The organism is Micromonospora sp. WMMD737 (genome assembly GCF_049179055.1).
GTDB lineage: Bacteria > Actinomycetota > Actinomycetes > Mycobacteriales > Micromonosporaceae > Micromonospora > Micromonospora reichwaldensis.
This window is the reverse complement of record NZ_JBMHMH010000001.1, coordinates 976023-1087274: the sequence shown is the minus strand read 5'-3', so window position 1 is coordinate 1087274 and position 111252 is coordinate 976023. Positions and strand designations below refer to the sequence as shown.

The 111252-nt window shown below is 73.3% G+C and carries 109 protein-coding genes, 1 tRNA gene, 1 pseudogene and 1 riboswitch (2 of these 112 running past the window's edge); of the genes and pseudogenes, 60 read left to right on the top strand and 51 right to left on the bottom strand.

What is annotated here, in order from left to right; genetic code table 11:
• A protein-coding gene (locus tag ACN27A_RS04140; RefSeq protein WP_421449912.1) for a bifunctional metallophosphatase/5'-nucleotidase crosses the window boundary here: on the bottom strand, window positions 1–1729 show its 5' portion. 62 nt of this gene lie to the left of the window's left edge; the window shows 1729 of its 1791 coding nt (coding positions 1–1729); its start codon is at window positions 1727–1729; the stop codon falls past the left edge of the window.
• 212 nt (window positions 1730–1941) lie between these two features.
• On the opposite strand from ACN27A_RS04140, the gene ACN27A_RS04135 reads away from it, so the two are divergent.
• Entirely contained in the window at window positions 1942–2844 is a 903-nt protein-coding gene (locus ACN27A_RS04135) for an SDR family oxidoreductase (RefSeq protein ID WP_421449910.1), read from the top strand.
• Between the two features lie 213 nt (window positions 2845–3057).
• Here the strand turns inward: ACN27A_RS04135 and ACN27A_RS04130 are convergent, their stop codons facing one another.
• On the bottom strand, window positions 3058–3717 hold the full coding sequence (locus tag ACN27A_RS04130) for a nucleotidyl transferase AbiEii/AbiGii toxin family protein (protein WP_421449909.1): 660 nt from the start codon (window positions 3715–3717) through the stop codon (window positions 3058–3060).
• On the bottom strand, window positions 3714–4055 hold the full coding sequence (locus ACN27A_RS04125; RefSeq protein ID WP_393170783.1) for a hypothetical protein: 342 nt from the start codon (window positions 4053–4055) through the stop codon (window positions 3714–3716). Before ACN27A_RS04125 ends, ACN27A_RS04130 begins: the two co-directional genes overlap by 4 nt.
• Window positions 4056–5131: 1076 nt before the next feature.
• Between ACN27A_RS04125 and ACN27A_RS04120 the strand changes: the two genes are divergently transcribed.
• From ACN27A_RS04120 to ACN27A_RS04075, 10 genes are all read left to right on the top strand, one after another.
• Window positions 5132–5725, top strand: a complete 594-nt coding sequence (locus tag ACN27A_RS04120) for a hypothetical protein (RefSeq protein ID WP_421449908.1) — start codon at window positions 5132–5134, stop codon at window positions 5723–5725.
• Between the two features lie 722 nt (window positions 5726–6447).
• The gene (fdh, locus tag ACN27A_RS04115) at window positions 6448–9747 is read left to right on the top strand and encodes a formate dehydrogenase (protein ID WP_421449906.1); all 3300 of its coding nucleotides are present in this window, start codon (window positions 6448–6450) and stop codon (window positions 9745–9747) included.
• Complete coding sequence (locus tag ACN27A_RS04110) at window positions 9737–10837, top strand: 4Fe-4S dicluster domain-containing protein (RefSeq protein ID WP_421449905.1); 1101 nt, start codon at window positions 9737–9739, stop codon at window positions 10835–10837. Before fdh ends, ACN27A_RS04110 begins: the two co-directional genes overlap by 11 nt.
• Window positions 10834–11823 (top strand): NrfD/PsrC family molybdoenzyme membrane anchor subunit, encoded by a 990-nt coding sequence (nrfD, locus tag ACN27A_RS04105; protein WP_421449903.1) that lies wholly within the window; start codon window positions 10834–10836, stop codon window positions 11821–11823. The genes ACN27A_RS04110 and nrfD overlap by 4 nt, the downstream gene beginning before the upstream one ends.
• 45 nt (window positions 11824–11868) lie before the next feature.
• Window positions 11869–11964: transfer RNA gene (locus ACN27A_RS04100), tRNA-Sec, on the top strand.
• Between the two features lie 19 nt (window positions 11965–11983).
• Complete coding sequence (selA, locus tag ACN27A_RS04095) at window positions 11984–13288, top strand: L-seryl-tRNA(Sec) selenium transferase (RefSeq protein WP_421458365.1); 1305 nt, start codon at window positions 11984–11986, stop codon at window positions 13286–13288.
• A 3-nt stretch (window positions 13289–13291) separates the two neighbouring features.
• Complete coding sequence (gene selB, locus ACN27A_RS04090; RefSeq protein WP_421449902.1) at window positions 13292–15055, top strand: selenocysteine-specific translation elongation factor; 1764 nt, start codon at window positions 13292–13294, stop codon at window positions 15053–15055.
• A 40-nt stretch (window positions 15056–15095) separates the two neighbouring features.
• Window positions 15096–15293 (top strand): hypothetical protein, encoded by a 198-nt coding sequence (locus ACN27A_RS04085; protein ID WP_089000292.1) that lies wholly within the window; start codon window positions 15096–15098, stop codon window positions 15291–15293.
• A 1-nt stretch (window position 15294) separates the two neighbouring features.
• Entirely contained in the window at window positions 15295–16584 is a 1290-nt protein-coding gene (locus ACN27A_RS04080; RefSeq protein ID WP_421449901.1) for a hemolysin family protein, read from the top strand.
• A gap of 51 nt (window positions 16585–16635) precedes the next feature.
• Window positions 16636–16821: a hypothetical protein gene (locus ACN27A_RS04075; RefSeq protein ID WP_421458745.1), complete on the top strand. Its 186-nt coding sequence runs from the start codon at window positions 16636–16638 to the stop codon at window positions 16819–16821.
• A 5-nt stretch (window positions 16822–16826) separates the two neighbouring features.
• Here ACN27A_RS04075 and ACN27A_RS04070 read toward each other — a convergent pair whose 3' ends face one another.
• Complete coding sequence (locus ACN27A_RS04070) at window positions 16827–17477, bottom strand: hypothetical protein (RefSeq protein ID WP_421449900.1); 651 nt, start codon at window positions 17475–17477, stop codon at window positions 16827–16829.
• A 120-nt stretch (window positions 17478–17597) separates the two neighbouring features.
• Here ACN27A_RS04070 and ACN27A_RS04065 point away from each other — a divergent pair, with 120 nt between their 5' ends.
• On the top strand, window positions 17598–17801 hold the full coding sequence (locus tag ACN27A_RS04065) for a hypothetical protein (protein WP_132237737.1): 204 nt from the start codon (window positions 17598–17600) through the stop codon (window positions 17799–17801).
• Here ACN27A_RS04065 and ACN27A_RS04060 read toward each other — a convergent pair.
• The 3 genes from ACN27A_RS04060 to ACN27A_RS04050 form a co-directional block, all read right to left on the bottom strand.
• Window positions 17798–18277 carry a hypothetical protein gene (locus ACN27A_RS04060; protein WP_421449899.1) on the bottom strand — a complete coding sequence of 160 codons (480 nt, stop codon included), beginning with the start codon at window positions 18275–18277 and terminating at the stop codon, window positions 17798–17800. The two genes, ACN27A_RS04065 and ACN27A_RS04060, sit on opposite strands and share 4 nt — an antisense overlap.
• Window positions 18274–18486, bottom strand: a complete 213-nt coding sequence (locus ACN27A_RS04055) for a phosphatidylethanolamine-binding protein (RefSeq protein ID WP_132237733.1) — start codon at window positions 18484–18486, stop codon at window positions 18274–18276. Before ACN27A_RS04055 ends, ACN27A_RS04060 begins: the two co-directional genes overlap by 4 nt.
• A gap of 98 nt (window positions 18487–18584) precedes the next feature.
• The gene (locus ACN27A_RS04050; protein ID WP_421449897.1) at window positions 18585–19466 is read right to left on the bottom strand and encodes a universal stress protein; all 882 of its coding nucleotides are present in this window, start codon (window positions 19464–19466) and stop codon (window positions 18585–18587) included.
• 119 nt (window positions 19467–19585) lie between these two features.
• Between ACN27A_RS04050 and ACN27A_RS04045 the strand changes: the two genes are divergently transcribed.
• From ACN27A_RS04045 to ACN27A_RS03975, 15 genes and pseudogenes are all read left to right on the top strand, one after another.
• A complete protein-coding gene (locus ACN27A_RS04045) occupies window positions 19586–20335 on the top strand; it encodes an SAM-dependent methyltransferase (protein ID WP_421449896.1) in 750 nt (249 codons plus the stop codon).
• A 302-nt stretch (window positions 20336–20637) separates the two neighbouring features.
• Complete coding sequence (locus tag ACN27A_RS04040; RefSeq protein WP_421449895.1) at window positions 20638–21813, top strand: PP2C family protein-serine/threonine phosphatase; 1176 nt, start codon at window positions 20638–20640, stop codon at window positions 21811–21813.
• 53 nt (window positions 21814–21866) lie between these two features.
• Window positions 21867–22346 carry a MarR family transcriptional regulator gene (locus ACN27A_RS04035; protein WP_421449894.1) on the top strand — a complete coding sequence of 160 codons (480 nt, stop codon included), beginning with the start codon at window positions 21867–21869 and terminating at the stop codon, window positions 22344–22346.
• Between the two features lie 318 nt (window positions 22347–22664).
• Window positions 22665–23303 carry a CDP-alcohol phosphatidyltransferase family protein gene (locus ACN27A_RS04030; protein WP_421449892.1) on the top strand — a complete coding sequence of 213 codons (639 nt, stop codon included), beginning with the start codon at window positions 22665–22667 and terminating at the stop codon, window positions 23301–23303.
• Entirely contained in the window at window positions 23300–24244 is a 945-nt protein-coding gene (locus ACN27A_RS04025; RefSeq protein WP_421449891.1) for a DUF881 domain-containing protein, read from the top strand. Before ACN27A_RS04030 ends, ACN27A_RS04025 begins: the two co-directional genes overlap by 4 nt.
• Window positions 24241–24573, top strand: a complete 333-nt coding sequence (locus ACN27A_RS04020) for a small basic family protein (RefSeq protein ID WP_089000302.1) — start codon at window positions 24241–24243, stop codon at window positions 24571–24573. The genes ACN27A_RS04025 and ACN27A_RS04020 overlap by 4 nt, the downstream gene beginning before the upstream one ends.
• Before the next feature lie 10 nt (window positions 24574–24583).
• Window positions 24584–25567, top strand: coding sequence for a DUF881 domain-containing protein (locus tag ACN27A_RS04015; RefSeq protein WP_421449890.1), 984 nt, complete (start codon window positions 24584–24586; stop codon window positions 25565–25567).
• Between the two features lie 54 nt (window positions 25568–25621).
• Window positions 25622–26002, top strand: coding sequence for a glycine cleavage system protein GcvH (gene gcvH / locus ACN27A_RS04010; RefSeq protein WP_151454622.1), 381 nt, complete (start codon window positions 25622–25624; stop codon window positions 26000–26002).
• Window positions 26003–26215: 213 nt separating this feature from the next.
• Window positions 26216–26668 carry an oxoglutarate dehydrogenase inhibitor Odhl gene (gene odhI, locus ACN27A_RS04005; RefSeq protein ID WP_089000305.1) on the top strand — a complete coding sequence of 151 codons (453 nt, stop codon included), beginning with the start codon at window positions 26216–26218 and terminating at the stop codon, window positions 26666–26668.
• Window positions 26669–26718: 50 nt separating this feature from the next.
• A complete protein-coding gene (locus ACN27A_RS04000; protein WP_357578891.1) occupies window positions 26719–27420 on the top strand; it encodes a MerR family transcriptional regulator in 702 nt (233 codons plus the stop codon).
• Window positions 27421–27596: 176 nt separating this feature from the next.
• Window positions 27597–28061, top strand: a complete 465-nt coding sequence (locus ACN27A_RS03995; protein ID WP_132237713.1) for a bifunctional nuclease family protein — start codon at window positions 27597–27599, stop codon at window positions 28059–28061.
• A 189-nt stretch (window positions 28062–28250) separates the two neighbouring features.
• Window positions 28251–28835, top strand: coding sequence for a MerR family transcriptional regulator (locus ACN27A_RS03990; protein WP_151454620.1), 585 nt, complete (start codon window positions 28251–28253; stop codon window positions 28833–28835).
• A 349-nt stretch (window positions 28836–29184) separates the two neighbouring features.
• Window positions 29185–30408, top strand: a complete 1224-nt coding sequence (locus ACN27A_RS03985; RefSeq protein ID WP_421458364.1) for a nitric oxide synthase oxygenase — start codon at window positions 29185–29187, stop codon at window positions 30406–30408.
• Window positions 30409–30411: 3 nt separating this feature from the next.
• Window positions 30412–31630: pseudogene (locus tag ACN27A_RS03980) on the top strand (globin domain-containing protein).
• A complete protein-coding gene (locus ACN27A_RS03975) occupies window positions 31627–32256 on the top strand; it encodes a DivIVA domain-containing protein (protein WP_421449887.1) in 630 nt (209 codons plus the stop codon). The pseudogene ACN27A_RS03980 and the gene ACN27A_RS03975 overlap by 4 nt, the downstream one beginning before the upstream one ends.
• A gap of 28 nt (window positions 32257–32284) precedes the next feature.
• Here the strand turns inward: ACN27A_RS03975 and ACN27A_RS03970 are convergent, their stop codons facing one another.
• Window positions 32285–32944: an SDR family oxidoreductase gene (locus ACN27A_RS03970; protein ID WP_421449886.1), complete on the bottom strand. Its 660-nt coding sequence runs from the start codon at window positions 32942–32944 to the stop codon at window positions 32285–32287.
• A 75-nt stretch (window positions 32945–33019) separates the two neighbouring features.
• On the opposite strand from ACN27A_RS03970, the gene ACN27A_RS03965 reads away from it, so the two are divergent.
• Entirely contained in the window at window positions 33020–33880 is an 861-nt protein-coding gene (locus tag ACN27A_RS03965) for an NAD-dependent protein deacetylase (RefSeq protein WP_421449885.1), read from the top strand.
• A gap of 104 nt (window positions 33881–33984) precedes the next feature.
• A riboswitch (glycine riboswitch) is annotated at window positions 33985–34083 on the top strand.
• A 73-nt stretch (window positions 34084–34156) separates the two neighbouring features.
• On the top strand, window positions 34157–37003 hold the full coding sequence (gene gcvP, locus ACN27A_RS03960; protein ID WP_421449884.1) for an aminomethyl-transferring glycine dehydrogenase: 2847 nt from the start codon (window positions 34157–34159) through the stop codon (window positions 37001–37003).
• A 128-nt stretch (window positions 37004–37131) separates the two neighbouring features.
• Here gcvP and ACN27A_RS03955 read toward each other — a convergent pair whose 3' ends face one another.
• Window positions 37132–37332: a DUF5999 family protein gene (locus ACN27A_RS03955; RefSeq protein WP_151456036.1), complete on the bottom strand. Its 201-nt coding sequence runs from the start codon at window positions 37330–37332 to the stop codon at window positions 37132–37134.
• Window positions 37333–37455: 123 nt separating this feature from the next.
• Between ACN27A_RS03955 and ACN27A_RS03950 the strand changes: the two genes are divergently transcribed.
• Both ACN27A_RS03950 and ACN27A_RS03945 read left to right on the top strand, forming a co-directional pair.
• A complete protein-coding gene (locus tag ACN27A_RS03950; RefSeq protein WP_421449883.1) occupies window positions 37456–38655 on the top strand; it encodes a chorismate-binding protein in 1200 nt (399 codons plus the stop codon).
• A 139-nt stretch (window positions 38656–38794) separates the two neighbouring features.
• The gene (locus ACN27A_RS03945) at window positions 38795–40450 is read left to right on the top strand and encodes an L-lactate permease (protein WP_421449882.1); all 1656 of its coding nucleotides are present in this window, start codon (window positions 38795–38797) and stop codon (window positions 40448–40450) included.
• A 17-nt stretch (window positions 40451–40467) separates the two neighbouring features.
• Here ACN27A_RS03945 and pip read toward each other — a convergent pair whose 3' ends face one another.
• Window positions 40468–41427, bottom strand: a complete 960-nt coding sequence (gene pip, locus ACN27A_RS03940; RefSeq protein WP_421449880.1) for a prolyl aminopeptidase — start codon at window positions 41425–41427, stop codon at window positions 40468–40470.
• 50 nt (window positions 41428–41477) lie between these two features.
• On the opposite strand from pip, the gene ACN27A_RS03935 reads away from it, so the two are divergent.
• From ACN27A_RS03935 to ACN27A_RS03925, 3 genes are all read left to right on the top strand, one after another.
• A complete protein-coding gene (locus ACN27A_RS03935) occupies window positions 41478–42056 on the top strand; it encodes a MarR family winged helix-turn-helix transcriptional regulator (RefSeq protein WP_421449879.1) in 579 nt (192 codons plus the stop codon).
• Between the two features lie 32 nt (window positions 42057–42088).
• On the top strand, window positions 42089–43705 hold the full coding sequence (locus tag ACN27A_RS03930; protein ID WP_421449877.1) for a hypothetical protein: 1617 nt from the start codon (window positions 42089–42091) through the stop codon (window positions 43703–43705).
• A gap of 110 nt (window positions 43706–43815) precedes the next feature.
• Window positions 43816–46515, top strand: coding sequence for a hypothetical protein (locus ACN27A_RS03925; RefSeq protein WP_421449875.1), 2700 nt, complete (start codon window positions 43816–43818; stop codon window positions 46513–46515).
• A gap of 24 nt (window positions 46516–46539) precedes the next feature.
• Here the strand turns inward: ACN27A_RS03925 and ACN27A_RS03920 are convergent, their stop codons facing one another.
• Together ACN27A_RS03920 and ACN27A_RS03915 are read right to left on the bottom strand one after the other, a co-directional pair.
• On the bottom strand, window positions 46540–47337 hold the full coding sequence (locus tag ACN27A_RS03920; RefSeq protein ID WP_421449874.1) for an ABC transporter permease: 798 nt from the start codon (window positions 47335–47337) through the stop codon (window positions 46540–46542).
• Window positions 47334–48317 carry an ATP-binding cassette domain-containing protein gene (locus ACN27A_RS03915; RefSeq protein WP_421449872.1) on the bottom strand — a complete coding sequence of 328 codons (984 nt, stop codon included), beginning with the start codon at window positions 48315–48317 and terminating at the stop codon, window positions 47334–47336. The genes ACN27A_RS03920 and ACN27A_RS03915 overlap by 4 nt, the downstream gene beginning before the upstream one ends.
• Window positions 48318–48390: 73 nt before the next feature.
• On the opposite strand from ACN27A_RS03915, the gene ACN27A_RS03910 reads away from it, so the two are divergent.
• Complete coding sequence (locus tag ACN27A_RS03910) at window positions 48391–49179, top strand: TetR/AcrR family transcriptional regulator (protein WP_421449870.1); 789 nt, start codon at window positions 48391–48393, stop codon at window positions 49177–49179.
• Window positions 49180–49189: 10 nt separating this feature from the next.
• Window positions 49190–49699 carry a peptide deformylase gene (locus ACN27A_RS03905; protein ID WP_421449868.1) on the top strand — a complete coding sequence of 170 codons (510 nt, stop codon included), beginning with the start codon at window positions 49190–49192 and terminating at the stop codon, window positions 49697–49699.
• 56 nt (window positions 49700–49755) lie between these two features.
• Here the strand turns inward: ACN27A_RS03905 and ACN27A_RS03900 are convergent, their stop codons facing one another.
• Window positions 49756–50532, bottom strand: a complete 777-nt coding sequence (locus ACN27A_RS03900) for a GNAT family N-acetyltransferase (protein WP_421449866.1) — start codon at window positions 50530–50532, stop codon at window positions 49756–49758.
• Between the two features lie 77 nt (window positions 50533–50609).
• A complete protein-coding gene (locus tag ACN27A_RS03895; RefSeq protein ID WP_421449865.1) occupies window positions 50610–50978 on the bottom strand; it encodes a winged helix-turn-helix transcriptional regulator in 369 nt (122 codons plus the stop codon).
• A gap of 100 nt (window positions 50979–51078) precedes the next feature.
• Here ACN27A_RS03895 and ACN27A_RS03890 point away from each other — a divergent pair, with 100 nt between their 5' ends.
• Window positions 51079–51690, top strand: coding sequence for a malonic semialdehyde reductase (locus ACN27A_RS03890; protein WP_421449863.1), 612 nt, complete (start codon window positions 51079–51081; stop codon window positions 51688–51690).
• 30 nt (window positions 51691–51720) lie between these two features.
• Here the strand turns inward: ACN27A_RS03890 and ACN27A_RS03885 are convergent, their stop codons facing one another.
• Window positions 51721–52494, bottom strand: coding sequence for a sulfite exporter TauE/SafE family protein (locus ACN27A_RS03885; protein ID WP_421458363.1), 774 nt, complete (start codon window positions 52492–52494; stop codon window positions 51721–51723).
• A 198-nt stretch (window positions 52495–52692) separates the two neighbouring features.
• Here ACN27A_RS03885 and ACN27A_RS03880 point away from each other — a divergent pair, with 198 nt between their 5' ends.
• Both ACN27A_RS03880 and ACN27A_RS03875 read left to right on the top strand, forming a co-directional pair.
• On the top strand, window positions 52693–53472 hold the full coding sequence (locus ACN27A_RS03880; RefSeq protein WP_421449861.1) for an endonuclease/exonuclease/phosphatase family protein: 780 nt from the start codon (window positions 52693–52695) through the stop codon (window positions 53470–53472).
• 103 nt (window positions 53473–53575) lie between these two features.
• Complete coding sequence (locus tag ACN27A_RS03875; protein ID WP_421449859.1) at window positions 53576–55156, top strand: NAD(P)-binding domain-containing protein; 1581 nt, start codon at window positions 53576–53578, stop codon at window positions 55154–55156.
• A gap of 43 nt (window positions 55157–55199) precedes the next feature.
• Here the strand turns inward: ACN27A_RS03875 and ACN27A_RS03870 are convergent, their stop codons facing one another.
• Window positions 55200–56354, bottom strand: coding sequence for a carboxylate-amine ligase (locus tag ACN27A_RS03870; RefSeq protein ID WP_421449857.1), 1155 nt, complete (start codon window positions 56352–56354; stop codon window positions 55200–55202).
• Between the two features lie 241 nt (window positions 56355–56595).
• Between ACN27A_RS03870 and ACN27A_RS03865 the strand changes: the two genes are divergently transcribed.
• Window positions 56596–57462, top strand: coding sequence for a bifunctional 5,10-methylenetetrahydrofolate dehydrogenase/5,10-methenyltetrahydrofolate cyclohydrolase (locus ACN27A_RS03865; RefSeq protein ID WP_421449855.1), 867 nt, complete (start codon window positions 56596–56598; stop codon window positions 57460–57462).
• Window positions 57463–57647: 185 nt separating this feature from the next.
• On the opposite strand, the gene ACN27A_RS03860 is transcribed toward ACN27A_RS03865, so the two are convergent.
• Window positions 57648–58658, bottom strand: a complete 1011-nt coding sequence (locus tag ACN27A_RS03860; RefSeq protein ID WP_421449854.1) for a tyrosine-type recombinase/integrase — start codon at window positions 58656–58658, stop codon at window positions 57648–57650.
• Window positions 58659–58715: 57 nt separating this feature from the next.
• On the opposite strand from ACN27A_RS03860, the gene ACN27A_RS03855 reads away from it, so the two are divergent.
• On the top strand, window positions 58716–59309 hold the full coding sequence (locus ACN27A_RS03855; protein WP_421449852.1) for an AAA family ATPase: 594 nt from the start codon (window positions 58716–58718) through the stop codon (window positions 59307–59309).
• Window positions 59310–59362: 53 nt separating this feature from the next.
• Here ACN27A_RS03855 and ACN27A_RS03850 read toward each other — a convergent pair whose 3' ends face one another.
• The 7 genes from ACN27A_RS03850 to ACN27A_RS03820 all read right to left on the bottom strand — a co-directional run bounded on the left by ACN27A_RS03850 (window position 59363) and on the right by ACN27A_RS03820 (window position 68589).
• On the bottom strand, window positions 59363–60238 hold the full coding sequence (locus ACN27A_RS03850; protein WP_421449851.1) for an alpha/beta fold hydrolase: 876 nt from the start codon (window positions 60236–60238) through the stop codon (window positions 59363–59365).
• Window positions 60239–60399: 161 nt separating this feature from the next.
• Complete coding sequence (locus ACN27A_RS03845; RefSeq protein WP_421449850.1) at window positions 60400–62787, bottom strand: ATP-binding cassette domain-containing protein; 2388 nt, start codon at window positions 62785–62787, stop codon at window positions 60400–60402.
• Window positions 62788–62870: 83 nt separating this feature from the next.
• Window positions 62871–63281: a VOC family protein gene (locus ACN27A_RS03840; RefSeq protein ID WP_421449848.1), complete on the bottom strand. Its 411-nt coding sequence runs from the start codon at window positions 63279–63281 to the stop codon at window positions 62871–62873.
• A gap of 5 nt (window positions 63282–63286) precedes the next feature.
• A complete protein-coding gene (locus tag ACN27A_RS03835; protein ID WP_421449847.1) occupies window positions 63287–63736 on the bottom strand; it encodes a helix-turn-helix transcriptional regulator in 450 nt (149 codons plus the stop codon).
• Window positions 63737–63829: 93 nt separating this feature from the next.
• Complete coding sequence (locus ACN27A_RS03830) at window positions 63830–66481, bottom strand: DUF6493 family protein (RefSeq protein ID WP_421449845.1); 2652 nt, start codon at window positions 66479–66481, stop codon at window positions 63830–63832.
• The gene (locus ACN27A_RS03825) at window positions 66478–67818 is read right to left on the bottom strand and encodes an SWIM zinc finger family protein (RefSeq protein WP_421449843.1); all 1341 of its coding nucleotides are present in this window, start codon (window positions 67816–67818) and stop codon (window positions 66478–66480) included. Before ACN27A_RS03825 ends, ACN27A_RS03830 begins: the two co-directional genes overlap by 4 nt.
• A gap of 42 nt (window positions 67819–67860) precedes the next feature.
• Window positions 67861–68589, bottom strand: a complete 729-nt coding sequence (locus ACN27A_RS03820) for an SDR family oxidoreductase (protein ID WP_421449841.1) — start codon at window positions 68587–68589, stop codon at window positions 67861–67863.
• A 117-nt stretch (window positions 68590–68706) separates the two neighbouring features.
• Between ACN27A_RS03820 and ACN27A_RS03815 the strand changes: the two genes are divergently transcribed.
• Together ACN27A_RS03815 and ACN27A_RS03810 are read left to right on the top strand one after the other, a co-directional pair.
• Window positions 68707–69168 (top strand): peroxiredoxin, encoded by a 462-nt coding sequence (locus tag ACN27A_RS03815; protein ID WP_327028342.1) that lies wholly within the window; start codon window positions 68707–68709, stop codon window positions 69166–69168.
• Between the two features lie 72 nt (window positions 69169–69240).
• Window positions 69241–69930 (top strand): hypothetical protein, encoded by a 690-nt coding sequence (locus ACN27A_RS03810; RefSeq protein ID WP_132237650.1) that lies wholly within the window; start codon window positions 69241–69243, stop codon window positions 69928–69930.
• Between the two features lie 187 nt (window positions 69931–70117).
• Here ACN27A_RS03810 and cydB read toward each other — a convergent pair whose 3' ends face one another.
• Window positions 70118–71116, bottom strand: coding sequence for a cytochrome d ubiquinol oxidase subunit II (cydB, locus tag ACN27A_RS03805; RefSeq protein ID WP_421449838.1), 999 nt, complete (start codon window positions 71114–71116; stop codon window positions 70118–70120).
• A gap of 15 nt (window positions 71117–71131) precedes the next feature.
• The gene (locus ACN27A_RS03800) at window positions 71132–72547 is read right to left on the bottom strand and encodes a cytochrome ubiquinol oxidase subunit I (protein ID WP_421449836.1); all 1416 of its coding nucleotides are present in this window, start codon (window positions 72545–72547) and stop codon (window positions 71132–71134) included.
• A 173-nt stretch (window positions 72548–72720) separates the two neighbouring features.
• Between ACN27A_RS03800 and ACN27A_RS03795 the strand changes: the two genes are divergently transcribed.
• From ACN27A_RS03795 to ACN27A_RS03775, 5 genes are all read left to right on the top strand, one after another.
• On the top strand, window positions 72721–73497 hold the full coding sequence (locus ACN27A_RS03795; protein ID WP_421449834.1) for a lysophospholipid acyltransferase family protein: 777 nt from the start codon (window positions 72721–72723) through the stop codon (window positions 73495–73497).
• 25 nt (window positions 73498–73522) lie between these two features.
• Window positions 73523–74101, top strand: a complete 579-nt coding sequence (locus ACN27A_RS03790; protein WP_421449832.1) for a hypothetical protein — start codon at window positions 73523–73525, stop codon at window positions 74099–74101.
• A gap of 58 nt (window positions 74102–74159) precedes the next feature.
• On the top strand, window positions 74160–74921 hold the full coding sequence (locus ACN27A_RS03785) for a glycerophosphodiester phosphodiesterase (protein ID WP_421449830.1): 762 nt from the start codon (window positions 74160–74162) through the stop codon (window positions 74919–74921).
• Window positions 74922–74939: 18 nt separating this feature from the next.
• Entirely contained in the window at window positions 74940–76328 is a 1389-nt protein-coding gene (locus ACN27A_RS03780; protein WP_421449828.1) for an MFS transporter, read from the top strand.
• A 63-nt stretch (window positions 76329–76391) separates the two neighbouring features.
• Window positions 76392–77105 carry a thymidine kinase gene (locus ACN27A_RS03775; RefSeq protein WP_357579354.1) on the top strand — a complete coding sequence of 238 codons (714 nt, stop codon included), beginning with the start codon at window positions 76392–76394 and terminating at the stop codon, window positions 77103–77105.
• Between the two features lie 4 nt (window positions 77106–77109).
• Here the strand turns inward: ACN27A_RS03775 and ACN27A_RS03770 are convergent, their stop codons facing one another.
• From ACN27A_RS03770 to ACN27A_RS03760, 3 genes are all read right to left on the bottom strand, one after another.
• Window positions 77110–77568: a hypothetical protein gene (locus ACN27A_RS03770; RefSeq protein WP_132237628.1), complete on the bottom strand. Its 459-nt coding sequence runs from the start codon at window positions 77566–77568 to the stop codon at window positions 77110–77112.
• 117 nt (window positions 77569–77685) lie between these two features.
• The gene (locus ACN27A_RS03765; RefSeq protein ID WP_421449826.1) at window positions 77686–78333 is read right to left on the bottom strand and encodes a response regulator; all 648 of its coding nucleotides are present in this window, start codon (window positions 78331–78333) and stop codon (window positions 77686–77688) included.
• Window positions 78330–79286 carry a HAMP domain-containing sensor histidine kinase gene (locus ACN27A_RS03760; protein ID WP_421449824.1) on the bottom strand — a complete coding sequence of 319 codons (957 nt, stop codon included), beginning with the start codon at window positions 79284–79286 and terminating at the stop codon, window positions 78330–78332. The genes ACN27A_RS03765 and ACN27A_RS03760 overlap by 4 nt, the downstream gene beginning before the upstream one ends.
• A gap of 486 nt (window positions 79287–79772) precedes the next feature.
• Here ACN27A_RS03760 and ACN27A_RS03755 point away from each other — a divergent pair, with 486 nt between their 5' ends.
• Both ACN27A_RS03755 and ACN27A_RS03750 read left to right on the top strand, forming a co-directional pair.
• Window positions 79773–81071 (top strand): SLC13 family permease, encoded by a 1299-nt coding sequence (locus tag ACN27A_RS03755; RefSeq protein ID WP_421449822.1) that lies wholly within the window; start codon window positions 79773–79775, stop codon window positions 81069–81071.
• A 34-nt stretch (window positions 81072–81105) separates the two neighbouring features.
• A complete protein-coding gene (locus ACN27A_RS03750) occupies window positions 81106–81591 on the top strand; it encodes a TrkA C-terminal domain-containing protein (protein WP_421449820.1) in 486 nt (161 codons plus the stop codon).
• A 71-nt stretch (window positions 81592–81662) separates the two neighbouring features.
• Here ACN27A_RS03750 and ACN27A_RS03745 read toward each other — a convergent pair whose 3' ends face one another.
• From ACN27A_RS03745 to ACN27A_RS03715, 7 genes are all read right to left on the bottom strand, one after another.
• Window positions 81663–82661: a tyrosine-type recombinase/integrase gene (locus ACN27A_RS03745; protein ID WP_132237620.1), complete on the bottom strand. Its 999-nt coding sequence runs from the start codon at window positions 82659–82661 to the stop codon at window positions 81663–81665.
• Between the two features lie 141 nt (window positions 82662–82802).
• Window positions 82803–83384, bottom strand: coding sequence for a dihydrofolate reductase family protein (locus ACN27A_RS03740; RefSeq protein WP_421449818.1), 582 nt, complete (start codon window positions 83382–83384; stop codon window positions 82803–82805).
• A gap of 67 nt (window positions 83385–83451) precedes the next feature.
• Window positions 83452–84291: a helix-turn-helix domain-containing protein gene (locus tag ACN27A_RS03735; protein WP_421449816.1), complete on the bottom strand. Its 840-nt coding sequence runs from the start codon at window positions 84289–84291 to the stop codon at window positions 83452–83454.
• Window positions 84292–84409: 118 nt separating this feature from the next.
• A complete protein-coding gene (locus ACN27A_RS03730; RefSeq protein WP_089000369.1) occupies window positions 84410–84841 on the bottom strand; it encodes an Hsp20/alpha crystallin family protein in 432 nt (143 codons plus the stop codon).
• A gap of 202 nt (window positions 84842–85043) precedes the next feature.
• Window positions 85044–85562: a DUF2087 domain-containing protein gene (locus tag ACN27A_RS03725; protein WP_421449814.1), complete on the bottom strand. Its 519-nt coding sequence runs from the start codon at window positions 85560–85562 to the stop codon at window positions 85044–85046.
• Window positions 85563–85623: 61 nt separating this feature from the next.
• Entirely contained in the window at window positions 85624–86256 is a 633-nt protein-coding gene (locus ACN27A_RS03720; protein WP_421449811.1) for a response regulator transcription factor, read from the bottom strand.
• Entirely contained in the window at window positions 86253–87455 is a 1203-nt protein-coding gene (locus ACN27A_RS03715; protein WP_421449809.1) for a sensor histidine kinase, read from the bottom strand. Before ACN27A_RS03715 ends, ACN27A_RS03720 begins: the two co-directional genes overlap by 4 nt.
• A 253-nt stretch (window positions 87456–87708) precedes the next feature.
• On the opposite strand from ACN27A_RS03715, the gene ACN27A_RS03710 reads away from it, so the two are divergent.
• The 3 genes from ACN27A_RS03710 (at window position 87709) to ACN27A_RS03700 (ending at window position 90947) form a co-directional block, all read left to right on the top strand.
• Window positions 87709–88719: an ABC transporter permease gene (locus tag ACN27A_RS03710; protein ID WP_421458362.1), complete on the top strand. Its 1011-nt coding sequence runs from the start codon at window positions 87709–87711 to the stop codon at window positions 88717–88719.
• Window positions 88716–89396 (top strand): ABC transporter ATP-binding protein, encoded by a 681-nt coding sequence (locus tag ACN27A_RS03705; RefSeq protein WP_421449808.1) that lies wholly within the window; start codon window positions 88716–88718, stop codon window positions 89394–89396. The genes ACN27A_RS03710 and ACN27A_RS03705 overlap by 4 nt, the downstream gene beginning before the upstream one ends.
• 90 nt (window positions 89397–89486) lie before the next feature.
• On the top strand, window positions 89487–90947 hold the full coding sequence (locus ACN27A_RS03700; RefSeq protein WP_421449806.1) for a hypothetical protein: 1461 nt from the start codon (window positions 89487–89489) through the stop codon (window positions 90945–90947).
• 20 nt (window positions 90948–90967) lie between these two features.
• Here ACN27A_RS03700 and ACN27A_RS03695 read toward each other — a convergent pair whose 3' ends face one another.
• The 3 genes from ACN27A_RS03695 to ACN27A_RS03685 are packed head-to-tail and all read right to left on the bottom strand — an operon-like array spanning window position 90968 to window position 93940.
• The gene (locus tag ACN27A_RS03695; RefSeq protein WP_421449804.1) at window positions 90968–91735 is read right to left on the bottom strand and encodes an MBL fold metallo-hydrolase; all 768 of its coding nucleotides are present in this window, start codon (window positions 91733–91735) and stop codon (window positions 90968–90970) included.
• Between the two features lie 52 nt (window positions 91736–91787).
• Entirely contained in the window at window positions 91788–92684 is an 897-nt protein-coding gene (locus tag ACN27A_RS03690; protein WP_421449803.1) for an RNA polymerase sigma-70 factor, read from the bottom strand.
• A gap of 47 nt (window positions 92685–92731) precedes the next feature.
• Window positions 92732–93940: an NAD(P)/FAD-dependent oxidoreductase gene (locus ACN27A_RS03685; protein WP_421449802.1), complete on the bottom strand. Its 1209-nt coding sequence runs from the start codon at window positions 93938–93940 to the stop codon at window positions 92732–92734.
• A gap of 232 nt (window positions 93941–94172) precedes the next feature.
• Here ACN27A_RS03685 and ACN27A_RS03680 point away from each other — a divergent pair, with 232 nt between their 5' ends.
• On the top strand, window positions 94173–96020 hold the full coding sequence (locus ACN27A_RS03680) for an ABC transporter ATP-binding protein (protein WP_421449801.1): 1848 nt from the start codon (window positions 94173–94175) through the stop codon (window positions 96018–96020).
• Here ACN27A_RS03680 and ACN27A_RS03675 read toward each other — a convergent pair.
• The 4 genes from ACN27A_RS03675 to ACN27A_RS03660 all read right to left on the bottom strand — a co-directional run bounded on the left by ACN27A_RS03675 (window position 95998) and on the right by ACN27A_RS03660 (window position 98478).
• Window positions 95998–96480 (bottom strand): NUDIX domain-containing protein, encoded by a 483-nt coding sequence (locus tag ACN27A_RS03675; protein WP_421449799.1) that lies wholly within the window; start codon window positions 96478–96480, stop codon window positions 95998–96000. The genes ACN27A_RS03680 and ACN27A_RS03675 overlap by 23 nt on opposite strands.
• Before the next feature lie 494 nt (window positions 96481–96974).
• Window positions 96975–97460, bottom strand: a complete 486-nt coding sequence (locus ACN27A_RS03670) for an SRPBCC family protein (protein ID WP_421449797.1) — start codon at window positions 97458–97460, stop codon at window positions 96975–96977.
• Window positions 97457–98107: an SRPBCC family protein gene (locus ACN27A_RS03665; RefSeq protein ID WP_421449795.1), complete on the bottom strand. Its 651-nt coding sequence runs from the start codon at window positions 98105–98107 to the stop codon at window positions 97457–97459. Before ACN27A_RS03665 ends, ACN27A_RS03670 begins: the two co-directional genes overlap by 4 nt.
• Window positions 98104–98478, bottom strand: coding sequence for an ArsR/SmtB family transcription factor (locus tag ACN27A_RS03660; RefSeq protein ID WP_421449794.1), 375 nt, complete (start codon window positions 98476–98478; stop codon window positions 98104–98106). Before ACN27A_RS03660 ends, ACN27A_RS03665 begins: the two co-directional genes overlap by 4 nt.
• Before the next feature lie 215 nt (window positions 98479–98693).
• On the opposite strand from ACN27A_RS03660, the gene ACN27A_RS03655 reads away from it, so the two are divergent.
• The 3 genes from ACN27A_RS03655 to ACN27A_RS03645 are packed head-to-tail and all read left to right on the top strand — an operon-like array spanning window position 98694 to window position 100908.
• Window positions 98694–99023, top strand: a complete 330-nt coding sequence (locus tag ACN27A_RS03655; RefSeq protein ID WP_421449792.1) for a nucleoside triphosphate pyrophosphohydrolase family protein — start codon at window positions 98694–98696, stop codon at window positions 99021–99023.
• Window positions 99024–99061: 38 nt separating this feature from the next.
• Window positions 99062–100012 carry a hypothetical protein gene (locus ACN27A_RS03650; protein WP_421449790.1) on the top strand — a complete coding sequence of 317 codons (951 nt, stop codon included), beginning with the start codon at window positions 99062–99064 and terminating at the stop codon, window positions 100010–100012.
• Window positions 100013–100068: 56 nt separating this feature from the next.
• Entirely contained in the window at window positions 100069–100908 is an 840-nt protein-coding gene (locus ACN27A_RS03645) for a M55 family metallopeptidase (protein ID WP_421449789.1), read from the top strand.
• Window positions 100909–100919: 11 nt separating this feature from the next.
• Here the strand turns inward: ACN27A_RS03645 and ACN27A_RS03640 are convergent, their stop codons facing one another.
• The 3 genes from ACN27A_RS03640 to ACN27A_RS03630 form a co-directional block, all read right to left on the bottom strand.
• Window positions 100920–101285: a nuclear transport factor 2 family protein gene (locus ACN27A_RS03640; protein ID WP_151453168.1), complete on the bottom strand. Its 366-nt coding sequence runs from the start codon at window positions 101283–101285 to the stop codon at window positions 100920–100922.
• A gap of 106 nt (window positions 101286–101391) precedes the next feature.
• Window positions 101392–101832, bottom strand: coding sequence for a DUF6194 family protein (locus tag ACN27A_RS03635; protein WP_421449787.1), 441 nt, complete (start codon window positions 101830–101832; stop codon window positions 101392–101394).
• A gap of 150 nt (window positions 101833–101982) precedes the next feature.
• On the bottom strand, window positions 101983–102813 hold the full coding sequence (locus tag ACN27A_RS03630) for a nitroreductase/quinone reductase family protein (protein WP_421449786.1): 831 nt from the start codon (window positions 102811–102813) through the stop codon (window positions 101983–101985).
• Between the two features lie 323 nt (window positions 102814–103136).
• Between ACN27A_RS03630 and ACN27A_RS03625 the strand changes: the two genes are divergently transcribed.
• Window positions 103137–103712, top strand: a complete 576-nt coding sequence (locus ACN27A_RS03625; protein ID WP_421449784.1) for a maleylpyruvate isomerase N-terminal domain-containing protein — start codon at window positions 103137–103139, stop codon at window positions 103710–103712.
• 8 nt (window positions 103713–103720) lie between these two features.
• On the opposite strand, the gene ACN27A_RS03620 is transcribed toward ACN27A_RS03625, so the two are convergent.
• Complete coding sequence (locus tag ACN27A_RS03620; protein ID WP_421449782.1) at window positions 103721–104191, bottom strand: DUF1992 domain-containing protein; 471 nt, start codon at window positions 104189–104191, stop codon at window positions 103721–103723.
• A 63-nt stretch (window positions 104192–104254) separates the two neighbouring features.
• Window positions 104255–104821 (bottom strand): GNAT family N-acetyltransferase, encoded by a 567-nt coding sequence (locus ACN27A_RS03615; protein WP_421449780.1) that lies wholly within the window; start codon window positions 104819–104821, stop codon window positions 104255–104257.
• 111 nt (window positions 104822–104932) lie between these two features.
• On the opposite strand from ACN27A_RS03615, the gene ACN27A_RS03610 reads away from it, so the two are divergent.
• Window positions 104933–105583: a LysE family translocator gene (locus tag ACN27A_RS03610; protein ID WP_151453162.1), complete on the top strand. Its 651-nt coding sequence runs from the start codon at window positions 104933–104935 to the stop codon at window positions 105581–105583.
• Between the two features lie 41 nt (window positions 105584–105624).
• Here the strand turns inward: ACN27A_RS03610 and ACN27A_RS03605 are convergent, their stop codons facing one another.
• Entirely contained in the window at window positions 105625–107658 is a 2034-nt protein-coding gene (locus ACN27A_RS03605; RefSeq protein WP_421449778.1) for a beta-galactosidase, read from the bottom strand.
• Between the two features lie 161 nt (window positions 107659–107819).
• Here ACN27A_RS03605 and ACN27A_RS03600 point away from each other — a divergent pair, with 161 nt between their 5' ends.
• A complete protein-coding gene (locus ACN27A_RS03600; RefSeq protein WP_421449777.1) occupies window positions 107820–110159 on the top strand; it encodes a TIM-barrel domain-containing protein in 2340 nt (779 codons plus the stop codon).
• A 49-nt stretch (window positions 110160–110208) separates the two neighbouring features.
• Here ACN27A_RS03600 and ACN27A_RS03595 read toward each other — a convergent pair whose 3' ends face one another.
• Together ACN27A_RS03595 and ACN27A_RS03590 are read right to left on the bottom strand one after the other, a co-directional pair.
• On the bottom strand, window positions 110209–111180 hold the full coding sequence (locus tag ACN27A_RS03595) for a carbohydrate ABC transporter permease (RefSeq protein WP_421449776.1): 972 nt from the start codon (window positions 111178–111180) through the stop codon (window positions 110209–110211).
• Window positions 111177–111252, bottom strand: partial view of an ABC transporter permease gene (locus ACN27A_RS03590; RefSeq protein ID WP_421449775.1) — the 3' portion only. Its footprint extends 962 nt past the window's final position; the window shows 76 of its 1038 coding nt (coding positions 963–1038); the start codon falls outside the window, past its right edge — the gene reads right to left on this strand; the stop codon is at window positions 111177–111179. The genes ACN27A_RS03595 and ACN27A_RS03590 overlap by 4 nt, the downstream gene beginning before the upstream one ends.

Genomic DNA, 111252 nt, shown 5'->3' with positions numbered 1-111252 from the left:
CGATGGTGCCCTTGGCCTGCGCCCAGTCGATCAGCAGCTGCCGGATCTCCTGCTGCTCGTTGTAGACCTGGGTCTTCACGATGCCGGGGAAGTTGCCGCCGCCGCTGCGCCGGTAGTTGTTGACCGCCACCACGAACTGCGCGTTGTCCGCCACCGGCGTGTCGGTGCCGGGCAGCACCAGGCGGGTGACGCGCTGCCCCACCGGCCTGGAGATGTCGATGTCGTAGTCCAGGCCGGAGAAGACGTCGTAGTTGTAGTCCGGCACGGCCGGGTCGCTGATCGTCGCCGGGTCGACCGGGGCGCCGGGGGCGAGGGTCCGGAAGTACTTCGCCGAGTACTCCAGGTAGGCGCGCACCTCGGCGCCGCTGAGCACGACCGCCTCGAGGGTGTTGTCGAAGACGTACAGCCCGGCCACGTCGCGGATCTTCACGTCGCCGGCGGGGAAGACCGCGGTGCGGCTGAACGGTGCCGCGATCGACAGCACCGGCAGGTCCGCGTACGCCGTGCCGGCCAGCGCCTGACCGACGACCTCGGTCTGCACGTGGTTGATGAAGTCCAGGATGGGGGTGTCCCGGTAGCGGCTCTCCGCCGCCGACAGCTCCACGGTGGAGCGGGCCACGACCTGGTTGACGTACGCGACGGTCTTCTGGTGCTGCGCCCGTACGGCGGCGAGGACCTTCGGGTCCTCGACCACGGTGTTGGTGTTCAGCAGGGCGGCGGCCTTCTTGGTGATCTTCCAGCGGCCCCGCTCGCGGGTCAGGGTGAAGTCCATCCGGCTCAGCCGCTGGCCCCACTTCGACGGCTCGGTGAGCAGCACCTGCTCGCCGGTCTGCTCGTTGGCCACGAACTTCTCGGCGACCTCGGCGTGGGCGTGGCCGAACAGGATCGCGTCGATGCCGGGGACCTGCTGGGCGATCAGCGCCGTCGGGTTCTCGATCGGCAGCTCCGGGCCGTAGCTGGAGGTGCCGCTGTCGCCGCCGTGGGCGGAGATCAGCACGATGTCGGCGCCGCGCGCCCGCATGATCGGCACGTACTTCGCGGCGGTGGCGATCATGTCGTCGAACCGCAGCTTGCCCTCGACGTTGGCCCGGTCCCAGATCGCGCTGCCCGGGTTGGTCAGGCCGAGGATGCCGACGCGCAGCGGCGGTGCGGCGAAGCCGACGGAGACCTTCTTGATGACGTACGGCAGGAAGGCCGGCTTGCCGGTGGCGACGTTGACGGCGTTGGCGGCCAGCGCCGGGAAGCCCAGCTGCGAGATCCACTTCGCCAGCAGCGGCAGGCCGTAGTTGAACTCGTGGTTGCCCAGCGTCACGGCGTCGTAGCCGAGCACGTTCATGGCGTTGGCCATCGGGTGCGTCGCACCGGTGGTGGTGATCGGCTCCTGCTTGGCGTAGAAGGTGGCCAGCGGGGTGCCCTGGATGGTGTCGCCGGCGTCGAGCACCAGCGTCGCCTTGCTGCGCCGCTCGGCGCGGATCTGCGTGACCAGAGCGGCCAGCTTGGCGACGCCCACGTCGTTGTGCTTGCTGTCGTCGTATTCGGCGTCGGAGTAGTAGTCCCAGTTGTAGACGTTGCCGTGGGTGTCCGAGGTGCCGAGGATCGTCAGGTCCCAGGTCCGCGACCGGGCCGGACCGGCCGCCTGGGCGGGGGTGGCGGCGATCAGCGGGACGCTCGCCGCCGCGGCCGCGGCGGCGAGCACCGTCCGACGCGACGGGCCGGAGGGAGAGGTCATGAGGTGCCCTTCCATGGGGGTTCGGGACGCCCGGTGAGCGCCGAGCGCACCATAAACGAGCGGCGGTCACTCCTGCCACAGCGGCCCGAGGTGTTTCATCACACCGCCGCGCAGGGGCCTGGTCATGTAACACGGCGACTGCCGTTTCCGCTTGCCGCCGCAGGGTAGGGCGTGGGAGACCCCAGACCCGACCGGTGCGCGAGGAGACGTCGGTGAGCGAGGACCAGCACACCCAGCAGGACCCCACCAGCCAGTACGGCCAGCAGGAGGGACAACCGAAGCAGCAGCAGACGCCGCCCGGCTCGACGGAGGAGATGACCCCGAAGCCGGACCACGGCGAGGAGTCGTACCGCGGCAGCGGCAAGCTCGACGGCCGTCGGGCGTTGATCACCGGCGGCGACTCCGGCATCGGTCGCGCGATCGCCATCGCGTACGCCCGGGAGGGCGCCGACGTGCTCATCTCCTACCTCAGCGAGGAGGAGGACGCCGACGCCCGGGAAACCGTCCGGCTGGTCGAGGAGGCCGGCCGCAAGGGCATCGCGGTGCGCGGCGACATCACCGACGAGGGGCACTGCCAGGAGTTGGTCGAACGGGCCCTGCGCGACCTCGGCGGGATCGACATCCTGGTCAACAACGCGGCCTACCAGATGGCGCAGGACAAGGGCATCCTCGGCATCAGCGGCGAGCAGTTCGACCGGGTGCTGAAGACCAACCTGTACGCGATGTTCTGGCTCTGCCGGGCGGCCGTGCCGCACATGTCCGAGGGCTCGGCGATCATCAACACCTCGTCGATCCAGGCGTTCGACCCCTCGCCGCAGCTGCTGGACTACGCCACCACCAAGGCGGGGATCGCCAACTTCACCAAGGCGCTCGCCGCGGACCTGGCCGAGCGGGGGATCCGGGTGAACGCGGTGGCGCCGGGCCCGATCTGGACGCCGCTGATCCCGGCGACGATGCCGAACGAGAAGGTCGAGAAGTTCGGCCAGGACACCCCGGAGGGACGCCCCGGCCAGCCGGCCGAGCTGGCCCCCGCGTACGTCTTCTTCGCCTCCCAGGAATCCAGCTACGTCACCGGCGAGATCCTCGGCGTAACGGGCGGCCGCCCCACAAAGTAACCCGCCCTGCCCCTGCTGCCCCGCCCGCGTGCCCCTGTCCCGCCCTCGCTGCCCGCGCCCCTGACCCGCGCCCCTGACCCGCGTCGATCATGCATTTGTGGTGCCCCGCAAAAGGGAAGGACCAGCACTTTCTGTCCGCCAGAAGCGCATGATCGACGGCGAGAGGTGCGGGGCTAGGGGCGCGCGGAGGGACGGGAGGTCGTGGGTGGGTGGTCAGCGGGGCCAGGGGGCCAGGCGGGCGCGGACCTGGGCGACGGCGGCGGGGTCCAGGCCGTAGCGGGCGAACCGGCGGTCGGGCAGGCGATCCAGGTAGCGGCCGGCGGCCCGGACGTCGTCCTCGTCGAGGGCCGGGTCGAGCTGGCGGGCCAGGTCCAGCAGCTCCGCCACGTCGTGGTGCTCCAGGGCCGCCGCGACGTCGATGTAGTCCCGGACCTCCCGCCGGTTGACCAGGGCGGCGGTCTTGTTCGCCATCAGGTCCCGCACGTCCATCACCGGGCCGAGGTCCATCACCACCGGGCTACGGTGCCGGTCGAGGCGGGCCAGGCTGAGCCGGATGAGCCGCCCGTCCCGGCTCACCACGAAGTCCCTCAGGTCCCGGTCGAAGCCGTCGAACAGCTCGGCCAGCTCGCTGTCGGGGTCCGCGTCGGTCACCTCGAACCCCGCCCGCTCCAGTGCCGTCCGCACCCCGTCCGCCGCCGCCGCGGCTGCCCCCTCCACGTCCGCGAACAGGTCCACGTCCTCCGTCGGGCGGGTCACCAGCCCGTGCGCGGCCCAGGCCACCCCGCCGCCGAGCACGAACCGGTACGGCCCGGCAGCGGACAGGGCCACCCGGGCCACCTCGCGGTAGAACTCGTGCGGGTGGGCGGTGCTCACGCCGTACGCAGCCCCCGGTGGTGGCTCTCCCACGCCTGGCGTACGCCCCGGGGCAGGTTGAGCAGCCGCCACACCCGGCGCAGCGTGCGCCCGTTGATGAGCAGCCGGAGATCCTCCGCGCGGGTGGTCTCGCGCAGTACGTTCTCGTACATCCAGAGCAGTTCGTCCGGATCGCCCAGGTCGAAGGTGCGGTCGGAGTTCCACATCAGCCGCACCGGCAGCTCCACCACGCCACGGGTGGGGCCGGCCAGCTCGGTGAGGGTGCGGGCCACCACGGCGGGCCGGCCCGGACGGGCCAGATGGGCCGCGCGGGTCGGAGCGGGGGAGAGGGCCTGCATGCTGTCAGGGTAACCCCAGGTCGGGCCGCTGGGGATCGCGGTTTCGCCGGTGTCGCGGCTGGCGGGGCGTGGTCGGGATGGTTTTCGTGCTCCTGGCCGGGGGGCGAGCGCGGGTCGCCGGGGCTGGGTTCTGCGTTCTCGACGTGGTGGTTACTGCCAGCGTCGGATGGTTCCGTGGCGTGCGGTGCGTCGTGGTGGGGGTGTGGCCCGCCGTGCCCGGCTCCGGGCGGTCAGGCTTGATCCCTGCGCCGGGCACGGCGGGCCACACCCCGTCGGTGCCCACTCTCGCGCCGTTCGCCGGGATCCCACCGGAGATCTTGGCAAGCTCTCGCGTCCGCCCGCCGGGCTACCGGAGATCTTGGCAAGAAACGGCCCCTCCAGGGGGCCTCTCGTACCCGCTCGTCCGGCTCGTCCGGCTCGTCCGGCCCGTCCGGCCCATCCGGCTCACCGGGCCCTTCCGGCTCATCGGGCCCACCCCGGCTCACCCGGGTTCACTTGGATGAGCACGACGAGCCCAAGGGGCCTTGGTGAGCCGGCCGAGCAAGTGAGCCGGGAGTCGATAACCCGTGGACCCGGGTGTGACCGGATGTCCGGTTTCGTGGTAGCTGTCTGGGGCGGCTTGAGCCGGTGAGTCGTCAGCGGGTTGGCGTGTCGGTGCCGGGTGTGCGGTTTGGGGGTGTGACCGGGGGCATCGTGGGGGCGGAATCGTGGCGGGGGCGGGGTCGTTACATCCTGCGTACGGCCGAGCAAGACGCACGCCGCCGAGTCACGCCGCCCCGATGGGTTGGCGGGCCCGGGGCCCCCGGAATGATGGCGGGCCGGCGGTGGTTACACATGGTCCGGCCGACGCGAGGGCGTCCCCCGCCCCGCACGACAGCCCGGCCCCCTTCTGGCCCGCACGGGCCATCCGGCCGGCACGGCCGATCTGATCTTTCCTCCGGCTCAATGTCGGAGATCCTCTCCAGGTTCGCTGGAGATCCCCCGTGAGTTCGCATGAGCGCCGACGGTGCTTGCACCCGCGTGAAGCCGATCCCCCTTCGGTGTGTGGGTGCCAACCCCCGAATGGAGCGTTTCTGATGAACACGATCATCCGTAAGAGCGTTCTCGGTATCGCTGGTCTCGCGTTCGCCGGTGGCGTGTTCGCCGGTCCCGCGACCGCGCACGCGGCCCCGTCCGTGGACGCCAGGGCAGTGGCGGTGGCCGTGCAGGCCGACAAGCCGTCGGTCGACAAGGCCAAGCTGATCCCGCACGGCGTGCAGGGCACCCAGTCGCGTATCGACCTCTCCGACGAGCAGGTCGCCAACGTGAAGGCGATCATCGCGGCGACGAAGAAGGCCGGCATGGACGAGCGCGCCGCGGTGGTGTCGATCGCTACCGCGTTGCAGGAGTCGAAGCTGGAGAACCTGGGTCACCTGGGTGACCGCAACGACCACGACTCGCAGGGCCTGTTCCAGCAGCGCCCGTCCTCCGGGTGGGGCACAGTCGAGCAGATCACCGACCCCGAGTACTCGACGACGGCGTTCCTGAAGGGCCTCAAGCAGGTCGACGGGTGGCAGGACATGCCGCTGACCAAGGCCGCGCAGACGGTGCAGGTCTCGGCCTACCCGGACCACTACGCCCAGTGGGAGCAGCAGGCCGCCGACCTGGTCGCCGAGCACTGGAACAGCTGACACAGACTTTCCACCACAAGGGGGATCGCTGGCCGGCACCCGAACACGGGGTGCCGGCCAGCGGCACATCCACCGCCGGCGGAACATCGCAGGCCGTCGGCTGGTTGAATGAGGTGTCGGTGTGTCCAGTGTCCCCGGGCCTCACCTAAATTGCCTTCGCGGAATACCGTCCGGCTGGAGCCGCGTCGCGCCACTCGCCGAGAGGCGACCTGCACACCGACACCGGCGCCGCCCCCGAGCCTCCGGGCCCGGGGGCGGCGTTGTCTTCGCCGCCCCGCAGCCGGCATCGAGCGGACCACCGCGCCCGGCCACCGGAGCAGCCGACATCGCGCCGACCGCCGCCCGGACACAGGTGCAGCCGACATCGAGGGGGCCACCGCGCCGGGACACACGTGCAGCCGACATCGCGCCGGCCGCCGCCCGGACACCGGTCGCGAGCGGCCATGCTCCCAAGCCAGCATCCCGCCGCCCGCCGCCCGCACCGGCCGGGTACCGCGTGCGCCGTCCCGCCCGCCGTCCGCGTACCGCCAGCGACGTCCCGGCCGGCAGGCCCGCAGGGACGGGGTCAGCCCGAGCCGGCCGCGTACGGCCAGGGGCGACGCCGTGGGAAGCGGGCGGTGACCGTCGGGGTGGTGATCCGGCGGCACGGGTCGCGGTCCCGGGCGGCCTGGCCTATGTTCATGTTGGCTGTGCCGGACAGGTCGGGAGAGGGGGTGTCGCGCGTGGGCCTGCGGACCTTCATCCAGGGCTGGCCGGTATACCGGCAGCTCACCGGCACCGACCCGCTGGGCCGGGGCGCCGCCGCGCAGTCGGGCCGCTCGGCGGAGCTGACCGCCCGCACCGAGACCGCCGACAGCGTGGCGCGGTCGGTCTGCCCCTACTGCGCGGTGGGCTGCGGCCAGCGCGTCTTCGTCACCGACGGCGCGGTCACCCAGATCGAGGGCGACCCGGACAGCCCGATCTCCCGGGGCCGGCTGTGCCCGAAGGGGTCGGCCAGCAAGAGCCTCGTCACCAGCCCGCTGCGGCAGACGAAGGTCCGCTACCGGCGGCCCTACGCCACCGAGTGGGAGGATCTGGAGCTCGACGTCGCGCTCGACATGATCGCCGACCGGATCCTCGCCGCGCGGGCGGAGACCTGGGAGGACGTCGACGCGCAGGGCCGGCCGCTCAACCGCACGCTGGGCATCTCCAGCCTGGGTGGGGCGACGCTGGACAACGAGGAAAATTACCTCATCAAGAAGCTCTTCACGGCGATGGGGGCGCTCCAGATCGAGAACCAGGCGCGCATTTGACACTCCGCCACCGTCCCCGGTCTGGGGGCCAGCTTCGGTCGCGGTGGCGCGACGGACTTCCAGCAGGACGTCGCCAACGCTGACGTCATCGTCATCCAGGGCTCGAACATGGCCGAGGCCCATCCGGTGGGCTTCCAGTGGGTGATGGAGGCCAAGCGGCGCGGCGCCAAGGTGTTCCACGTCGATCCGCGGTTCACCCGCACCAGCGCGGTGGCCGACACGTACCTGCCGATCCGCGCGGGCTCCGACATCGCGCTGCTCGGAGGCGTGGTGCGCCACATCCTGGAGAACGAGCTGGACTTCCGGGAGTACGTGCTGGCGTACACCAACGCCGCGACGATCGTCAGCGAGCGCTTCGTCGACACCGAGGACGGCGACGGCTTCTTCTCCGGCTTCGACCCGGAGACGGGCAGCTACGTCCAGGACTCCTGGCAGTACGCGGGCCACGAGTCCGACTCCGGCAGCGGGCACACCGCGCAGGAGCGGGACACCGCCGCCGGGCTGCGCCACGAGTCGCACGGCGCCGAGGTGGGCGGGCAGGTGGAGCGGGACGAGACGTTGCAGCACCCGCGCTGCGTCTACCAGATCCTCAGGCGGCACTTCGCCCGCTACACCCCGGAGATGGTGGAGCGGGTCTGCGGCATCCCCCGGGAGAAGTTCCTGGAGCTGGCCGAGGCGTGGACGGCCAACTCGGGCCGCGAGCGCACCGGCGTGCTCATCTACTCCGTGGGGTGGACGCAGCACAGCGTCGGCGTGCAGTACATCCGTACCGGCGCGATCATCCAGCTGTTGCTGGGCAACATGGGCCGCCCCGGCGGGGGCATCCTGGCCCTGCGCGGGCACGCCAGCATCCAGGGCTCCACGGACATCCCGACGCTGTTCAACCTGCTCCCCGGCTATCTGCCGATGCCGCACCACGCCGACCACCCCACCTTCGACGAGTGGGTGGACAGCATCCGCCACCCGGGCCAGAAGGGCTTCTGGGGCAACGCCCGCGCCTACGCGGCGAGCCTGCTCAAGGCGTACTGGGGGGACGCGGCGACGCCGGAGAACGACTTCTGCTACGGGTACATGCCCCGGATGACCGGCGACCACGGGACGTACCAGCAGGTGCTGAACATGATCGACGGGAAGGTGCGGGGCTACTTCCTGCTCGGCCAGAATCCGGCGGTCGGCTCGGCGCACGGCCGGGCGCAGCGCCTCGGCATGGCGAACCTGGACTGGCTGGTGGTCCGCGACCTCTTCATGATCGAGAGCGCGACGTTCTGGCGCAACAGCCCCGAGGTCGCCACCGGCGAGATCGTGCCGGAGCAGTGCAGGACGGAGGTGTTCTTCCTGCCGGCCGCCTCGCACGTGGAGAAGGAGGGCACCTTCACCCAGACCCAGCGGCTGCTGCAGTGGCGGGAGAAGGCCGTCGAACCGCCGGGCGACGCCCGCTCCGAGCTGTGGTTCTTCTACCACCTCGGGCGCCGGCTGCGGGAGAAGCTGGCCGGCTCCGACCTGCCGCGCGACCGGGCGCTGCTCGACCTGGCCTGGGACTATCCCACGCACGGTCCGCACGCCGAGCCGCTCGCCGAGGCGGTGCTGCGCGAGATCAACGGGTACGAGGTGGCGACCGGCCGCCCGCTGTCCACGTTCGCCGAGGCCCGCGACGACGGTTCCACTGCCGTGGGCTGCTGGATCTACTCCGGGGTGTACGCCGACGGCGTCAACCAGGCGGCGCGGCGCCGGTCGCGCCACGAGCAGGACTGGGTGGCGGCCGAGTGGGGCTGGGCGTGGCCGGCGAACCGGCGCACCCTCTACAACCGGGCCTCGGCGGACCCGCAGGGCCGGCCGTGGAGCGAACGCAAGCGCTACGTCTGGTGGGACCCGGACGCCGGGGAGTGGACCGGCTACGACGTGCCGGACTTCGAGCGGACCAAGCCGCCGACCTACCGGCCGCCGGAGGGGGCGTCCGGCCCGGAGGGGATCGCCGGCGACGACCCGTTCGTCATGCAGGGCGACGGCAAGGGCTGGCTGTACGCGCCCAGCGGCGTGCTGGACGGGCCGCTGCCGACGCACTACGAGCCGGCCGAATCGCCGGTGCGCAACCCGTTCTACCGGCAGCAGGCCAACCCCACCCGCAAGGTGTACGCGCACCCGGTGAACTCGGTGAACCCGAGCCCGCCGCAGGAGCACAGTCAGGTCTTCCCGTACGTGTTCACGGTCAGCCGGCTCACCGAGCACCACACGGCGGGCGGGATGAGCCGTACGGTGCGGCCCCTGGCGGAGCTGCAACCGGAGATGTTCGTCGAGGTGTCCCCGGAGTTGGCCGCCGAGGTGGGCCTGGCGCACCTGGACTGGGCGCACCTGGTCAGCGGGCGGGCGGTCATCGAGGCGAAGGTGCTGGTCACCGACCGGCTCAGCCCGCTGCGCGTGGACGGCCGGGTGATCCACCAGGTGTGGCTGCCGTACCACTTCGGGTTCGAGGGCCTGGTGACGGGCGACTCGGCCAACGACCTGTTCGGGATCACCCTGGACCCGAACGTGCTGATCCAGGAGAGCAAGATCGGTACCTGTGACGTGCGGCCCGGTCGGCGGCCCACCGGCCCGGCCCTGCTGGACCTGGTGGCCGACTACCAGCGGCGGGCGGGCATCGTCCCCGGCCGGCCGGCCCCGACGCTCACCCCGGGGGCGCTCGCCCCGCCGGAGCCCGCCGACGGCGCCGGGGAGGGCCGCGATGCTTCCTGACCCGCACAGCCTGTCCGGGCCGCTGGACCCCGCTCCGGAGGCCGGCTGGACCGACGCCCCGCCCCGGATGGGCTTCTTCACCGACACCAGCGTCTGCATCGGCTGCAAGGCGTGCGAGGTGGCGTGCAAGGAGTGGAACGACGTCCCCGGCTCGGGGCTGGACCTGCTCGGCATGTCGTACGACAACACCGGCGCGCTGACCGCGAACTCGTGGCGGCACGTCGCGTTCGTCGAGCAGCCCCGCCCGGCGGGGCACCGCAGCCCGCCGTTCGCCGGCACGCCGACGGGCGGCTCGGTCAGCGCCTCGTCGGCGGCCGTGGCCGCCGGCGTCGGCAACCCGACCGGCACGGAGCCGGGGGTGCCGCCGGGCGCGGCGGACGCGGCCGCACGGATGGCCGCCGGCACCGGCACGAGCACGGGCCCCGCAGTCACGGGCACGGCCGGCCGGACCGACGGGCCGGAGTTCCTGGGGATGCCCGGAGCGCAGCCGCCGGGGCGCGCCGGGGGCGCGGAGGGGCGCACCGACTTCCGCTGGCTGATGATGTCCGACGTCTGCAAGCACTGCACCCACGCGGCCTGCCTCGACGTCTGCCCCACCGGCTCGCTGTTCCGCACCGAGTTCGGCACGGTGGTGGTGCAGGAGGACATCTGCAACGGCTGCGGCTACTGCATCTCCGCCTGCCCCTACGGCGTCATCGACCAGCGCAAGGGCGACGGCCGGGCGTGGAAGTGCACGCTGTGCTACGACCGGATCGGCGCGGGCAACACTCCGGCCTGCGCGCAGGCGTGCCCGACCGAGTCCATCCAGTACGGCCCCCTCGACGAACTGCGGGAGCGGGCCGCGGCCCGGGTGGCGACGCTGCACGAGCGGGGCGTGCCCGAGGCGCGGCTCTACGGGCACGACCCGGGCGACGGGGTCGGCGGCGACGGCGCGTTCTTCCTGCTGCTCGACGAGCCCGAGGTGTACGGGCTGCCGCCGGACCCGGTGGTGACCACCCGGGACCTGCCGAAGATGTGGAAGCGCGCCGGCCTGGCCGCGCTGGCGATGGCGGCGGCGGCCGTGGCCGCGTTCGTGGGAGGTTCCTCATGAGTCCGGAGCGCGGTGGGCGCAGGCGGCGCGGCGGCGAGGAGCTGAGGGTCCCGGAGGCCGAGTTCACCTCCTACTACGGCCGGCCGATCCTCAAGGCGCCGGTCTGGAAGTGGGACATCGCCGCGTACCTGTTCACCGGCGGGCTGGCGGCCGGCTCGTCGCTGCTCGCGGCCGGCGGGCAGCTCACCGGCCGCCCCGCGCTGCGCCGTGCCGGCCGGGTCGCCTCGCTGGCGGCGGTCACCGCCAGCACCGTCTTCCTGATCAAGGACCTGGGGCGGCCCGCCCGGTTCCACCACATGCTGCGGGTGGCCAAGCCCACCTCGCCCATGTCCGTGGGCACCTGGATCCTCGGCGCCTTCGGCCCGGCCGCCGGGCTCGCGGCGGTCGCCGAGGGCGCGGCGTGGCTGCCCGAGCGGGGGCTGCCCGGCCTCGCCCGCCGGGTGCTGCCGCCGGTGGGGCACGCCGCCGGGCTGGCCGCCGCGGCGACCGCGCCGGCGCTGGCGACGTACACGGGGGTGCTGCTGGCCGACACGGCCGTGCCGTCGTGGCACGAGGCGTACCCGGAACTGCCTGTCATCTTCGCGGGCAGCGCCCTGGCCAGCGGCGCGGGCGTGGGGCTGATCGCCGCGCCCGCCGCGCAGGCCGGTCCCGCCCGTCGGATGGCGGTGGCGGGCGCGGCCCTGGAGCTGTACGGCGCGCACCGGGTGGAGACCCGGCTCGGGCTGCTCAGCGAGCCCTACCGCACCGGCCGGCCCGGTCGCCTGCTGCGCGCGGGGCGGGCCCTGGCCGCCGTGGGGGTGGCCGGCGCGCTGCTGGGTCGGCGCAGCCGTACGCTCTCCGCGCTGTCCGGGGTGGCGCTGCTGGGCGCCTCGGTGGCGACCCGGTTCGGCATCTTCGAGGGCGGCGTGGCCTCGGCGAAGGATCCGAAGTACACGGTGGTGCCGCAGCGGGAGCGCCTCGCGCGGCGGCGCGCCGCCGAGGGCTGACGCCTCCCCGCACACGTCCGCCGGGCCTGTGGTTCACTGCTGCGTGGAGGCGTTCAGGCGGCTGGTGCCCCTCCCGGTCTTCAAAACCGGTGTGGTCCGGGATCCGGGCCAGGCGGGTTCGATTCCCGTCCGTCTCCGCCATGCTGCGGAAGTGGGGATCATGGGGGACGTCGCGGCAGATCCGCGCCGGCGGGTGCCGCGCACCGACGCGCTGCTCGCCGACCCCCGGCTGGCCGCCGTGGCGGGCACCCTGGGGCGGGAGCGGGTCAAGGCCGCCGTCCACCGCGCCCAGGAGCGCGCCCGCCGGGGCGAGATCACCCCCGAGGCGGTACGCGACGCCGCGCTGGCCGCCCTGCCCGCGCCGGCGCCCCGGGCGGTGCTCAACGCCACCGGCGTGGTGCTGCACACCAACCTGGGTCGCGCCGCGCTGTCGCCCGCCGCCGTGGCGGCGGTCGCCGCCGCCAGCGGGCACACCGACGTCGAGTTGGACCTGCTCACCGGGCGGCGGGCCCGGCGTGGACGCGACGCCCTCGACGCCCTCGCGGCCGCGGTGCCGGACGCGGGCGCGGTGCACGTGGTCAACAACGGCGCCGCCGCGCTGGTGCTCGCCGCGACCGCGCTGGCCGCCGACGCCGAGATCGTCGTCAGCCGGGGCGAGCTGGTGGAGATCGGCGACGGGTTCCGCCTGCCCGACCTGCTGGAGAGCACCGGCGCCCGGCTGCGCGAGGTCGGCACCACCAACCGCAGCACGCTCGACGACTACGCCGCCGCCATCGGTCCCCGTACCGGCTTCGTGCTCAAGGTGCACCCGTCGAACTTCCAGGTCACCGGCTTCACCTCCGCGGTGCCCGTACGGGCGCTGGCCACCCTCGGCGTCCCCGTGGTCGCCGACATCGGCTCCGGGCTGCTCGCGCCCGATGAGCTGCTGCCCGCCGAGCCGGACGCCGCCAGCACCCTGCGGGCCGGGGCGGCGCTGGTCACCGCCAGCGGCGACAAGCTGCTCGGCGGCCCGCAGGCCGGCCTGGTGCTCGGCACCGCCGAACTGGTCGAGCGGCTGCGCCGGCACCCCCTCGCCCGGGCGCTGCGGGTGGACAAGCTGACCCTCGCCGCGCTCGCCGCCACCCTCGCCGATCCGGCCACCCCTACCCGCGCGGCGCTGCATGCCGACCCGGGCGCGCTGCGGGCGCGCACCGAGCGGCTGTGCGCCGCGCTCGCCGCCGACGGGTGCGAGGCGCAGGTGGTGCCCGCCGGGGCGGTCGTCGGCGGCGGTGGCGCCCCCGGCGTCGAGCTGCCCTCGTGGGCGCTCGCCCTGCCCGAGCGGTACGCGTCTCCGCTGCGCCTCGGCGACCCGCCGGTGCTGGGCCGGGTGGTACGCGGGCGGCTGCTGCTGGACCTGCGCTGCGTGCCCGCCGACGCCGACGCGGTGCTGCGTGCCGCCGTGCTGCGCGTGCCCGGGGAGGGCTGAGGCGTGTTCGTGGTGGCCACCGCCGGGCACGTCGACCACGGCAAGTCGACACTGGTGCGGGCGCTGACCGGGATGGAACCCGACCGGTGGGCCGAGGAACGCCGCCGGGGCATGACCATCGACCTCGGCTTCGCCTGGAGCACCCTGCCCTCGGGCGCGACGGTGGCGTTCGTCGACGTGCCGGGGCACGAGCGGTTCGTGCCGAACATGCTCGCCGGCGTCGGCCCGGTGCCCGCCGCGCTGGTCGTCGTCGCCGCCGACGAGGGCTGGATGCCGCAGTCGGCCGAGCACCTGGCGGCACTGGACGCGCTCGGGGTGTCGTACGGCCTGCTGGTGGTGACCCGCGCGGACCTGGCGGATCCGGGGCCGGCGACGGCCCGCGCCCGGGCGGAGCTGGCCGCCACCTCCCTCGGCGCGGTGGACGCGGTGGCGGTGAGCGCGGCGACCGGCGCCGGGCTGCCGCAGCTGCGCGCGGCGCTGGACCGGCTCGCCGCCCGGCTGCCCGCCCCGCGGGCCGACGCCCCGGTGCGGCTGTGGGTGGACCGCGCCTTCACCGTCCGCGGCGCCGGCACGGTGGTGACCGGCACGCTCGGCGCCGGTCGGCTGCGGGTGGGCGACGAGCTGGAGCTGGCCGGCAGCGCGGAGCCGGTGCGGGTACGCGGCCTGCACTCCCTCGGCGTGGCCCGGCCCGAGGTCGGCCCGGTCGCCCGGGTGGCGGTGAACCTGCGCGGCACGCCCCGGGACCGCCTGGGGCGCGGCGACGCGCTGCTCACCCCCGGCCGGTTCCACCGCACGGACCTGCTGGACGTGCGGCTGGCCGGCGATCCGACCGGGGACCTGCCGGCCACCCTGACCCTGCACATCGGCGCGGCGGCGGTGCCGGCCCGGGTCCGGCCGCTCGGCCCGGACACGGCCCGGCTGCGGCTGGCGCGGCCGTTGCCGCTGCTGGTCGGGGACCGGGCGCTGCTGCGCGACCCGGGCCGGCACCACGTCGCGGGCGGGGTGACCGTGCTGGACGTGGCTCCGCCGCCGCTGACCCGTCGGGGCGCGGCGGTCGCCCGCGCGGCGGTGCTGGCGGCGGTCGACGGCCGCCCCGAGCTGGCCGGCGAGCTGCGCCGGCGGCGGCTGGCCCGGGCCGCCGACCTGATCCGCATGGGCGTCGAGGTCACCGGCCGGCCGGTCGCCGGCGACTGGCTGGCCGACCCGGAGCACTGGCGGGGCCTCGGCGCCCGGCTGGTCGAGGAGGTCGCCCGGCACTCGCGGGAGCACCCGCTGGAGGCGGGCGCGCCGGTCGAGCTGCTGCGCCAGCGCCTGGACCTGCCCGAGCGGGCGCTGGTCGAGGCGCTGGTCCGGCCGCCGCTGCGGCTGCGCGCCGGCCGGGTCACCGCGTCGGCGCTCGACGCGCTGCCGGAACCGGTGGCCCGGGCCGTGGCCCGGGTCCGCGCCGAGTACGCCGACCGCCCGTTCCGTGCCCCCGAGGCCGAGCACCTCGCCGACCTGGGGCTGGGTCCCCGGGAGATCGGCGCGGCCGTCCGTGCGGGGGCGCTGCTGCGCCTCGCCGAGAACGTGGTGCTGCTGCCCGGCGCGGCCGACGACGCCGTGCGGGTGCTGGCCGGGCTGCCCCAGCCGTTCACGCTCAGCGCCGCGCGGCGGGCGCTGGACACCACCCGCCGGGTCGCGGTGCCGCTGCTGGAGCTGCTGGACCGTCGCGGCGCCACCCGTCGGCTGCCCGACGACGCGCGGGTCGTGGTGACGGCCCGGTCCTGAAGCCGCCCCGCTGGGGCCGGTGGTCGCCTAGCGTGGCGCCATGGACCCTTCCGCGGTCTGGCGGGACCGGCAGCACAAGTGGCGGATCGAGGCGTACCGGGCGCCGGACCTGCGTTTCGCGATCTTCGCCACCAACGGCACCACCGAGTCCGCGCCGCTGTGGCTGTTCGGGATGTCGGCGCTCGCCCGGTGGCTGATGACGCACAAGATCTCCCTCGACGACCTGGAGGTCGACTGACATGGGGGCGCAGCTCGGTCAGCTCGCGCTGGTGGCGGTGCTGGTGCTGGTCAACGCCGCCCTGTCGGGCAGCGAGATGGCGCTGGTGACGCTGCGCGAGGGGCAGGTGCGGCAGTTGGGGCGGCGCAGCCGGTCCGGTGAGCGGCTGGCCCGGCTGGTCCGCGACCCCAACCGGTACCTGGCGACCATCCAGCTCGGCATCACCCTGGCCGGGTTCCTCGCCTCCGCCGCCGCCGCGATCTCCCTGGCCGAGCCGCTGGTGGGGCCGCTGGGCTTCCTCGGCGGGGCCGCGCGCGGCGTCGCGGTCGTCCTGGTCACCGTGCTGCTGACGTTCGTCACCCTGGTCGTCGGCGAACTGGCCCCCAAGCGGCTGGCGATGCAGCGCGCGGAACGCTGGGGCCTGGTCAGCGCCGGGCCGCTGGACCTGCTGGCCCGGCTGTCGCGGCCGGCGGTCTGGCTGCTCAGCAAGGCCACCGACGTGGTGGTGCGGCTCGCCGGCGGGGACCCGCGCGCCAGCCGTACGGAGATGACCGAGGACGAGCTGCGGGAGATCCTGGTCAGCCAGCGGGGCCTGTCCGCACAGCAGCGGGAGATCCTCACCGGCGCGTTCGACATCGCCGGCCGGACGCTGCGGGACATCCTGGTGCCCCGGCTGGCCGTCACGGTGCTCCCCGCGACGATGCCCGCGGTCGACGGGCTGCGCCGGCTCGCCGCCGCCGGCCGCTCCCGCGCCCCGGTCGTGGGGCCGGGTGGGCTCGACGCGGTGCGGGGCGTGGTGCACATCCGCGAACTCGTCGGGGCGGACGCGGCGACGGTCGCCGACCGGGCCCGTCCGCCGCTGCTGCTGCCCGGCACCCTGCCCGTCTCCGAGGCGCTGCGCGAGCTGCGGCTGTGCCACCAGCAGCTCGCCCTGGTCGTCGACGAGCACGGCGGGGTCGACGGCATGATCACGATGGAGGACCTGCTGGCGGAGGTCGTCGGGGAGCTGTACGACGAGACCGACCGGGACGTGACCGGGGTGACCCGGGAACCGGACGGCTCGCTGCTGATGCCCGGCGACTTCCCGCTGCACGACCTGGCCGACGTCGGCGTGCGCCTGCACTTCCGGCCGTCGCGGGAGTACACGACGGTGGCCGGGCTGGTGCTGGCCGGGCTGGGGCACCTGCCGACCGGGCCGGGGGAGACCGTGCACCTGCCGGGGCTGACCGTCGAGGTGGTGGAGGTGGCCGGCCGCACGATCCGCCGGGTCCGGCTGCGCGGCTTCTCCGCCGGCCCCGACCCGGTCGGGTGACGGCGGCCGGATCGCCACGAACGGCATGGATCAGGACATACGCTCCGGTACGTGAAGGACCGAGGGATGCGGACGTTCGTCACCGTGCTGGCCGGGCTCGCGGTGATCTACTTCGGCACCACCGGCCGCAGCGAGGAGGACGGCCGAGGCCTCTCCGGCGGCCTCGTCGTGCTCGCGCTGCTGGCGGCGCTGCTGGTGTGGCACCTGACGAAGCCGGGCGACAAGACGGCCAAGTAACCCGCTCACCCGGCGGCGGCGCGGGTGACCTCCCCGGCGGACTCCTCGCCGAGGGCCACCCGGACCAGCGCCGAGGCGAGCCGGCCGAAGTCGCCCGGGTCGACCAGCCCGGCCAGCCGGTCCGCCGAGCCGGGCAGGCCGAGGCGTTTCGCGCCGGCCAGCGCCCGCCGGTCGGCGTACGGGCGCAGGTCGGCCCAGGCCACCTGCGCCTCGCGCAGGAAGATGTCGGCGCCGGTGGGGCCGATGCCGGGGAACTCGGTCAGCAGCCGGCGCAGCCCGGCCGGTTCACCGCCGCCGTCGCGGTGCAGCCGGCGCAGGTCGCCCCGCCAGCGGTCCAGGCACAGCCGGGCGCCGGTGCCGAGCATCGTCGAGGTCCGCTCGTCGTAGCGGCGATAGTGGCCCCGGCCCAGCGCGTCGACCCGATCCTGCCAGCTCGCCGCCTCCATCGCCTGCGGGGTCCGGTAGCCGGCGGCGAAGAGTTCGCGGGCGGCCGCCACGGCCACCCGGGCCCGGATCCGGGTGCTCAGCAGCGTGGCGAGCACCAGCAGCTGGTAGAGCGGGGCGGGCCGGTCGGCGAGCGTGATGCCCGCCTCCTCGGCGTACGTGCGGCCGCGCCGCTCCAGCAGGACCCGCGCCACCTTCCGGTCGTCGCCCATCCTCCGGGTGTACCCGCCCTGCGCCCGGCCACCCCTGCGACCGTCCGCCCCGGCGGGTATGCGGCCGGGGCCGACGGGTAAGCGACGTCGGACACGGCCGGACCCCGGAAGGAGAAACCCGTGGTGAACCCGCAGCAGGAGGAGTTCCGCCGCAACAACAAGGGCGCCACCAGCCAGGACAGCAAGGGCCCCAACCCCGCGGGGCACCCGCGCAACCGCGGCTCGTCGCACGGCGACGAGGGCCGCCCGGTGCCCCGGGGGCAGGTGTCGCCGTACGGCCCGGCCACGGAGCCGGTCGCCGACGACGAGAGCGCCCGGGGCTAGCAGCTCCGGCCCGCGACGGGCGGCCGCAGCCGGTTCCAGGTGGCTGCGGCCGCCACGCCGTACGCGAGGTGCGGCACGATGTCGGCCAGCCAGTCGGACCGGCGCCACGTGCGCGGATCGGTCACGCCCAGCACGGTCATCGACCCGTCGGACATCGTCATGACGGTGCCGCCGAGCACCCCGGCGGCCAGCGGCAGCGGCATCCGGCGGCCCCGGGCGAGCAGGGCGTACCCGACGCCGGCCGCCACGCCGATGCCGTAGCCGAGCAGGGGCCCGAGGCCCGAGCGGCGGTTGGCCGCCCGATCCTCGGGCCCCAGGTCGACGTGTGCCACCTGGGCCACCCGCCCGGCGGTCGCCTCCGGGGTGCTGCTCGCGGGCCGCGCCCGCAGCACCATGTCGAGGTAGCTGACCATGTTCAGGGCGGCGCTGCCGACCGCGCCGGCGATCGCCCCGTCGGCCAGGTTCGTCGCCCTCACCTCGGGTCGCCCGGTTCGCGCTCGCCCTTGGGGCCGTAGACCCGCTCGCCGCGGACGACCCCCCGCTGTCCCCGGTCGGACTGCAGGATCCGGTTGGCCACGTCGTTGGCCTTGTCGTCCGGCACCCGTCGTCCCGAATCGTCGATCGCGTTCCGGATGCGTGCCCGCTGCTTGTCGTACGCGTTGCTGCCCGGCCGTGGTCCTGGCATCACTGCCTCCTCCGGTCGTCGTCGCCGTTGGCGTACCGCGCTCGTCTACCCGCCTGCGCGGGGGCCAACCCCGCGACCGGTCCGGCGCGGTGCCCGGCTCAGCGCGGCGCGCGGACCACCGCGACCGGGCAGTCGGCGTGGTGCAGCAGCGACTGGCTCACCGAGCCCAGCAGCAGCCCCGTCAGCTCGCCGCGTCCCTGCCGGCCGACCACCAGCAGCTGGGCCCGCCGGGACGCCTCGGCGAGCACGGTGGTGGGGCGGCCCCGCGTCGTCTCCCGGGTGACGGGCACGTCCGGCCACCGCTGCGTGAGCCCCGCCATCGACTCGGCGACCACCCGCTCCTCCTCGGAACGCAGCTCGGCGTCGTCGTACACCAGGGGTCGCATGTCCCCGGGGCCGGTGGAGGTCGGATGCCGGTAGGCGTGCAACGCGACGACCGCCGCGCCGCGTACCGACGCCTCCTCCATGGCGAACTCCGCGGCGAGCCGGGCCGTCTCGGAGCCGTCCACGCCGACGACGACGGCCCCGTCGGGGTGGTCGGTGCCCCGGGCGACCAGCACGGGACAGTCGGCGTACGCGGCGACCTGCACCGCGACGGACCCCACCACCAGGGCGGAGAAGCCGCCGAGCCCCCGGTCGCCGAGCACGATCATCGCGGCGGCCGGCGACTCGCCGAGCAGCACCGCGGCGGCCTCGCCGTCGATGATCTCGCCGGAGATCCGCAACCCGGGCACCGTCGCCTCGGCCTCGGCGGTGGCGGCGGCGACGACCTGCTCCGCCTGGTGCCGCAGGCCGGCGCCGGGCGGGCCGGCGGCGGGGGCGTCGACCGGCACGCGCAGCAGGGGCCAGATGAAGGCGTGCACGATCCGCAGTGGCCGGTGCCGGCGGGCCGCCTCGACGGCGGCGAGCCGCACGGCGCGCAGCGACGAGTCCGAGCCGTCCACGCCGACGACCACCGCCGCGCCGTTCGCCGAGTTCACCGCCCACCTCCCGCCGCTCTCCGGCCAGTATCGCGGCCGGGAACCCGTCGGCGGGCCGATACCGCGCAGGCCGGCCGGTGGGTACGCTGTCCACGCCCACCGGGGAGGGAGCGTCGTCGATGGTTGAGCCGGACCAGCCGAGCACCGCGCGGATGATCGATTTCTGGCTCGGCGGGGAGCACCACTTCCCGGTCGACGTGGCGGCCGCCCGCGACTTCGAGCAGGCGTACGGGCCGTGCGAGCCGGTCTTCCGCGAGCTGCGCGCGTTTCTCGGCCGGGCGGTCCGGGCGATGGCCGCGCAGGGGGTCGACAGCTTCCTCGTCTTCGGCGCCGGGGTACCCACCATGGGCAACGTGCACGAGGTCGCCCCGGACGCCACCGTTCTCTACACCGACGTCGACCCGGTCACCATCCGCCTCGGCCAGCGCCTGCTGGCCGGCAGCGACCGGGCCGGCTACGGCTACGGCGACGCCACGGACATCGGCACGGTCGACCGCGCCCAGCTGCACCGGTTCGTGCCGGGGTGGGGGAGGAGACCGGTCGGCGTGGTCTTCCTCGGTCTGGCCGCGTTCCTCGACGACGAGACGCTGGCCCGCACCCTCGACGAGCTCTACGAGGCCACCGCGCCGGGCAGCCTGCTCGCCGTCGACTTCGACACGGAGGAACTGGCCGGCTACCCGGCGGCCCTCGCGATGATGGGTCCGGCGTTCCGGATGCGCCCGCCGGCCGCGTTCGTGCCGCTGCTGGGCCGCTGGACGCCCACCGAGGACGGCATCGTCCCGATCACCCGGTGGCGGCCGGACGGCCCGCCCGCGCAGGTGCCCGACGCCTTCCACGGCGGCCTCGCCGTCCACTCCCCGGCGTGCTGACGCCTTCGGACGGCGAGGTAGGCGTGTGCGGCCTGCCGTCCTGACCGGCCGTCGCCGCGGCACCCGGATGGCCGCCTGAACACCGGACGCCGCCCGTCGCCGCCTGAGAGCCACCGCAACCTGGCCGTCGTCAGTGCGTGTGGCTGCCCCCGCAGCACCCGCCGCCCGAGGCGACGTGGGCGCCGCGCGCCGTGCCCCGAGCCGGGTGCGGGGGGCACGGCGGCTGGCACCCGCCCGCCCGGAGGGCGGGGGAGAGGGCTCCGTATGATGCTTGCCCTACGGCAAGCTTCCGGAGGATGATCATGTTGGAGGCACCGGGCCAGGTCTCGCGTGCGCTTCGTTCGGCCCCGCCCGACCAGGTGGTGGAGGCGGCGGACCGGGTTATCCGGTCCGCCCTGGGCGCCTCGCGAACGGACGTGCTCATCGCCGACTACCGGATCACCGGGCTCTGGCCGGTGCTCGACGTGGACCTCTCCGGCGGCGGCTTCCTCGCCTGCCACGACGTGGCGCAGCGCTGCTTCAGCAGCCAGCAGCCGGTCACCGACACCGACGAGGGCCGGTGCCGGCTCTACCTGCCGCTGTCGGTGTGGGGGGAGCGGCTGGGCGTGCTCCTGGTCGAGCTGCCCGGCCCGCCCAACCCGGACGTCGTCGAGCGGGCCGCGGACATCGCCGGCGAGCTGGCCGTCGTGCTGCGCGCGGCGGACCGGGAGACCGACCGGTACCGCCGGGTCCGCCGGCGGGAGCGACTCAGCATGGCCGCCGAGATGCAGTGGGAGCTGCTGCCGGGACGCGGCGTGAGCCACGCGGCGTTCGAACTCGCCGGGCAGCTGGAACCGGCGTACACGGTCGGCGGGGACCACTTCGACTGGTCCGTGGACGACGACCGGCTCACCGTGACGGTGCTCAACGGCGCCGGCATCGGGCTGTCGGCGTCGCTGCTGACCGCCGTCACCGTGAACGCGCTGCGCAACGCCCGGCGCTCCGGAGGCAGCCTCGTCGAGCAGGCCGAGCTGGCCTCCGACACGGTCTTCTACCAGCACCGTGGTCGCCGGTACGTGGCCACGCTGCTGCTCGAACTGGACACCGCCACCGGGCGGGTGCGGGCGGTGGACGCCGGCTCCCCGCACCTGCTGCGGGTGCGCGGCGGCACGGTGACGCCCATCGACCTGGAGCAGCAGCTGCCGCTGGGCATGTTCGCCGAGGCCCGCTACGACGTCCAGGAGTTCGCGTTGGAACCGGGGGACCGGCTGTTCGTGGTCAGCGACGGGGTGTGGGCCGCCGACCCCGGTGACCGCGGGGCGTACGGCGAGCGGGCGATGGCGCGGGCGATGCGGTCCACGCGGCTGCAACCGCCGGCGGAGGCAGTTGGTACGGTGATGCGCGAACTGCACGCCTGGCACGCGGACGCCGACTTGCGCGACGACGCGGTCGTCGTCTGCCTGGACTGGCGTGGTTCCGCCGGACGGGGCGACGGGTGAGAGCCGTCGTCGCACCGGCAGGGCACGAGCGGGACGATCGCAGGGGACACCGGGTGGAGCGACCTCCGAATCTCGCCGCGGCGATCGACGCCGCCGCCGAGGCGCTCGTCGGTGTGCTCGACTCGGCGGTGCCCCGGCACCAGATGGCCGTCTCCCCGACGCAGCTTCGCGTGCTGTCGCTGATCAGCGGCCGGCCGGAGACCAACGTCAACGGCCTGGCCGAGTTGCTGGACGTGGTGCCGTCCTCGGCGAGCCGGCTCTGCGACCGGTTGGAGGCCACCGGGCTGCTGCGCCGGGTGCCCGATCCCCGCGACCGGCGGGAGGTGCGGCTGATGCCGACGGCCGCCGCCGAGGCGCTGCTGCGCGAGCTGCAGGAGCGCCGGCACCGGGCGGTGCAGGCCGTGCTGGACCGGATGCCCGGTCGCGCGCAGCACGAGTTGCTGTTGGCGTTGACGGCCTTCGAGCGCGCGGCCACCGCCGCCACCACCGCCCCGGCCGAGTCGCCGGCGAACCCCCAGGCCCGCACCGCCTGACGGGTCGCCTCCCTTCCGTACACGCCGTCCCACCTGCCCCACTAGTGTCCTAGGATGCCTTACGGGTGGTGACGCACCACACGCGACGACACCGCCGTCGACGAACCCGGACGCCTGAGGCCGGAGCACGCGCCGAGGGCCCGATATAGTGGCAGCGCAGCCGGCCCGTGATCGTGACGATCGCGGGCCGATGTCAGGCGAAGGTCCCGTACACGGGGGACCGCAGGGGACGCCGGCGGCAGCCGGCCCGACAGCGCCCACGTTCTCCGCGCCGCCGGTCCTCGGCCGGGCGGCGGAGCGTGCCGCGGAGGAGGTTCGGTGTCGCGTCCGCCGGCTCGGGAAGAGCACCCGGGGGCCACCGCCGGCACGAGCGGATCGGCCGGCGACCGGATCCTCACGCTGCCGAACGTCATCAGCTTCGTCCGGTTGCTCGGCGTGCCGCTCTTCCTCTACCTGCTGCTCGTCGCGCACGCCGACGTGGCCGCGCTCGTGGTGCTGGCGATCGGCGGCACCACGGACTGGGTGGACGGCTGGGTCGCGCGCCGGATGCACCAGGTCAGCCGGCTGGGGGAGCTGCTCGACCCGCTCGCCGACCGGCTCTACATCCTCGCCACCCTGCTCGGCTTCACCGCCCGCGACGTGGTGCCCTGGCAGTTCACCGCGGCGCTGCTGGCCAGGGAGTTGCTCCTGCTCGGCTCGCTGGCGGTGCTGCGCCGGCACGGGTACGGCCCGCCGCCGGTGCACTACGTGGGCAAGACCGCGACCTTCCTGTTGCTGGCCGCCTTCCCGGTCCTGCTGCTCGCCGCGGCGGTGCCGGGTGCGGCGGCCGTGGCCGGGGCGATCGGCTGGGGCCTGGCCTGGTGGGGCCTGGTGCTCTACTGGGTGGCCGGCGCGCTCTACGTCGTGCAGGCCGGCCGGCTGGTCAGGGCGGTCCGGGCCGGGGGAACGCCGGCATGACGGGCACGCCGGGCGACGGCCGGGGTCGTGGCGACCGGGTGTACGCCCCGGACTTCCTCACCGAGCTGTTCCGCAATCCGCTGGACCCCGGCTACGCCGACGCGGCGGCCCGGCGCCAGGAGCGGCAGACGCCGTCGCCGAGGTGGCGCCGGTGGTCGGCGCGTTCCGTCACCGTGCTGGTGGCGCTGCTGCTGGGTTTCCTGTTCGCGGTGGCGTACCGGCAGACGCTGGAGGCCGAGCCGGGGCGCAGTCAGGCCCGGTCCGGCCTGGTCGAGCAGATCAAGCAGCGGGAGACCGAGACGGACCGGTTGTCGGTGCGGGCCGACGAGCTGCGGGCGGAGGTGGCGCGGCAGCGGGCGGCGGCGCTGGGTGGCTCGGAGGCGGCGCGGTTGCGCAACCTGGAGGCGGGCACCGGCCTGGGGCGGGTGCGCGGTGACGGCGTGGTGGTGCGCCTGGCGGACGCGCCGCAGAACCAGGACGCGGTGACGGGCGCGGACGTGGGGCCGTCGCGGGTGATCTACAGCGATCTGCAGGGTGTGGCCAACGACCTGTGGGCGGCGGGGGCTGAGGCGATCGCGATCAACGGTCAGCGGTTGACGGCGATGTCGACGATCCGTTCGGCGGGGCAGGCGATCCTGGTGGACTTCCGGCCGGTGACGGGCCCGTACGAGGTGTCGGCGATCGGTCCGGGGTCGATGCGGGAGCGGTACGAGGACAGCCGCAGCGCGTTGACGATGCGGAAGGTGGCCGAGGACACCGGGTTGTCGTTCGGGGTGCGTGAGGCGGAGGACCTCACCCTGCCGGCCGCTCCGGACCCGCGGCTACGCTACGCGCAGCCCTCGGTGAGTCCGACGCCGTCGCCGTCGGGGGCCGACCGTTCCGTCAGTCCTGGGCCGACCGGTTCGAGGACGTCTCCCAGCCCCTCCGGAGGTGGTCGATGATCGCGGTGCTGGCGTTGCTCGCCGGTGTGGTCCTCGGGGTGTGGCTCGACCCCACGGTTCCCACGGCGTTGCAGCCGTACCTGCCGATCGCGGTGGTGGCCGCGTTGGACGCGGTGTTCGGCGGGGTGCGGGCGAAGCTCGACCGGATCTTCGACGACAAGCAGTTCGTGGTGTCGTTCATTTCGAACGTGCTGGTGGCGGGTCTGATCGTGTATCTGGGTGACCAGCTGGGGGTGGGCGGTCAGCTCTCCACCGGCGTGGTGGTCGTGCTCGGGGTGCGCATCTTCGGGAATGTGGCGGCGATCCGTCGGCACCTGTTCCGGGCGTAGGTTGGTGGCGATGAGCAGCGACGAGCACACCGAGACGGGCACGGGTTGGCCGCAGCCGGCGGGTCCGGGGCGGCCGTCGGGTCCGGCGGGGGCGCCCGATCCGCGGCCGGACGCGCCGGATCCGGACGAGTTGAGCCCGTTGGCGCCGGAGCGGTCCGCGCCGCCGGTGGAGCCGCCCGTGCAGGAGCCGGCGGTGGTGGAGCCTGACGACGGCGCGACGGTGGAGTTGAGCCGGGCCGCCGCCGGCGCCACCCCACCCGCGCCGGCGGCGGCGGCCGGGAATGGTGGGCCGCCGCGGCGGCGGGTGAGTTCGGCCGGGGTGATGATCGCGGCGCTGTTGGCGTTGCTGGGGTTCACCCTGGTGGTGCAGTTCAGGTCGACGTCGACCGATCCGACGGTGGCGGCGACGCGGCAGGAGGATCTGGTGCGGATCCTGTACGACCTGAACTCGCGGGAGGTCCGGCTGCGGCAGGACATCGCGACGCTGGAGGAGAGTCAGCGGCAGTTGCGTTCGGGTCAGCAGGGGCGGCAGGCGGCGTTGGAGGAGGCGACGCGGCGGGCCGACGAGTTGGGGATCCTGGCGGGGACGTTGCCGGCGACGGGGCCGGGGTTGTCGGTGCGGTTCGAGGCGGGTGAGAAGCCGATCTCGGCGTCGCGGGTGTTGGACGCGGTGCAGGAGTTGCGGGGCGCGGGCGCGGAGGCGATGCAGATCTCCGGTGGTGACCGGGCGACGGTGCGGATCATCGCGTCGACGTTCTTCCTGGACGGGGAGGGTGGGTCGTTGGTGGTGGACGGGCGTCGGTTGACGGGTCCGTTCACGATCACGGTGATCGGTGATCCGGCGACGATGCGTACGGCCTTGAACATTCCCGGCGGGGTGGTGGCGTCGGTGACGGGTGACGGCGGTAAGTTGATCGTCGAGGATCGTGAGGCTGCCGAGGTTTCGGCGCTGCACGCGCCGATCAAGCTGGAACACGCCCGTCCGGTCTCCTGACCGGCGCGGCCCGCACCGGGTTTCCGGTGCGCCGATGGATGAAGGACGCGTCTGGTGATTCCTGAGGATCTGCGGTATACCGCCGAGCACGAGTGGGTGGCGGGTGACGGCGGCGGCACTGTCCGGGTCGGCATCACGCACTTCGCGCAGGACGCCCTGGGTGACATCGTGTATGTCCAGCTGCCCGATGCGGGTGTGGTGGTGGCGGCCGGTGAGTCGTTGGGTGAGATCGAGTCGACGAAGAGCGTGTCGGAGATCTACGCCCCGCTCAGCGGTACGGTGGCGGCGCGCAACGAGGCGCTCGGCGACACCCCTGAGGTGATCAACACTGATCCGTACGGTGCGGGTTGGTTGCTGGAGATCACCCCGGACGATCCGGCGGCGGTCGATGGTCTGCTGTCCGCGGACGCGTATCGTGAGCTCACCGAGAGCTGAGTGCGTCCCCTTCGGGCGTGGCGGGTGTTCCGCGCGTCCGGTTGCCCTGCATTTCGGCGCTGGCTAGGCTCGCCCAGTCGACCGAGAACCAATAGTTCAGCGTTGCGGAATTGCCTTTCCGGGCACGGGGAGCCAGCCGCCGGGTGTTGCACTGCCCGGCGGCCAGACCCGCCATTACCCGACGCCGACCGAACAGATCCGTGAGGTGGTCCCATGACGCGCCCAGACGACGAGTTCCCCCCACTCGACGTCACTTCGACGCTCAATCTCGGTTCGCTCGACGAAGTGCTGGAGGGGCCGGACACCGATGTGGTGCCGAGCCGGATGTCCGGTTCGTTGCCGCCGGGTATGGCGCTGCTGGTGGTTCGCCGGGGTCCGAATGCGGGTGCCCGGTTCCTGCTGGATCACGATGTGACGACCAGTGGCCGTCACCCGGACAGTGACATCTTCCTCGACGACGTGACGGTGTCGCGGCGGCACGCCGAGTTCCACCGTGACGGTGGGACGTTCACGGTGCGGGACGTGGGGAGCCTGAACGGCACGTACGTGAACCGGGAGCGGGTCGAGGCGGCCACGTTGAGCAATGGTGACGAGGTGCAGATCGGCAAGTTCCGGGTGGTGTTCATCGCCGGTCCGCGTCCCGAGGAGGGGGCCGGCCGGGGGTGAACGAGCCTGCGGCCTCCACGCCGCCCGAGGCGGCCCGTGCGCGCCCGCTGATGAGTATCGGTGAGGTGCTGGGTCAGCTGCGGGTCGATTTCCCGGACGTGACCATCTCGAAGTTGCGGTTCCTCGAGGCCGAGGGCCTGGTGGAGCCGCAGCGGACGGCGGCGGGTTACCGCAAGTACAGCTGGGACGATGTGGCGCGGTTGCGGTTCGTGCTGACCGCGCAGCGGGACCAGTATCTGCCGTTGCGGGTGATCCGTGATCAGTTGGCGCAGTGGGACGCGTCCGGGGAGTCGCCGGGTCGGCAGCGGCCGACGTTGGTGGCGGTGGGGCCGGACGGTGAGGTTCCGGGGCGGGTGCCGGAGGAACCGGTCGGGTCGCCGCAGGTGCGGCTCGGCCGGTTGGATCTGGTGGCGCGCAGCGGAATCGACGAGTCGACGCTGGGCGAGTTGGAGCGCCTCGGTGTGGTGGTGTCGGATCCGCCGGGTTGGTACGACGACGACGCGTTGATCATCGCGAGTGCGGTGGCGGGTCTGGCGGCGTACGGGTTGGAGCCGCGGCATCTGCGGGCGTTCCGTACGGCGGCGGATCGGGAGGCTGGTCTGTTCGCGCAGTTGTTGACGCCGTTGGCGCGGCAGAGTGATCCGGCGGCGCGGGCGCGGGCGGCGGAGACGGCGCGGGAGTTGGTGGCGCTGTCGCAGCAGTTGCATGCGGCGTTGGTGCGGGTGGGGTTGCGGTCGACGTTGGGTCGGTGATCCGGCGGGGGCCGTGCGGAAAGATCTTCCCCGGGAAGCGTGTCGTAGGCTTGCCGGGGTAACCCCTTTCTGGCGCGGGCGTGTGCGGGTAGCGCATGGGACGGCCGTGTCGCGGTCCGTGTACCGTGCAGGGAAGGGCGCGGTGCGGCGTAGGTGACAACGACACGGAGGCGGCGGTGCGCGAGCTGAGCGTGGTCGGAGTTCGGGTGGAGCTGCCCAGCAACCAGCCGATCGTCCTGCTCAGGGAGGTCGAGGGGGACCGCTATCTGCCGATCTGGATCGGTGCGGTCGAGGCGACGGCGATCGCCTACGAGCAGCAGGGGGTCAAGCCGGCCCGGCCGCTGACCCACGATCTTCTGCGGGACGTGTTGGCGGCGTTGAAGGCGCCGTTGCAGGCGGTGGAGATCACCGAGTTGAAGGAGAACGTCTTCTACGCCGATCTGTTGCTCGGGGACGGGGTGCGGGTGTCGGCCCGGCCGAGTGATTCCATCGCCTTGGCGTTGCGGGTCGGTGCGCCGATTCGTTGTGCGGAGGAGGTCCTCAGCGAGGCGGGGATCGTGATCCCGGACGAGCAGGAGGACGAGGTGGAGAAGTTCCGCGAGTTCCTGGACCAGGTGCGTCCGGAGGACTTCGCCGGCTGAGTTCCGGTCTTTCTTCGGGATGTCACGTTCGGTGATGTCCCGGTGCTGTGGGTGATCTTCGTTGTCGTGTCGCGGCGTGTCGCGGCGGCTTCTGCGGGGCAATTCCTGAAGGCGGCTATAGGGTTGCCGTGTCGAGGGGTGCACGTCCCGGAAACGACGTGTCACCGCACTGGCGGGGAGGTTGTCCGGATGCACGAGCCGCGAGATCCCGATCCGGGTACGGAGCTGGACGAGCCGGGTGTGGCGCCGCCGGGGTGGGCGACCGAGGGTGACGGTGCCGTGGGCTACCGGGGTGTGACGGCCTGCCATGCGGTGGGGATCAGCTACCGGCAGTTGGACTACTGGGCCCGTACCGGGTTGGTGGTGCCGAGTGTGCGCGACGCTTCGGGTTCGGGCACGCAGCGGTTGTATTCGTTCCGGGACCTGGTGGTCCTGAAGGTGGTGAAGCGGCTGCTGGACGCCGGGGTGTCGTTGCAGAACATCCGCAAGGCGATCGAGGCGCTGCGTTCCCGTGGGGTGGCGGACCTGGCGGGCATCACGTTGATCTCCGACGGCACGACCGTGTATGAGTGCCGGTCGCCGGAGGAGGTGGTCGACCTGTTGCAGGGTGGCCAGGGCGTGTTCGGTATCGCGATCGGTGGGGCGTTCAAGGAGATCCAGGGTTCGCTGTCGCACCTGCCGTCTGAGCCGGCGACGTCGGTGGAGCCGCAGGTGGCGGCGGAGCCGGTGGGCGACGAGTTGGCGGCGCGTCGGGCGCGGCGCCGGGCCGGCTGAGGGGTCGGCGGCTCGGCTGATCTGGCGGGCGCACCGTGCCCACGGCACGACGTCGCCCGCCGTGTCCGCCCCGCGATCGTGGTTCACGACCGGGCCGTCCGGGTCGGTGGTGGGTGGGGGCCTGCGGTGATGTGGCGTGCGCCACGTCCTCACCTGTCGGCTTGTTGACACTTCTGACGATCATGGCAATCCTGTCTGCGTCGTTGCGCCTGTTTCGCACCTGGGTCGCTGTCCGTCGGGTGTGGGCAGTTGCGGACCCGGTGTACGCGACGACGCAGGCAGCGGACGGCGACGCTTGCCCGACGATCGGATTGAGTGCGAAGTGCAGACCGACGTGGATGCCGGCGCGATGGCGGCGGGCACCGACGTGCGGCCCGGGGACGCGGAGCGCTGTCCCGTGTCGCACGCGTCCGACTCGCCGGTGGACGTGACGGCGGAGGCGGTGGAGTTCCTGCACCTGTACCACGAGGAGCGTCGGCTGCCGGGGGTGGCGGACCGGATCGCGCGGGTGCGGGAGGAGATCGCGGTGACCGGCACGTACCGGCACACCGGCGACGAGTTGGTGCACGGCGCGAAGGTGGCGTGGCGGCAGTCGGCGCGCTGCGTGGGGCGGGTCCGGTGGGCGGGGTTGCGGGTCCGCGACCGCCGTGGGGTGACGACGGTGGCGGGCATCGCGCAGGAGTTGGCGCGGCATCTGGCGGTGGCGGACAACGGCGGGCGGATCCAGTCGGTGATGACGGTGTTCGCGCCGGACCGGCCGGGGGTGGGTCCGCGGGCGCGGCTCTGGAACGACCAGCTGATCCGCTACTGCGGGCACCGGATGGACGACGGGTCGATCCTGGGTGATCCGGCGCAGGTGGCGATGACGGACGCGGTGCGGGCGCTGGGGTGGCATCCGCCGCCGGTGCCGGGCCGGTTCGATCTGCTGCCGTGGGTGCTCGAGACGGCGTACGAGGATCCGACGTTGGTGGAGGCGCCGAGGGAGCTCGTGCGCGAGGTCGCCCTGACGCATCCGGCGTACCCGTGGTTCGAGGAGTTGAGGTTGCGCTGGCACGCGCTGCCGGTGATCAGCAACATGCGGCTGCGGGTGGGTGGGGTGGACTACAGCTGCGCCCCGTTCAACGGGCACTACCTGGGCGACGAGGTCGGCACCCGGAACATGGGTGACGGGGACCGGTACGACCAGTTGCTGCCGGTGGCGCGGGGGTTGGGGTTGGACACCTCGCGGGAGGACACCCTGTGGCGGGAGCACGCGGCTCTGGTCATCAACCAGGCGGTGCTGCACTCGTTCCGTGCGGCGGGGGTGCGGGTGTCGGATCCGCACACGGAGTCGGAGCTGTTCATGCGGTTCTGCGCGCAGGAGGAGCGGGCGGGTCGGCCGGTGCACGGCGACTGGTCGTGGCTCAACGGCAGTGTGGGGTGGGCGGCGTTGCACGCGGTGCACCACCGCTACTACGACACCCGGGTGCCGAACCCGAACCTGTGGCAGACCGATCGTGCGTACGGTTCGGCGGGCGTCGTGCCGCTGTCGCTGCGGCAGCGGCACGACGTGGCCCGTCGGCGGGAGGGCTGAGGCATGGACGTGGTGGCGCTGCGTCAGAGTTGGGCCCAGCTCTCGGTGGCCGGGCCGGAGGCGGCGAAGTACTTCTACGCGACGTTGTTCCTGATCGCGCCGGAGACGCGTGCGATGTTCCCGACGAACATGCAGTACCAGCAGGACAAGCTGCTGGCGGCGTTGGGGCACATCGTCACCCACGTCGACGACGAGCGGGAGGTGACGGCGTTCGCGCAGCGGTTGGGCGCCGATCACCGGCGGTTCCAGGGCGAGGACCGGCAGGGCCGGCCGGTGCCGTTGGCGGAGTGGCACTACATCCGGGTCGGGCAGGCGTTGCTGGCGACGTTGGAGCGGTTCCTGGGTCCACGGTGGACGCCGCAGCTGCAGGCCGAGTGGGCTGCGGCGTACGAGTTGGTGGCGCGGTTGATGCTGGCCGGGGCGGTGGAGGCGGAGCGGACGTCGCCGCCGTACTGGGAGGCGGAGGTCCTGGCGGTGCAGCGGCGGCGGGCCGACGTGTGTGTTCACGGTCCGTCCGAACTATCTGTGTGAGTACCTGCCGGGGCAGTCGCTGCCGGTGCAGGTGCCGCAGTTGCGGACGTGGCGGTATCTGTCGCCGGCGAACGCGCCGCGTCCGGACGGGACGATCGAGTTCCACGTGCGGGCGGCGGGCCGGTTCTCCACGCATCTGGTGCGCAGGCTGCGCGAGGGTGACCGGGTGCTGCTGGGCGCGCCGGTGGGGACGGCGTTGTCGTCGTACGACCGGTCGCCGGGCCTGCCGTTGCTGCTGGTGGCGGGGGGCACGGGGGTGGCGCCGCTGCGGGCGGTGGTGGAGGCGTTGCGGCTGGGTCCGGGGCGCTCGACGACGCTGGTGGTGGGGGGCCGGACCCCCGACGACCTGTACGACGACGTGGTGTTGCGGGAGTTGGCGGCGGGCGCGTCGGCGCAGTCGTGGCAGTCCGGGTGGCTGCGGTACGTGCCGACGGTGGAGTCCGGCTGGCAGTGGCAGGGGGCGGTGGGCACGGCCGGTGAGACCGCGGTGCGGTTGGGTCCGTGGCACGACACCGAGGTGCTGGTGTGCGGCAGTCCGGAGATGACCGGGGCGACGGTTGCCGCGTTGACGGCGTCGGGGGTGCCGCGGGAGCGGATCCTGGTGGAGAGTTACGACCATTGCCGGTATCCGCCGCTGGCGGGCGCTGCCGCCGCCGCGCCGGACGACTTCAGTGGGACGGGTGTGCGATGAGCGTCGACCACGGCGACCGGGTGGTCGCCGATGCGCACGGTGAGCTGACCCGGGCCGTGGGCGCGTTGGAGGCGCGCCGGTTCCGGGGTGGCCGGTGGCTGTCCGCCGACGAGGTGGCGGGCCTGGCCCGGTCGGCCGACGAGCGGGTGGCGTTGCTGGGTGGTGAGGTGGACCGGTTGCGGCGGGAGAACGAGGGCCTGGCGCGGCAGGTGGAGATGTTGCGGCACGGCGCGTTGCCCGGCACCGGCGCGCAGGGCCCGGATCCGATGGTGATCGAGTTGGCGGTGCGGGCGCAGGACGAGGCGAACCGGACGATCGGTGAGGCCAGCGCGGAGGGCGCGGAGATCATCGCGGAGGCGCGGCGGCAGGCCGACGAGATCATCGCCGAGGCGCACGTGCTGGCCGGGGGTGTCGCCGGCCCGTCGGGGGCGGGGGGCGAGGAGCTGCGGCGGCAGGTGCGGGAGCTGGAGGGCCGGCAGGCGGCGTTGGTGGCGGCGGTGGCGACGGCGCAACAGCACCTGAGCCGGTGGCAGGCGTACCTGTCGGAGCAGTCGGAGCAGTTGCGCTCCGACGCGCAGGCGGCCGGGGCGGTCGGCGCGCAGCTGCGTGCCGTGCTCGGCGAGTAGCGGCGTCGGCTGCCCGCCGGGAGGCGGGTCAGTGCTGGTCGACGGCGGCGACGGCGTCGGCGATGGGGGTGTTGCCGCCGACGAGTTCCAGGATCGCGCCGGCGCTGTGCGGGTGGTGCAGCAGGGCGACGAGGACCCGGGCGACGTCGGTGCGGGTCACGGCGCCCGCGGGGGCGTGTCGGGCGAGGGTGATCCGCCCGGTGGGCGCGTCGTCGGTGAGCCGGCCGGGTCGCAGGATCGTCCAGTCGAGGTCGCGGCCGGTCAGGTCGTCCTCGGCGGCCTTCTTGGCGCGCAGGTACGCCGCGAACACCTCGTCGGTGCCGGCGGGTGGTTCGCCTTGCACTCCCATCGAGGACAGCAGCAGGTAGCGGCGGACGTCGGCGCGTTGCGCGGCGTCGGCGAGCAGGACGGCGCCGGCCCGGTCGACGGTGTCCTTGCGGGCGGCGCCGCTGCCGGGGCCGGCGCCGGCGGCGAAGAGGACGGCGTCGGCGCCGGCGAGGTGGGCGGCGAGTTCGTCGACGCCGACGTGTTCGAGGTCGGCCACGACGGGGTGGGCGCCGGCGGCCCGCAGGGCGGCGGAGTGGTCGGGGTTGCGGATCAGCCCGACGGCGGTGTCGCCGCGTCCGGCGAGTTCGCGGTGGGTCAGCTGGGCGATCTTGCCGTGTCCTCCGGCGATGACGACGCGCATACCGCCAACCTAGCCGCCGTCCCGCCACGACGTGGCCGGTCGCCGCAGGGTGGTTGCCTGAGGCAGCATGGACGGGTGACGGAGACGGTCGACGCGCTGGCCGGCCTGGTGGCCGGCGGTGGTGTGGTGGTGTTGAGCGGGGCGGGCCTGTCCACCGAGTCGGGCATCCCGGACTACCGGGGGCCCAGCGGCGTGGCGCGGCGGCACACCCCGATGACGTATCAGGCGTTCACGCGCGACGCGCAGGCGCGGCGGCGCTACTGGGCGCGCAGCCACCTGGGGTGGCGGGTGATCGCGCGGGCGGCCCCGAACGAGGGGCACCGGGCGGTGGCGCGGCTGCAGGCCGGCGGGCTGGTCGAGGGGGTCATCACGCAGAACGTGGACGGGTTGCACACCGCCGCGGGCAGTCCGCGGGTGGTGGAGTTGCACGGCCGCCTCGACGAGGTGGTGTGCCTGGGCTGCGGTAACCGGACGTCGCGGGAGGAGTTGGACCGGCGGCTGCGGGAGGCGAACCCGGGCTTCGACGCCCGTGCGGCGGCGGTCAACCCGGACGGTGACGTGGATCTCGCCGACGACGAGGTGGCCCGGTTCCGCACGGTCGACTGCACGTTCTGCCGGGGCGGCATGCTGAAGCCGGACGTGGTGTTCTTCGGGGAGACGGTGCCGGCGGCCCGGGTGTCCCGCTGTTTCGAGCTGGTGGCGCGGGCGCGGCTGCTGCTGGTGCTGGGTTCGTCGTTGACGGTGATGTCGGGTCGCCGGTTCGTGGTGCGCGCGGCGAAGCTGGGCGTTCCGGTGGTGATCGTCAACCAGGGCCCGACCCGGGGCGACGGGTATGCGGCGTTGACCGTCGACGCGCCGCTGGGGCGGCTGCTGCCGGCGCTGGCCGACCGGACGGCCGGCGACGCCGCCGCGGGGCTGGCGGGCGTCGGCCGGTAGCGGCCCGCCGGGGGTGCGGGGCCGGCCGGTCATCGACGGTCGTCGCCGGCGGGGGTACGACCTCCGGTGGGCGGTGCGGCGCTGGTAGCGTTGACCATGCCGGCAGCACCCACGTGGGAGAGACCGCCCAGCAGCATCCCGGGCGGCGCCGAAGGGGCAAATCCTCCCCGGAACCTCTCAGGCAAAAGGACCTCGTGGGCAGGCACTGTGGAGCGCCTCGCGGGCGCGACAGAGGGGGAGGCCGACCTGTCGACCTCGCCCCCGGGAGCGCCGCCCATGACCGCAGAGCAGTTCGCCGCCCGCCACATCGGCCCTGATCCGGACGACGAGCGTCGGATGTTGGAGGCCGTCGGCTACGGCTCGGTCGAAGAGCTGATGGACGCGGCGATTCCCGAGGTGATCCGCTGGCACGGCACCCTGGACCTGCCGGAGCCGGCCAGCGAGCACGACGCCCTCGCGGAGTTGCGGGCCCTGGCGGCCCGCAACACGGTGGCCGTGTCGATGATCGGTTTGGGCTACCACGGCACGCACACCCCGGCGGTGATCCGCCGCAACGTGCTGGAGGACCCGGCCTGGTACACGGCGTACACGCCGTACCAGCCGGAGATCAGCCAGGGGCGGCTGGAGGCGCTGCTGAACTTCCAGACCATGGTCACGGACCTGACGGGGCTGGCCACCGCGAACGCGTCGATGCTCGACGAGGGCACCGCCGCGGCGGAGGCGATGACGCTCGCGCGCCGCGCGTCGAAGAGCAGGAGCCCGGTGTACGTGGTCGACGCCGACACCCTGCCGCAGACCATCGCGGTGATCACCAGCCGGGCCGAGCCCCTCGGCATCGACGTGCGGATCGTCGACACCGGGCGCGACGAGTTGCCGGCGGAGTTCTTCGGGCTGCACCTGCAGTACCCGGGGGCGTCGGGGGCGGTGCGTGACCAGGCGGGGCTGGTCGAGGCGGCGCACGCGGTCGGGGCCTTGGTGACCGTGGCGGCGGATCTGCTGGCGCTGACGCTGCTGCGAGCGCCGGGGGAGATCGGCGCCGACATCGCGGCCGGCACCACCCAGCGTTTCGGTGTGCCGATGGGCTTCGGCGGGCCGCACGCCGGCTACCTGGCGGTGCGGGCGGGGCTGGAGCGGATGCTGCCGGGCCGGCTGGTGGGGGTGTCGCGTGACGCGGACGGCAACCCGGCGTACCGGCTGGCGTTGCAGACCCGGGAGCAGCACATCCGGCGGGAGAAGGCGACCAGCAACATCTGCACCGCGCAGGTGCTGCTCGCGGTGATGGCCGGCATGTACGCCGTCTACCACGGCCCGGACGGGCTGCGGCGCATCGCCCGCCGTACCCATGACATGGCGGTGCGGTTGGCGGCGTCGCTGCGGGGTGTCGACGGCGTCGAGGTGGTGCACGAGGCGTTCTTCGACACCGTCCTGGTGCGGGTGCCCGGCGGCGCCGAGGCGGTGGTCGCCGACGCCGCGGCCCGGGGGGTGAACCTGCGGCTGGTCGACGCCGAGCACGTGGGGGCGTCCTGCGACGAGACGACGACCCCCGCGCACCTGCGGAAGGTGTGCGATGCGTTCGGGGCCACCGTGGCAGGGCGGCCGGTGGCGGTGGCGGACGCGCCGGTCACCGGCGCGTTGCCGGCGGCGCTGGCCCGTACGTCGGACTTCCTCACCCACCCGGTGTTCCGCAGCCACCACTCGGAGACGGCGATGCTGCGTTACCTGCGGCGGCTGTCGGACTTCGACTACGCCCTGGACCGGGGGATGATCCCGCTCGGGTCGTGCACGATGAAGCTCAACGCCACCACCGAGATGGAGCCGGTGAGCTGGCCGGAGTTCGCGCACGTGCACCCGTTGGCGCCGGACGCGCAGACCACCGGCTACCGGGAGATGATCTCCCAGTTGGAGGGGTGGCTGGCGGAGGTGACCGGCTACGACGCGGTCAGCGTGCAGCCCAACGCCGGTTCGCAGGGCGAGCTGGCGGGTCTGCTGGCGATCCGGGCCTACCACCGGGACCGGGGCGAGGCGCACCGGGACGTGTGTCTGATCCCGTCGTCGGCGCACGGCACCAACGCCGCCAGCGCGGTGATGGCGGGCATGCGGGTCGTCGTGGTGGGCTGCGACGACGGCGGCAACATCGACCTGGTGGACCTCGACGCGAAGATCGACAAGCATCGGGACGCCCTCGCGGCGATCATGGTGACGTATCCGTCGACGCACGGGGTGTACGAGACGGGCATCGCGTCGCTGTGCGCGAAGGTCCACGACGCCGGCGGTCAGGTGTACGTCGACGGGGCGAACCTCAACGCGCTGGTCGGGTTCGCCAAGCCGGGGAAGTTCGGGGCGGACGTGTCGCACCTGAACCTGCACAAGACGTTCTGCATCCCGCACGGCGGCGGTGGTCCCGGGGTGGGTCCGGTGGCGGTGCGGGCGCACCTGGCGCCGTTCCTGCCGGGTGATCCGCTGGGCGTGCACGTCGACGGCCGGCCGGCGATCTCGGCGGCGCGGTACGGGTCGGCGGGGATCCTGCCGATCCCGTGGGCGTACCTGCGGATGATGGGCGCGGCGGGGCTGGTGCGGGCCACCGGTGTGGCGGTGCTGGCGGCGAACTACGTGGCGGCGCGGCTGCGCGGGCACTTCCCGGTGCTGTACGCGGGCAACAAGGGCCTGGTGGCGCACGAGTGCATCCTGGACCTGCGGCCGCTGACGAAGGCGACCGGGGTGAGCGTGGACGACGTGGCGAAGCGGCTGATCGACTACGGGTTCCACGCGCCGACGATGTCGTTCCCGGTGGCGGGGACGCTGATGGTGGAGCCCACCGAGAGCGAGGACCTGGCCGAGCTGGACCGGTTCTGCGATGCGATGATCGCCATCCGGGCGGAGATCGACCGGGTGGCCTCGGGGCAGTGGCCGGCCGGCGACAACCCTCTCGCCAACGCCCCGCACACCGCGGCGATGGTGTCGGGCGACGAGTGGCCGCACCCGTACGCGCGGTCGGTGGGCGCGTACCCGGCCGGGGTGGACCGGGCCGGGAAGTACTGGCCGCCGGTGCGGCGCATCGACGGCGCGTACGGCGACCGGAACCTGGTGTGTTCCTGCCCGGCGCCGGAGGCGTTCGAGGACTGACGTCGCGTGACGCCGGGGCGGTCGTGGTGCCGCCCCGGCGGGTGCGTCGACCTGGGCGGGGGGGTGTCCCGACCGGGGTACCAGGTCAGATCGACGGGTGTAAAAGGCGTGACGCAGCGTGACAGGGGTCAGGCGACGAGGGCGTGTCGGGCGGGGCCGCGGTGGGGGGCGATGCTGCTGCCGTCGGGAAGGAGCTCGCCGGTGTCCTCGAAGACGATGACACCGTTGCAGAGCAGGCTCCAGCCCTGCTCAGGGAAGCAGGCGAGGACCCGGGCGGCGTCCCGGTCGGTCGCTTCGGCGGAGGGGCAGGTGGGTTGGTGCTGGCACATCGGGATCTCCGGACTGTGGGGGCACTGTGTCATGGTTCACATGACCAGTGACGCACAGTACCAAGCGAAAGTGGCCGGCATCGAGCAGGTATGCGCGTCGTTTTTCCGAAATCCACTGAACGGATGAGGCAGGATGGGCCGGACGGCGTGGACACGCTCCCAGGGCTGACGGTCGGCGCGCCGGGAGCGCCGGCCGACTGCCGCCGTACGCTGGTCGAGCGGGCCCGCTGGCAGTGGCGGCCCGCCGACGGCGGCGACCCGGCGGCGCGGGCCGAGGAGTTCCTCGCCGCGCACGGCCTGCCGCTGCACGACCTGGCCCGCCCCGCCGGCCGCCACGACGCGGCCGGGGTGTGCGGGGCCGCTCTCTACGTCTCCGCGGCCGCCGGCGCCGCCCTGGTCGGCGCGCCGGCCGGCGCCGCCAACCCGGTGACCGGGCTTCCCGAGGTCGTCGTGGTCGTCTACGGCCACGGCCCGGGCACGCCGCCCGGCGCAGTCGGTGCGCCCGCCACCTCCTGGTGGCGCGGCACCTTCGCGGAGAGCTGGACCCCCCGCCAGCACGCCGACGCCGTGGGCGCGGTCCGCGCGGCGATCGGCCGCGGCGACGTCTACCAGGTCAACGTCGTCGGCCACGCCGCCGCCCGCTACACCGGCGACCCCCTGCCGGCCCTGAGCCGGCTGGCCGCGCTGCCCGGCGCCCGCTACGGCGGCACCCTCGCCGGGGCGGGCTGGGCGATCGGCTGCGCCAGCCCCGAGACCCTGGTGGAGCTGGCCGACGGACGCGTGATCACCAAGCCGATCAAGGGCACCCGGCCGGCCACCGCCGCCGGCCGCGCCGAACTGCTCGCCTCCGCCAAGGAACGCGCCGAGCACGTGATGATCGTCGACCTGGAACGCAACGACCTGGCCCGCGTCGCCCGCACCGGCAGCGTGCGCGTCGACGAGCTGTTCGCCGTACGCCGGTGGTGCGACCTGTGGCAGGCGGAGTCGACGGTCTCCGCGGTGGTCGCCGACGGGCTCGGCCTGGCGGACCTGCTGCGCGCCGTCTGCCCCGGCGGCTCCGTCACCGGCGCTCCGAAGCTCGCCGCCCTCGACCGCATCGCCGAGCTGGAGCCGGTCGGCCGGGGCGCCAGCATGGGCGCGCTCGGCTGGGTCGCCCCGGGCCGCATCGATCTGGGCCTGACCATCCGCACCGCCGCCGTGGACGCCGAGCGGGTGCACGTGTGGGCGGGCGGGGGCATCACGTGGGGCAGCGATCCCGACGCCGAGGTCGCCGAGGCCGCCGCGAAGGCCGCCCCGGTGCGCGCCGCGCTCGCCGGCGACTGAGCGGCGGACCTCACTGGCCGGTCGGCGCACCCCACCGGGCTGCGCACGTTGGAAGAGGCGCCGCGCCGGCCGCGTCCGGTGAGATGGGCCGTACTCCACGCCACCCGGGCCGGGGGCGTGCGCAGCCGAGGCGGTCCCGATGTACCAGCAACCCCTGCAACCCGTCGGTGGGTCGCTCGCGCTGAGTGCCGCCTGCGCCGCGCTGCCCCTGCTCACCCTGTTCGTACTGCTCGGAGTCGTGCGTACGCGGGCGTGGGTGGCGGCGTTCGGCGCGCTGGGCGTGGCGGTCGTGCTGGCCTGGTGGCTGTGGCGGATGCCGCTGCCGCAGACGCTGCTGGCCGCCGGCCAGGGTGCCACCTTCGCCCTCTTCCCGCTCGTCTGGACGTTCGCGACGGCGATCTGGATCCACCGCCTGACCGTGCACACGGGGCACTTCGACACCCTGCGGCAGGGCTTCGCCCGGATCAGCGACGACCGCCGCGTGCAGGCCCTGGTGATCGCGTTCTGCTTCGGGTCGCTGCTCGAGGCCCTGGCCGGGCAGGGCACGCCGGTCGCCGTGACCACGGTCATGCTGCTGGCCCTCGGCTTCACCCCGCTGCGGGCGGCCGCCGTGGCGCTGGTCGGCAACACGGTGCCGGCCGCCTTCGGACCCCTCGGCCTGCCGATCACCACCCTCGCCGGCGTGACCGGGCTGCCCGCCACGGAACTGGGCATGATGGCCGGCCGGCAGGTTCCGGTGGTCGCGGTCGTCGTTCCGCTGGTCCTGCTCGCCGTCGCCGACGGCCGCCGGGGCGTACGCGAGCTGTGGCGTCCGGCGTTGGCGTGCGGCGGCGCGTTCGCGGTGGCGCAGTTCGTCACGGCGAACTGGCTGACGGCCGCCCTCGCCGACATCACCGCCGCGTTCGCGGGGGCGGGCGTCCTGCTGCTCGTCGTCCGCCGTGGCGTGGTGCGGCGGGCGGTCCCCGTGCCGGTCGGCGGCGGGCCGCGGGAGCCCGACACCGACCTGCCGCCGGAGCCCGCCGCCGGTGGGTTGCCGGAGCCCGATGCGCCGGCGCCGGCAGGCTCGCGCTGGCGGGCGTACGCGCCGTACGCGACGATCGTGGCGGTCTTCGCCGTCTCCCAGGTGCCGGCCGTCAAGCGGCTGCTCGACGCCGGCACGCTCGCGTTCTCCTGGCCCGGACTGCACGTCGTCACCGCCTCCGGTGCCCCGTCACCGCTGACGACGTTCCGTCTCGCCTGGCTCGCGGCCCCCGGATCGCTGCTGCTGGTGGCCGGCCTGATCACGGTGGCGCTGCTGCGGGTGCCGCCGCGCGAGGCCGTCGGGCTCTACGGGCGCACCCTGTTCGCGCTGCGGTGGGCCGTGCTGACGGTGGTCGGGCTGCTGGCGCTGTCGTTCACCATGAACGCCTCCGGGCAGGTCGCCACGCTGGGCGTCTGGATGGCCGGCGCGGGCGGACTCCTCGCCGTGCTGGCGCCGGTGCTCGGCTGGCTCGGCGTCGCCCTGACCGGCTCGGACACGTCGTCCAACTCCCTGTTCGGCGCGCTCCAGGTGGCCGCGGCGCAGCGGGCCGGCCTCGATCCGGTCCTGCTGGCCGCGGCCAACGCCTCCGGCGGCACCCTCGGCAAGATGATCAGCTTGCAGAACCTCACGATCGCCGCCGCGGCGGTCGGACTCACCGGCCGCGAGGGCGACCTGTTCCGGCGGATGTTCGGCCCGAGCGTGCTGCTGCTCGCCCTGATGTGTGTGCTGGTCGGGCTGCAGGCGACGCCCCTGCTGTCCTGGATGGTGCCGTAGCCGGCACCTCCGGGTGCCTAGCGGCGCTCGGCGAAGTCGTCCAGCGCCGCCACGACCCGCTCCGCCATGCCGTTGGCGGATCCGTGCCCGGCGGTCTCCAGCAGTTCCAGCCGGGCGTCGGGCCAGGCCTGGGCCAGCTGCCACGCCACCTCCGGTGGGCTGCTGATGTCGAGCCTGCCGTGCAGCAGCACGCCGGGGATGCCGGCCAGCCGCCCCGCCTCGCGCAGCAGTTGCCCCTCCGGCAGGAAGCATCCGTTACGCCAGTAGTGGGTGACCAGCCGGGCCTGCAGCATCCGGAACACCGGGTCGTCGTAGCGGGGGTCGGGCCGGTGACCGGGGGCGGTGGCGACGTGGGTGTCCTCCCAGTCGCACCACTGCCGCGCCGCCCGTTCGCGCACCGCCGGGTCCGGGTCGGCCAGCAGCCGGGCGTACGCGTCGGCCAGGTCGCCGTCGCGCTCGGCCGGCGGCACGCCGTCGCGGAACCGCGCCCACTCGGCCGGGAAGATCCGCCCCATCTCCCGGGTGAGCCACTCGATCTCCCGTCGGGTGCCGGCGGTCACGCTGAACAGCACCAGCTCGCTGACCTGCCGCGGGTGCCGCTGCGCGTACGCCAGGGCGAGGCAGGCGCCCCAGGAGGCGCCGAGCACCAGCCAGCGGTCCACGCCGAGGTGTTCACGCAGCAACTCGATGTCGGCGATCAGGTGGTCGGTGGTGTTGGTGGACAGGTCCACCTCCGGGTCGGCGGCGTGCGGGGTGCTGCGGCCGCAGCCCCGCTGGTCGAACAGGACCACCCGGTAGCGGGCCGGGTCGAACAGGGTCCGCCAGCCGGGCGTGCAGCCGGAGCCGGGCCCGCCGTGCAGCACCACGGCGGGCTTGCCGTCCGGGTTGCCGCAGGTCTCCCAGTGCACGCGCTGCCCGTCGCCGACGTCGAGCATCCCGTGCGCGTACGGCTCGATCGGGGGGTACCGCTGCGCCATCGTCGTCCCCTTCGTGATCATCGATACAACAGCGCTGTTACATTAGCGGAGTGACAGCCGTACCTGAACGTGAGGCCCTGGGCACGCTGCTTCGGCACGTGCTCGACGTACTCGACGGCGACGTCGCCACGGTCTACACCGAACGGGGCCTGCCCGACTACCGGCCCCGGTTCTCGCCACCGCTGCGGGTGCTGGTCGCCGACGGCCCACTGCCCATCCGCGACCTGGCCCGCCGGGTCGGGGTCACCCACTCGGCGGCCAGCCAGACCGTCGCGCAGATGGCCCGCGCCGGCCTGGTCGAGCTGACCGCGGGGGCGGACGCCCGGCAGCGCATCGTGCACCTCAGCGACCGGGCCCGCGAGCTGCTCCCACTGATCGAGGCGGAGTGGGCGGCGACGACCGCCGCGATACGCGAACTGGACACGGAACTGACGGCGCCGCTGGCCGACGTGCTGCACGAGGTCCTCGCCGCGATGCGCCGACGGCCCATGCGCCAACGCATCGCCGACGCGGGCCTGCCGCCCTCCCCGGACCCCGGCCCGCCGCCGGCCGCACCACACCGACGGCGGCCGACCCACCCGCAGGCCCCGAGTGCCGGCGCCGCACCCGATGTCGGCAATCTGTCCTGACGTGCACCGGCCGACGGTTGCAGACTGTGCCGGTGGCCATCACCCTCACCGTCCGCGTGCTCGACGCCAACCTCGGCGCGGTGCCCGGCGCGCTCGTCGTGCTCGACGGGGGACAGGGAACCACGGACGGGGCCGGGCGCTGGAGCACCGTCGTGTCCCACCAGCCGACGGTGCCGCAGATCCGGGTCAGCCATCCGGCGTACGTCGCCGAGCGGGTGACCTTCACCGGAGACCTGCGCTCTGCCACATGGGACAACTCCCTCGCCCGCCGCGCGGTCTCCGGCGACGACGTGACGATGACCGTGACGCTCGGGCGGATGGATCCGTCGCCGGTCGTCGCGCTCTCCGACGCCGACGTCATGCGGGTCATGGCCAGCCGGGGGCGCGACCCGAGGGCCGCGTGGGTCGTGGGCTGGCCCAACAACCCGAGGATCCACACCTACGCGGGGCACTACAACAACACGCTGACGTTCCGTCAGGCCAACCGGGAGCTGTTGAAACCGGCAGCCGCCGTGGAGACCGACGCGGGCTGGGACCGGTTCGGCGAGAAACGTGAGGTCACTGTCAACATCGCGGCGTTGAGCCGGTTCCACTTCCTGGAGTACGCCGCGACGCAGTCCGATCCGAAGTTCGTCGTCGCCGTGGTGTCGCCGAACCTGCCGGACCCGAAGCCCGTGACGAGTCTGGACTTCGTCGTCTACTGCAGCCCCAGCACCGGCGACTACACCGCCCGCTACCCGTACGGGCTGGTCAACGCGGCGGCGCCACTGCAGGAATACCTGCACCTGGCCCGGAAGTACCTCCTCGACGAGGCCTTCTTCGCCTTCCAGTCGCTGGGCTGGGGCAACCGCTCGGTGCTGGTGATGCCGCTGTTCCCGCAGGGTCAGTGGGGCCCGTTCGCGACCGGCGAGGGACTGCTGCGGACGCTGCGTGAGGTCGCGGTGTTCCTGCACCGGCAGTGCCGCACCAGCAGCCTCGGGCTGCGCAAGCCCGACGCCACCGCCCACGAGTTGGCCGGGCCCAACCTGCGGACCATCTTCCCGCCGCTCTACTCCGCTGACTTCGGCGCGGTGCCCGCCGTCGGGCAGGTGGCGGTCGCCGGCTTCAGCCAGGGCATGGGTGCGGTCAAGGCCCTCATGTCCGACCTCACCTTTCCCGTGGGGCTCAACTCCACGCTGTGGGGCGTGCCGATGGGTGGCGGCACCGACGGCCGGCGGGAGTGGGCCCGCGCGTTTCGCGAGGTGTGGGACCTCGACGGCCACCACAGCGGCACCGGCGGTTGGCGCGCCTACCTCGACCTGCTGCGGGTGTGGTTCAACCACGACCCGGGCCGGGTCGTACGCAGCTACCACTCGGGCGACACCGGCCCGCCCGACCCGCTGACGGACCCCCATCCGGTGTGGAGGGACCTGCGCGGCGCCGGCCTCGACCTCGATCGTCCGACGCCACCGGCACGGGGCACGTTCTGGGCGCGGCTGCTGCAGAACGCCCGCTGGACGGACCTGCGGGTGTCGAACCCGTACGTGGACGGCAGTTCGGGACCGCAGCTGCCGGTGTTCCTCGACCCGCACCACACCATCCCCCGGATCGGGTTCTCGCACGCCCTGTCGATGACCACCCTCGGCCGGGCGACGGCGACGCGTCCCTAGGCCACCTGCGGCGGAACAGGACAGACGGACATCCGATTACGGCAGGATGCGCGCCCGTCGCGGACCGTACGATCCGGGCGTCACCCCCGCGCATCGGCCGAAGGGGCATCATGGCGATCACCGTCACGTTCAGCGGCAAGGCTGCCGTCGCCGGGGCCGACCCCGGCTACCGGATCTGGTCCTACACGATCGAGCCCAACCCGCCCGGGGAGATCCCGGCCAACCAGCGGATCGCCCTCGGTCTGCCCCGCGACATGGACGTCCGGGATCCCAGCGAGTTCCCGAACACCCCCGCGCTGGCCAACATGTTCCTCATCCGCGAGGCCGGCTCGTCGCGGCAGTACGCCGGCCGGGTCACCAGCTCGGCGGGCACGCAGACCATCTCGTTCGTCGCGCCGACCGCCGAGGCCACCGCCGAGACGCTGCTGGTCAAGCTGGTGACCGGCCAGTCGCCGGCACCGCTGCCCTTCGCCACCGTCCCGGGCGGCCCGTCGGCTCCGGCGCAGGTGCTGACCGCGCCCGTCAACGGGCCGCCGGTGCACACCGGCCGGCCCCTGACCGCGTTCGCCGGCACCCTGCCGTACGCCAGCGAACTGTTCGGCATCTACCAGCCGCTGGCGGGCTGGTTCGGCATGCAGAACGCGCTGCGCGTCGCCCACGGCGCCACCGACCGCGCCCTGCTGGACCTCGGCCACGAGTCGTTCGCCAGGGCCGAGGCCGCGAGCACCCTCGACGACGCGGCGCTCACCGCCCTGGCGGAGCACTTCGACGCCCCGATCCGTGGGGTGCTCTCGCCGGTCGGGCTGGTGAATCTCTTCCGGCAGTACTTCTTCGAGTTCGACACGTTCCTCGGTCCGCCCGCCGGGCACCTGTGGCTCAGCCCCGGCGGCACCGTGGAACTCGTCGAGACCAGCACGCGACGCACCCTGGTCGAGAGGACCGCCGAGCAGTTCGAGGAGACCACCCGCAAGGTCGAGGAGAACCTGACGGAGCAGGAGGACATCGCCAACGCCGTCAAGGAGGACAACGCCAACGACACCAAGCTCGGCATCAGCGCCTCCGGCGGCGCCAACGTCGGTGTCTACCACGCGGACGCCAGCGCCAGCTTCAGCCTGAACGCCACGGTGAAGCGGTCCTCGGAGGAGACCCACAAGCACTCCCGTACGCAGAGCGCGAAGGTCACCAGCGAGATCAAGAGGAACTACAAGACGACGTTCAAGACGGTGACCGAGAGCACCGACCTGTCCAGCCGCCGCTACCTCGTGCAGAACACCACGGGCAAGCTGGTGAACTACGAGCTGCGGCGCAAGATGCGCAAGGTCGGTGTGCAGGTGCAGCACATCGGCGGGCGGCTGTGCTGGCAGGTGTACCTCCCCGCGCCGGGACGCAACCTGGGCCTGGGGGATCTGGTGCACCTCGTCGCGGCGCCGGACCTCACCGCCCTGCGGAAGCCGGAGCCGCCACCCCCGCTCGTGGCCAGGACGACCCCGTTCACCGGGACGTTCCCCATCCGGAAGGTGCGGGCCACCCAGGACCCTCCGGAAGCGAACATGGAATTCGTGCACCACACCGCCCCGGACGCCGAGGGGATCACCGACCACGACAACGCCATCCACGCGGTGGCCCGCATCGACTTCACTCCGTCGCCGCCCGAGCGGGGCTACAAGCTGAAGGAGGCGCGACTCGTCTCCGTCGCACCGGGTCGCGCGTTCGTGCCCGACCTGATCCGCACCAACCAGGAGCAGACCGGCTTCGCGGTCTTCGCGAAGTTCTTCCACTCGGGCGACCTCAGCCCGATCAGCCTGACCTTCGACGTCACGTGGGACCCACCGCAGACCAACGACGCCCACGACCGCTACCACGAGGAGCTGAAGACCTACCAGGCGCAGGTGGCGGAGCTGCAACGCACGGCGTACGCCTCGGCCGTGCGGGACCGGCTCGGTCTGCTCAGCGCCATGCGCCCACGGCCGTCACAGGACCTGCGCACCGAGGAACGTCAGGCGATCTACGGCAGCTTGATCCAGAAGCTGAAGCCGTTCGACCTGTTCGCGGACCTGTATCTGGGCTCGGAGCTGCTCCGGCAGATCTTCGACGTCGACGAGATGCTGTACTTCGTGGCACCGGACTACTGGCGGCCCCGCGAGGTCACCCCGCCACCCACCAGCCCGCCGGCGCCTGCCCCGCCCACCCAGAGCAGCCTCGGCAAGTACCCGGTGCGGGACCCGAGCGTCCTCGCGGACCGCACCGTCGTCACCTGGTACTCCCACACCGACAAGACGAACGCGATGAACCCGGACGGCACGGTCTCCGACGAGTGGCGGGTGAACTACCTCATCACCGAGCAGACCCAGCCGGCCCCCTCGGGCAGCTCGCTGGGCTGGCTGATCCAGGCCGACGGCGACGCGCGCCGCAACGAGTTCCTCAACGCCGCCTGGGCCAAGGCGGTCCTGCCGGTACGGCCCGGGCGCGAACAGGCGGCGCTGGAGTGGCTCAAGCAGGCCAACGTGGAGGGACAGGCGGCGCTGGGACTCGCCTACCCGTTCCAGGAGGGCGACCCCGAGGAGTACCGCAACAAGACGGTCGGGCAGGTCCTGGACATCCTCGCGCTCAAGTTGCAGCAGGACAACACGCAGATCGCCAACACCCTCGTGGCCGAGAAGGTCTTCGAGACCGGGTTCGACCCGCTCGACGGCGGCTTCCGCCCGGCGGCCCCGTACGAGGTCTTCGACCAGTGGATCGAGGTGCTGCCCACCGACCAGGTGGTGGCGGTGGAGGTGAGCTACGACCCGAAGACCGGCCAGCAGCTGTGACTCCTCCACCGGCTCGGGTGTCCGTCACCGGCCGAGCCCGCGGTACCGGCGTACCGCCAGGGGCCCGAACACGGCGGTCAGCAGCAGCGGCCAGGCCACGGCGAGCGCGACGGCGTGCTGCGCGGCGAACGACTCGCCGCCCCAGCCGGGGTTGCCGAACAGTTCCCGGCAGGCCGCGACGGTCGCCGACAGCGGGTTGTACCCGGCCACGGCGGCGAGCCAGCCGGGCATGGTGTCGGGGGAGACGAACGCGTTGGAGGTGAACCCGACCGGCCAGACCAGGATCTGCAGCACCACCACCGACCCGGGTGCGCGCAGCACCAGCGCCAGGTGGATGCCGACCCAGATCAGGGCGAAGCGCAGCAGCAGGAGCAGCCCGACGGCAGCCAGCGCCGCCGGTACCCCCGCCCGCCACTGCCAGCCGACGGCGACCCCGCAGGCGAGCATGACGGCCAGGCCGGCGGCGCAGTGCAGCAGGTCCGCGGCGGCCCGGCCGGTGAGCACCGCCGAGGGCGTCATCGGCAGGGACCGCAACCGGTCGGTGACGCCGCGCGCGGTGTCGGTGGCCACGGCCGCGTACGTGGACTCGATGCCGAAGAGCGCCGTCATGGCGAACATGCCGGGCAGCAGGAACTCCCGGTAGTCGCCGCCGCCAGGCACGCTCATCGCGCCGCCGAACAGGTAGCCGAACATCAGCACCATCAGCACCGGGAAGAGCAGCCCGACGACGAACGGCCCGGGTTGGCGCCGCCAGTGCGCCAACGCCCGGCCGGTGAGGGTGACGGTGTCGGCCACGGCCCAGCGCACGCCCGTCGTGCTCATGCGCCCACCCTGTCCTCGGCGGGGCGGATGGTGGGGGAGTCGCGGTCGGTGAGCCGCAGGAACACCTCGTCGAGGGTGGGGCGGCGCACCGCGACGTCGGCGGCGGTGAGGCCGGCGTCGTCGAGGGCCCGCAGCACGGCGCCCAGCGCGGCCACCCGCCCGGTGACGGCGACGCTGAGGCGCAGGCCCGCCGCGTCGACGAGCGGGGTCGCGGCGACGGCGGCGCCGACGACGCGTACCGCCCGGTCCAGGTCGTCGGCGCGGGTCAGCACGACGTCGACGCGGTCGCCGCCGAGCGCGGTCTTCAGCTGCTCCGGGGTGCCGTCGGCGACGACCCGCCCGGCGTCGACGACCCGGACGGTGTGCGCGAGCTGGTCGGCCTCCTCCAGGTACTGGGTGGTCAGCAGCACGGTGGTGCCGCCGGCGACGAGCCGGCGCACCGCGTCCCACACCTGGGCCCGGGCGCGCGGGTCGAGGCCGGTGGTGGGCTCGTCGAGGAAGAGCACCGGCGGGTCGAGGATCAGGCTCGCCGCGAGGTCGAGGCGACGGCGCATCCCGCCGGAGTACGTGCCGACCGGCCGGTCGGCGGCGTCGGTCAGGTCGAAGCGGGCGAGCAGGTCGGCGGCCCGGGCGCGGGCCCGCGCGCCGCCGAGGTGGTGCAGCCGGCCGAACAGGACCAGGTTCTGCCGGCCGCTGAGCACCTCGTCGAGCGCGGCGTGCTGGCCGACCAGGCCGATGCGGGCCCGGACCCGCTCGGGGTGGCGCAGCACGTCGGCGCCGGCCACCCGCGCCGCGCCGGCGTCGGGCCGCAGCAGGGTGCTCAACACCCGTACCGCCGTGGTCTTGCCCGCCCCGTTGGGGCCGAGCAGGCCGCACACGGTGCCGGCGGGCACCGTCAGGTCGAGGCCGGCGAGGGCCTGCGTGCCGCCGTAGCGCTTGCGCAGTCCCTCCGCCTCGACGGCCGGTCCGTCGTGGTGCATCAACGCCCTCCATCCACTCGACTCGTACACCGTACCGTACGGCATACGGTACGACGGACGATACAGTGCCGGGATGACGACCGAGTACAGCGGCACCGGCGACCCCGCGCGCAGCCTCGCCCTGCTCTGGCGTACCCGCGAACGCACCAGCCGCAAGGGCCGACCCGACCTGTCGGTGGACCGCATCGTGCGCGCCGCCATCGACGTGGCCGACGCCGAGGGCCTCGCCGCCCTGTCCATGCGCCGCGTCGCCGAACGCCTCGGCGTCGGCACCATGTCCCTCTACACCTACGTCCCCGGCAAGGGCGAACTGCTCGACGTCATGCTCGACACCGTCTACGGCGAGACCGCCCGCCCCGACGACGTGCCCGGCGGCTGGCGGGAGCGGCTCACCCACGTCGCCCGCGAGACCTGGGCGCTCTACCTGCGCCACCCCTGGCTGCTACAGGTCGCCACCACCCGCCCCCCGCTGGGCCCCAACGTCATCGCCCGCTACGAGTACGAACTGCGCGCCGTCGACGGCATCGGCCTGACCGACCTGGAGATGGACGCCGTCGTCACCCTCGTCTCCGGCTACGTCCACGGCGCCGTACGCAGCGCCGTGGAGGCCGCCCAGGCCGCCGCGCGCACCGGCATGACCGAGCAGCAGTGGTGGCAGGCCCACGCCCCCTACCTGGAGAAGGCCCTCGACCCGCGCCGCTACCCCCTCGCCGCCCGCGTCGGCACCGCCGCCGGCCAGGAGTACCAGGCCGCCGCCAACCCCCACGGCGCCTTCGAGTTCGGCCTGGCCCGCATCCTCGACGGCATCGAGGTCCTCGTCGCCACCCGCCCGGACGCCGCCGCCACGACCGGCGAGCGATAACCTGGCCGACATGACGATGCGCCCCATCAGGATCATCGGTGACCCCGTGCTGCGCACCCCCAGCGAGCCCGTCACCAGCTTCGACGCCGAACTGTGCGCCCTGGTCACCGACCTGATGGACACCCTGCTCGGCGCCCCCGGCCGCGCCGGCGTCGCCGCCCCCCAGATCGGCGTCAACGCCCAGGTGTTCGTCTACGACGCCGACGGCCACCGCGGCCACCTGGTCAACCCGACGCTGGAGCTGTCGCAGGAGTTGCAGGACGACGACGAGGGCTGCCTGTCCATCCCCGGCCTCTACTTCCCGACCTCACGCGCCCTGCACGCCACCGCCCACGGCTTCGACCAGCACGGCGAGCCGCTGACCATCTCCGGCAGCGGCTTCCTCGCCCGGGCCCTGCAACACGAGACCGACCACCTCGCCGGGCGCCTCTACGTCGACACCCTGCGCGGCGACACCCGCCGCAAGGCGTTGCGGGAGATCCGCGCCGGCCGCTTCGACTCACCCAGCCGCCGCGGCTGACCCTGCCCGCGGCGGCCGGTCCGGGACGTCGCACCCGGCCGGCCGACCGTGGGCGCTCACCCGTCGTGGGCGCGCAGCGCGTACTCGCCATAGTCGGCCACCCGGGTGAAGCCGAGGCGCCCGTAGAGCCGCAACGCCGCCGTGTTGTCCGCCTTCACGTTGAGCGTGACGTGCGTGACGTGCTCGCGCAGCCGCCGGCACAGCGCGGCCACCACCGCACCGGCCAGCCCCCGCCCGCGCAGCCGGGGATGGGTGGTCACGTTGCCCAGCGCCGCCACCCCGTACGCCGGGGAGAACACGTGCACCCCGGCGACCGCCACCAGCTCACCGCCATCGCGCACGCCCACGTACTGGCCGGTGTCGAGCATCCGCGGGTCGAACCAGTTGCCAGGGTAGGCCACCTCGTACAGCCGGCGCAGCCCCGGCAGGTCGTCGGCGCCCAGCACCGATCCCGCCGGGGTCACCGTGTCCAGCCGCGCCGCGTCGGTCAGCGCCATCCGGTGGTGCGGGCCGGCCGCGTCCATCCGGAACACCCCGGCCAGGGCGGGCTCCAGGCCGGGGGACAGGTGCGCCCACAGGCGGGCCGGCAGCACCGGCGCCAGCTGGCGCAGCAGCGTCGCCAGCCGGTCCACCCGGGGCGGGGCCGCGAACGCCAGCAACGTGGGCGGGTCCGCGCCGTGGTAGAGCAACGCCACCTCCTCGTCGCGGCGGAACCAGGAGGTGTACGGCCAGAAGAAGTCGTCCAGGTCGCCGAGCTGGTACGCGTGCAGCACCGGGTCCCGCCCGAGCAGCGCGGCCAGGACGGTCCGGTCGTGTTCGGCGCGTACCGGCATCCGCCGATGATCACACACCCGGCGCGGGACGCCCCGCCCGGTCGCCGGCGTGCCCAGCAGCCCGACGCCGGGCGTCCTCAGCAGCCCGGCGGGGTGGCCGCCTCCGGCTCGGCGGGAAGGTTCTCGTGCGCCCACCGGCCCAACGCGTCGAGCACCGGCAGCAGCGCCGCGCCCGGCCCAGTGAGCTCGTAGCTCACCCCCACCGGGGGACCCTGCCGGACGCTGCGGCTGACCAGCCCGACCCGCACGAGCTCGCCCAGCCGGTCGGAGAGCACCGACTCGCTGATCCCGGGCAGGGCGCGGGCCAGCTCGGCGAACCCGGCCGGCCCGTCGGCGAGGGTGCTCAGGAGCATGCCGTTCCACCGCTTGCCGAGGAACGCGAAGGCCCGGGCGACGCCCCCGTCACACGTGCGGGGCGTGTCGCCCACCTCTGGCCTGACCGTCATGACCCCAGGATACGGCGGACATCCTCCGAACAAGGGACTAGTAAAAAGCTAGCTGCTACCGTAGCCGAAGCAAGCCAGCCGATTCGATGGAGACACCCCGATGACCGACGTCCACTCGCCCCTGATCGACCTGGACCCCGAGGCCCAGGCGCTGCTGTTCACCGACGCCCGCACCGCCAACACCTTCACTGACGAGCCGGTCACCGACGAACAACTCCAGGCGATCTTCGAACTCGCCAAGTTCCCGCCCACCGCCGCCAACACCCAGCCCCTGCGCATCCTCTACGTGCGCCCCGGCGAGGCCCGCACCCGCCTGGTCGCGCACATGAGCGAAGGCAACAAGGCCAAGACCGCCAGCGCCCCCATGGTCGCCGTACTCGCCGCCGACACCGACTTCCACGAGTTCATCCCGCAGATCTTCCCCATCCGGCCCCAGATGCGCGACGACCTCGCCGACAAGCCCGAGGCCCGCGAGCGCATGGCCCGCTTCAACGCCACCCTCCAGATCGGCTACTTCCTGCTCGCCGTCCGCGCCGCCGGCCTCGCCGCCGGACCCATGGCCGGCTTCGACGCCGCCGCCGTCGACCGCGAGTTCTTCGCCGACAACACCTGGAAGACCCTGCTCGTGGTCAACATCGGCCGCCCCGGCGAGAACGCCTGGTTCCCCCGCCTGCCCCGCCTCGACTACACCGACGTCGTCCGACACGCCTGACCCGCCGACACGAGCAGTGGATGGCGACCGTCAGGCCGCCACCCACTGGTCGAAGCCCAACTTGCCGACCAACGCCAGCACCACCACCAACAGCACCACCCGCACGAAACCCGAGCCACGCCGCAACGCCATCCGCGCCCCCAACGCCGCCCCCGCGATGTTGCACACCGCCATCGCCGCCCCCAGCAGCCACCACACGTGCCCCGTCGCCGCGAACACCGCCAACGCCCCCAGGTTCGTGCCCACGTTCACGACCTTCGCCATCGCCGAGCCGTGCACGAAGTCCGCCCCCACCAGCGCCGTGAACGCCACCACCAGGAACGTCCCCGTACCCGGACCCACCAGCCCGTCGTACAGGGCGATACCCACCCCGGCCACCGCGACCGCCACACCCACCCGCACCCGCGTACGCCGATGCGGCTGCGCCACCACCCCCAACCGCGGACGCAACACCACGAACGCCGCCACCGACACCAGCACCACCAGCACCACCGGCCGGTACGCCGACGCCGGCACCGCCCCCGCCAACGCCGCACCCACCCCCGCGCAACACATCGCCAGCACCGCCGCCGGCCCCGCCACCGCCCAGTCGATCTTCGTACGCCGCGCGTACGTCACCGCCGCCGTCGTCGTACCCGCGATCGCCGTCAACTTGTTCGTGGCCAACGCCGACGCCACCGGCATCCCCGGCGCCGCCACCATCAACACCGGCAACAGGAGCAGCCCACCACCGCCCACCACGGCGTCGATCCAACCGGCCATCGCGGCCGCGGCGAGCAGGGTCGTCAACGACAGGGGATCCACATCCACGGGCGGCCATTCTGCCCACCACCACCGGCCCCACGACGCCGCCTGTGGCCAGCCTCACCAGAACCGCAGGTCACCGACCCCGCCGCCGACGCAGCCACACACCCACCGCACCCAGGGCCACGAACAGCAGCATCGAGCACAACAACACCTTCAACACCCGGCAACCCTCCCACGGCCACGTAGGGTGCAAACGTGCGCCTGGCCACCTTCAACCTGCTGCACGGCCGATCCCTCACCGACGGACTCGTCGACCCCGACCGGCTCACCGCCGCCGTCACCGCCCTCGACGCCGACGTCCTCGCCCTACAGGAAGTCGACCGCGACCAGAGCCGCAGCGGCAAACTCGACCTCACCGCCATCGCCGCCCGCGCCCTCGACGCAGGCGAACACCGCTTCGCCGCCGCCGTCGTCGGCACCCCCGGCGAACAGTTCCGCCCCCTCACCCACGACGACGACGGACACGGCGAACCCTGCTACGGCGTCGGCCTCGTCACCCGCCACCGCGTGCACACCTGGCAGGTCACCCGACTGCGCCCCGCCCCCGTACGCTCACCCGTCTACGTCCCCGGCCCCCGCGGCGGACTCATCCTCCTGCGCGACGAACCCCGCGTCGTCCTCGCCGCCGTCCTCGACACCCCACACGGACGACTCACCGTCGCCGCCACCCATCTGTCCTTCGTCCCCGGCTGGAACGCCCACCAACTCCGCCAGACCGTCCGCGCCCTGCGCACCCTGCCCGCCCCACGCATCCTCCTCGGCGACCTCAACCTGCCCGCCGGCCCCGCCCGACTCCTCACCGGCTGGCACCCCCTCGCCCGCCGCCCCACCTACCCCGCCGGGCAACCCCGCGTCCAACTCGACCACATCCTCGCCGACCGCCACGCCCTCGACCAGCTGCCACCCGTCACCGCCGTACACACCCCCCTGTCCACCATCTCCGACCACCGCCCCCTCCTGGTCGACCTCGGCTGAGAGCACACCCGGCGAGGGAGACCACACCCCTCACCAGCGGTCGCGTCACCGTCACACCACCCAGCGTTGACACCAACCCGCCACATCGGCGAAGGTCTCTGGCGTGACGGCACCCACCCCAGGCCCGACGAGCCACCACGACCCCACCACCGAACACCACAGGTACGTCATCATCGGAGCCGGACCAGCCGGCATCCAACTCAGCTACTACCTCCAACAGGCCGGCTGCGACTACGTCACCCTCGAACGCGCCCCCGCACCCGCCGAATTCTTCCGCCACTTCCCCCGCCACCGCCGGCTCATCTCCCTCAACAAGGTCCACACCACCAGCACCGACCCCGAGATCCGCCTGCGCTGGGACTGGAACTCCCTGCTGCACGAACCCGCCGACCTGCCCTTCGCCAAGTACAGCAGCGAATACTTCCCCCACGCCGACGACATGGTGCGCTACCTCACCGACTTCCAGCGCTACCACCAACTCGCCGTACGCTTCGACACCCCCGCCAACCGGATCGAACGCCTCGACGACGGCTTCCTCGTCCACACCCCCGACCGCGTCCTGCACTGCCACTGCCTCATCGTCGCCACCGGCTGGGGCCGCCCCAACATCCCCGACATCCGCGGCATCGAACACGCCACCGGCTACGAGGACATGCACACCGACCCCGCCCACTACGCCGGCCAACGCGTCCTCATCCTCGGCAAGGGCAACTCCGCGTTCGAAACCGCCTCCGCGATCCTCGGCCACGCCGCCATGATCCACCTCGCCAGCCCCCGCCCACTGCGCCTGGCCTGGAACACCAAACACCCCGGAGACGTCCGCGGCCACCACGGCGCCGTCCTCGACAGCTACCAGTTCAAGACCCTGCACTCCGTACTCGACTGCGTCATCGACGAGATCCGCCCCGTCGACAACCGCTACCAGGTGCACCTCACCTACACCCACGCCGACGGCGAAACCGCCGTCATGGACTACGAAACCGTCCTGCGCTGCACCGGCTTCACCATGGACACCAGCCCCTTCGACCCCACCTGCCGACCCGACATGATCCCCAACGGCCGCATGCCCACCACCACCGGCGACTGGCAGTCCACCAACATCGACGGCCTCTACTTCGCCGGCACCCTCGCCCAGGACCGCGACCTCAAGAAGGCCTCCTCCGCCTTCATCGACGGATTCCGCTACAACCTGCGCACCCTCACCGCCCTGCTACGCGAACGCTACGACGGCGTACCCCTGCCACACACCCTCGTCGACCCCGACCCCGACACCCTCACCACCCTCGTCCTCGACCGGGTCAACTGGAGCTCCGCCCTCTGGACCCAGTTCGAATTCCTCTGCGACGCCCTCGTCGTCGACCCCCACGGCCAACTACGCCACTACACCGACCTGCCCGAAGACCACGTCCGCGCCCGCTTCCACGAGCACCCGCACTACTACACCGTCAGCCTCCGCTGGGGCCGCGACGACTACGGCGACGTCTTCGCCATCGAACGCCACCCCCAACCCGACCGCGCCGCCGAAAGCGCCTTCATCCACCCCGTCATCCGCCGCTACCACGGCGACACCCTCGTCGACGAACTCCACCTGCTCGAAGACCTGCTCGCCGAATGGCGCCGCCCCGACCGCCACGTCGCACCCCTGCGCGACTACTTCACCCGCGAACTGCACCGCCACCGCTGACCCCGGGCCACCCCACCACCGGTCCAACCTCGACCCCACCCACCTATGCCGGCTGCAACTCCTCCACCACCGTCTGCGCCACCAGAAAATCCACCACATCCGTCAACCGACCCCGACGACCCGCCGCCGCCCGCTGCCGCACCGCACCACCACCCACCGCCAACAACCGCTCCGACCAACCCCGCACCAGATCCTCATCCCCACACGCCCGCAACACCGGCGCCAACGACCCCACCACCTCACCCAACACCTCCCGCGCCGGACGCAACCGACCCGAACCCACCTCCGGCAACGAACCCTCCAACCCGTCACGCGCCGCCCGCCAGTACGCCGCCCGCAACCACTCCCCGGGCAACTCCGGACCGTGATCACCCCGGTCCACCGCCTCCAACCCCCGCACCACCAACGCCCGCACCAACGCCGCCACCAACGCCGACTCCCGCGCCGACACCGGCACGTCCGACACCCGCACCTCCAACGTCGGATGCGTCACCGACGGCCGGATGTCCCAGAACAACGTCCCCGGATCCACCACCGCCCCCGCCGCCGACAACATCCCCACCACCCGCTCGTAGTGAGCCACCGACGTGAACCGCGGCGGCGGCCCCGCCACCGGCCACCGCGACCAGATCATCGACCGCCAACCCGCATAACCCGAATCCCGCCCCTCCCAGTACGGCGAATTCGCCGTCAACGCGATCAACAACGGCAGATACGCCCGCAGATGATTGCTCACCAGCAACGCCCGCTCCCGATCCGGCAACTCCACGTGCACGTGCAACGCACAGATCGCCAACTCGTCGTGCAACCCCCGGAACGTCGCCGTACCCCGATCCTGCCGCGGCCCCCGCGTCACCGGCGGCGACGTCGCACCCGGCAACACCGGCGTACCGGTCGCCACGATCCGCAACCCGTCGACCGCCGCGCACTCCGCCACCACCCGACGAGCCTCCACCAACTGCTCCAACAACCCCCGCACCGACGCCGTCGGATCCGTCCTCGTCTCCACATGCAACCTCGTGATCTCACCCGACACCCGCGAACCCAACCGCGCCACCGCCCGATCCACCACCGCCCCCGCACCCGGCACCACACCCCGACTCACCGGATCCACAAGCAGAAACTCCTCCTCCACCCCCAACCGCGGACCCGACACCACACCATCCCCGCCGACCAGCACCGGCACCACGGCCTCCACTCACGACACCCGGGCGAGCGCCCGACACGGACAGGCCGACAGGGTAGCCCGAACCAGTGACCAACGGGACACCCACAGTCAGTACGCCGACGCCACAGCCACCCACCGGGACACACCACACCCCACCCCCTGTGGCAAGCTGACCCCAGACGCGACTGGCGGCCAGAGGATGGGCACCAAACCATCGGGGAGCTGCACGCGCGGAGGTCGACCGCCTGGGCCCCGCCGGCAGAGGAGCACCATGCCCACCGCCCGACTCCTGCCCGGCACCCCCGTCGCCGACCACATCCTCACCGACGTCGCCGCCGGCGTCACCGCACTACGCGCCGCAGGCACCACCCCCGGCCTCGCCACCATCCTCGTCGGCGACGACGACGCCAGCGCCGGCTACATCCGCATCAAGCAACGCCAGGCCAGCGAACTCGGCTTCGCCTCACCCCACGTACACCTGCCCGCCACCGCCACCCAGGCCGACCTGCACCACGCCATCGCCGACTTCAACACCGCACCCGACGTGCACGGCCTGCTCATCCAGCACCCCATCCCCGCACACCTCGACTACGACCGCGCCCTGCAGACCATGGACCCCGACCTCGACGTCGACGGCATGCACCCCCTCAACATGGGACGCCTCGCCCTCGGCCTGCCCGGACCCCTGCCCTGCACACCCGCCGGCATCGAAGCCCTGCTCGCCTTCCACGACATCCCCGTCGCCGGCCGCGACGTCGTCATCCTCGGCCGCGGCGCCACCCTCGGCCGCCCCCTCGCCCTGCTGCTCACCCAGAAACGACCCACCGCCAACGCCGCCGTCACCGTCGTGCACACCGGCGTCCCCGACTGGGCCACCCACACCCGACGCGCCGACATCCTCATCGCCGCCGCCGGCGTCCCCGGCATCATCCAACCCGAACACGTCCGCCCCGGCGCCGTCGTCATCGGCGGCGGCGTCCGCTACGAAGGCCGACGCCTCCTGCCCGACGTCGCCGAAACCTGCGCCGACGTCGCCGGCGCCATCACCCCCCGCGTCGGCGGAGTCGGCCCCACCACCGTCGCCATGCTCTTCCGCAACGCCCTCGACGCCGCCCGCCGCGCCACCGGCCACGCCTGAGCACCCCGGTCCGGGCGTCGACGACCTCGACGCCCGGACCACCGCCGGCCACACCAGGCCCGCCGAAAGACCCCCGGCAGAGCAGGCTGATCACCTCGCCGAGGGCGCCGCCGGAGGCATCGGCCGTCGGACGCGCCGGCCCGGCTCCCGACCGGCCCACCGGCCGCGAACCGCCGGGCCCCGCCTCACGACCGTCCGTCGCGCTCCGCCGCCACCAACCCCGCCAACGCCCGATTGGTACGGTTGGACCGCACCGCGTCGCGCTGCTGCCCGGCCGTCACCTCGATGTACGTCTGCGACGACGCCAACGACGCGTGACCCAGCAACCGCATGATCTCCGCCGCGCTCGCCCCGTCCTCGGCCAACCGCGTCGCGAAGGTGTGCCGCAACGCGTGCAACCGCGCCCCACGCGGCACCCGGTCGGTGATGCCCGCCCGCCGGTAGCAGGACTCCACCAGATACTGCAGCCCGCCCCGGCGCAGCGGCTCACCCCGACGGTCCACCAGCAGCGGCGCGTCCGGCCGCACCGTACGCGACCCGAACCGCCGCACCCGGCTGTCCAGATAGCCCACCAGCACCCCGTCCAGCTCCGGCTCGATCGGCACCACCCTCGGCCGCCCACCCTTGCCGGCCACGTCGACCCGCCGCTCGCCCGCACGGCCCGTCAACGACCCCACCCGCAGCGCCAGCAGCTCCGACAGCCGCAGCCCCGCGCAGAGCGCCAACGCCAGCACCGCCAGGTCCCGCTCCGGCCACGGGTCGCGCTGCCGGCCCTCCTGCCGGGCCACCGAGGCGAGCAGCTGCTCGGGGGTGTCCGCGCCACGCAGCGGCTTGGGCTGGGGGAGAGGCGCCCGGGGACGACCGACCGCCGGCATCGGGTTGCCGGCGACCACCCCGTCGGCGACCAGGAAGGAGAAGAAGCTGTTCCAGGTGGACCACGCCCGGTGCACCGACGCGGCCGCGCGGGGAGCGGCGAACCGGGCGAATGCCGCACGCATGACGCGAGCGGTGAGGGCGCCGACGGGCAGCGCCTCGAGGGGTAGGGGAGGGGTGGCCTCCTCGGCCGCCAGTTCGGCGACGGCGCACAGGTCCCGGCGGTACGCCTCCAGCGTGTGGGGGGAGGGCTTTCGGGTCGCGCGGGCCGTCAGGAACTCCTCGATGAGCCGCTGTACCGATTCGTCCTGTTTGTCATGCATAAGGGATATTATGCAGCATTTTCGGGTTCGCCGGCAACGGCGGGAGAGGGGAGAAGCGTGCGACGGTACGTACTGACGGGTGCACCGGGGGCGGGCAAGACGACACTCGCCGACGCGCTGCGCCGACGCGGGTGGGACGTCGTCGCCGAGGCGGCCACCGACGTCATCGCGGCTCAGCAGGGGCGGGGCGTCGCCGAACCGTGGCGCGAGGCCGGCTTCGTCGACGCCGTCGCGCGGCTCCAGCGGGAGCGCCGCGAGGCGCCCGGGGCGTACGGGGCGGTGCAGGTCCACGACCGGTCGCCGCTGTGCACGTTGGCCCTCGCGCGGTATCTGGGGCGACCGCCGGGGCGCGTGCTCACCGAGGAGGTGCGGCGGGTGCTGCGCGACGGCGCCTACCAGCGGCAGGTGTTCCTGGTCGAGCCGCTGGGCTTCGTGACACCGAGTGCCGCCCGTCGGATCGGCTACGCCGAGTCGCTGGTGTTCGCCCGCGTGCACGAGGAGGTCTACCGGGCGCACGGGCACCGCCTGATCGCGGTGCCGCCCGCGCCGGTGCGGGCGCGGGTCGCACTGGTGGAGGCGCACCTGCGGCGCCTCGCCGACCTGCCGTCGGACGGAGCTGAGGGAGGGCCCGATCCGGTCTACTTGACATAATGTACATTATCGAATCGCTAACGACAGTCGGCCTGCCTGCGGTTTCGAGGGCCTTATGGCGCCGGATGATTCGTCAGGCACGCTCTCGTCACCGCGGCGCGGAACGCCGCGCTGAACTGTTCCGGCGCCTCCAGCCAGGGATGGTGCCCCGCGTCCGGGATGAGGACGATCTCGCACCGCAGGCGAGCGCCGAGTCGTCGCAGGGCCTCGGCGGGACGGCTGTCGCCTGCCCCACCGATGATCACGGAGCCGGCGGGAAGGCGCTCGCGGAGCTCATCCACGTGCGATTCGAGCGGGTCCGCCCTCTTCGCGGCGTTGAGTTGGCTGTTCATCGCGTAGTTGACGGGTCGCAGCGCGCGGGCCGATGCCAGCGCCCAGTCCCACGCCCGAGCCCGGTCGGCGTGGTCGGTGAACCAGGCCAGGGTGAGGTACTCGATCTCTTCGGCGTCGGTGCGCGAGGTGATCGCTTCGAGTTCGTCGAGCCTGTCCTGCTGCGCGTCGGTGCGTCGTGCCCGTTGCGCCGCCCGGTCGGCGTCCCGCCACGGGTCCAGGAAGGGCCCGGCGAGCTGTATCGATCCCGCCACGCGCTCGGGATGCGCCAGCGTGAAGTAGCCGGCCATGTTGGTCCCGAACGAGTGCCCCACCAGGACGGCCCGGTCGTGTCCCCACGCGTCGAGCAGCAGCGCCAGGTCCCGGACGTGGCGGGCGATCGTGTGCTCCCCCGCCCAGGCCGATCCGCCTGTGCCTCGCTGGTCGTAGCGGTGGACCAGGCACAGGTCTTCGACCAGGGCGGCGACCGGGCCGAGATAGTCCGGCAGTCCCGGCCCCCCGTGCAGGACGACCAGGGGGATGTCGGCCTGCTCCGGCGAGCCGGTGGTCCAGGTGCGCAGCCGGGCACCGTCGTCCATCTCGATCATCGCGGTGGGCATGGACGCGAGCGTACGCATGCCGAGCGGCCGATTCTGGCCCGCCGGGCGCTGCTCCCCCGCCGCCACGAGGGCGAGGGGCGTTCGCAGTCGGCGGGGTTGGTGGGCCCGGCCCGGCGCAGCGCGGGAGCGCCCGCCGGACCGGTGCCCGCCGGTGGCCTCGGTCAGGCGCCGACGTAGGCGGCGAGGTGTTCGCCGGTGAGGGTGGACCGCTTGGCGACGAGGTCGGCGGGGGTGCCCTCGAAGACGATCCGGCCGCCGTCGTGGCCGGCGCCGGGGCCGAGGTCGATGATCCAGTCGGCGTGTGCCATGACCGCCTGGTGGTGCTCGATGACGATGACCGACTTGCCGGATTCGACGAGCCGGTCGAGCAGGGCGAGCAGTTGTTCGACGTCGGCGAGGTGCAGGCCGGTGGTCGGCTCGTCGAGGACGTAGACGCCGCCCTTCTCGGCCATGTGGGTGGCGAGCTTGAGGCGCTGCCGCTCGCCGCCGGAGAGGGTGGTGAGGGGTTGGCCGAGGCTGAGGTAGCCCAGTCCGACGTCGGCGAGTCGGTTCAGGATGGCGTGGGCGGCGGGGATGCGCGCCTCGCCGGCGCCGAAGAACTCCTCGGCCTCGGCGACGGGCATGGCGAGCACGTCGGCGATGTTCCGGCCGCCCAGTGTGTATTCCAGGACGGCCGCCTGGAAGCGCTTGCCGCCGCATTCCTCGCAGGTGGTCTCGACGGTCGCCATGACGCCCAGGTCGGTGTAGATGACGCCGGCGCCGTTGCAGGTGGGGCAGGCGCCTTCGGAGTTGGCGCTGAACAGTGCCGGTTTGACGCCGTTGGCCTTCGCGAACGCCTTGCGGATGGGGTCGAGCAGGCCGGTGTAGGTCGCCGGGTTGCTGCGTCGGGAGCCGCGGATCGCGCCCTGGTCGATGACGACGACGCCGTCGCGGCCGGCGACGGAGCCGTGGATCAGTGAGCTCTTGCCGGAGCCGGCGACGCCGGTGACGGCGCAGAGGACGCCGAGTGGGATGTCGACGTCGACGTCGCGCAGGTTGTGGGCGGTCGCGCCGCGGACCTCGAGGGTGGCGGTGGGGGTGCGTACGGTCTTCTTGACGGCGGCCCGGTCGTCGAGGTGGCGGCCGGTGACGGTGTCGCTTTCCCGCAGTCCTTCGACGGTGCCTTCGAAGCAGATCGTGCCGCCGTGGGTGCCGGCGCCAGGGCCGAGGTCGACGACGTGGTCGGCGATCGTGATGGTCTCGGGTTTGTGTTCGACGACGAGCACGGTGTTGCCCTTGTCGCGCAGTTGCCGCAGCAGGTTGTTCATCCGCTCGATGTCGTGCGGGTGCAGGCCGATGGTGGGCTCGTCGAAGACGTAGGTGACGTCGGTGAGGGACGAGCCGAGGTGGCGGATCATCTTGGTGCGTTGTGCCTCTCCCCCGGACAGGGTGCCGGAGGGCCGGTCGAGTGAGAGGTAGCCCAGGCCGATCTGCGTGAACGAGTCGAGGAGGTGTTGCAGCCCCTTGAGCAGGGGGGCCACCGAGGGTTCGTCGAGGTCGCGGACCCACTCGGCCAGGTCGCTGATCTGCATGGCGCAGACGTCGGCGATGCTCTTGCCGTTGATCTTCGAGGAGCGGGCTTCGGGGCTGAGTCGGGTGCCGTCGCAGTCGGGGCAGGTCTGGAAGGTCACGGCCCGCTCGACGAAGGCCCGGATGTGGGGCTGGAGGGCGTCGACGTCCTTGGCGAGGAAGGACTTCTGGATCTGCGGGATGATGCCGACGTACGTCAGGTTGATGCCGTCGATCTTGATCTTGGTGGGTTCCCGGTGGAGCAGGTCGTGCAGTTCCTTTTTGGTGAACTTGCTGATCGGCTTGTCGGGGTCGAAGTAGCCGCAGCCGCGGAAGATGCGCCCGTACCAGCCGTCCATGCTGTAGCCGGGGATGGTGAGGGCGCCCTCGTTGAGTGACTTGCCGGCGTCGTAGAGGGCGGTCAGGTCGATGTCGTTGACGGTGCCCATGCCCTCGCAGCGGGGGCACATGCCGCCGAGGCGGTGGAACGTCGCCTTCTCGGCCTTGGTCTTGGTGCCGCGCTCGACGGTGATCGCCCCGCTGGCGCGCACGGTGGGGATGTTGAAGGAGTACGCGTTGGGCGAGCCGATGTGGGGTTGGCCGAGGCGGCTGAACAGGATGCGCAGCATGGCGTTGGCGTCGGTGGCGGTGCCGACGGTGGAGCGTGGGTTGGCGCCCATCCGTTCCTGGTCGACGATGATCGCCGTGGTCAGGCCGTCGAGCAGGTCGACGTCCGGTCGGGTGAGCGACGGCATGAAGCCTTGGAGGAAGGCGCTGTAGGTTTCGTTGATCATCCGCTGTGACTCGGCGGCGATGGTGCCGAACACCAGTGAGCTCTTGCCCGAGCCGGAGACGCCGGTGAAGACCGTGAGGCGGCGTTTCGGGATGTCGACGCTGACGTCCTTGAGGTTGTTCACGCGGGCGCCCTGCACGCGGATCAGGTCGTGGCTGTCGGCGATGTGGGTGGGTGCCTGGGTGTCCGTCCCCGTGGCGGTGCTCATCGTGTCTCCATCTGCTGCGCGGGGCCGCCGTGGCGGTCCCCGCGTCGAGGGTTCCTGGGTGGTGTCTGGGTGCGCCCGAGGGCTCAGTGCAGCTCGTTGATGCGGATCAGGTTGCCCGTGGGGTCGCGGAAGGCGCAGTCGCGCACGCCGTAGGGCTGGGCGGTGGGTTCCTGGACGACGTCGGCGCCGCTGGCCTGGAGCCGGTCGAAGAGGCCGTCGAGGTCGTCGGTGGCCAGGGTGATGGCGCCGTAGCTGCCCTTGGCGATGAGTTCGAGGATGGTCTGGCGCTCGGCGTCGGTGATGCCGGGGTCGGCGGCCGGCGGGTGCAGGACGATGGAGGTGCCGGGCTGGCCGGGTGGGCCGACGGTGAGCCAGCGCATGCCGTCGTATCCGACGTCGTTGCGGACCTCGAAGCCAAGGGTGTCGCGGTAGAAGGTCAGGGCGGCGTCGGCGTCGGTGTGCGGGAGGAAGGCGTAGTGAATGGTGATGTCCATGCCGGTCAGGCTAGTTGCGGCTGCGTGACGCGTGCTTCTCGATTCCTGATCGGTCTGGTCACCTGTTTCGCGATGCACGCGGGCATCTCCGCCGTCGCGTGAGCCGCCCGGGCGCGGTAGGTGCTCGGCGGCACGCCGACCAGTTCGGTGAAGCGGGTGCTGAAGGTGCCCAGCGAGGAGCAGCCGACGGCGAAACAGACTTCGGTGACGCTGAGGTCGCCACGGCGCAGCAGCGCCATGGCGCGTTCGATGCGCCGGGTCATGAGGTAGGCGTACGGCGACTCGCCGTACGCCTGGCGGAACTGGCGGCTGAGGTGTCCGGCTGACATGTTCGCGCCGCGGGCCAGCGCCTCGACGTCCAGGGGCTGTGCGTACTCGCGGTCGATGCGGTCGCGGACGCGGCGCAGCCGGGCGAGGTCGCGTAGGTGCTGGTCGGCGGCGTCTCTGCTGGTCACCTGCGAGATCGTGCCACGTGGCGTCGGGGTTGCCCAGCAGGGCCGGCGGCCTGTCGCCGCCAGTTCGCCGGGTCATACCGTGTCGAGGCCGGGTCATATCGTGCCGAGTGCGCGGTGTAGGCGTCGGGCCTCGGTGACGAGGCGGCTGGATCCGCCCCGGCCGGCGACGTCGGCGAGGCCGGGCACGTCGATGCGGGCGCCGGTCGTGCCGGCCGTCTCGGCCGCGAGGCTCAGCAGGTCCGGCAGGCCGCGCGGGGGCTGGGGCGCGGCGAGTGCCGACGGCAGTGCGGCGGCGATCAGTCGCCACACGGTCAGCGGTGCCCCGGCCTGGGCGGCGTCGCGTAGTGGTTCGAGCGCCCTGGACAGCTTCACCAGGTGCCCGGCGACGAGTCGGCCGAGGTGGCCGCCCGTCGCGGTGGCGTCGAGCTGCCCGGCTGCGGCGAGGGCGAGCAGGGCGTCCAGGGCGGCGATCCGGTCGGTGCCGTGGCGGGCCGCGAGGCCGTAGGACAGGGCGAGGTCGAGGGCCGGTCCGCCGGGGCCGGTGGCTTCGGCGAGCAGCGGCAGCATGGTCGTGCCGTCGCGTTGGTCCATGTCCGCGGTGGCGGCCACGATCGGCAGGGCGTACGCGGCGACCACTGCACGGTGCCCCGGCAGGGTCGACGGCAGCAGGTTCGCCCAGGCGGAGTGCTCGACACCGATCGGTGCGGGGTCGACGGTCAGCAGTCCGTACGGGTCGTCGTGTCCGTCGGGTGGGCGCAGCTCGACGAGGATGCGCTTGGGCGGTAGCTGGTCGTGCTCCCAGTCGTAGCCGTTGCGGCGGAGGCGTCGGATGACGGTGACGGCGCGCGTGACGGGTTGTGGCAGTCCGCCGGCGCGCAGCCAGGTGGCGAGCCGCTCCCCCGCCGGGGTGCCCAGTGCCGCGGCCTTGCCGGCGACCGCCTCGTCGGTGTCGGCGGGTAGGCGCAGCAGGGCCTGGGTGAGGTCCCAGTGCCAGGCCGGGCGGTCGCCGAGGGCCGCGAGGCGCTCGATCAGGGCGAGCGGGTCGAGGGCGCCGTTGGCGTGGGTGGGGGTGGCGAGCAGGCCGGGGTGTCCCGGCTCGGCGAGGTGCGCGCCGATCTCGGCGAGGCGGGCTCGCAACAGCCGGTGCGGTGGGGGCACCCGGGGGTCGGTGGTGAGCGGTGGTGGTGCGGGGGTGCGGCGTACGGCGGTGAGCAGTGTCTCCCAGCGGCGGTGTCGGCGGGTCTGCTGGTCGGTGGCTGTCGGGGTGCTGAGCAGGTCGACGACCAGCTTGCACAGGCAGAGGGGGTCGTGGCGGTGTTCGTTGTCCCAGGACCAGTGGCGGCGTTCGATGACGGGGGTGAGGGCGGCGTGCACCCGGGTGTCGTCGGTCGTGGTGAGCCGCACGAGTGCGTCGAGGATGCGGTCCAGCGGTGTGCCCTGCGACTGGGTGCCGAGCAGGGCGGCGACCTCTTCGGCGAGTTCGTCGACGTCGGTGATGGGGGTGGGCGCCGGTGCGGGTGGGGCGGGTGGGGGCAGGTCGTCGCCGCGTGGTCGGGTGTGCGCCGGGCCGGTGCGGTCCGCCGTCGGGTCGTGTCCGTGGCGGGTGGCCAGGGTGTGGGCGCGGTCGCGTAGTTCGACGGCGGGGTGTCCGGCGGCGACGGCGATGACCTCGGCGATCCCGGCCGCCCGGTCGCGGTGGTGGCGGGCCAGGCGGTCGAGCCAGGTCAGCTGGGCCCTGACGAGTGCCTTGTCCGGTCGCAGCAGCACGTCCCGGGAGGTGTCGAGGATGGTGTCGGTCTCGAGGTCGGGCAGGTCCCGTAGGGCCTTCTGCGCGATGGTGGCGGCGGGGGCCGGCGCGTCGGCGAGCAGGCGGAGGTAGTCGGTGGCGCGGGTGGCGACCTCGGCGGTGGTGGGTTCGAGTTCGGTGAGCAGGATGGTGAAGGCGCGCAGGGCGGCCGTCCGGTCGCCGCGCAGGAGCCGGCCGATGCTGGCGTCGATCAGGAACGTCCGGTCGATGGTGCCGTCGGCGGCGAGTCGGGCCAGCGCGGTCGGCAGGATGTGCCGTCGTCGTTCGGGCCAGGTCGTGGTGACCTCGTCGAAGGTCATGCGGGTGCCGAGGCCGTCGATCTCGAACAGGCGGGGCAGCATGGCGTGGAGGAACGGGTCGTCGCGGAGCCGTGCGGTCAGGGGTGCCGGTGGGCCGGCGTGTCCCCGCTGGGGCAGTTGCAACGAGTTCAGCCACAGTTCGACGAACCGGTCGTTGGCCGGTGGTGTGGTTGCCGTGGCGCGTAGCAGCGCGGTGAGGAAGCGCCAGTGTTCGATGCCGGTCTGCTGGTTGACCCTCGTGGCCAGTCGGTGCGCGAGGTCGCCGAGCCAGGTGATGCCGCGGTCCTCGGCGACCTTGGTCATCAGGGCGGCGGCGCGTTCGCCGTGGGGGTTGACCGTGTTGCGGGCGAGGATCGTCGCGGCCTGCGCGGCGGTGGGCAGGCAGCCGACGATGGCGACGGCCAGGGCGGTGCCGGAGCCGGCCGTCCACCAGGTGGTGCGGTGCCGCTGCCTGAACCAGGTCGTCAGGTCGCCGCCGATCTCCCGGCGGCGCTGTTCCGGCAGGTCGGTTAGGGCCGCCACGATCTGCCCGGCGGAGCTGTTCTGGATGAGGTCGAACAGGTCGCTGGTGCCGCCGGCGGTTAGTTCCCGTTGCCGCCGTACCGTGCTCTTGAGGAACGCCTGCTGTGCGTGTCTCACACCCGCTCCTCCGCCCGCACGGCGCTCGAGATCCGGGTGGCCAGCGCGTGTCGGCAGGGTCCCCGTTGGCCGCGGTGCTTGGCCCACCAGGGGCAGGTGCAGGTGAGGTCGCCGCCGGGCAGTTGGCGGACCCGGTAGACCTGGTCTCCGCTGTGGACGGTGGCGGTGGTGGCCGTGTCGAGGTGGACGGCGCCGGCGTCGCGCAGCGCCCGGGCGCCGACGAGGCGGGGGTTGTCGCGTTCGGCGCGGCCCGCGTCGTAGGGCATGACCCGGTGGAAGTAGGCGGCTTCGGCGACGTCGTAGCCGACGCGGCCGGCGGTGCCGAGTTGGGCGAGGGCGGCCCGGACGCGGGCCGGGTCGAGGGCGGTGTCGGTGGCCAGCCGGTCGACGTCGATGATGGGGTCCCAGGAGAGTACGGCGGCGACGAGGTTGGCGTCGTCGACCACGTCGTCGCCGGCGAGGGCGGTGAGGGCGGCGCCTTCGCCGGAGAATCCGCGGTACGGCTCGGGTGAGAGGGTGAGGGAGAGGCGCAGGGCGCCGGTGTCCAGTTCCCAGGTGCTCGGTACGGGTGCCGAGCCGGTGGCGACGGTCGGTCCGTACACGCGCAGGGTCTCGGCGAATCGCAGCATGGCGCGTAGGGCGGTCAGTCGGCTCGCTCCGGCCAGGCAGACGGCGCCGGGGACGGGACGGGAGGTCAGTCGCAGGGACCGGCCGGCGGGCACCGCCCAGAGGACCGAGCGGTCGCTGGTGGTGGGGAGTCGGCGCAGGAACGTGGCCGCCTCGGTGGCGGGGATCTCGGCGCGGGGTTCGAAGGTGGCCGACAGGATCTGCACCTCGGCGAAGCCGCGCAGCCAGCGCGCCGGCAGGGGGACCTTCTTCTCGACGATCGGGCTGTCCATGGTGGCGACGGTCAGGTCGTCGGGGCCGACGGACAGGTGCAGCGGGTCGAGGCCGCCGACGCGGGCCAGTGCCTCGCGCAGTGGGTTGTTGACGTCGACGTTGGTGGTGCCGTGCTCGATCACGTCGCCGTCGAGGCCGGCGGGCAGGGTGTCGAGGCGGGCGTAGACGCCGCAGCAGCCGGAGAAGGATTCGAACCGCAGCCGGTCGCGGCTGCCGGTGACCACCGGGTCGAGGCTGGCGGGGCTGACGGGCCGGTGGTAGCGGGTGCGGGCGACCTCGGCGACGGCGAGCAGGCCGGCGGCCGCCGCCTGGGGGGTGGTGAGGAACCCGGTGAAGAACCGGGGGTGGGGTGCGGGTCCGCCGCTGGTCTGCAGGCCGAGGCCGTCGCGGGCGAGGGTGGAGGATCCGAGGTACCGGTACGTCTGCGTTGCGCTCACGTCGGCGGACGGTAGTGCAGGCCACCGACAGGAAGCACGGGGTCAGAGGCCGCCGGCGACGCGTAGGACGGTGCCGGTGGTGTAGGTGGCGTCGGGGCCGAGCAGCCAGGCGATGGCGCCGGCGACCTCGTCGGGTTCGCCGGGGCGGCCCAGTGGGATGCGGGCGGCGGCCCGCTCGGGTCGGTCGGGTTGGCCGGAGAGGGCGTGGATGTCGGTGCGGATGATGCCGGGGGCGACGGCGTTGACGCGGATGCCGTGGGGGGCGAGTTCCTTGGCGAGGCCGGTGGTGAGGGTGTCGATGGCGGCCTTGACGGCGGCGTAGTGGACGTACTCGCCGGGGCTGCCGAGGGTGGCGGCGACGGAGGAGACGTTGACGATGGCGGCGCCGTCGCCCATCCGGCGGGCGGCCTGCTGGGCGCAGAGGACGTAGCCGATGAGGTTGACGTCGACGACGTGGCGCAGGTCGGTGGGGTCGAGGTCGACGAACGCGCCGATGGGGCTGGTGACGCCGGCGTTGTTGACCAGGCCGGTGATCGGGCCGAGGTCGGCGGCGGCGTCGAACAGGGCGGTCACCTGCGCGGGGTCGCGGGTGTCGGCGGGCACGGCGAGGCCGCGTACGCCGGTGGCTTCGATGTCGGCGAGCACGGCGGTGGCGGCGGTGTGGTCGCGGCGGTAGCTGAAGGCGACGTGGTGCCCGGCGTGGGCGAGGCGGCGGGCGGTGGCGGCGCCGATGCCGCGGCTGCCGCCGGTGATCACGGTGACCGGTCGCATGTGCCTCTCCCCTGTCGTGGCTGCGGGGCCGACGCTACCGGCGGGCGGCGTGGGGCGGGCCGGTGGGTGGGCGCATAGGCTCGGGCGCGTCGGTGGACGGTGACGTGGAGGTGTGCGGTGGCGGGTGTGGGTGTCGGCGACGTGGTGCGGGACTTCGAGTTGCCCGACGAGACGGGTACGCCGCGGCGGCTGTCGGAGTTCCTGGCCACCGGTCCGGTGGTGTTGTTCTTCTATCCGGCGGCGTTGACGCGGGGGTGCACGGCGGAGAGCTGCCACTTCCGGGACCTGGCGGCGGAGTTCGCGGCGGTGGGCGCGACGCGGGTGGGCATCAGCCGCGATCCGGTGGAGAAGCAGGCGGAGTTCTCCCGCCGGCACGGGTTCGACTATCCCCTGCTGTCGGACGTCGACGGCACGGTCGCGGACCTGTTCGGGGTGCGGCGGCGGCTGCCGTTGGGTGCGCTGAGCACGCGGCGGATGACGTTCGTGATCGGCACCGACCGGCGGATCGTCGAGGTGGTCCACAGTGAGCTGAACATGAACGACCACGCGGACGCGGCGTTGCGGGCGCTGGGGGGTTGATCTTCCGCTTGTCGGCGTGGGCTGGTATCAAGGCAGGCATCTGAACAGGTGTACGAGGGGAAGAGGTTGCTGATGGGTGCTGCTGGCCAGGGTTTGTCCACTGACGAGGTGCAGAGCATCCGGGAGGCGCTGGCGGCGGGCCGCAAGCCGAAGGTGGTGTTCACCGCCTCGGCGGGTCAGATCGCCGGGCAGGTGGGTCAGGTGGTGGAGCTGACCGACCCGGCCGTGTCGGACGAGTTCGTGGTGGTCCGGTTCGGTCGCGACGAGTTGCCCTTCTCCCCCGCCGACGTGGCGGTGGCCCCGCGCGGCGCCGGGCGCAAGGCGGCCGAGCCGCAGCCGGAGACGCCGGAGCCCGAGCCGGCGGCGCCCGCGGAGCCGGAGTTCGTGTTGGACCGGGTGCCGCAGCAGCGGCGGGAGGAGCCGAAGGTGGAGACGACGGAGGCGAAGCCCGCCCCGGCGCGCAAGGCGGTGAAGGCCGTGAAGCCGAAGGGGCCGGCGGGGCTGACGGTGACGCTGGCGTACGCCGACGGCGAGTGGACGGTCGCGGCACAGCAGGGCAGCAAGTCGCTGGCGAAGCCGTACGTGGTGAAGCCGGCGGAGGCGCTGCGGATGGTGGCGCTGGTGGACGTGCCGGGCGTGCACGAGGCGGTGGAGCAGATCATGGCGGCCGAGCGGGCCGAGGCGGAGCAGCAGGCGGAGAAGCTGCGCGCGGAGCTGGCGGAGATCGAGGCGCGCCTGGCGGAGCTGCGCGAGGCGCACTGACACCGGCTGTCGGCGGGGCGGGTGGCGTGCTGCCGCCCGCCCCGCCGCCGTGGTGGTGCGCGCCGTCCTCGCTCCGGGCGTCGGTCACGCGGGAGGGCCACGGGGCGGACGCGGAAGGAGTGCGCGTCCGCCCCGTGGCCCGGTCGGATGGCGGCGGCGGGGCCCGCGGCCATCCGGCGGGGGCGGGTCAGTGGCGCGGGATGTGGGCCACCCCGATGCGCTTGCGGAACACCCAGTACGTCCAGCCCTGGTAGGCCAGCACGATGGGGGTGAACACCACCGCCACCCAGGTCATGATCTTCAGGGTGTAGGGGGTGGAGGCGGCGTTGGTGGCGGTCAGCGTCCCGGCCGCGTCGAGCGTGGAGGGCAGCACGTTCGGGAAGAGCGCCGCGAAGAGCGTCGCCACGGCCAGCGCGATGGCCACGGCGGTGCCGGTGAACGCCCAGCCCTCCCGGCGTACGCGGGCGGCGGCGAGACCACCGAGCAGGGCGAGGGCCGCGCCGACGGCGAACACGACGGCGGCGGTGCTGGAGCGGATGGTCAGCGTCCAGGTCAGGAACGCCACCGCGAGCACGGCGGCGACCACGCCCACGCGTACCGCGAGGGCGGCGGCGCGCTCGCGGACCTCACCGACCGTCTTCAGGGCGATGAACACGGCGCCGTGGGTGAGGAACAGCGCCGCGGTGGTCGCGCCGCCGAGCAGGGCGTACGGGTGGAGCAGGTCGAGCAGGCCGCCGACGTACTCGTGCTCGGCGTCGAGCGGCACGCCGCGCAGGATGTTGGCGAACGCCACGCCCCACAGGATCGCCGGCACCACCGAGCCGACGAAGATGGCGGTGTCCCAGCGGCGTTTCCAGGACGCCTCGGGCCGCTTGTGGCGGTACTCGAAGGCGACGCCGCGGATGATCAGGGCGAGCAGGATCAGCAGCAGCGGCAGGTAGAAGCCGGAGAACAGGGTGGCGTACCACTCGGGGAACGCGGCGAACATGGCGCCGCCGGCGGTGATGAGCCAGACCTCGTTGCCGTCCCAGACGGGGCCGATGGTGTTGATCAGGACGCGGCGTTCCCGGTCGTCGCGGCCGAGTACGGGCAGCAGCATGCCGACGCCGAAGTCGAAGCCCTCGAGGATGAAGTACCCGGTGAACAGGACCGCGACGAGCAGGAACCAGATGGTGGTGAGTTCCACGGTTGTCTCCGGTGATCAGTAGGCGAACGCGAGCGGGCGCTCGGCGTCGTCGTGGGTGTCGTCGATGTCGGGGTCGGGGGTGAGGTCGGGTACGCCGGCCTTGGCGTAGCGCAGCAGCAGTTTGACCTCGACGACGGCGAGGGTGGCGTAGACGAGGGTGAAGGCGGTGAAGGAGGTGAGCACCTCGGTGAGCGAGACGCTGCGGGAGACGCCGTCGCGGGTGAGCATCTCGCCGAAGACGATCCACGGCTGGCGGCCCATCTCGGTGAAGATCCAGCCGAAGGAGTTCGCGGCGAGGGGCAGCAGGGGCATGACCAGGCCGGCGCGCAGCAGCCACTTGCTGGTGGGGGTGCGGCCCTTGCGTTGGCTCCAGAGCACCAGCAGGGCGATGGCGGCGGCGGCCATCCCGAAGCCGATCATGAAGCGGAAGCTCCAGTAGGTGACCGGGATGATCGGGGTGTAGCTGCCGGCGCCGTACTGGGCGGCGTACTGGGCCTGCAGGTCGTTGATGCCGTGCACGGTGCCGTTGGGGTCGCCGGTGCCCAGCCAGGACAGCAGGTGCGGGATCTTGAGGGCGAACAGTTCGCGGCTGCCGTCGAGGCTGCCGACGGTGAGTACGGAGAACGAGGCGGGGCTCTCGGTGGTGTAGAGGCCCTCGGCGGCGGCCATCTTCATCGGCTGCACCTCGGTCATGATCTTGCCCTGGATGTCGCCGGTGATGGCGACGGCGGCGGCGGAGACCAGGGTGACCCAGGAGCCGAACTTCGCGGCGAAGCGGTAGGCGGGGGTGTCGGCGGAGTCGCGGTTGCGGACCAGGTGCCACATGGCGACGGCGACCAGCAGCGAGCCGGCCACCAGGAACGCGCCGGCGATGGTGTGCGGGAAGGTGATCATGGCGACCTTGTTGGTCAGCACGGCCACGAAGTCGGTGAGTTCGGCGCGGCCGGTGTCGGGGTTGATCCGGTAGCCGACCGGGTTCTGCATGAACGAGTTCGCCGCGAGGATGAAGTACGCGCTGAGGTTGCTGCCGATGGCGGCGGCCCAGATGGCGGCCAGGTGCAGCCGCTTGGGCAGCCGGTCCCAGCCGAAGATCCACAGACCGATGAAGGTGGACTCCAGGAAGAACGCGACAAGCGCCTCGATCGCCAGGGGGGCGCCGAAGATGTCGCCGACGAAGCGGGAGTAGTCGCTCCAGTTCATGCCGAACTGGAACTCCTGCACGATGCCCGTGACCACGCCCATGGCGAAGTTGATCAGGAAGAGCTTGCCGTAGAACTTGGTGAGCTTCAGGTACTTTTCGTCGCCGGTGCGGTGCCACATCGTCTGGAGGATCGCCACCAGCACGGACAGGCCGATGGTCAGCGGCACGAAGAGAAAGTGGTAGACGGTGGTGACACCGAACTGCCAGCGGGCGACGTCCAACGCGTCCACCAGTAACCCCCAGGCTGTGCATACTACGAGACGTAGTAAATACTACTGCGCGTCGTAGAGGAATCGGCAGGGGCGGGGGTCCCGAAGCGACCCGGGACCAATGACCCTGATCACCTCTGCCGGACGGCCCCGGCGCCCCGCGGGGTGGCCCGCGCGTGCGACCATGCGCGCTGATGGACACCATCCGCCCACCGACCTGGCAGCCGCCGCTGTTCTGGCGTGCCGCGCAGCTGTTCGCCCGCGTCGTCGTCGCGTTCCTGGCCCGCCTGGAGGTCAGCGGCGACGCGCCCGAGGCCCTGCGCCGGGGCCCGCTGATCCTGGCCGCCAACCACATCAGCCCGTTCGACCCCGTCGTGCTCGCCGCCGCCTGCCGCGCCCGGGGCGTCGCCCCCCGGATCATGGCCACCGGCGGGCTGTTCCGCACCCCCGTCATCGGCGTCCTGATGCGCCACGCCGGGCACCTGCGCGTCGACCGGGGCACCGCCGCCGTCGGCCGCGCCCTCGACGACGCCGCCACGGCGGTCGCCGCCGGCTCGGTCATCCTGGTCTACCCCGAGGGCCGCATCGGCCTGGACCCCGGCATGTGGCCCGAACGCGGCAAGACCGGCACCGCCCGCCTCGCCCTGGCCTGCGGGGCGCCGGTCGTCCCGGTCGCCCAGTGGGGCTGCCACGAGGTGGTGCCCTACCGCGCCCCGAAGGGGCTGCTGCGCGGCATCGCCCGTTCCCTGGTGCGCCGTCCGGTCGTGCGGGTGCACTTCGGCGACCCGGTGGACCTCGCCGACCTGACACCGGCAGCCCCGGGCGCCGCCCTGCGCGCCACCGACCGGATCATCGACGCCATCACCGCTTCGCTGGTCCCGTTGCGGCCCGACGAGCCCGACAGGCCCCGCCACGTCGACCCGGGTCGCCCGATCGACACCAGCCGCTCCCAGCGCTCCGGAAGGACCTGATCCCCGGCGTGGGCACAATGGCGCGGTGACCCGCCTGCGCCTGCCGCTGCTCGTCGTCGCCCTGCTCGCCCTCGTCTGCGCAGGCGGGTACGCCGTCCTGCGCTCGGCGTACCACGACGAGAAGGACCGCCGGGACCTCAGCGACCTGACCCGCTCCTCCCCCTGGCCTCCCGACGACCTGCTGGTCCCCGACGACCTGCCCCGCTCCGGCACCCTCGGCTGGCTGGACCGGCTCGGTCTCGACATCGCCTACGGCCTGCGCACCCGCGACGGCCGTACGGTGCCCGTGGTGTGGCAGCAACACCACCCGGCCCCCGACGGGTCCCTGGCCGACGGGGTCGACTGCGACGTGCGGACGATCCACGTCTGCACCGACGCCGGCGACGGTCTGACCCTCGTCGTGACCCGGGACACCGACAACAGCGACCCCGCCACCGCGCTCTACCTCTTCGCCGCCGACCAGGTGCTCAGCGTCAGCGTGCAGGGTCCGGATCCGGTGACCGCCGACGACCTGCGTGGTGCGCTCACCCGCACCCACCACCCCTCCGACGGCGAGCTGCTCGCCCTGCTGCGCGGACCCGGCTACCAGACGGACTGGAGCTGACCCGCTCTGGCCGCGGGCCGGTCACCCGCCGGCCACCGCGCCCCGGCATACTCCCCGCGTGACCCACGCCTACCTCGACGGCCCCGCACCGCTGGCGTTCGCCCACCGGGGTGGCGCCGCCGAGGGCGACGAGAACACCGCCGCGGCGTTCGCCCGGGCGATCGGGCTCGGCTACCGGTACGTCGAGACCGACGTGCACGGCACCGCCGACGGCGTCGCGGTGGTCTTCCACGACGCCACGCTGGCCCGCGTCACGGGCGAGCCGGGGCGCATCGCCGACCTGCGCTGGGCCGACCTGGCCTCCGTACGCGTCGGCGGCGCCGCCGTGGTCCCCCGCCTCGACGAGGTACTCGACGCCTGGCCGCAGGTGCGGTTCAACATCGACGTCAAGGCCGACGGCGGCGTCGAGCCGACCGTGGCCACCGTCGCGCGCGTCAAGGCCGGCGACCGGGTGCTGCTGGCCTCGTTCAGCGACGCCCGGCTGGCCCGGCTGCGCGTCCTCACGCAGGGGCGCGTCGCCAGCAGCCTCGGCATGCGTGGGGTGGCCCGGCTGCGGATGGCGTCGCTGACCGGCCGGGCGCTGCGACTGCCCCCGTCGGTGGTCGCCGCGCAGGTCCCGGTGCGCTACGGGCGGGTGCCCGTGGTGGACCGCCGGTTCCTGCGCCACGCCCACCGACTCGGCCTGCACGTGCATGTCTGGACGATCGACGAACCTGCCGAGATGCACGAGTTACTCGACCTCGGAGTGGATGGCATCATGACCGATCACGTCGGCGTGCTGCGCGACGTGTATCACAGCCGCGGTCACTGGGCCGCCTGAACCGTTCGAAGGACCCCGATGGCCGAGACCGTCACCCCCGCGGTGGACGACACCCCCGCCCCGGCGAGCACCCGCCGCGAACGCAGCGGCTGGTACTTCTACGACTGGGCGATGTCCGCCTTCTCCACCACCGTCATCACGGTGTTCCTCGGTCCGTTCCTGACCACCGTCACCGAACTCGCCGCCGGCTGCGAACTGGGTGCCGACACCTGCAACGGCTACGTCTACCCGCTGGGCGTCAAGGTCGCCGCCGGCTCGTACTTCCCGTACCTGGTGTCGCTGTCGGTGTTCCTCACCGTGTTCGCGCTGCCGATCGTCGGCGCGATCGCCGACCGCTCGGCGCACAAGAAGCGGCTGCTCGCCGCCGCCGCCTTCATCGGCGCCGGCGCGACCGTCGGCATGCTCTTCGTCACCGGCGACCGGTACCTGCTCGGCGGGGCGCTGTTCATGGTCGCCAACATCGCCTTCGGCGCCGGCGTCGTGGTCTACAACTCGTTCCTGCCGCAGCTCGGCGGCCCCGACGACCGCGACGGCATCTCCAGCCGCGGCTGGGCGCTGGGCTACCTGGGCGGCGGCCTGCTGCTGGCGCTCAACCTCGTCGCGGTCAGCATGCTCGGCGAGGAGGGCAACCACCAGCGCACCCTCGACCTGGCCCGCTGGTCGATCGTGTCCGCCGGCGTGTGGTGGGCGGTGTTCACCCTCATCCCGCTGCGCTGGCTGCGCGAGCACCCCACGGCCGCCGCGCGGGCCGGCGGCAACCCGGTCACCGACGGCTTCCGCCAGCTCGGCCGCACCCTGCGCGAGATCAAGGCGTACCCGCTGACGCTGTTCTTCCTGCTGGCGTTCCTGGTCTACAACGACGGCATCCAGACCGTCATCGCCCTGGCCAGCCAGTACGGCACCGAGGAGCTGAAGCTCGGGCAGAGCACCCTGATCGTCACCATCCTGCTGGTGCAGTTCCTCGCCTTCGGCGGCGCGCTGCTGCTCGGCGCCCTCGCCAAGCGCATCGGCGCCTGGAAGACCGTGCTGATCAGCCTGGTGCTGTGGACCGGGGTGATCCTCGGCGCGTTCCGGCTGCCCGCCGAGGCGCCGGTGCCGTTCATGGTCCTCGGCGCCGCCATCGGCCTGGTGCTCGGCGGCAGCCAGGCCCTGAGCCGGTCGATGTTCAGCCAGCTCATCCCCGCCGGCAAGGAGGGCGAGTACTACGGCTTCTACGAGATCAGCGACAAGGGCACCAGCTGGCTCGGCCCGCTGGCCTTCGGCATCGTGTTCCAGCTCACCAACTCCTACCGGGTGGGCCTGGTCTCCCTGCTGATCTTCTTCATCGTCGGGTTCCTGCTGCTGCTGGCCGTGCCGATCCGCCGGGCGATCGTCGCCGCCGGCAACACCCCGCCCCGGGTGCTCTGAGGAACGCGGGCCCGTCCCGCACCGGCCGGATCAGCGGACGTCGATCGGCTAGGCTGCCCGACCGTGACCGACCACGCCACCGCCCCGACCTGCCTGGCGCGCCCGCCGCTGGGCCCCGACGACTCCCCCGCCGGGTGCGCCGCGGCGCGGGGCGTGGACGGGCGTCCGCTGCACGCGGCGGCGTTGAAGTTCTTCTGGGGGCCGATGGACTGCGGCAAGTCCACGATGGCGTTGCAGATGAACTACAACCACTCCCGGCAGGGCCGCCGCGGCCTCGTCACCACCCGCATCGACCGCTCGCTCGGCCCGCAGGTCACCACCCGCATCGGCCTGGCGCACGAGGCCGTCGAGGTCACCGACGAGCTGGACCTGCGCACCCTGGTGCGCGACACCTGGGCCGAGGGCGTGCGCGTCGACTACCTGATCTGCGACGAGGCGTCGTTCTACAACCTGGAGCACGTCGAGCAGATGGCCGAGCTGGTCGACAGCTACGACGTCGACGTGTACGCGTTCGGGCTGGCCACCGACTTCCGCTCGTGCCTGTTCCCGGCCGCGCAGCGGCTGTTCGAACTGGCCGACGAGGTGGCCCGCATCCAGGTCGAGGTGCTCTGCTGGTGCGGCCGGGAAGGGCTGCTCAACGCCCGGGTCGTCGACGGCCGGGTGGTCCGCGAGGGCCTGCAGGTGGTCATCGGCGACACCGTGGACAGCGCCGAGGTGCGCTACCAGGTGCTCTGCCGCCGGCACTACCGCGCGGGCGAGCTCGGCCCCCGCCGCTGAGGCGTCAGTACGGGTCGCCGCACACCCGCCAGTCGCCGTCCTCGCGCACCACCGACAGCTTCCGCTCCTCGGTGAGGCCGCTGTCGCGGGTCAGCCGCACCGCCACCGTGCCGCGCGGGCTGCCGCCCCGGGTCGCCACCGACACGTCGACGATCTCGTAGCCGTTGACCAGCGGCGGGGTGCGCAGCCAGCTCGTGAACCCGATCGGGCTCCACCGGCTGCGCGCGTCGGCGCAGAGCCGGTCGTACGCGCCGTCGGTGTCGCCCGCCGCCACCGACCGCAGGAACCCGTCCGCGGTCTCCCGCACCGGGCCGCTGGCCTGCGTGACCACCTGCACGTTCCAGGCGCCCAGCCCGGCGACCCCGATGCAGCACAGCAGCACGGTCACGCCCGCGAACACCAACCCGGTACGCACCGGGCGGCTCCGACGGGCCGGCCGGCTCCACGGCTGCTCAGCGCCCACCCGTCGACCGTAGAGAACCGGTGGGCCCGCCCGCAGGAAAGTCGGCCCTGTCGTCGTCGTACCGGCCGGTCGGGTCGCGGTCGCCGCCGGCGCCGAGGCCGGTCCCGCCGCGCGCGGTCACGGCTCGATGAGCCCGGCCCGAATGGCGTAGCGGGTCAGTTCCAGGCGGTCCCGGAGGCCGAGCTTCTGCAGCAGGTTGGCCCGGTGCCGCTCGACGGTCTTGACGCTGATGAACAGCAGGCGGGCGATCTCCTTGGAGGAGTGGCCCTCGGCGACGAGCTTGAGGATCTCCTCCTCGCGTTCGGTGATGGCCCTGGCCGGCACGCTCTCGCCCCGCGCGCTGCGTTCCAGGTAGGTGCGGATGAGGGCGTTGATGGCACCCGGATAGAGGAACGGCTCGTCGCGCACGGCGGCGCGGCAGGCCTCCACCAGGTCGCGGTCGGCGACGGACTTGAGCACGTAGCCGTTGGCGCCGACCTTGAGGGCCTCGAAGAAGTACTGCTCGTTGTCGTACATGGTCAGGATGAGGATGCGCAGGCCCGGCTGCTGCCGGGACAGCTCCCGGGCCGCCTGCAGGCCGGTCAGCCGTGGCATGGCGATGTCGAGGATGGCCAGGTCGGGACGCTCGGTCTGGGCCAGGGCGATGACCTCCGCGCCGTCGCCGGCCTCCGCCACGACGGTCAGGTCCGGTTCGCTGTCGAGGATGAGGCGCACGCCACGGCGGACGAGGGCGTGGTCGTCGGCGAGCAGGATGCGGGTGGTCACGGCCGGCCCTCCCGGTCGCCGACCGGCACCCGCAGCCGCACCTCGGTGCCGCCGCCCGGGCCGGCCCCCACGCTGAGCTGGGCGCCGATGAGCAGGGCCCGCTCCCGCATGCCGCGTACGCCGGCGCCCTCGGCGGCGTCGCCGATGCCCCGGCCGTCGTCGCGGATCCGCAGCTGCACGTGGCCCGGTCGACGGGTCAGCGACAGCTCGACGGTGGCGGCCCGCGCGTGCCGGACGGTGTTGGTGAGGGCCTCCTGCGCCACCCGGTAGATCACCAGTTCGGCCTCGCCGTCGAGGGCGGGCAGGTCGGCGTCGAGGTGCTGGCGCACGGACAGGTCCGTGTGCCCGGTGACCTCCGTGACGAGCGCCTTGAGGGCGCTGGTCAGGCCGAGCTCCTCCAGTACGCCGGGGCGCAACCGGCGCGCGATGCGGCGGATCTCGTCGAGGCTGTCGCGGGTGGTCTCCTGCACCTGGGCGAGTTGGGCGCGGACCGGCTCGGGCGCGTGCCGGGCGACCTGCTTGAGTTCGAGCAGGACCGCGGTCAGGGTCTGGCCGACCTCGTCGTGCAGTTCCTGGGCGACGCGCCGGCGCTCGGCCTCCTGGGCGGACAGGGCGCTGGCCGCGCTGGTGGCCCGCTCCGCCTCCAGCCGGTCGATCATGGCGTTGAAGGCGCGGATCAGGTCCGCGATGCCTGCCTGCCCGGCCGGGACCGGGCGGGGCTCGGGCTGCAGCAGGTCGATGGTGGTCATGGCCCGGGTCAGCCGGTGCAGCGGCGCGAGGCCGACGCGCAGCAGCGCGGCGTTGGCGACCAGCATCGCGGCGAGGCCCACGGTCAGCACGAGGGCCTCGGTGAGCAGCACGGGGGTGGACACCGTGACCGGGCCGAGCAGCAGCAGCGTGGCGGCGACGAGCACGGCGGCGTTGAGCAGGAAGATCCGCCAGAACAGCGACACGACGGCACCTCCCCTCCCGCTCCGGTTCCGACGCCCTGCGACTCGCGCGCTCGTCCGCGCTCCGGCACGCGGCGGCCGGCCCGCGCCGCGGCGTGATCACCCTCGTCATGGCCAGCCTGTCGGCCGGGGCGCGTGCTGTAAATGCGTGCCGGCACCCATTATCGCCGCAGGTCGGCCGGGCCGCCGACGGGCCGGGCACCGACCCGGGCCGGCGGCAAATGGGTGTCAGCCCCGATGTCGACCCGCAGCGGAGCGATGACCATGAACGCGAGTCCGGGGCCGGGAGCCGCTCCGGGCTCCGATCCCTCGTGCCCGGCTCCCTCTGTCGCCGTCCGTGCGGGCGTTCCCCGCCGCGCCGCGCCGAACCCGGGAGGACCCTGTGGGCCGTCATCCGATGGTGACCGAACCCGCGCCACCGGAAGCGGAGACGGTCACCTGCGCGCAGCGGCGCGCCGGGGTGGAGCACGGTCCGCCGGGCGGGTGCCCGTGAGCGCGTGGCCCGCCCTCGCCGCGATCGCCATCTTCACGGTCGCCTTCGTCTTCATCGCCACCGAGAAGATCAACCGGGTCGCGGTGGTGCTGGGCGCCGCCGGCCTGATGGCCGCGCTCGGGCTGGTGCCCGGCTCGGACGTGTTCTACGCCCACCATGCCGGCATCGACTGGGACGTCATCTTCCTGCTCCTCGGCATGATGATCATCGTCGGGGTGATCAAGCAGACCGGCGTGTTCGAGTTCATGGCGATCTGGGCCGCCCAGCGTTCGCAGGGGCGGCCGTACCGGTTGATGGTGCTGCTCGTCGCGATCACCGGTATCGCCTCGCCGGTCCTGGACAACTTCACCACGGTCATGCTGGTCGCCCCGATCACCATCTCCGTGTGCCGTCGGCTGGGCATGCCCGCCGCGCCGTTCCTGATCGCCGAGGTGCTCGCCGCCAACATCGGCGGCGCGGCCACCCTGATCGGCGACCCACCCAACATCATCATCGGCAGCCGCGCCGGGCTGAGCTTCAACGACTTCCTCTGGCACATGGCCCCGGTCACGGTCCTGATGTTCCTGGCGTTCCTGGTGCTGGCGCGGGTCATGTTCCGCCGGGCGTTCGTGCACCGCCCCGAGCGGTTCGATGCGGTACGCGACATGGACGCCCGCGCCGCCATCACCGACCCGCGGTTGCTGATCCGCTGCCTGGTCGTGCTCGGCCTGGTGATCGTCGCGTTCACGCTCCACACGGTGATCCACATCGACGTGGCCGTCGTCGCGCTGCTCGGCGCCGGGCTGATGGTCCTGGTGTCCGGGACGGACAAGTCGGCCTACCTGGGCGAGGTCGAATGGCCGACGCTGGTGTTCTTCACCGGCCTGTTCGTGATGGTCGCCGGTTTGACCGAGACCGGGGTGATCAGCTGGATCGGCGAACGGGCCAGCGACGCCGTCGGCGACAACTACTTCGCGGCGGCGACGGGCCTGGTCTTCGGCTCGGCGGTGCTCGGCGCGTTCTTCGACAACATCCCCTACGCGGCGACCATGGCGCCGATCGTGGAGGGCCTCGTCGCGGGGGCCCCGGATCCGGGTACCGGCCAGGCGCTGTGGTGGTCCTTCGCCCTGGGCGCCGACCTGAGCGGCAACGGCACGGCCGTGGCGGCCAGCGCCAACATCGTGGTGCTGGGCATCGCCGCCCGCGCCAAGGAGCCGATCAGCTTCTGGCAGTTCACCCGCTACGGCATCGTCACCACGATCATGACCACGGTGATCGCCTGGGTGTACGTGTGGCTGCGCTACTTCGTGGCGTAGGCCGCTCCGCAGTGCAACACGACAGGAGGCAATGATGCAGATAGAACGCATGCCGCTGCCCGGCATCGGGGTCGGCTACACCCTGCACACCGGGGAGGGACAGGTGATCGGGGTCGTCTGCCATCGCGGCGGCCGGCGGGACGTCGTCGTCTACGCCGCCGGCGACCCGGACACCGTGGAACGGTCCGTGACCCTCAGCCCGACCGAGGCGCAGGAGGTGGCCGAGCTGCTGCACCCCATCGCCACCATCGACCACGTCACGCACCTGGAACGCCACCGGGAGGCGATCAGCGTCGTCGAGCTGCCGGTGACCGCCGCGTCGCCCTACGACGGCCGGACCCTGGCCGAGGCCGTCGCGCGCGTCAACGGGGTGAGCGTCGTCGCCGTCGTCCGCGACGGGCGGACGGTCACCGCACCGGGGCTGGGGCACGTCCTCGCCCACGGCGACGTCCTGATCGTCGCCGGGAGCCAGCAGAGCATCGAGGCGCTGAGCCGGGCGCTGATCCACACGGACCCGTAGGCCGCTCCACACGCTCCCGCAGGCCGCGAGCACCGGCCGGTGGATGCCACTCATCCACCGGCCACCGCACGTCAGCCGCGGCGGCGGGCCCGGGCCGCCCAGATGGCGTACGCGGGATCGCGGTCGAGGTTGTGCCGGTCCCGGTCGTAGCGGCGGGTGGTGCGCGGGTCGGCGTGGCCCATCGCGTCCTGCACGTCCTCCAGGGGCACGCCCTCGGCGCGGGCGGTGGTGGCGAACGCGTGCCGCAACGAGTGCGGCGACAGCCTCGCCCACGCCGGGATGCCGGCCGTGCGGGCCAGCCGGCGCACCAGCCGGAACATCGCGTGCCGGTCCAGTCGGGCCCCGCTGGCGGTGACCAGCAGCGGGCCGGTCAGCTCGTGCACCGCCACGCCCTGCGCGGCGGCCCGCTGGGCCAGGTACGCGTCGAGGGCGTACGCGGTGCCGGGGGTCAGGGCGCGGCGGCGGGGCCTGCCGCCCTTGCCGACGAACCGCACGCTGCGGTGGCCCCGCTCGGCGCCGAGGTCGGCCAGGTCGAGTGAGACCAGCTCCCCCACGCGCAGTCCGAGGTCGGCCAGCAACGCGATCGCGGCCCGGTTGCGGGCGGCGGTCGGCCCGGTGTCGGCCTCGGCGGCGGCGAGCAGCGCGTCGACCTCCTCGGGGGCGAGCCCGACGGTCGCGGAGTGGTCCCGGTCGATGCGGGGGCGGTCGGCGCCGGCGACCGGGTTGGCCTCGACCGCGCGCAGCTTGACCAGGAAGTCGTACCAGCTGGACAGGGCGGAGAGCCGGCGGGCGACGGTGGCGGGGGTGAGCGGCTTGCCGGTGCGCGCGCCGAGTGTCGCCTCCAGCGCCCGGCCGTACTCGTTGACGTGCAGGAAGTTCGCCTGCAACGGGTCCAGTTCGCGGGCCGCGCACCACGCGAGCCAGCCGGCGACGTCCCGCCGGTACGCGTCGCGGGTGTGCTCGGACAGCCGCCGGTTGCGCAGCCACGCCTCGGTGAAGTCGACGGGCCCCCCGGGCAGGGCCAGCGGGGTGGGCCGGCTTGGCCGCGCCGGAGCGTTCGGGGAGAGCATGTGAAAAAGGTTCTCAGCTTCGGGTCGAGAACGGGAGGAGGCGCGCCCTACGCGATCGTGCCGGACCGCCCGGTGGCCCTACAGATCGGGCGCGCGGCCCGATCGCGTCCCACCGTTCGTTCGCGAACCCGCTCGGATCGATCAACGGCGCACCCGGTAGCGCAGGTGCAGCACCCGGTTGCCCTGAATCGTCACGTCAGGATCCTCCAACAGGTGCTGCGCGTGGACCGACCCGAAGTAGCGCTTGCCGGACCCGAACACGACCGGTACGACGTCCATGCGCACCTCGTCGACCAGGCCCGCGGCAAGCGCCTGGCCACCGACGTCGCCAGCGGCGACCTCGACCATCCGGTCACCCGCAAGCTCCTGCGCCCTGGCCACGGCTGCCTCGACGCCGTCGACGAAGTGGAACGGCGCCTCGGGGTCCCAGCCCTCGGGCTGCGGCCGGTGCGTCACGACGACCACGTGGTCGACCCCGCCCGGAGGCTTCCCGTCCCAGCCGTCCGTCAGGTCGAAGACGTGGCGGCCGACGATCGTCGCCCCGATCTGGTCCCAGTACGCCCGGGTGTAGTCGTAGGACGTCTGCGACACCGTCAGCTCGCCGCTGGAGTCCAACGGCACGTCACCGCTGGACAACCAGTCGAACAGCGGTCCGGGCTGGTCGTTCTCGTCCGCGACGAAGCCGTCCACCGACACCGAGCTGTACATGACCACCATGCCCATGGGGCGCTCCTCTGCTGTGGGATGCCCCCCATGTTGACGTGTCGTGAGCTGTCGCTCTTGTAGGAAATCAATCGGCCGGCAGCGGCCAGCTGTCCAGCACGTGGCCGGGATGCTCACACAGGAACTGCCGCCGGACTGCGACGTACCGGGTCGGCGTGAGCCCGGTGAACGCCCGGAACTCGTGGCCGAAGTGGGCCTGGTCGAAGTAGCCCGCGCGACCGGCGAGCTCGCCCCAGTCGATCGGTGCGGCGGGGTCGATCGCGAGCACGGTGGCGGCGAAGCGGTAGGTGCGGGCCAGCCGCTTCGGCGTGACGCCGATGAGCTCCTTGAACCGCTGTGCCAGATGAGTACTGCTGACGCCGGCTGCCACCCTCAGGTCGCCGATCGCCACCGCCCCGCTGGTCGCCGCGATGACGCTGCTCGTACGCCGGACCAGTCCCAGGCCGGCGGTCTCGCGCAGCCGTCGTGTCAGCGCCTCCTCGAGCAGCGTCAGCATCTCGTGCGGTCCGTCCGCCGTGGCCAGCCGGTCCCGCAGCTCAGCAGTGGCGGGTCGGCCCCACACCTGCTCCACCGTCACCGGCCGGTCGCACAGCTCTACCGCGGGCATCGGCAGGAACGGCGCCAGCCCCCACGGCTTGAAGTGCACGCCGACGGACCGGGTCCGGAGCGGGTAGCCGAACTCGAAGGCGCGGGTGGGCGTGGTGACCACGCAGCCGTCGGCGTACCCGGCCGGCTCGATATCGGTGCCGGCGCGGATGCGGAACGGCGCGCCGAGGTTGACGATGAGCAACGCCGCCGGCATCGGCGGCAGCGTCAGTCGGGCGTACGGCGACGCACCCTCCAGGTAGTAAAGGTCGTCGATCAGCCCGTCCAGCGGCGGTCGCGGCACTCTGGACACGTACTCCATGCCCACAGCATCGCCGACGCCCCGCCGGTATCACGCGCCGACACGGGTCTCACCGACACCCCGAGAAGAGCGAGGGGCGGGGCGGCCGCACCGGCCGTCCCGCCCCTACCCGCCGACATCAGGCGTTGATCTCCTTGCGGCCGTTGCCGTTGGCGGTGGCCGTGACGGTGACCCGGCGGGGCTTGGCCCGCTCCGCGACGGGGATCCGCAGGGTCAGCACGCCGTTGTCGTAGCCGGCCTCGAGCTTGTCGGTGTCGAGGGTGTCGCCGAGGAAGAGCCGCCGGGTGAAGGTGCCCATCGGGCGTTCGGCGGCGACGAGCTCGACGTTCTCGCCGGCGGGCCGGCGGCGCTCGGCGCGCACGGTCAGCACGTTGCGTTCGACGGTGCAGTCGATGCTGTCCGGGTCGACGCCCGGCAGGTCGAACGCCGCGTAGAACCAGTCGCCGTCGCGGTAGGCGTCCAGGGGCATGACCGCGGGGCGCGCGGCGGTGCCGAAGAACTGCTCGGTGATCCGGTCGATCTCACGGAACGGGTCGGTGCGCATCAACATGGCCTGCCTCCTCGGTTCTCCTGGCCGAAGGTCCTTGAGTTGAGCCGGTGGGACTCAACTTCCTGTTCTTTATTTAGCGCGTTCCGGCCGCGACGTCAACTCAGGACCTTCTCGAACCAGTGCTGGGCGAAGGCGCCGTCGTTGTACGCCGGAATCTCCCGGCAGCCGTGCCGGACGTACGTCGCGGTACGCGAGCCCGCGGTCAGTCGCCGACGCGCCAGTAGACGCCCTGCTCCCGGGCCAGCAACTGCTCGTCGACCAGGTACCGGCGCAGCGCCACGTGGTCGGAGCCGCCGTCCTCGCACCAGCGCCGCAACACCTCGTCGACCGCCCGCTCCGGATAGCGCACCCCCGGCTCGAAGGACTTCGCCACGTGTGCCAGCACCACCCGCCTCCTGCCGCGCTGCGCCGGCAGGCCGGTCAGCCTGTCGTCGCGCACGAAGGTGCGCAGCACGCGGTCCGTGGCGTCGCCGGCCGGCCGGGGCGTCGCCGGCGTACGGGCCGCCTCCCGCAGCCGCTCGGCGTCGATCCGCAGGTCACCGTCGCCGCCGGTCACCAGGCCCGCGTCGACGAGCCGGCGGATCGCGGTGAGCACCTGCCGCGGCGACAGGCCCGTCCGGTCGGCCACCGCCGGGGCGTCGGCGCCGCCCAGCACGATCGCCGCGAAGACCTGCCGCCGTACGTCGTCGGCGAGTGCCCCCGCCAGAGCCTGCGCTGTCATGCCGGCCACCCTGCCAGCAGGCGTACGCGCACCGCACGTCAATTCCGCCCGCGCGGCCCGGTCACCGACGGATCAGCCCGCGGGCCCGGGCGACGGCGACGGCGGCGGTACGCGAGTCGACGTCGAGCTTGCCGTAGACGTGCACCAGGTGCGTCTTGACCGTGGCCTGGCTCAGGTGCAGCCGCTGGCTGATCTGCTGGTTGGACAGGCCGTCGGCGACGAGCTGCAGGACCTCCGTCTCGCGGCGACTCAACGCGGTGCCCGGGGCACGCACCCGTCCCATGAGGCGACGGGCGACGGCCGGGGCGAGGGCGGAACGGCCGGCGGCGGCGGCGCGCACGGCCGCCGCGAGTTCCTCGGGCGGGGCGTCCTTGAGCAGGTAGCCGATCGCACCGGCCTCCACGGCGGCGAGGATGTCGGCATCGGTGTCGTAGGTGGTCAGCACCAGCACGGCGGGGCCGCCGGGGCGGGCGGTGATGGCGGCGGTCGCCTCGGCGCCGTCCATCCCCGCGCCGAAGCGCAGATCCATGAGCACCACGTCGACCCGCTCCCCCTCGGCGAGGGCGACGGCCCGCTGCGCGGTCGCAGCCTCGGCGACCACCTCGAAGTCCGGCTCGGTGTCCAGGACGGCGCGCAGCCCGGCCCGTACGACCGGATGGTCGTCGGCCAGCAACAGGCGGACCGGACCGCTCACGCGCCCGCCTCCTCGGTGCCCGGGCGCGCGAAGCCGACGGCCAGCCGGGCACCGCACCCGGGCGCCGACTCCACGGTCAGGTTGCCGCCCAGCTCCTCGGCCCGGGCCCGCATGGCGGCCAGCCCGAACCCGCCGTCGCCGCCCGGCCGGTCGCCGGGCGCGCCCACGTCGAAGCCACACCCGTCGTCGACCACGTCGAGGACGATGGCGCGCGCGCCGTACCGCAGCGTCACGTCGGCGCGCCGCGCCCCGGCGTGGCGCACGGTGTTGGCCAACGCGGACTGCGCGATCCGCAGCAGCGCCACCTCGTGGCGGGTCGGCAGACGCACCACCGTCCCGTCGACCCGCAGGCGGACGGTCAGCCCGGACGCGGCGGCGGTCGCGTCACACAGCCGCCGCAGCGCCGCCGGCAGCGAAGCGCCGTCGAGACCCGGCGGTGTCAGGGCGCGTACGAACCGGCGCGCCTCGACGAGGTTGTCCTGCGCGGTGCGGCGGGCCTGCTCGACGTGGCCCGCCGCCACGTCGAGCCGGTCGGGGAACCCACGCTGGGCGGCACGCAGCAGTAGTTGGATGCTCGACAACCCCTGGGCGAGGGTGTCGTGGATCTCGCGGGCCAGGCGTTCCCGCTCGGCGAGGACTCCGGCGGCGTGCTCGGCGGCGGCCAGTTCGGCGCGGGTGGCGCTCAGCTGCTCGATCAACCGCCGGCGGCGCTCGCTCTCCCGGTACAACGCCTGGTAGCCGAGGACCGTGCCCACCGACACCGCGGCGCCGATGGCGGGACCGATCACCGCGCCCGGCGTGAGCGCCCCCTGGTGGCCGGCCACACCGGCGACCGCCGCCACGGTCGTCGCCGCCACCGCCACGATCCCCCAGCGCACGGGCAGCAGGTGCAGATACAGCAGGAACAGCGGAAACGCGAACCACACCCCGTCCGGGGTCAGGGCCAGCAGCACCAGCCACCCGCCGGTCAGCACCGCCAGCCAGGCCAGCGCGGCAGGTCGGTGTCGGCGCACCAGCGGCAGCGCCGCCCCGACGGCGTAGACGACGGCCAGCGCCACGGCCGCGGCGAGCACGGCGGCACGCGGCGGGCCCGGCCCGGTGACGGCACGCATGGCGGCCACCGCGAGGAGGAGCCCGACCAGCAGGTGCAGGCAGCCGCGCAGCACCCGCAGCGGACGAGCGAGCGATTCCGCGTTCACGATGCCTCCAGGCTAGGACGCCGACGGCCGCCGCCATCAACCAAAAGGTTGATCCCGACGTACGCAGTGCGATGCCCCGAGACCGATCGGCGGCGCGATGGCGCCGGCCGCCATCCGGACGACGGTTGGTGCCGGGCCGCCACCGCGGCTTCCAGACACCTACCGGAAGGCTGATGCGATCGTGTTCGTCGCGTGGAGAGATCTACGGTTCGCCAAGGGCCGCTTCGCCCTGATGGGAACGGTCGTGACGCTGATGACGCTGCTGGTGGTCCTGCTGTCCGGACTGACCGCCGGCCTGGGGCGTGGCAGCACCTCGGCGATCAGCGACCTGCCCGCCGACCACCTCGTGTTCTCCGCCCCGGCCGACGGGCAGAAGCTCTCGTTCACCGAATCCACCGTCAGCCGCGAGCAGTGGTCGCGCTGGCAGGACGTCCCGGGGGTGAGCGCCGCCGCGCCGCTGGGAATCGCCACCGCCCGCGTCGACGCGGGCGAGCGCAGCGCCGCGCTGTCCGTGTTCGGCGTCCCGCCCGGCTCGGGCCTGGCACCCGCCACCCTCGCCACCGGACGGGCCGTGCTGTCGCGGGGCGCGGCCGACGCGCTGCACGCCCGGCCCGGACAGACCGTGTCCGTCGGCACCCACCGCCTCACCGTCGACGCGGTGGCCGGCGACGCCTCCCACAGCCACACCCCGGTGATCTGGACCGACCTGCACGACTGGCAGGCCCTGGCCCCCGGCGCCGGCGGCGACGCCGCGACAGTCGTGGCGCTGCGCACCACCCGCGACGCCGACCTGGCCGCCGCCGACCGACACCTGCACACCCGTACGGTCACCCGCACGCGGGCACTGTCCGCGATCGGCTCCTACACCGCCGAGAACGGGTCGCTGCAACTGATGCGCGGGATGCTGTTCGGGATCTCCGCCCTGGTCGTCGGCGCGTTCTTCACCGTGTGGACCATCCAGCGCGCCCCCGACGTCGCCGTGCTGAAGGCGCTCGGCGCCACCACCGGCCACCTGCTGCGTGACGCTCTCGGGCAGGCCCTGGTGCTGCTGCTCGCCGGCACCGCCGCCGGCACCGCCGCCGGCACCGCGCTCGCGGTCGCGCTCGGCGCCGCGGCGGCGGGCACGGTGCCGTTCGCGCTCACCGCCGAATCGGTGCTGTTCCCGGCCGCCGTGACGATCGCGCTCGGTGCGGCCGGCGGCGCCCTGTCCATCCGCCGCATCACGTCCGTCGACCCGCTGATCGCCCTGGGGAGCGCCCGATGAGCCTCGCACTCGCCGACGTCACGCTGACCTACCCCGACGGCGACGCCCGGCTGACCGCGCTCGACCGGGTCAGCCTGCGCGTGCCGGCGGGCAGCACCACCGCCGTCATCGGCCCCTCCGGCTCCGGCAAGTCGAGCCTGCTGGCGGTGGCCGCCACCCTGATCACCCCCGACTCGGGAACGGTGCTCGTCGCCGGCACCGACACCGCGGGGCTAGGCCGCGCGGGCATGGCCGCGCTGCGGCGGGAGAAGATCGGAATCGTCTTCCAGCAACCCAACCTCATCGCCTCGCTGACCGCCGCCGAACAGTTGCAGGTGATCGCCCACCTCGCCGGCGGTTCCCGCCGCGCCGGCCGCGCCCGCGCCGCCGAACTGCTGGCGGCGGTGGGGCTCACCGGCCAGGCCGCCCGTCGCCCGCACCAGCTCTCCGGCGGGCAGCGCCAGCGGGTCAACATCGCCCGCGCCCTGATGAACGATCCCGCGGTGCTGCTGGTCGACGAACCCACCAGCGCGTTGGACCACGAGCGCGGCGCGGCGATCGTCGAGCTGGTCACCGACCTCACCCGCCAGAGGGGCACCGCCACCGTCCTGGTCACCCACGACCGGGAGCACCTGCACCGCGTCGACGCGGTCGCCGAGATGATCGACGGCCGGCTGCACCTGCCGACCCCGGCCTGAGCGCCCGCTGCGCAGCTCCGGCGCTGCGCGGCGGCCCCCGGTGCGGCAGAGTGACACCGTTGGCCGGCGAGCGGGGAAGGGCGGTTGCGCGTGGAGGGTCCGACCGGGGTGGTGTTCCCGAAGACCGACGCGGGACGCAGTACGTCCGCGCTCGGGCGGGCGGTCGTCGCCGACGCCCTGCGCGCCGTCGATCCGGTCGGCGCGCGCTCGGCGGCACACGAGACCAACTGGCGCCACGGTTACCTCGGGCACTTCCGGCGGCTCGTCGAGGCCGGACTGCTCTCCCGCGAGGCCGCGGTGACGATCGCCCGCGACGGGCTGGCCTCGCTGCACCGCCGGATGGCCGTGGTGCGCGCCGACGGCACCGAGACCGGCCTCGGCGAGGTGTTCGACGCGCCCACCGAGGTCGCGCCGCTGCGCACGGCGACGGTGGCCGGCACCGGCGAGGTCGACCGCGAGTTCTCCCTGCCGTACCGGGGCCGGCGGCTGCGCGGCGACGAGCTGCGCCGCCGGCTCGACGCGTGGGTGACCGCCGGCGTCGTCGAGCCCACCTGCGCCGAGGCGGTACGCGCCGTCGTGGCCAACCCGGACTGGCTCGACCTGCGCGACCAGCGCATCGTGGTGCTCGGCGCGGGCGCGGAGATGGGCCCGCTGCCGTCCGTGCTGCGCTGGGGCGGCGACGTCGTCGCGGTCGACCTACCGCGACCGGAGATCTGGCGGCGCCTGCTGGACACGACGCGCCGCAGCGGCGGCCGGCTGCACCTGCCCGTCCCCGCCGGCACCGACCCCGACGACGGCGCGTTGGCCGCCCGGGCCGGCGCCGACCTGCTGCACAACCTTCCGCAGGTGGCCGACTGGCTGCTCGGCGTCGACGGCCGGCTCGTGCTGGGCAACTACGTCTACGCCGACGGCGCGACCAACGTCCGGGTCGCCACGGCGGTCGACGCGCTCACCCTCCGGTTGCAGGACCGCCGCGACGACGTGGCGCTCGCGTTCCTGGCCACCCCCACCGACGTCTTCGCCGTCCCCGGCGACGCGGTGCGCCACGCCGAACGCGGCTACGCGGCGCGCGGCGTCGTCCGCCGCTCATTGCGGGTCGCCTCCGGCGGCCGGCTCCTGCACCGCAACTACCCGCCGGGCGTGGACCCGGGCGTCAACGACAGCCTCGTCCCCCAGCAGGGCCCCAACTACGCGCTGGCGAAGCGCCTGCAACGGTGGCGGGCGACGGTGGCCCGCGACGGCGGGGCGACCGTGTCGTTCACCGTCGCCCCGCCCACCCGCACCCGCTCGGTGCTGCGCAACCGGGCGCTGGCCGCCGCGTACGCCGGTGCGCACCGCTTCGGCATCGAGGTGTTCGACCCGGCCACCAGCAACACGCTGATGGCCGCGCTACTGGTGCACCACCTGCGTGCGGGCGCTCCGGCGCTGGCGCACCCGTGGCAGGACGAGGCGTACGGCGCCGCGCACGGTGGACTGTGGCGGGTGCCGTACGCCCCGCGCAGCGCCCTCGGCCTCGCCGTCCTGCTCGGACTCGGCGGCGCGCGGACCTGACCTGCCCCGGGGTCGGCCGCTCAGCTCAGCTGGAGTCGGTCGGCCAGGTCGGCCCGGCCGAACGCGGCGACCACGTCGTCGCGCCCCTCGGTGAAGTGGGCCCAGCTGTCCACGTGCACCGGCACGACCCGCCGCGCGCCCAGGATGCGGGCGGCCTCGACGGCCTGGGCGCTGTCGAGGGTGAGCAGCGCGCCATCGAACATGGGGGTACGCACGGCCCCGGCGAACAGCACGGCGGTGTCGACCGGCCCGAAGCGCTCCGCGATCTGCCGCACCAGGTCCAGCGAGGCGTTGTCGCCGCTGACGTAGACCGTGGGCAGGCCGGCGGCGGTCAGGACGAACCCGACGACCTCGCCGGTGAGCGGCTCGCAGCCCACCGGGCCGTGCCGGGCGGGCACGCCCGTCACCGTCACGGTGCCACCGCCGGGGCGCTCCAGCTCGACGGACTCCCACGGCGCCAGGCCCCGGGCGGTGCCGCCGAGACGACCCGCGCCGCTGGGAGTCGTCACGGTCAGGGCGACGTCGGCCAGCAGGGCCCGACCGGCGTGGTCGAGGTTGTCGGGGTGCTGGTCGTGGGAGAGCAGCACCGCGTCGACGGGGCCGAGGTCGGCCGCGCTGGCGGCGGCGGGGGCCGTCTTGGTCAGGACCATGCCGGGACCCAGCGGGTAGTCGCCGGGGGCGTCGAAGGTCGGGTCGGTCAGGAACCTGAGGCCGCCGTACTCGATGAGGGCGGTCGGGCCGCCGAAGACGCGGACGGGGACGGTCGTCGTGCTGGTGTCGGTCACCACGGTTCCTCACGGTCGGGGGATGGCTCTGCCGTGAGGAACCGTAATCGACTGTTCATCTCAGGGTGAGCGGGGTCGCCGACCGGATGCGGGTCAGCTTCTCCGGGTTGCGGACGTAGTAGAGGCCGGTGATCCGTGCGTCCTCGACCCGCAGCGCCAGCACGCCGTCGATCTCGCCGTCGAGGCGTACGAGCAGTGCCGGGTTGCCGTTGACCGCGGTCGGCCCGCTGGTGAGCAGGCCGTCGAGTCTGCGCAGACCACCGAGGAACATGCGAGCCACCTTCTGCGCCCCCGTGACCGGCCGCAATGCGGCCTGCATGACGCCACCGCCGTCGCTGACCAGGACGACCTCCGGGGCGAGCACGTCGAGCAGGCCCCGCAGGTCCCTGGTCTCGATCGCGCGTCGGAACGACTCCAGAGCCGCCCGGGCCTCGCTCGGGGAGACCACCCGACGGGGACGGCGGGCGTCGACGTGCTGGCGGGCGCGGTGCGCGATCTGCCGGACGGCCGCGGGGCTCCGGCCGACGGCGGCGGCGATCTCGTCGTAGCCGACCTCGAACGCCTCCCGCAGCACGAACACGGCGCGCTCGGTCGGCGACAGCGTCTCCAGGACGAGCATCAACGCCATCGACACGCTCTCGGCGAGCTCGACGTCCAGGGCCACGTCCGGCGCGGTGAGCAGCGGCTCGGGCAGCCACGGGCCGACGTAGGCCTCCCTGCGGCGCTTCATCGCGCGCAGCCGGTTGAGCGATTGCCGGGTCGTGATCCGGACCAGGTAGGCGCGCCCGTCGCGTACCTGGTCCATGTCGACCCTGACCCACCGCAGCCAGGTCTCCTGCAGGACGTCCTCGGCGTCGGCCGCCGACCCGAGCATCTCGTACGCGACGGTGAAGAGCAGGTTGCGGTGGGCGACGAAGGTCTCGGTCGCCGCGTCGGTCCCGTGGTCGCTCATGTCCCCCCTGCGCTCCTTCGCGGTCGGCCCTCGGTGGTCGAGGGCTCTCATGACGGCCGGGCCGCCCGTGCGGTGCTGGCCGTCGCCTCGACGCGCCCGGTCCGCAGCAACTGCTGGCGCGTGTCGTCCTTGATCCGCACGGCGAGCGAACCGGGCCTGCGTGCCTCGTACGCCAACTGCCAGACGATGCTCCGGCACACGAGTTCCTTGAGCTTCGCGGCCGGGCGGCCGCCGAGGTGCAGTCGCACCGCGGTGTCGTTCCTGCGGGAGAACTGGAACAGGCCGGCGCGACGCCCCAGGCTGACGCACTGGCCGGCGAAGCCCACGTGGACCGGCGCGGGCTGCTCACCCGCGAGCCGGCTGAGCACCGTCTCGGCGGCCTGCGGGCCAAGCTGCATCGCGGCCTGGCAACTCATCCGGAACGGCAGGTCCGACGGCGCCGCGGAGTCCCCGGCCGCGACGATGCGCGCGTCGTCCACGCTCGTCAGCGTCTCGTCCGTGAGTAGCCGGCCCGACGCGTCGGTGCTCAGCCCGCTGCGGCGGGCCAGGTCCGGCACGCCGAATCCGGCGGTCCAGATGGTCACCGCGCTCGGCAGCCGGCGACCGCCACCGAGCCGCACGGCATCGCCGGCGACGGCCGTCACCGTGGCGTCGGGGCCGTCGAGCACGGTCACCCCGAGCCGGGCGAGCCGCACGGCCACCGAGCGCCGAACCCGAGGATGCAGGTACGGACCGAGCACCGCACCGCAGACCAGGGTCACGGCGCGTCCCGCCTCCGCCAGCTCGGCGGCGGTCTCGATGCCGGTCGGGCCCCCGCCGACCACCGTCACCGGGGCCCCGGCGGGGGCGGCGGCGAGGACGGGCCGCAACCGCTGGGCCTCCTCCAGGCTCGCCACCGGGTAGGCGAACTCGGCCGCCCCGGGCACGTCCGGCGCGGCGCTGCCGCTGCCCACCGCGTAGACCAGGTAGTCGTAGCCGACCGTGCCGCCCGCCGCCAGCGTCACGCGGCGATCCACAGCGTCGATCCGGGTCACGCTGTCGACGACCAGCCGCACGCGCCCGGCCAGGACGTCCCGGTAGTCGACGACCGCGTCGTCGGTCCCACCCACCAACTGGTGCAGGCGGATCCGCTCGACGAAGGTCGACCTCGGGTTGATCAGGGTCACTGTCACGTCGTCGCGCCGGGTCAGGCGATTGGCCGCCATGACGCCCGCGTATCCGCCGCCGATCACGACGACATCGGTGTTCCCGTTCATGGTGTCTCCTCCGTTTCCTGGGCCTTCGGTCTCAAGACACCGCGTGACCGACCGTTGTGACAGGCGTGGGCCAGATCACTGCCCGGGGCCCGGCGCGAAATGGAAGGCGGCGCGCCGCGATGTCGCCTAGCCTCGCGAGCACACCCACCCGAGACGAAGCGGAGATCGATCATGAGGACGTCCGGCGGTTTCCCCGGTTCCCTGTCCGTCTCCGCCGCCGGAAAGGCAGTTCGTGTTCGGTCTGTTCGAAAACCCTGTTGATCCCTTCCCGACCGGCGACGACCGCACCCCGGCCGCCGGCGCCCGGCGGTTCCTCCTGGAGGAGTTGCGCCCGCTACGACCGGTCGTGACGGCGGCCGTCGCCACCACCGTCCTGGCCGCCGCGATCGAGGTGTGGCTCATCGGGTACGCCGGACGCCTCGTCGACACGCTCGCCGCCGCGAACCCGGAGCGGCTCTGGGCCGACCACGGCACCGGGTTGCTCACCGTCGCCGTGTTCGTGCTGCTGTTCAGGCCGCTGATACACCTCGTCGGCGAGGCGCTCGACGACATCGCGTTCCGCGCCAACGCCCGCCCGCTCGCCCGCTGGCGGGCACACCGGCACGTGTCCCGGCAGTCCGTCGGCTGGTTCCGCGCCGACCTCGCCGGACGCATCGCCACCCTGGTACGCGACGGTGGCGAAGCCGCCAGCACCGCCGCGTACTCGGTCGTGCACACGCTGGTGTTCGTGATCGCCTACATCGCCGGCTCGGTGTGGCTGATGTCCACGATCGACGTGCGCCTGCTGCTCCCGCTGGGGGCCTGGATCCTGGCGTACGCGCTGCTCATGCGGTGGATCGTGCCGCGCTACCGGCGCGCGTCGGAGCGCCTGCAGGACGCGGAGTCCGCGCTGACCGGCCTGCTCGTCGACTCGTACGGCAACGTCGACACGCTCGCGTTGCTCGGCGGCCAGGACAGCCGCACCGCGCACGACCGCCGCGTGTTCGCGCTGTCCAGGCGCGCACACCTGGACCTGCAGCGGGTCGAGGTGACGATCAACGGCACCATGATGGCGCTCAGCAGCGCGCTGCTCGTCGGACTGGTCGGATACGGGATTGTGCTCTGGCGTACCGATGCCGCGCCCCTGGGTCTCGTCGCGGCCGCGCTGGCGCTCAGCTTCCGGATCACCGCGATGGCCGAGTGGCTCCTGGACGCCGTGTCGTCGCTGTTCGGGTCCGTCGGCGCGCTCCGGCGGGCCCTGCGGACCGTCGCGCAACCGCTCGCGGTCGCGGACAAACCCCGGACGACCCAGCTGCGGGTTCGGGGCGGAGCCATCACCTTCGCGCAGGTCAGCCACCACTACGGCCGCGGCGGGGGCGGGCTCGACCGGCTCAGCCTCGACGTCGCCGCCGGTGAGCGCGTCGGCATCGTCGGCAGGTCGGGTGCGGGCAAGTCCACGCTGGTCGGACTGCTGCTGCGGTTCCACGACGCGGAGTCCGGCACGATCATGATCGACGGCACCGACATCACGGACGTGACGCAGGAGAGCCTGCGCGGCCAGATCGCCATGGTCGGTCAGGAGGCCACCCTGCTGCACCGCTCGGTCCGGGAGAACATCGCCGGCCCCGACGCCGACGACGCCCGGGTCGAAGCAGCGCTACACCGGGCGTGCGCCGACCGGTTCGTGGCCACGCTGACGGACGCGGACGGTCGGACCGGCCTGGACGCGCACGTCGGTGAACGCGGCGTACGCCTCTCCGGTGGCCAGCGGCAGCGGATCGCGCTGGCCCGCGCGTTCTACCGCGACGCGCCGATCCTGGTCCTGGACGAGGCCACGTCCGCGCTCGACTCCGAGGCGGAGGCCGCCATCCACGACACGCTCAGCGAGGTGATGACCGGCCGTACGGTGATCGCGATCGCCCACCGGCTCTCCACCATCGCCCGGATGGACCGGATCGTGGTCCTCGACGCCGACCGCATCGCCGAGCAGGGCACCCACGCCGAGCTGCGGGCACGCGGCGGGCTCTACGCGGAGCTGTGGTCGCGGCAGTCCGGCGGCTTCCTCGGCACGGCCGCGGTCAGTGCCGCAGCGCTCCCGTGACCTCGATCGGCTCCACGTGCCCGGTGAGCGGCGCACGACGGTGCAACGCGAGCCCGACGTCGACGACGACGGACCGGTCCAGGGCGCCCACCCGCGACAGGGGAATCCACCGCGCCAGGTCGGTCGAACCGGCCGTCTCGTCACGAAGCTCACCGCCGGTGACGCGTACGCGGTAGAAGACGCCCACGCTGTGCAACTCGGCGCCGTCGGGGCCGCCCCACTCGACGTACCGCGCCCGCGAGTCCACCCCGAGCAACTGCTCGACCTGGACCTCGTAGCCCGTCTCCTCGGCCACATCGCGAACGACCGCGTCGAACGGATCCTCGGCGTGCTCGACCTTCCCACCGGGCAGCGTCCAGTGTCGCTGGGACCCGTCGGGCGACACGTACCGGGCGAGGAGGAGGTGTCCGTCGCGCAGGCACACGCCGTACGCGGCGACCCGCAGCCGTTGCGCGACCACTCAGCTTCCCTTCCGAACCCGACAACCGACCGCTCGCCATCCGATGCCCGCATGTCAGGCGCGGCACCCCAGGGTAGTCGCGTGGAACGGGACGCCAGACGACCGGACAGTGCCCCAGCCGGGCACGCGCCGTCGAGCAGCGCATAACAGTCATTATGATGTGCGCCCGATTTGCCCCCTTCGTGCCGGCTGGTTGCTGGTTTATCGTTACCGGTAATCCTATAATGCGCCACGACGTCGCCCGGTCTCGTCTCGGATGAGCTGAGGCACCGAAGGTCCTCGCCACGTGGCGGGCCCGGGCGGCGGTGGGGTCACCGTTGACGCGGCCATCCGCCGCTGGGCGCCGTGGCGCTCTGCCTGACGAACCGGGCTGGCTGCGCAAGGCCCTGCCGTTGAACGCCGAAGAACCGGACGAGGACGAGGAAGCAGCGCTCTGAGCAGGTTGAGCGCGGCAGGATCGAATCCGCGGCCGTCGATCAGGCGGTGTCGTCGTCCTAGTGGTCGGCGACGTCCGTCCCCTGTTCGGCGAACGCCTTGAAGTCCTGCATGTGCTGCCGGGACTGCTTCCGGAAGATGCCGGGCATCAGACGCCCCATCAGCCGCATCAGCAACCCGTCGAACCGGAACTCGCTTTCGCTCTCCCAGAGTGTCGTGTCCGGGCCGGCGTCGATGATCCGGTCGCGCTGGGCCTGCCACATGCCCTCGCCGACGATCTCGCGGTCGTAGTGCACGACGATCGAACTGGGGATGGCGTGCAGGTCTGCAGGTTCCAGGCGCGTGATGGTCTCGGTGGCCTCCATCCTCTGCTTCCCCATCTGAAACACGACGCGCGAGGTGGTGCCGACCTTGCCATGCACCCCGTTCACCGGCTCGTGCAGTACCAGGCCGCGCAGCCACTTCGGCATGTACGCCGGGTCGGCGACCAGCTGGACCACCTTCTCGCGGGGCAGGCCGATCTCGATCGAGGTGGTGTACTTCATCGCGCGTTCCTTTCGGGGGCGTAGAACGCGGTGGTGGCCTCGACCGCGGACGCGACCTTGTCCGGATCGCCGCCGGCGGCCAGATGAGCTCCGCCCCATGCCGCGGCGCTGCGCCGAACGAACTCGCGCCCCTCGGGCAAGTGCCGGAACTCCTCGTGGTCGAGGGTCTCGCCGTCGGCCAGGAACCGGGCCAGGGTGAGGAGATGCAGGTCCCAGCCCACGCCGCCCGCACCGGGGCCGTAGGTCGGGAACATGGGCTCCCCGACGGCCGCGGCATGGACCAGCTCGAGCTCTGTGTCCCCGGCAGGGCCCGGGGACAGGCGCACCTCGACCTCGCTCGTACCCGGCCACTCGTCGGCGTCCGGTCCGAAGAGCCAGGACACCCGCAGCCGCCGCGGCGGGTCGCACCGGAGGATCTCGCCGTGCTCGCCGCCGTCCAGTTCGAACGACCCGCCGAGCCGCAGGTCCCCGGTGACCGGCTTCAACCAGCGGCCCAGTCGCTCGGGGTCGGTGATGGCGTTCCACACGTCGTCGACCGGCGCGTCGTAGCGACGCCGCAGCTCCATCGTGTACGCGTCTCCGGCGGGCAGGGTCGCTGCGCCCATCGTCCGGCGCGCCGCGGCCAGTTCGTCCAGTACGTCCTTCATATCGTGTTCCTTTCGCTGGTGGATCGGGTCTTGCCAACACCTGAGGTCCGGGATGCGCGTCTGCCGCGGGCCAATTCAGTTCCCAGGGCATCGAGCCGCTGATCCCAGAACCCACGAAACCGGTCCAGCCACACGTCAACCTCGCTCAGCGGGGAGGGGTCGACGGCGTAGAACCGGCGAGCCCCCTCAGCCCGGACCGACGCGAATCCGCTCTCACGCAGAACGCGCAGATGCTGGGAGACAGCCGGCTGGGACAGTGCGAACTCGGCCCGAATCACCTCCGTGATCGCGCCCGAGGTCTGCTCACCGTCGGCGAGAAGCTCGAGAATGCGCCGGCGCACCGGGTCACCGAGGATGTCGAAAGCGTGCACGACGAGGACCGTACCAGGTGTGACTTATATAAGCTAAGGCTGGAACTCCTCGCTGCGGTGTCGACGCCCAACGGGACACCATCTCAACAACCACCGGGCACCGTGAAGATCAACTAATTGCCCCCTGGTGTCGCGGTTGTCACCAACACACCTTCCTGCGGTCGGGGGGAGAGCCGACTGCGCGGGTGGGAGGGATTCGTCCATACTGGTCCGCCATGGACCTGAACGAGTACCAGCGCGGAGCCCTGCGCACGGCCGCCCCGCGTGACAAGAAGAACGAACTGCTCCACCTGGTGCTCGGGCTGGTCGGCGAGTCCGGTGAGGTCGCCGAGAAGTTCAAGAAGTGGGTACGAGACCTCGACAGCGACGAGTCGCGCATCGACCGGGCCGACATCGCCAAGGAACTCGGTGACGTCCTCTGGTACGTGGCGGTGCTCGCCGACTACCTCGATCTGTCGTTGGACGACATCGCGACCGCCAACCTGGCCAAGCTGGCCAGCCGCCAGGGTCGTGGCGTGCTGGGCGGCAGCGGCGACAACCGCTGAGCCGGAGGTTGACGTACCGCCTGGCTACCATGCTCCCCATGATCGAGGAACTGGTCCGGGCGGCCGGAGCCGGCGACGACGCCGCGCTCGAGGAGCTGAACGAGATCGCCGCCGCCGAGCCGGCACGCCTCACTGGACACCTGAGTCTACTGCTCGACGCGGGCGTGCTGTGGCCGCCGACCCTGTACCGCGGCGCGACCGGAGACGTGGTCCGCCGGATCGTCGACGACGTCGACGCCGGCCAGTCCCCCCTCCGGCTCAACCATCTGCTGCTCATCCTCGCGCACACCCGCGACCCGCACGCCGAGCAGGCCCTGCGACGATGGCAGGAACAGCCGCCCACCGGCGCGGACAAACTGCACGCAGGAGCGCTGGCCTATGCCCGCGACGCAGGTTGGACGGTCGCCCCCGACGGCAGCCGCCGGGAGCTGTGCGCACCTTCGGCGTACCGGTTGGTCATGAACGAGGTGTCGCGGCCCGCCGGCGAACCCACCTGTCCGTGGTGCGCCTCCCCGCTGTGGACCATCGCCGATCTCGACACCTGCACCGGCGAGGTGGGTGAGGTCCTGGCCCACACCGGCTGGGCAGGCCGGCTGAGGATCGTGACCTGCCACCTCTGCGCCTGCTACACCACGCTGTACTGCCAGGTCACGCCCGACGGCGACGCCGTCTGGTGGGAGGGCAACAGCCGCCCGGACTGGGCGCCGGTCACGACGCAGCCGGAGGACCCGCCGGCCGTGCTTCCCGCCGTCGGCCCCCGCCGGGGAACGCCGTTCGAGGCCAGCGCGTGGGACGAGGGCGGTTCGACCCTGGGCGGCCATCCCGACTGGATCCAGGACGCCGAGCACGTGGGCTGCCCCGCCTGCCGGCAGCCGATGGACTATCTCGGCCTGGTCGGCGGGGCCGACGTGGACTTCGGTGAGGGCGCCTACTACCTGCACCTGCACGCGCCCTGCGGCCTCGCGGCGGTGAACTACCAGCAGAGCTGACCGCAGCGCGCTCGCGGGGCCCCCTGCGGCCCGATCCGCGTCGGTACGGTGAGGCGATGACGACGGAACCCACGGTGCTGATCTCGGCCGACATGGAGGGCATCTCGGGGATCGTCCACCCGACGGAGACGAATCCGGGTGGCTACGACTACGAGCGCTCCCGCAGGCTGATGACGGCCGAGGTGAACGCGGCCATCCTTGGTGTGCTCGACGCGGAGCCGGACGCGGACGTGCTGGTGGCGGACGCGCACGGACCCTTCCGCAACCTCCTGCCCGAGGAACTCGACCGCCGGGCGCGACTCGTCCGCGGCAAGCCCCGCCCTCTGAGCATGGTCGCCGGGCTCGGGATGGGCGCCGACGCGCTGCTGCTCGTCGGGTACCACGCGCGCGCCGGTGCGGGGCCGGCGGTGCTGGCCCACACCATGAGCGACGCGGTGCTCGACGTACGGCTCAACGGGCGGCCGACGGGCGAGATCGGCATGAACGCCGCCGTCGCGGGGCACTTCGGCGTGCCCGTGGTGCTGCTCAGCGGTGACGACGTCGCGTGTGCCGAGCTGCGCGACCTGGTCCCCGAGGCGGTGACCGTCGAGGTGAAGAGCGCGCTGGGCCAGGCGGCGGCGGTGACGCTGCACCCCGCTGAGGCCCAGGAGCGCCTTCGGCGCGCAGCCGCCACGGCGGTGTCACGGCGCGCGCAGGTGCCGCCGCTGACCCTCGCCGGGCCCGTCGACGTCGAGGTCGACCTGTACAGCCCGACGACGGTGGACCAGGCGACGCTGGTGCCTGGCTTCGCCCGCGCCCCCGGCGCGCGTACGGTGACGTTCACCGGCCAGGACATGGTCGAGGTGAACCGGGGGGTGCAGCTGCTCGTGCAGCTTGGCCAGATCAAGCCCGGCTGACCTCTCGCCCGTCAGCGGTGGTCGTTCTCCTTCAGCTCGATGACCCACGCGCGGCGCTCGGCGATCTTGCCGTCGCGCATGACGAACACCTCCGCCATCGACATGCGCATCTCCTCGCCGGTGTCGCGCCGCACCGAGCCGACCAGCTCCGCCATCACGGTGTCGCCCTGCTCCACCATGCGTACGACCTCCAGCCGGGGCGGCGGCACGAAGCCCGGCCCCTCGATCGCGGCGTCGTACGCCTCCTTGCCCTTCAGGTGGAAGGCACCGTAGACCGTCCACTCGATGTCGTCGGTGAGGCAGGACAGGATCTGCGCGTGGTCGTTCTTGCGGAAGCCGTCCAGGTAGGTCTCGACGGTCTGCGTGTTACGCGACATCGCGCGGTGTCCCCTCGTCTCGGCGAGCCTGCCCGACGGCAGCCCTGCCGAAACTAACCCCGGGGTGTGACGGCCGGTGCGTGGGACGCGCCGGCCGCCACGAATCTCAGGACGAGCCCCGCCGGGACCGGTGGTTGGCGTGCTTGCGGGCCGCGAAGTCGTACGCCTCGGCCAGCAACTGCCGCACCGTGTCCACGCTCGCCTCGCCGGGGTTCACGACACACACCCAGTGCTGCGGGGCGTAGACCGGATGCGGCAGCACGGTGTCCGGCACCGTGTGGTCGACGTCCGGCCCGTGCCCCTGCGGAAACAGCGCCCCGTACGCCGAGCGGGTCAGCCCGACGTTGAGCCGCCACGCGCCCGGCCTGCCCAGGTCGGAGGCGTCGTCGTAGTGGTCGCCGGTCACGATCGTCGCGAACGGCAGCTGTCGCTCGGCGGGCAGGTCCCGCCCGGGGTCGTAGATGTAGAAGGTGTCCCCGTTCGCCTCCAGGGCGTCCACCCCGTCGAAGGTCTCGCGGATGTACCGCTGCATGTCCCCAACGTCCATGCCTCAAGTTTTTCATTGAAATGCTTATTGAGGCTTACGCCGGTCTTCGGCTCGCCGATAGGCGGTGAACCCTCAAATCCGGGCACAACCGGGTCGCGCACGGACTCCGTCCCGCAACCGGGGCCGGTCGCGGGACGGAGTCGCCTGCCGTCAGCCGGTGCCGTCGAGGACGGGAATGAGCTGCTCCTCCTCGTACGCCAGATGGGCCTCCAGCTCGGTGCTGAGACACTCGACCTCCCGGCGGGCCTCGTCGGGGTCGGCGTCGGGGTCGCCGACGACCTGCTGGAGGCGTTCGACGAGGGCCGCGATGCGACCGTGCTCCTCGCGCAGCCGGGCCAGCGCCGGGGCGAGGTCCGGCCGTTGCCCCTCCAGGCCGGCGAACATGCCGTCGTCCTCGTTGCGGTGGTGGTGGTGCAGGCCGTGGCAGAAGGTCAGGCAGTTCACCCGCAGCTGCGCGCCCAGTCCCGGGCCCGAACGGGCGACCTCGTCGCGGATCAGCGCCAGCTCCCGGCGGAACGCGTCGTGGACGAGTTTGAGCGCCGCGCCCCAGGACGCCGCCTCCGGCGGCCCGCCCGCCACCTGGTGCAACGCCACCACGGGAATGACCCGCGCCGTCTTCGCCTGGTACGCGGCCCAACCGGGGTCGGCCTCCACGGCCCGGGCGAAGATCTCGTCGCGTTCGGCGCCGGCCAGCACGACCGCGCGGGCCTGGTAGGTGAAGACCCCGTCCTCGACGGTGGCGAGCGGGTCGGCGACGAGGTTGTGGTACCAGTCGGGGTGTCTCGGGCCGCCCCCGGCCGAGGCGATGACGAGGATGCGTTCGCCGTCGGGCAGGTAGCCGACCGGAGTGGTGTGCGGGGCGCCGGAACGGGCCCCGGTGGTGGTGAGCAGGATCAGCCGGGCCCCCTCGAAGGGACCCCCGACCCGGCCGTGGTTGGCGCGGAACTCGTCGATGATCTGCTGGTTGAAGTCGTTGGGCAATGCTCTGCTCTCTGCTCGGGCAGGGATGTGCGGCCACGATGGATCGCCCGCCCGGCGACCGGTGGCGGCGAGGATGCGGATACGCCGGCGGACGACCGGCGTGGACGGTGGGAAGCGCGCTGCGGTGGACGTGGCGTCGACACCGGCAATCGCGGGGACGGCGGGCTACGGGCCCGCCCCCGGCTCACCTGACGGCCGGGTGCCCTGTCCGCTCGTGGCTCATGGCCGACCCGGCAGTCACGGATCCGACCGTAGTGCGGGTGACGACGGCTGGCAAGCGTCATCCGGTTGCGGCAGCGGGGGCACGGTGGCACGGTCGGCAGATGCCCGAGCTGACCGGCGTCGACGTGGACCGCGCCGTGACCGAGATGACCGCCGTGCTCGGCCCGCACACCGGGCGGGACTGGACGGTGCCGGCCGGCGGGCTGGACTGGAGCTGCTGGACCACCGCCGCGCACGTCGCGCACGACCTGCTGGCGTACGCCGGCCAGGTCAGCGGGCGACCCGACGACGGCTACCTGCCGTTCGACCTGACCGTCTCCCCCGCCGCCGGCCCGGCCGAGGTGCTACGGGTCGTCGTCGCCTGCGGCGGCCTGCTGCGGGCGGCCGTCGACGCTGCCCCGCCGGAGGCGCGGGCCTGGCACTACGGGCCCTGCGATCCGGCGGGCTTCGCGGCGATGGGGGTGGCGGAGACGCTGCTGCACACCGACGACATCGCCCGCGGCCTCGGGGTGTCCTGGCAGCCGCCGCAACCACTGAGCGCCGCCATGCTGCGGCGGCTCTTCCCGGACGCGCCCGCCGGGCCCGCGCCGCAGGTGCTGCGGTGGCTGACCGGCCGTGGTGAACTGCCCGGCCGCCCCCGGCGCACGTCCTGGTCGTGGCAGGCGGCGGTGGACTGAGCGGGGGGCTACGCCACCCGGCGGCGCCAGGGCGGTCGCCAGCCCCGCCGGCGCGGCGCAGCCGCCCGGGGCGGGGCCGGGATCGCGGCGGCGGGGGTCTTCCGCTCGGCCCGCCAGCGGCGGACCACCTCGTCGGCGTTGACCGGGCGCACCGCGACCCGGGGCCCGGTGGGCGTACGCAGCCAGGAGAGGATCTGGGCGTTGAGATCGGCGACGAACGCGCGCACGGACTTCTCGGTCGGCAGGTCCCGCACCTCGTCGGGGACCTGTTCGATGCGGCGGCGCAGTTGCAGCGGCGTCGGTAGCAGCAGGTCGGTGGGGAGCTTCTCCCGCTCCAGGAAGCTCTTGATCCACCACGACTCGTCGTACGGCTGGCCGCGGCCGGGGATCGGCTTGCCCATGCCCGGCAGGTCGTCGAACTCCCCCTGCTCCTGCGCCGCGCGGATGCGCGCCTCGACCGTCGCTTCCCAGCTGTCCACCTGCCGCCACCTCCCCCGGACCCCACGGTAACGCGGCCGCCGCGTCGAGACCGACCGAAGACGTCAGCGCACCGACCCGGCCGGGCATTCCCGGTCCGACCGGGCCCAGCGGGCGTGCCGGTGGCCGTCGCGGGGGAACGGCGGACGGGCCGGCAGCACCTCCTGGAAGACGTAGCCGGCCTTCTCCGCGACGCGGCAGGACGCGGGGTTGTCGATCTGGTGCAGCAGGTCCAACCGCCGCAGGCCGGCGAACCGGGCGAACGCCCAGTCGGTGACCGCGCCCAGGGCGTGCGGGGCGACGCCCCTGCCCCGCGCGGGCGCGGCGGTCCAGTAGCCGACCTCGGCGTCCTCGCCGCCTTCGGTGACGTTCTTGAGGACCACCTGCGCCACCAGGGTCTCGCCGTCCGGGTGCGGCTCCAGCACGGCGAAGCAGAACCGGTGGCCGTCGTCCCAGTCCCGGTGTGCCGCGGCCAGGAACCGGCGCGCCTCGGCGGTCGTGGTCACCGGCGCCCGGGTCCAGCGCAGCAGCACAGGGTCGCGGTACGCGGCGATCAGGGCCTCGGCGTCGTCGTCGCGCCAGGGACGCAGCAGGAGCTCCGGCATGGTCGGGGTGGCGGGGGCGTGCAGCATCGGCCCAGTGTGCCGGTCGCCGTGTCGAGCGTGGGGGCGCGCGGCACGCGGGCACGCGGGTCGGCGGCGTACGGCGTAGGGTCGGCGCGAGCATCGGCAACGGGGGGAAGCATGGTCGGTACGGGTGCACTGGTGGGCATCGCGCTGGTGGCGCTGGGGATGGTGTTGACCCCCGGGCCGAACATGGTCTACCTGGTGTCCCGGTCGGTGACGCAGGGCCGGCGGGCGGGGCTGGTGTCGCTGCTCGGCGTCGCCGCCGGATTCGGCATCTACCTGGCCGCTGCGGTCGCCGGCATCGCCACGGTGTTCGTGCTCGTGCCCGCCCTGTACACGGCGGTCAAGCTGGCCGGCGCGGCGTACCTGCTGTGGCTGGCCTGGCAGGCGCTGCGACCGGGCGGGCAGTCGCCGTTCGCCCCGGCGCCGCTGCCGCCGGACCCGGCCCGGCGGCTGTTCACCATGGGCCTGGTCACCAACCTGCTGAACCCCAAGATCGCGATCCTCTACGTGTCGCTGCTGCCGCAGTTCATCGACCCGGCCCGTGGCCACGTGGCGGCGCAGAGCCTGCTGCTGGGGCTGACCCAGATCGCGGTGGCGCTGACGGTGAACGCGCTGATCGTGCTCAGCGCCGGCGCGCTCGCCGGGTTCTTCGCCCGCCGGCCGCTGTGGCTGCGGGTGCAGCGACTCGTGATGGGCACGGTGCTGGCGGGGCTGGCGGTGCGGATCGCCGCCGACCGGTCCCGCGCCGCCGTCGCCATGCCCTGACCGCCAGCCCCACCCCTGACGGCGGGCCCACCCCGACAGCGCTATTCCGGGCCGTCGGCGCCGCCGGTCTCCCGGAGCACGGCCGCGCCCCCGGCGGGCAGGTGCACCTCCGTGGTGGCTGTCGCGCCGGTGAGCAGGTCGACCCCGGCCGCCGGGACCCGCTGCGGCCGGTCGGTGTGGTTGAGCAGGAACAGCCAGCTCGCCCCGGCGGCGCGTCGGCGGACCGCCTCGACCCCGGCCGGCGCTGCCGGGCAGACGGGTGTCGCGCCGGCCGCCCGCGCCGCCCGCGTCACCAGTCGACGGTAGGTGGCGTCGTCGGGTCGGGTGGACAGGTACCAGGTCGTGCCTGCGCCGCTGCGGTGGCGGGTGACCGCCGGCAGCCCCGCGAGCGGGCCACCCGCGTACGAGGCCACCGGCTCCGCGCCGGCGAGGCGTACCGTCTCGGCCCAGAGGCGACCGGTCCCGGCGTCGGACAGGGGCACCGTCTCGCCGTCGGCGAGGGGGTGGAACTCCTCGACCCGTACGCCCAGCACGTCGCGGAACGCCCCGGGGTGACCGCCGAGCCGGACGCGGGCGTGCTCGTCGGCGACCCCGCTGAGCCACGTCACCAGGAGATGGCCGCCGCCGTCGACGTACGCGCGCACCCAGTCGGCGGTGGCGTCGGAGGCCAGGTAAAGGGCGGGCAGCACCAGCAGCCGGTACCCGTCGAGCCGGTCGCCGGGCAGCACGATGTCGGTGCCGAAGCCGGCGCGCCACAGCGCCCGGTGCGCCGCCGACACCTCGTCGCGGTGGTTGAGCAGCGGCGACGGCATCCCCGGGTGGCCCAGGGCCCAGCCGCTGGCGGCGTCCCAGGCGATCGCGACGGCGGCATCGACGGTGCCGTCGTCGACCTCCGAGATCCGCTCCAGCGTCGCGCCGAGGTCGACGGCCTCCCGGAACACGCGGGTGTCGGGGCCGGCGTGCGGCACCAGCGCGGAGTGGAAGCGTTCCGCCCCGCCGGCCGGGGCCCGCCACTGGAAGAACATCGCCCCCTGCGAGCCGCGCGCGACGTGGGAGAGGCTGTGCCGGGCCATGCGGCCGGGCTCCTTGGCGTGCATCCGCCCGCCGCTGTGGATCTGGTTGGGGGCGCTCTCCATCAGCAGCCACCGCGCCGAGGAGTCGGCGCCGCCGGTGCGCCGCCGGGCGCCGTGCCGGGCCCAGCCCCGGGCCAGGTCGGCGGCGAGGGCGGTCTGTTCCTCGGCGCCGCCGTCGGTGGCGTCCGGGTAGTGGTCGATCGCCACCAGGTCCACCTCGGCGGCCCAGCGGGCGTGGTCGACCGGCACCCAGTCGCCGAGGACGTGGTTGGTGGTGACCGGGACCGCCGGGTTGGCCGCGCGCAGCAGGTCGCGCTGCTCGGCGTACGCGGCGAGCAGGGTGTCCGACCAGAAGCGGCGGAAGTCCAGCAGGTGCCCCGGGTTGGCCAGGTACTGCGTGGCGCGGGGCGTGTCGACCTGCGCCCAGTCGGTGTAGTGCTGGCTCCAGAAGCTGGTGGCCCAGGCGGCGTTGAGCGCGTCGAGGTCGCCGTGCCGGTCGGCCAGCCAGCGCCGGAACGCCCGGGCGGTGTGCGCGCAGTGGCAGGTGGTGCCGTACTCGTTGTGCACGTGCCACAGCGCGAGGGCCGGGTGGTGGGCGTAGCGGTCGGCGAGGGCGGCGGCGATGCGCCGGGCGGCGGCCCGGTAGGCGGGCGCGGCGGCGCAGTAGGTGTCCCGGCTGCCGTGGTGCAGGCGTACGCCGTCGGCGGTCACCGGCAGGGCGTCGGGGTGGGCCAGCGAGAACCAGGGCGGGGGCGACGCGGTCGGGGTGGCCAGGGCGACGGAGATGCCGTTGTCGTGCAGCAGGTCCAGCACCGCATCCAGCCAGTCGAAGGTGTGCCGGCCGGGCTCCGGTTCGAGTCGCGACCAGGCGAACACGCCGACGGTGACCAGGTTGATCCGGGCGCGGCGCATGAGGGCGACGTCCTCGCGCCACACCTCGGCCGGCCACTGTTCGGGGTTGTAGTCGCCGCCGTAGCGCAGCCCCGCACCGTCACCCCACATCGCCCACCACCAATTTTGTTGGGGAGGCGTCCAAAATATTGACGGGGTTTGCGCCTGTCAACGCCGATGATCCGCCGATCCGGTGCAGGTTGACGTTGACAGTTAGTTGGGAAGCCAAAGAAACTGGCGGGACCGCCGGAACCATCCTGGAGGAGACGCCGATGCCCTACCGACCGCCGTTGGTCCCGTACGAGACCTTCGTGGCCGACCCACCCGACCTGCCGGTGCGCGGCCCCGGCGAGGACGCGGCCGCCGTCGTCGGTCGGGCCGAGGTCGTCGCGACCGACGCGCACGGGGTGACGTTCAAGGCCGCCCTCTCCGACGGCGCGAGCATGGTGGTGCGCGTCGACGCCGCCGGTGAGGGGGTGATCCGGGTACGCCTGTCCGACGATCCGCAGGCCCGCAGCCGCTCCGCGCGGGCGCTGTCCCTGGTGCACCCCGGCAGCCACCCCGCCACCGTCACCGTCGACGACACCCGCGTCCGCATCGACGCCGGCGCCGTGGTCGCCGAGATCCGGCTGGACCCGTGGCACCTGCGCTTCCTCGGCCCCGACGGGCGGCTGCTGCTCGAACAGGACCCGGGCACCCGCGACATCAGCGGCCGGCGGCGCACCCTGCCGTTCGGCCGCTCCACCGTCGACGGCGCGCCCGTCGCCTGGCACGAGAGCTTCGTCGCGCCCGGCGACGAACGCTTCGTGGGCTTCGGCGAGAAGTTCACCCCCCTGGACAAGCGCGGGCAGCGGCCGCTGATGTGGAACTTCGACGCCTTCGGCGGCGAGTCGGACCGCTCCCACAAGAACGTGCCGTTCTACCTGTCCGACCGGGGCTACGGGGTGCTGGTCGACAGCGGGCTGCCCGTGCAGTTCGACGTCTGTCAGTCCACCCACAGCAGCGTGCAGCTCCTCGTCCCCGACGACCTGCTCGACTACTACGTGCTGGCCGGCCCGACCCCGGCGCAGGTGCTCGACCGCTTCGACCGGCTCACCGGCCGGCCGTACCTGCCGCCGAAGTGGGCGTTCGGCGCCTGGGTCTCCTCGGGCTTCTTCCCCGACTCGCAGGAGCGGGTGCTGGAGCGTGCCCGCCTGCTGCGCGAGCGCGGCATCCCCTGCGACGTGCTGCACCTGGACTGCTACTGGCAGGTCGCCGGCCGCTGGTCGGACCTGCAGTGGGACGCCGAGGCGTTCCCCGACCCGACGGCGATGCTGCGGAGCCTCGCGGAGCAGGGCTTCCGGGTCTGCCTCTGGATGAACCCGTACCTGATGACCGACAGCCCGCTCTACGCCGCGGCGGCCGAGGCCGGCTACTTCCTGCGCCACGCCGACGGCACGACGTACGTCGCCGACGTCTGGCACGGCAGCCATCCGGCGAGCGCCATCGTGGACCTCACCAACCCGGCGGCCGTCGAGTGGTTCACCGGGCTGCTGCGGCCCCTGCTGGAGCAGGGCGTGGCGGTGTTCAAGACCGACTTCGCCGAGGGCGTGCCCGTCGACGCCGTCGCCCACAACGGGATGACGGGCGTCGAGCTGCACAACGTGTACGCGCTGCTGTTCAACGACGTCGTCGCCGAGGTGACGCAGGAGGTGACCGGGCACCGCACGGTGTGGGCGCGCTCGTCGTACCTCGGCGGGCAGCGGCACAGCGCCCAGTGGAGCGGCGACGTCAACGCCACCTGGCCGGGGCTGGCCAGCACGCTGCGCGGCGGGCTGTCGCACGGGCTCTCCGGCGTGCCGTTCTGGAGCCACGACACCGGCGGCTTCCACGGCACCCCGACGCCCGAGTTGTACGTCCGGTGGACCCAGTTCGGCGCGCTGTCGCCGCTGGTCCGCCTGCACGGCACCACCAGCCGGCTGCCGTGGGACTTCCCCGCCGAGACCGAACGCGACGCGGTGGCCGCCCTGCGGCTGCGCTACCGGCTGATGCCGTACCTGTGGTCGGCGGCGGTGCGCTCGGCCGCCGACGGGGCGCCGATGATGCGCGCGCTGCTGGTGGACACGCCCGACGACCCGACCGCGTGGACGACGGACCTGCAGTACCGCCTCGGCACCGACCTGCTGGTCGCCCCCGTCACGGACCCGTCCGGGCGGCGCGACGTCTACCTGCCGGTGGGTGACGACTGGGTCGACGCCGCCACCGGCGAGCGGCACCCCGGCGGGCGGCACCTGCGGGTTGACGTGCCGCCGCACCGGCTGCCGCTCTACGTCCGCCACGGCGCGCTCGTGCCGGTGGTCGCGCCGGGCGACACGGTCGGCGACGGGCCGTTCCGCGACGTGACGCTGGTGAGCTGGGGCGCCGTCGACGCCCGTACGGTGCTGCACGACGTCGACGGCGACACCGTCGTCGAGGCGGTCCGCGACGGCGACACCCTGCGGGTACGCACCGACGGTCCGCTGCGGGTGGCGCACGTCAGCGTCGCCGGCGCGGACCTGCCGGCCCGGCTGCTGCTCAACGGCGAGCCGGTCACCCCGGCGCCCTTCGACGGGTGGTTCCCCGACCCGGCCTGACAGCGAGCGGCGCCCGACCCGTCAGGGGTCGGGCGCCGCTCAGGCTCGGTCAGCCCTTCACCGCACCGGTGATCACACCCTTGGTGAAGTGCCGCTGCACGAACGGGTAGACGATCACCGCCGGCACGACGGTCACCATCACCACCGCCATCTTCACCGCCAGGGTCGGCGGGTACGCGCTGATGCCCGGCAGGCTCACCGCCGCCCCGGACACGTTCGGCGACTGGCCGGCGAGGATGTAGCTCTGCAACACCCGCTGGATCGGGAACTTGTCGTTGTCGTCGATGTAGAGCACCGCGTTGAAGTAGGCGTTCCAGTAGCCGACGGCGTAGAAGAGACCGACGACGGCGATCACCGCCCTGGACAGCGGCAGCACGATGCGCCACAGGATGCGGAACTCTCCCGCGCCGTCGATGCGGGCGCTGTCGAGCAGCTCACCGGGGACGTTCATGAAGAACGCCCGGATCACCACCAGGTTGAACACGCTGATCGCGCTGGGCAGGATCAGCGACCAGATGCTGTCCTTGAGCCCGAGGCCGGTGACCACGAGGTAGCTGGGCACCAGACCGGGGAAGATCAGGAAGGTCAGCAGGAAGAAGAAGAGCAGTCCCCGGTGCCCCACCGACCCGGGCCGGGACAGCCCGTACGCGGCGAGGACGGTGAGCACCAGGCTCACGGTCGTGCCGAGGACGGTGACCAGGGTGCTGATCCACACGGCCTGGGTGATCTGCCCGCCGCTGAAGATGGTGACGTACGCCGACGGGTCTATCTCGCGGGGCACCATCACCATCCCGCCGGCCTCGTCGATCGTGCTGCGCGAGGCGAGGCTGGTCACCAGCACCGCCCACAGGGGCACGAGCACGGCCGCGACGAGCAGCACGAGCACCGCTCCCTTGGCCACGGTGCCCGCCGCCGTGGGCGGTTCCTCCCAGGCCGGGCGACGGGAGTTGCGCCGCCGGGGCGGCGGGTCGAGTGTCGGGCGCGCCGGCACGGGGCCGACGCCACTGAGCTGTGCGGTCATGACTTTGCGTACACCCCCTGCTCGCCGAGCCGGTGTGCCACCTTGTTGGCGGTGAGGATGAGGACCAGCCCG

What these genes read in the sequence shown, in the direction of transcription:
- ACN27A_RS04125 (WP_393170783.1), bottom strand. Translation starts at nt 4,055, where the DNA reads ATGCAGGCCCTCTCCCCCGCTCCGACCCGCGCGGCCCATCTGGCCCGT.
- ACN27A_RS04120 (WP_421449908.1), top strand. Translation starts at nt 5,132, where the DNA reads ATGAACACGATCATCCGTAAGAGCGTTCTCGGTATCGCTGGTCTCGCG.
- ACN27A_RS04110 (WP_421449905.1), top strand. Translation starts at nt 9,737, where the DNA reads ATGCTTCCTGACCCGCACAGCCTGTCCGGGCCGCTGGACCCCGCTCCG.
- nrfD (WP_421449903.1), top strand. Translation starts at nt 10,834, where the DNA reads ATGAGTCCGGAGCGCGGTGGGCGCAGGCGGCGCGGCGGCGAGGAGCTG.
- selA (WP_421458365.1), top strand. Translation starts at nt 11,984, where the DNA reads ATGGGGGACGTCGCGGCAGATCCGCGCCGGCGGGTGCCGCGCACCGAC.
- ACN27A_RS04085 (WP_089000292.1), top strand. Translation starts at nt 15,096, where the DNA reads ATGGACCCTTCCGCGGTCTGGCGGGACCGGCAGCACAAGTGGCGGATC.
- ACN27A_RS04080 (WP_421449901.1), top strand. Translation starts at nt 15,295, where the DNA reads ATGGGGGCGCAGCTCGGTCAGCTCGCGCTGGTGGCGGTGCTGGTGCTG.
- ACN27A_RS04070 (WP_421449900.1), bottom strand. Translation starts at nt 17,477, where the DNA reads ATGGGCGACGACCGGAAGGTGGCGCGGGTCCTGCTGGAGCGGCGCGGC.
- ACN27A_RS04055 (WP_132237733.1), bottom strand. Translation starts at nt 18,486, where the DNA reads ATGCCAGGACCACGGCCGGGCAGCAACGCGTACGACAAGCAGCGGGCA.
- ACN27A_RS04045 (WP_421449896.1), top strand. Translation starts at nt 19,586, where the DNA reads ATGGTTGAGCCGGACCAGCCGAGCACCGCGCGGATGATCGATTTCTGG.
- ACN27A_RS04040 (WP_421449895.1), top strand. Translation starts at nt 20,638, where the DNA reads ATGTTGGAGGCACCGGGCCAGGTCTCGCGTGCGCTTCGTTCGGCCCCG.
- ACN27A_RS04025 (WP_421449891.1), top strand. Translation starts at nt 23,300, where the DNA reads ATGACGGGCACGCCGGGCGACGGCCGGGGTCGTGGCGACCGGGTGTAC.
- ACN27A_RS04020 (WP_089000302.1), top strand. Translation starts at nt 24,241, where the DNA reads ATGATCGCGGTGCTGGCGTTGCTCGCCGGTGTGGTCCTCGGGGTGTGG.
- ACN27A_RS04015 (WP_421449890.1), top strand. Translation starts at nt 24,584, where the DNA reads ATGAGCAGCGACGAGCACACCGAGACGGGCACGGGTTGGCCGCAGCCG.
- odhI (WP_089000305.1), top strand. Translation starts at nt 26,216, where the DNA reads ATGACGCGCCCAGACGACGAGTTCCCCCCACTCGACGTCACTTCGACG.
- ACN27A_RS04000 (WP_357578891.1), top strand. Translation starts at nt 26,719, where the DNA reads ATGAGTATCGGTGAGGTGCTGGGTCAGCTGCGGGTCGATTTCCCGGAC.
- ACN27A_RS03990 (WP_151454620.1), top strand. Translation starts at nt 28,251, where the DNA reads ATGCACGAGCCGCGAGATCCCGATCCGGGTACGGAGCTGGACGAGCCG.
- ACN27A_RS03985 (WP_421458364.1), top strand. Translation starts at nt 29,185, where the DNA reads ATGGCGGCGGGCACCGACGTGCGGCCCGGGGACGCGGAGCGCTGTCCC.
- ACN27A_RS03975 (WP_421449887.1), top strand. Translation starts at nt 31,627, where the DNA reads ATGAGCGTCGACCACGGCGACCGGGTGGTCGCCGATGCGCACGGTGAG.
- ACN27A_RS03970 (WP_421449886.1), bottom strand. Translation starts at nt 32,944, where the DNA reads ATGCGCGTCGTCATCGCCGGAGGACACGGCAAGATCGCCCAGCTGACC.
- gcvP (WP_421449884.1), top strand. Translation starts at nt 34,157, where the DNA reads ATGACCGCAGAGCAGTTCGCCGCCCGCCACATCGGCCCTGATCCGGAC.
- ACN27A_RS03955 (WP_151456036.1), bottom strand. Translation starts at nt 37,332, where the DNA reads ATGTGCCAGCACCAACCCACCTGCCCCTCCGCCGAAGCGACCGACCGG.
- ACN27A_RS03950 (WP_421449883.1), top strand. Translation starts at nt 37,456, where the DNA reads ATGAGGCAGGATGGGCCGGACGGCGTGGACACGCTCCCAGGGCTGACG.
- ACN27A_RS03945 (WP_421449882.1), top strand. Translation starts at nt 38,795, where the DNA reads ATGTACCAGCAACCCCTGCAACCCGTCGGTGGGTCGCTCGCGCTGAGT.
- pip (WP_421449880.1), bottom strand. Translation starts at nt 41,427, where the DNA reads ATGGCGCAGCGGTACCCCCCGATCGAGCCGTACGCGCACGGGATGCTC.
- ACN27A_RS03925 (WP_421449875.1), top strand. Translation starts at nt 43,816, where the DNA reads ATGGCGATCACCGTCACGTTCAGCGGCAAGGCTGCCGTCGCCGGGGCC.
- ACN27A_RS03920 (WP_421449874.1), bottom strand. Translation starts at nt 47,337, where the DNA reads ATGAGCACGACGGGCGTGCGCTGGGCCGTGGCCGACACCGTCACCCTC.
- ACN27A_RS03915 (WP_421449872.1), bottom strand. Translation starts at nt 48,317, where the DNA reads ATGCACCACGACGGACCGGCCGTCGAGGCGGAGGGACTGCGCAAGCGC.
- ACN27A_RS03910 (WP_421449870.1), top strand. Translation starts at nt 48,391, where the DNA reads ATGACGACCGAGTACAGCGGCACCGGCGACCCCGCGCGCAGCCTCGCC.
- ACN27A_RS03905 (WP_421449868.1), top strand. Translation starts at nt 49,190, where the DNA reads ATGACGATGCGCCCCATCAGGATCATCGGTGACCCCGTGCTGCGCACC.
- ACN27A_RS03900 (WP_421449866.1), bottom strand. Translation starts at nt 50,532, where the DNA reads ATGCCGGTACGCGCCGAACACGACCGGACCGTCCTGGCCGCGCTGCTC.
- ACN27A_RS03895 (WP_421449865.1), bottom strand. Translation starts at nt 50,978, where the DNA reads ATGACGGTCAGGCCAGAGGTGGGCGACACGCCCCGCACGTGTGACGGG.
- ACN27A_RS03890 (WP_421449863.1), top strand. Translation starts at nt 51,079, where the DNA reads ATGACCGACGTCCACTCGCCCCTGATCGACCTGGACCCCGAGGCCCAG.
- ACN27A_RS03865 (WP_421449855.1), top strand. Translation starts at nt 56,596, where the DNA reads ATGCCCACCGCCCGACTCCTGCCCGGCACCCCCGTCGCCGACCACATC.
- ACN27A_RS03860 (WP_421449854.1), bottom strand. Translation starts at nt 58,658, where the DNA reads ATGCATGACAAACAGGACGAATCGGTACAGCGGCTCATCGAGGAGTTC.
- ACN27A_RS03850 (WP_421449851.1), bottom strand. Translation starts at nt 60,238, where the DNA reads ATGCCCACCGCGATGATCGAGATGGACGACGGTGCCCGGCTGCGCACC.
- ACN27A_RS03845 (WP_421449850.1), bottom strand. Translation starts at nt 62,787, where the DNA reads ATGAGCACCGCCACGGGGACGGACACCCAGGCACCCACCCACATCGCC.
- ACN27A_RS03840 (WP_421449848.1), bottom strand. Translation starts at nt 63,281, where the DNA reads ATGGACATCACCATTCACTACGCCTTCCTCCCGCACACCGACGCCGAC.
- ACN27A_RS03820 (WP_421449841.1), bottom strand. Translation starts at nt 68,589, where the DNA reads ATGCGACCGGTCACCGTGATCACCGGCGGCAGCCGCGGCATCGGCGCC.
- ACN27A_RS03810 (WP_132237650.1), top strand. Translation starts at nt 69,241, where the DNA reads ATGGGTGCTGCTGGCCAGGGTTTGTCCACTGACGAGGTGCAGAGCATC.
- ACN27A_RS03795 (WP_421449834.1), top strand. Translation starts at nt 72,721, where the DNA reads ATGGACACCATCCGCCCACCGACCTGGCAGCCGCCGCTGTTCTGGCGT.
- ACN27A_RS03780 (WP_421449828.1), top strand. Translation starts at nt 74,940, where the DNA reads ATGGCCGAGACCGTCACCCCCGCGGTGGACGACACCCCCGCCCCGGCG.
- ACN27A_RS03750 (WP_421449820.1), top strand. Translation starts at nt 81,106, where the DNA reads ATGCAGATAGAACGCATGCCGCTGCCCGGCATCGGGGTCGGCTACACC.
- ACN27A_RS03745 (WP_132237620.1), bottom strand. Translation starts at nt 82,661, where the DNA reads ATGCTCTCCCCGAACGCTCCGGCGCGGCCAAGCCGGCCCACCCCGCTG.
- ACN27A_RS03740 (WP_421449818.1), bottom strand. Translation starts at nt 83,384, where the DNA reads ATGGGCATGGTGGTCATGTACAGCTCGGTGTCGGTGGACGGCTTCGTC.
- ACN27A_RS03735 (WP_421449816.1), bottom strand. Translation starts at nt 84,291, where the DNA reads ATGGAGTACGTGTCCAGAGTGCCGCGACCGCCGCTGGACGGGCTGATC.
- ACN27A_RS03730 (WP_089000369.1), bottom strand. Translation starts at nt 84,841, where the DNA reads ATGTTGATGCGCACCGACCCGTTCCGTGAGATCGACCGGATCACCGAG.
- ACN27A_RS03725 (WP_421449814.1), bottom strand. Translation starts at nt 85,562, where the DNA reads ATGACAGCGCAGGCTCTGGCGGGGGCACTCGCCGACGACGTACGGCGG.
- ACN27A_RS03710 (WP_421458362.1), top strand. Translation starts at nt 87,709, where the DNA reads ATGACGCTGCTGGTGGTCCTGCTGTCCGGACTGACCGCCGGCCTGGGG.
- ACN27A_RS03705 (WP_421449808.1), top strand. Translation starts at nt 88,716, where the DNA reads ATGAGCCTCGCACTCGCCGACGTCACGCTGACCTACCCCGACGGCGAC.
- ACN27A_RS03690 (WP_421449803.1), bottom strand. Translation starts at nt 92,684, where the DNA reads ATGAGCGACCACGGGACCGACGCGGCGACCGAGACCTTCGTCGCCCAC.
- ACN27A_RS03685 (WP_421449802.1), bottom strand. Translation starts at nt 93,940, where the DNA reads ATGAACGGGAACACCGATGTCGTCGTGATCGGCGGCGGATACGCGGGC.
- ACN27A_RS03670 (WP_421449797.1), bottom strand. Translation starts at nt 97,460, where the DNA reads ATGAAGTACACCACCTCGATCGAGATCGGCCTGCCCCGCGAGAAGGTG.
- ACN27A_RS03665 (WP_421449795.1), bottom strand. Translation starts at nt 98,107, where the DNA reads ATGAAGGACGTACTGGACGAACTGGCCGCGGCGCGCCGGACGATGGGC.
- ACN27A_RS03655 (WP_421449792.1), top strand. Translation starts at nt 98,694, where the DNA reads ATGGACCTGAACGAGTACCAGCGCGGAGCCCTGCGCACGGCCGCCCCG.
- ACN27A_RS03650 (WP_421449790.1), top strand. Translation starts at nt 99,062, where the DNA reads ATGATCGAGGAACTGGTCCGGGCGGCCGGAGCCGGCGACGACGCCGCG.
- ACN27A_RS03645 (WP_421449789.1), top strand. Translation starts at nt 100,069, where the DNA reads ATGACGACGGAACCCACGGTGCTGATCTCGGCCGACATGGAGGGCATC.
- ACN27A_RS03640 (WP_151453168.1), bottom strand. Translation starts at nt 101,285, where the DNA reads ATGTCGCGTAACACGCAGACCGTCGAGACCTACCTGGACGGCTTCCGC.
- ACN27A_RS03635 (WP_421449787.1), bottom strand. Translation starts at nt 101,832, where the DNA reads ATGGACGTTGGGGACATGCAGCGGTACATCCGCGAGACCTTCGACGGG.
- ACN27A_RS03625 (WP_421449784.1), top strand. Translation starts at nt 103,137, where the DNA reads ATGCCCGAGCTGACCGGCGTCGACGTGGACCGCGCCGTGACCGAGATG.
- ACN27A_RS03615 (WP_421449780.1), bottom strand. Translation starts at nt 104,821, where the DNA reads ATGCTGCACGCCCCCGCCACCCCGACCATGCCGGAGCTCCTGCTGCGT.
- ACN27A_RS03610 (WP_151453162.1), top strand. Translation starts at nt 104,933, where the DNA reads ATGGTCGGTACGGGTGCACTGGTGGGCATCGCGCTGGTGGCGCTGGGG.
- ACN27A_RS03605 (WP_421449778.1), bottom strand. Translation starts at nt 107,658, where the DNA reads ATGTGGGGTGACGGTGCGGGGCTGCGCTACGGCGGCGACTACAACCCC.
- ACN27A_RS03600 (WP_421449777.1), top strand. Translation starts at nt 107,820, where the DNA reads ATGCCCTACCGACCGCCGTTGGTCCCGTACGAGACCTTCGTGGCCGAC.
- ACN27A_RS03595 (WP_421449776.1), bottom strand. Translation starts at nt 111,180, where the DNA reads ATGACCGCACAGCTCAGTGGCGTCGGCCCCGTGCCGGCGCGCCCGACA.